Here is a 100,654-nt window from a genome sequence, read left to right on the forward strand (position 1 = left end):
TTGCTACACGCTTCCTTCAGACCCCGCCTCGCGACGACGCCCTTGCGTTTCACTAGCCCTTCGCCCCATCTGGCTGGGCAGGGGACTCTCACCCCCAAGCTGTTGCGCATGCTCGGCGCACAAAAAAAACCCGCCAGGGGCGGGTGTCAACTTAAAGCGGCAATGCCTTAGCGCTTGTTGACGGCGTCCTTGAACGCCTTGCCAGCCGTGAACTTGACGGTCTTGGCAGCGGGAATCTTGATGGTTTCGCCGGTCTTCGGGTTGCGACCCGTGCGGGCTGCGCGCTTGCCCGAACCGAAGCTGCCGAAGCCGATCAGCTGAACCGCGTCACCCTTCGACACAGCCTTCTTGACCACTTCGAGGAGCGTGTCCAGCGTCTCGCCGGTTTGTGCCTTGCTAGCGCCCGTCTGTGCTGCGACGGCGTCGATCAGTTCCTGTTTATTCATTGAGAAGTTCCTTTCTGTGTTTAGGTTGACACGAACAGCGCGAACGCGCCGATTATACGGACGCGTGCCGCGCCGTCGAGCAGCGACGGACCCGGAGCACCCCGGCGTTTTTCGCGTTGCGGCGACTAGCGTGTGTCGTATGCCGCAACGTCCGTGCTGCCGCTTCCCTGGGCGGCGCTTGCTATGATAGCGCAGCGCAAACCCAATAACGACAAGGGTTTCGAAGATTTCGCGCGGGAAATGCGGGTTTTTTGGCGCTTGCAGACCTTTTTGGGGTGTCCACCCCGGCAAATCCCCTCGACTGCGGCGTTTTTCCCGCCGCACGCGTTGCGCCGCGCCAACGCAGCATGCGCGCAAACGCTGGCCTGGCAAGCGTTTGCGGCGATGCGATCGGGCTTCGCCACGCGCTTTTTCGAGCTTCGCTGGCTGCTTGTTTCTCCTTCACCTCTGGCTTCGCGTTCCTCATGACCGCCACCCTGACACCCGCCACGCTCGCTTTTCGGGAAGACGGCACGCCGTTTTCGCCCATCTATGGCGACGTTTATCACAGCACTGCGGGCGCATTCGCACAGGCCCAAGCCGTCTTTCTGAAGGGCAACGCGTTGCCGCAGCGCTGGCAAAACCGGCGGATCTTCACCGTGGTCGAAACCGGCTTCGGCATGGGCGTGAACTTTCTCGCCACGTGGTCGGCGTGGCGCGACGACCCAGCGCGTTGCGAACGTCTGCATTTCGTTTCGGTGGAAAAACATCCGTTCGCGCGCAACGACCTGAAGAGCGCGCTCGACGCAGTCGTTGCGCACGCACGCGAAGCGCCGCTCGCGCGCGAACTGGTAAACGCCTGGCCGATGCTCGTGCCGGGCACGCACCGCCTGGAATTCGAAGGCGGACGCGTCACGCTCACGCTCGTTTTCGGCGACGCGCTCGAGGTATTTCCCAAAATGTGGATGCGCGCCGATGCGATCTACCTCGACGGATTCGCCCCGGCGAAGAATCCCGAGCTCTGGTCGCCGGCCATTTTCAAGGCGCTTGCGCGCATCGCGGGCGAGGACGCCACCTTCGCGACCTGGAGCAGTTCGGGCGACGTGAAGCGCGCGTTGGAGCAAAGCGGCTTCGAGTACCGCAAGGTGGAAGGCTTCAACGGCAAGTGGGCGATGCTCGCCGGTCGTTTCGCGCCGCGCTGGCGCGTGCGCCGCTACGAGCCGCCGCTGCCGCTTGCGCTGCGCGAGCGGCACGCCGTGGTCGTGGGAGCGGGACTCGCCGGTTGTGCGCTCGTCGAACGCCTGGCCGTGCGCGGCTGGCGCGTGACGCTCATCGAACGCAACGCCGCGCCCGCGCTCGAAGCATCCGGCAATCCGGCCGGCGTATTTCATCCGCTGATTTCCCGCGACGACAGCAGCGCATCGCGCATCACGCGCGCGGGGTTTTTGTACGCGCTGCGTCGCTGGGCCGCGCTCGAAGCGGCGGGCCATGCACCCAGGCGCTCGCACGCCGGCCTGCTCCATCTCGCCACCGACGACGAATCGCGCGCCGTCGCCGCCGCGCTGGAATCGTTCGGCTATCCCGAAGAATTCGTGAGCGCCGTCACGCGCGAGCAGGCGCAGACGCTGGCCGGCGTCGCGCTCAATCAGGGCGGATGGTTCTATCCGCAGGGCGGCGCGATCGACCCCGCATCGCTTTGCCGGGCGCAATGCACCTTCGCCGCCGCGTTGCCTCACGCACAGGTCGAGACACGTTTCGGTGTGCGTATCGGTCACATTGCGCGCGCGGCTGGCCAGGAAGCCGGTGAATGGCAGGTGTTCGACGACGCCGGACAGCTCGTCGCCCAAGCGGCCGCGGTGATCTTCGCCAACGCTCAGGACGCCTCGCGCGCCGCCGCACTCGCGCATGCGCCCACGCGCATCGTGCGCGGTCAGCTCACGCTCGTCGACCCGAGCCCGCTCGCGAACCTGCGCGTACCCGTGATCGGCGAAGGCTATGCGGTGCCGCTCGACGGCGGCGTGACGCTCGCGGGCGCCACCTACGAAGTCGACGACGACGACGACGCGCTGCGCGCCGCAGGCCACACCGAGAATATCGACCGCGTCGCGCAAATGCTGCCGGAGCTTGCGGCAGCCCAAGGCGAACGCGACTTCGCGGGCCGCGTGGCATTCCGCTGCGTCACCAGTGACCGCATGCCGATGATCGGCCCGCTCGCCGACGAAGACGCCGCCCGCCGCGACGCGCAGCGGCTCGCCGGCGCATGGCCGCTCGACCTGCCGCGCGCAAGCGGTCTCTACGGGGCCTATGCGTTCGGTTCGCGCGGGCTCGTGTGGGCGGGGCTGGGGGCGGAGCTGATCGCGTCGCAACTGGAAGGCGAGCCGTGGCCGCTGGAGCGGGAACTCGCCGAGCAGCTGGATCCGGCACGCTTGCTCCAGCGCGCCTTGCGCCAGCGCTGTCTTTGAGCACGGCGCACGCAAAAGAAGCGGCCAGGTTATCCACTCAAATCTGTGGATAACCGCGCGAATTGCCAGCGAATCGAGTGTGGAACCGGTGTGGACGTAAACGGGGTAACTCAACATGCCCCGTTCCAGGCCAAAAAGTTGTTCTTCGAAGTGCTCGCAGACCGCACACACTTTGCGCGCGGTTGTGCGAGCGCCAAGTCGCGGATTTCCTTCGGTAAACCCCGGTTATCCACAGGAAACCCAGGCCTTTGTTAACTTCTACTACGTATACATAAGGTAAACCGTAAACCCGAAGCTAACGCCATCGCCACCGGCAAGCACGACCCGACGAGAGCCTGAAAACCCCTGACGAAAGCCGCGGGCCAATGCGGTCATTTTTTCCGCATACGTCGTCAAAAGCGCACAATGAGGACGCTATTACCGTCTTTGTCGATGCTTTCGAAGAGCGGGGGACAATTGCAAAAAAGCTATGGCACAATCGCCGTTCTTTCCGCGTCAAATGCCGCATCAGACGGTCGACGCATCCAAGGAACGGTTGCCCCTCTTCCTGAATCTGAGTCCTCAGGGTAGACAGCAGCGTTCGTTCATCCAACGCGGGCGCAGCCACACCACACGCAAGGCGCCCGTACCGGCTGTTCGCCGCACCGTCATGTGCCGGCGTCATGCTTTGCCGCGCCGTTTTGTGTAGCGTTTGCCGCACTGTTTGCCCGCACTCGCCGCAGGAAGCGCTAATTCGCGCCAGCTCGCCGTCCCGTCAGATCGTTGAACCTGCCGGCTGAATCGGTTGGCGCGACGCGCGCGGCGCCGGGCAAGCAGGCACCAGACGGAGAGTAGAGGTGTCGTTCGCCTCGCGCGGCACGCGGCTTGCCAGTTAGCCAGTCGTATGTCGATCTAACGTCGGACAGCCGGATTCGATCCCACGCAAGATGTCGTTGCCAAGGAGAAGCCACCACGATGAAGTCGGCGTTTTCATTTTTTCCCGCCTGGCCGTTGCAGCTCGACGGTATTTTCTGGGCCGGGCTCGCGCTGCTCGCCGCCGGTTTGTGCGGTGAGCTTTGCTATCGGGCGTGGCGCTTGCCGCGGATCTCGGGCTACGGCGTGATCGGGCTCATTGCCGGATCGGCCGGTTTTGGCGTGATCGACGCCGATGTTGGCACGGCCGCGCGGCCGCTGCTCGACGTCGCGCTCGGCCTGCTGCTGTTCGAGCTGGGCAGCCGGCTCGACCTGCGCTGGATCCGCCGCAATCCCTGGCTCATTCTGTCGAGTCTCGCCGAGTCCTCGCTCACCTTCGTGCTCGTGCTCGCGGTGCTGCTGTTCCTTTCCGTGCCGACGATGATCGCGCTCGTCGTCTCCGCCATCGCCATGGCGACGTCGCCTGCCATGGTGATCCAGCTCAAGACCGAGTTGCGCGCGGAAGGCCAGGTCACGCAGCGCCTGCTCACGCTTACGGCGCTCAACAGCATGTATGCGGTGGTCGTGGAAAAGCTCGCCTCGACCTGGCTGCATCAGGAAATGTACGGCAACGTGTTTGCGACGATCCTGCAGCCGCTCTATCTGCTGATCGGCTCGCTGATTCTCGCGTTCGTGCTCGCCCGCGCGTGCACGCTGTTTTACCGGCGCCTCAGCCCGCAAGACGAGCACTCGTTCGTCGCTCTCTTCGGCCTCGTGTTGCTGGCGATCGCCGTTGCGCACCTGCTCAAGCTTTCGACGATCCTGAGCCTGCTCGCCGCGGGCATCATCGTGAAGAATCTGGAGCCGCGTCCGCAGTTGTGGCCGCAGCATTTCGGTACGGCCGGATGGCTGCTGACGGTGATTCTGTTCGTGCTCACGCTCACCACGTTCGAGTGGCACGACATTCTCGTGGGCGGCGTGGCGGCGGCGGGGCTGATCGTCGCGCGCCTCGTGGCCAAGCTCGTCGGCGTGCTGATGTTCGCCAAACCGAGCGGGCTGCACTGGAAGCAGGGTGTGGCGCTCGGCATCGCCTTGACGCCGATGTCGGCGCTTGCGCTGCTGCTCGTCGAAGACACCTACGAGCTCTATCCGACGTTCGATCCGCGCCTGCGCGCGATCATCCTTTGCTCGATCGTCGTGCTCCAGCTCTTCGGACCCTGGCTGGTCTATCGCGCGCTTGCGCTCGTCGGCGAACGCGGCGAAAAATGAATCTCGCGTTGCGCGCGGCTATTGACGGCTTGCGCGCGATGCCCTGACAGGAAACGCTATGTCACTCGAAACGTTTGTCGATTCGAAGCCGTTCACGTTCGGCATCGAACTCGAAATGCAGATCGTCAACACGCACGACTACGATCTGACCAAGGCGGGTAGCGACCTCATGCGCCTCGTCAAAGATCAGGAGATTCCGGGCAACATCACGCCCGAAATCACCGAAAGCATGATCGAACTCTCTACCGGCATCTGCACGAATCACGAGCAGGCCGTGGCCGATCTGCGCAAGATTCGCGATGTGCTCGTCACCGCGGCCGATCGTCTCAATGTCGGCCTGTGCGGCGGCGGGACGCACGCGTTCCAGCAATGGAGCGACCGGCGCATCGTCGATACGCCGCGCTTTCAGTATCTTTCCGAGCTGTACGGCTACCTCGCGAAGCAATTCACGGTGTTCGGCCAGCACGTGCATATCGGCTGCCCGGATGCGGACAGCGCGCTCTTCCTGCTGCACTCCCTTTCGCGCTTCATCCCGCATTTCATCGCGCTCTCGGCGTCGTCGCCCTATGTGCAGGGCGTGGACACCGGATTTCATTCGGCACGACTGAATTCCGTGTTCGCGTTCCCGCTGTCTGGCCGCGCGCCGTTCGTGCTGAGCTGGGAGGAATTCAAGGAGTACTTCTCGAAGATGGTGCACACGGGCGTTGTCAACAGCATGAAAGACTTCTACTGGGACATCCGCCCGAAGCCCGGTTTCGGCACGATCGAGGTGCGCGTGATGGATACGCCGCTTTCGGTCGAGCGCGCCGCCGCGATCGCCTGCTACATCCAGACGCTCGCGCGCCATCTGCTCACCGACCGGCCGATCGCCCCGCTCGAGGACGACTACCTCGTGTACACGTTCAACCGCTTCCAGGCGTGCCGCTTCGGCCTCGCGGGCACCTGCGTGAATCCGCAAACGGGCGAGCGACGCACGATTTCCGAAGACATCCTCGAAACGCTGGATCGCATCGCGCCGCACGGCGAGGTGCTCGGCTCGACGCGTGCGCTGACCGAAATCGGCACGATCGCCCGCGCGCAGAACAACGACGCCACGTGGCTGCGCAGCGTGGTGGCCGAGGAAAAATCGCTGCACGAAGCCGTGCGGCAGCAGTGCCTGCGCTGGCGTGCCTGACGGGAATCGAAAGGCGGAGCCGGCCGACGCAGAGGACCACTGACCGATTTTCGCGGGGTGCCAGAGGTGTCAGAAGCGCGCCACGCGCCGGCAAAAGCAGGATGCAAGGGCAGCTTTCGGGCTGCCCTTGGTGCTTTCGGGGGCCGGAAAACGGGCGGCTAGCGAGCCAAAAAGCGGCTCGCGCGGGTCTTGGCGCAACATTTTTCGAGGCGGATGAAATTTTTTTTGCCAGCTTTGAGGTACCTGGGGGTTCTTATTTTTTTTGACCTGGGTCCCGGCATGGTCCATATTCATGGACAAATGGCCCCGCACCACTGTGGGTAACCTTCGATTTCCCAGCAAACTCAATGGACTACGTAATGATTGGTTAGCCACAATCGGGCAGATTCCAGTTGCGTTTGAGACAGAAATCCGCGATAACCTGCATGAGTCACGGGGCGAAGATTGCGAGCGGTCAAGAACCTGTCCACATAGCAATAGCGCGCTTATCAACGGGTTATCCACAATTCACGTTGGATAAGTTAGCTGTGCGATTTGCCGCTCTCGCATAGAATGTCGGTTTGCTGCACTGGCGACGGGACTTGAAGGATGTTTCCGGGGCCTGCGGCAAGAAACATGACAGTGCAACGCATACGCATGGCGTACGCGAAGCAGGAATTTTTTGAGATGGTGCGGCGCTTGGGCAACCGGGCGCCAGCGTTCCCACAGGCCGTCGGTCAAAGCGGCGGCTGACGATGCAGCGCAAGCTGCCAATAACCAGCGAAAGACTATGAGCGAAGGCGTATACGGAGAGCAGGCAGCCGGGCGGGTGACCCATAGCCTGCTGCGACTTAGCACGGCTATGCGGAGCCAGGCGTGGGACTGGGCCGAAGGGGCAGGACTCACGCCTACCCAGGGCGAAATTCTCGTGCTGCTGATGCAGCGCAAGGGGCCGATGCGCCTCGGCGAGATCGCGCGTGAAACGGCCCTCACGGCCGCAACCACCAGCGATGCGGTGAGCACGCTCGAAACGAAGGGGCTCGTCGAAAAGCGTCGCGCACTCGACGACGGCCGCGCACTCGCGGTGCGTCTCACCTCGCGCGGCCGCACGGCGGCGAAGAAGGCGTCGCAGTGGCCCGACTTCCTCTCGAAGGCAGTCGGCACGCTGAAGGCGGACGAGCAGTCCACGCTTTATCGCACGCTGCTCAAGACGGTTTTTCTGCTTGAATCGCAGGAAACCAGCCCGCAGCACCGCATGTGCCTGACCTGCTCGCATTTCGAGCCGAGCAAGAACCCGAAGAAGACGCCGCATCACTGCCAGCTGTTGAACATCAACATGGCTGACACGGATCTGCGTCTCGATTGCTCGGTCTACGAACAGGCCGACGTGACGACCCAGAAGAAAAACTGGAAGATCTTCGCGGTTTAAGGTCGAAGCTGCGCCGCCGCCTGAAGGCGTGCGGCGCGCGTTGACGCCTGTGCGTCATGCATGTAATACACGGTAATGCAAAGCATCGCCACGTCGGCATCATGCCGATGTTGTGTGCATTAGACGTGTGCGCGGCAGTTTGTGTAGTTCTCGCAAGTATTTGCCAGAAGTATTTGCAGCAGGCGCTTTTGTCACGGCCGTAGGCGCAAACGTTCGCATGCGCCGCGCAAAAACGGTAACGTGCATGCCGCCCACAGCCGACCCGGGAATTTGCCGATGAATCGCGAAGTATTGGCTGTGCGCCATGTCTATTTCGAGGACCTCGGCAGCTTCGAGCGCGTGCTCGGCGACCGCGGGCGCCCCGTGCGCTATGTCGACGTCGGCTTCGCGCGGGTCGGCGCCCTCAATCCCTTGTCGGCGTCGCTCATGGTCGTGCTCGGCGGCCCGATCAACGCGTGCGACGACGCACGCTATCCCACGCTCGTTCCCCTTGCCGCGATGATCGAAAAGCGCATCGCGGCGGGACTTCCCACGCTCGGCATCTGTCTCGGCGCACAGCTCATCGCGCGCGTGCTCGGTGCGCGTGTGTATGCGGGGCCCCAGCCCGAAATTGGCTGGACGCCGCTCACGCTCACCGACGCCGGCCGCGCCTCGCCGCTGCAACACCTCGACGGCGCGGCGAGTTCCATGTTGCACTGGCATGGCGATACCTTCGATCTGCCGCAAGGCGCGACGCGTCTCGCTTCCACGCCGCTGTGCGAGAACCAGGCGTTCTCATGGGGCGACCACGTGCTCGGCCTGCAATGCCATCCCGAGGTGCGCGCCGACCGCTTCGAGCCCTGGCTCATCGGTCATGCCGCCGAAATCGCCAGCGCGGGTGTGGACGTGAATGCGCTGCGCGACGACACCGCGCGCCACGGGCCGACGCTCGAAGTGCAAGCAAGCCGCATGTTCGGCGAATGGCTCGACGCCGTCGACGCCATCATGGCCGCGCGCCAACCCTGATCGGCCTCGCGCGTGCGCAAGTTGCGCGCGCTGTATTCCCTCGCTGTGTGCCCTGCCAAACGCGCGAAAAAAGCGCGTGCTATTCTCGGACGCTTCTCCCAACCGTCCGTGGACCTCCCATGAGCAAGCTCTTCACTCCGCTCGAACTGCGTGGCGTGACGCTCGCCAATCGCATCGTCGTTTCGCCGATGTGCCAGTACTCCGCCGAGCGCGGCGAAGCCAACGACTGGCACATGATCCACCTGGGCCACCTGGCGCTTTCGGGCGCCGCGATGCTGTGTATCGAGGCGACCGCCGTCGAGCCCGACGGCCGAATCACGCCGGGCGATCTCGGCCTATGGGACGACGTGACCGAAGCGGCGCTCGTGCCCGTGATTGCCGCCATCCGCCGCCATTCGCCCATTCGCATCGCCATGCAGATCTCGCACGCGGGACGCAAGGCGTCGAGCCACGTGCCCTGGGAGGGAGGCCAACTGATTTCGGTCGCCGACGGCGGTTGGCTGCCGCACGCGCCTTCGGCGCTTGCACACAAGGAGGGCGAGGCACCGCCGCTCGCGCTCGACGTCGCGGGTCTGAATCGCGTGCGCGATGCGTTCGTGGCCACAGCGCGCCGCGCGGCGCGTCTTGGCATCGACGCCCTCGAAATCCACGCGGCGCACGGCTATTTGCTGCACCAATTTCTCTCGCCGATTGCGAACCAGCGCAGCGACGAGTACGGCGGCACGCGCGAAAACCGCATGCGCTTTCCGCTCGAAGTGTTCGACGCCGTGCGCGCCGAATTTCCCGCCGATCGCCCGATCGGCGTGCGCGTTTCGGCATCCGATTGGGTCGAGGGAGGCTGGACGCCTGAGGACACCGTCGTCTTCGCACAGGCGCTCAAGGCACGCGGGGCGGACTGGATCGACGTGTCGTCGGGAGGCGTGTCGCCTCTGCAGAAGATTCCGCTCGAACCCGGCTACCAGGTGCCGTTCGCGCGCAAGGTGAAGGCCGAAACCGGCATGACGACGATTGCAGTTGGCCTCATCACCGACGCCTTGCAAGCCAACCAGATCGTCGAAGACGGTGAAGCCGACATGATCGCGATGGCGCGCGCGATGCTCTACGATCCGCGCTGGCCGTGGCACGCCGCGGCGCAACTGGGCGCGAGCGTGAGCGCGCCGCCGCAATACTGGCGCTCGCAACCGCGCGAGTTGAAGAAGCTGTTCGGCGAGACGACGCTCGGCCAGCGCTGATACGCTGCGCGCACTGCTTTCTCGCGGCGCATATGGGTTGAACGAAAGAGGCGCGAGCGTGTACGATGCCGTCTGTGGCGCGCCGGGCGTCGCATGAGCGCGGCGCCCAATCGGCGCCGCGTTTGCGTCCGGACCGCGACGAGGCAGGACGCGAAGTTTGAAGCAAGGGCCGATGCAAGGCCAGGCAGACCGTCAGGCACGGCTTCATGAGAGAGCCGCAGGCAGCGAGTGAGAAGATGTGAAGGTAACTCGCGCACGCCGCCTGTCATGACCGGGACAGTCTCCCCCAGTACTTCACAAGGATTCATTCAATGAGTGAACGCAGGATCGTCGTGCGCCAGTCGGGCGTGCACGGCAAGGGCGTGTTTGCGGCGGTCCACATTGCGACCGGCGAACGACTGATCGAATACAAGGGCGAGCGCATCTCCTGGAAGGAAGCGCTGCGGCGTCATCCGCATAATCCTGACGAACCGAATCACACGTTCTATTTCGCGCTCGACGACGGCGACGTGATCGACGGCAAGGTGAAGGGCAACAGCGCGCGCTGGATCAATCATTCGTGCGCGCCGAACTGCGAAGCCGAGGAAATCGAAGGGCACGTCTTTATTCACGCGCTGCGCGATATCACCGAAGGCGAGGAGCTCTTCTACGACTACGGCCTCGTGATCGACGCGAAGCAGACGAAGAAGCTCAAGCGCGAATACGAATGCCGTTGCGGCGCCCGCAAGTGCCGCGGGACGATGCTCGCGCCGCCCGACGACGACAAGTCGGCGAAGGGCGCAAAAGCGTCGAAGGGCAAGGGCAAAAAGAAGAAGTAAGCGCCGCAATACCCGTTGCACCGCATAAAACACAAGGGCCGCTCGATGAGCGGCCCTTGTCGTTGTTGTGGCGTTTGCAGCGTCACGTCAAAGGTCGATGCTTGCCTGGTGCGTAGGCTTCTTCTCGCGTGGCGGCTCGCCGGACTCGAGCGGATGCAGATTGGCGGTCTCGAAGGGCGTGGCCGGCTTGCTGTCGTTAGTGTCCTTGCTGTCTTTGACGTCCTTGCCGGCAGGCGCGCCGCGATGCGCGAGCGGTACGCGCACGATGAAGCGCGCGCCGCCTCCCGGCGCATCTTCGTAATGCACGCTCCCCCGATGCAGCGTCATGATGTCGTGAACGATCGCAAGGCCCAGGCCCGCGCCGCTATCCACGCCGCTTTCGCTCTGGCCGTCGCCGCGGAAAAAGCGTTTGAAGAGATCCGCCTGCTGCGAAGCGGGCACGCCGTTGCCGTTGTCTTCCACGATGATCTCGGCCATCGGCACGCCTTCCGCGGAAGACTGCGAAACCGTCACAGTGATGCGTGCGCCTTCCAGACGCGCGGGCGGCAAATATTTGAGCGCGTTGTCGAGCAGGTTCGCGATGACCTCGCGCAGCAGCACGGGGTTGCCGCGCACCATCAACGGCGTGTCGTTTTCGGGGTCGTCGATGCGCTGGAAACCGAGGTCGACGTGGCTCGCCAGCGCGCGCGGCACCCACTCGGCGCCGGTCTCGAAGGCCAGTGCGGCCATGTCGATATTGACGAAACGCGCGGCCTGTTCACCCGGCTCCGCGCGAGCGAGCGAGAGCAATTGATTCGAGAGACGCACCGCGCGGTCGGCGGCCGCGCGCAGCTCGCGCACGGCGTCGTTGACCTTCTGCGGCTCGCGCGCGTTCACGGCCTGCTCGGCGTGCAGCTTCACCGCGGTCAGCGGCGTGCGCAACTGGTGGGCGGCGTCGGCGATGAACTTGCGCTGCGCGTCGAGCGCGGTCTTCAGACGGCCGAGCAGCGCGTTGAGCGCGCCGGTGAGGGGACGGATCTCCACGGGCACGTAGGACTCGTCCACGGGCTCGAGCGACGTGTGCGTCTGACGGTTGAGCGAGTCGGCGAGCGCGGTGAGCGGGTTGAGCTGCTGGTTGACGACGCGCCACACGATGACCCAGCCGGCGAGCAGCAGGAGCAGCAACGGCATCATGATCGCGACGAGAAATTCGGCCGCGATACGAAAGCGATGATGCACGGGCTGGCCGACTTCCACGACGATCGGATTGCCATGTGTCTGCGGCACGCGCACCTGGGCGACGCGCACGGTCACGCCCTTGTAGATCGTCTCGAACACGTACGCATAGTGCATGCGGCGCACGTTGGTGCCCTGCAGCGGCAAGTCGTGGTCGCCCGCGATTTCCGTTTCGCCGTTACTGATGCGATAGATGAGGTGTTCTACAGGGTCGGAAAACATCGCCTGCGCGAGCGGCGGGACGGTATTGGGGGCATCGTCGCCGGCGATCTGGATCTGCCGGGAAATGGCCGTGGCGAGGTCGGCGAGCGAGCGGTCGACCACGTGCTGCGTGTACTGCCAGGCGAGCCAATAGGCGATCAGGCCGCTCATCAGCGCGAGCAGCGAAAGCGGGGCGGCGAGGCGCCGTAGTAGTGTGCGCCGCAGGCTCGTTGCGGCAGGTGAGGACATGATGGCTTCGGGGCGAATGATGAATCGTGGGTGTGTCGGCGTTAGCGGCACAGTAACCGATCCATTGTACGCGGGCCACGGGCGTGGCGGCTGAAGTGCCTGTGAGACACCGGAAGCCGACGCCATCAAGCGCCACATAGCAAAAGCGGCGGCGGAATGCTCCGCCGCCGCAGGCTGGCTCAGGAAACGAGGCGGATCAGGCCGCCTGGCGGATTTCCTGCAGCAGATAGCCGAAACCGCGCACCGTGACGATCTCGACACGGCAGTTCTCGAGCTTCTTGCGCACGCGGTGCACGTAGACTTCGATCGCGGTGTCGCCGAGGTCGCCGCCGAAATGCGTGAGGTGATCCTGCAGTTGCGCCTTGCTCACCACGCGGCCGTGACGCAGCAGCAGCATTTCGAGCACGGCGAACTCGCGCGGCGAGAGTTCGAGCGGCTTGTCGTCGTTGAAGATGCGGCGATCGACACCCGACAGGCGCACGCCGCCGAGCGACACTTCAGGGCGCGGCACGTCGCCGTGCGGGCCGCTGCGGCGCATCACGGCGCGAATGCGCGCTTCGAGCTCGGCCGGCTCGAACGGCTTGAGCATGTAGTCGTCGGCGCCCGAATTCAGGCCCTGGACGCGGTCGTTCAGTTCGTCGCGCGCGGTGAGCACGATGACGGGCGTGTGCCGGTTGCTCTGGCGGAAGCGCGATAGCAGCGTCATGCCGTCGATGCCCGGCAGCCCGAGATCGAGGATCACGAGCTCATGGCGATTTTGCGTGAGGGCCTGTTCGGCGAAGATGCCGTCGTGGACCATGTCGACCGTGAAGCCGGCTTGTTCGAGGCTGGACTGGATACCGCGTGCGATAGGGCGGTCGTCTTCGATCAGAAGGAGTCGCATGGGATTCGCTCAAGTACAATGGGTTTTAGCGTTCAGGCACGCAGTTCGCGAAGCGTCGCTTGCTGGCCTCGAGGCACAGCCCGACGGTTGCGCGATCACGATCCACATGTCCGATATTTCAATTACCGAGCTCGAAGCCGCGATCAACTTCTGGCGCAACCGCTCGCCTTCGATTGGCGATGAACTCGCGTTGTGCCAGGAGGCGAGTGCGCTCTCCAAGCCTTATGCGCTGCTGATTGTACAGCGTCAGAACGTCATATCACCGGAACGATTAGACCCGATTGCCCGCGCTGCCTGGGAGTCTTACGTATCCCTCAAGAATAGCCTTCAAAGCTGAAGGTTTGAAGGTCTGACACCCTGCATTATGCTTTCACGAGACCCTGCGTGCGCGCTGTGCGCTCGCGGTGTCCATTCGCCGTGCGCACAGCGTACCCATGCTTAGTACCGCTGCTTATGCGCTGAGCGGGCCCGGCGCGATCGAATCGATGAAACGCGCGAGTTCGATGTCGCGCGAGGTGAGGCCGTCGGCTTCGTGGGTGGACAGCGTGATCTCCACGCGGTTGTACACGTTGAACCACTCGGGGTGATGGTTCATTTCCTGCGCCTTGATCGCCACGCGCGTCATGAAGCCGAAGGCTTCGTTGAAGTCGGCGAAGCGGAAGTGGCGCTGGATCGCGTCGCGCCCCGCAACGGCTTGCCAGCCGTGCAGGTCGGCGAGTTGCGATGCGCGCTCTTCGGATGTGAGTCGGTTGATCATCGTTGCACCTGTGTTGAGCTTGGGGCCTGGCGTGCGCCGTTAGCCGATCAGCCATTTTTTCACGTATGGGGCACGTGTGCGAGCGGTCGGGTCAAGGAACGCGCGCGTGCTGCGGCGCAAAGCGCCGTTGCGTCCCGTGTTGCGTCTATCGGCCGCGCCGCTCAGCCACGATTTGCTCAGACGTCTCCGTCATCGAGCCAGCCCTCGCCCGTACCGCGCGTGACGATCGTGTCGCTGTGCAGCACGTCGCCTGCCGCATGAGGCTGCACTGCGATGATCGGCGCCGGATCGGCCAGGCGCGAAGCGATGCCCGCGCCCAACGCTTCGAAAAGCTGCGCGAACGAGTCGATCACGAAGTAGCTCTTCTGGAACGTGTCGATGCGATAGCGCGTGCGCAGCACGCGGTCGAGGTCGAACGCCAGCCGGTTCGGCGCGGCGCTTTCCACGCTGTAGAGGGTCTCGCCCTTGCTCGACACGATGCCGGCGCCGTAGATCTTCACGCCGTTGGGTGCGCTGGCGTCGCGCATCAAACCGAACTCCACCGTGTACCAGTAGAGCCGCGCGAGCAATGGCAACGCGCGCTCCTCGACCGCGAGCGCGGCGCGGCCATAGGCGTGAATCGCATCGGCGAAAGTGGGGTCGGTGAGGAGCGGCACATGGCCGAACAGGTCATGGAAACAGTCGGGCTCCTGCAGATAGTCGAGCTGATCGGGACGGCGCATCCACCAGGTCACCGGGAAGCGCCGGTTCGCGAGGTGCTCGAAGAAGATGCGGTCGGGCACGAGGCCCGGCACGGCCACGATGCGCCATCCAGTCGCCGCCATCAGGCGCTCGCTCACCTGCTCGAAGGAAGGAACGTGGGAAACATTCAGGCCGATGCGCAACGCGCCTTCTATGAAGGCATTGCAGGCGCGGCCTTCGAGCAGGGCGCGTTGACGCCGGTAGAGCAGGTCCCAGACGGCGTGATCGGCCGCGCTATAGCGCTCGATCGGCTGGTCGATGGTGAAATCGGGACGGGTGGTGAGACCCGCGTCGAACTGCTCCTGCAGTTTCGCGGTGGCGGCGGCCATGTTCGTAACGCTCCACTAAAAAGGCTTGCTGTTATGCAAGTCTAGAGCGATTGGCGCGCGGCATGTGCGCGTACTCAATGAGATATGGCCTGTCTATGCAATAATTGAGCGCTACATCGTCAATTAATGCGGATTTTATTCATGCTTGAACTCGACCATTTCGATCTGGCGCTGCTCGACGTGCTGCAGCGATTCGGCCGCGCCACGCATCAGCAACTCGGCGAGCAGGTGCCGCTCTCACCCTCGCAGATCGGCAGGCGGCTGCAGCGCCTCGAGGCGTCGGGCGTGATCGACGGCTATCGCGTGGTGCTGCGGCCCGAAAAACTCGGGCTGGGCGTGACCGCGTTCACGAGCCTCAAGCTCAAGCATCATGGGGATTCGATCATCGAGCAGTTCCAGCAGCAGATCGACGTGCTGCCCGAAGTGCTCGAATGCCATGCCGTGGTGGGAGACGCCGACTATTTGCTGCGCATCGTCGCGCCCGATCTGAACGCGCTCTCGACGTTCGTCATGAAGAAGCTCATGCGCGTGCCCGGCGTGGACAGCGTGCGCTCCAACATCGTGCTGACTACATTCAAGCGTAATGGGCCGCTGCCGCTCGGGCATCTGGAGCCGGGCGCGCCGGCGGCGTGAGCGAAGGGCCAACGCGGGCCGCAAAGGGCCCGCTTGCGGATTGAAGATATCAGGCCGCGTTGGCCGTATTGAGCAGATCCACGTAAGCCACTGCGACGAGATCGCTTTCATCCACGCCGAGCTTCGCGAACACCGCGTGCGCTTCGGCTTCGCCGCCTTGCTCGTCGTCCTCGGGGCCGAGCACCACTTCCAGCTCGACGAAGTCGCCCAGGGCATCCACACGGTCCAGATGGATGCGCGTGCGGCCCGCCAGATACACATGACGCTCCTTCGAGACGATGCCACGCGTGGTGAGCGCCGTGGCGAGCAGCGAGTGCATGGCCTCGGCATTGGTGACGGGGCTGCGCGTGTAGTACGAGGCCTTCGGGCCGTCTCGGTCGTCGCGCTGGTAGAAGATCAGCTCGGGCGGCGTGCCGTCGTCGAATTGGCGCAGCTTCAGGCGGCCGCGCGGCACATCGTAGAAGAAGTCCTGCTGGCGAAAGATCAGCGGCGCATCGGATGCGAGCTGGGAAGCGCGCTCGCGCAGGGCGTCGAATTGACGGGCGCGGGCTTTGATTTCGATGTTGCGGGCCATGCAAGGCTCCTGTCGTGCGAAGAGAACAAGGGGAACGATGGGAGAGGCTGGAAACGCGCCGCGCAGGATGAGCACGCCGTTGAGCGTGCCGAAAACGCGGAGCGAATGCCCAATCTATCAAAACTTGTGTGACAGCGCTGTTACACGACCAGGTCTGCCTTCACGTCAGACATGAGCGATGCGCGCGCATCTTCATGAGTGCGGCTCATATCGCCCACTGCGTTTCGATCGACTTGAGTGCCGCCGCGATGGTGGGCTCGTCGCGCCGCGCGGCGAGCGTGATGAAGGTGAGTTCGGTGGGCACCGTCACGCCGTCGACGATGGTGAGCCCGTGCGCGTGCGCTTCGGCCAGCGCCGTGGAATCGCGCGCCAGCGTGAGGCCTACGCCCGACTTCACGAGATCGAGCATCGACGGCTCCTGGTCCACTTCCGCCACCTTGATGGGCTTTGCGTGCGCAGCGTCGAACAGCGTGGTGAGCAGGCGATTGTGCGCCGAAGCGGGCGGCGTCCAGATCCATGGCAGCGCGGCGAGCGCGCGCCAGTCCCGCGCATCTTTCACACGGTCTTTCCAGCCCGCGGGCGCGAGCACCCGGTACTGAAAGCGCGTGAGCGTGATGACGTGGAAAGTGTCGGGGTCGGGTGTGGGCTGGCCGATGTAGTAGCCCACGTCGAGCTCGCGCGAGCGCACCTGGTCGAGCACCCAGCCCGACATGCCGTGGCGCAGCGCCGTTTCGATCTGCGGCCAGGTTTCGACCAACTGACGCAGAAAGCCGCCAAGGCGCAGGAACGCCGGATCGAGAATCGTGCCGATGCGCAAGCGCCCGCGCACTTCGTGGCGCAGCGCAGCAGCGGCGCGCTGCACGTCGCCGGCGGCGGAGAGCGCGCGTTCGGCGTGCGGCAGCAGCGCCTGGCCGTCGCGCGTGAGCGCGAGGCCGTGCGAGGTGCGCGTGAAGAGCGTGATACCAAGCGCCTCCTGCAAATGCTTGATCTGCAGGCTCACGGCCGGCTGTGTGAGGTGCAGATGCGTGGCCGCGCGCGTGAGGTTGCCCTCGCGCGCGACCGTGACGAACGCTCGTAGCAAGGTCAGGTCCATATCCTGATATTAAACCGCCTTATATCGCTGTTGAGCATTAATCATTGGATCGCGCCCCGGCGTCCCGATTACGCTAGTTGGATCGAGGCTTCACGACAGAAGAGGCACACACATGGGCGAGACACATCAAAGCGATGCCGGCGTACGCACGCTGACGCATTTCGTCAACGGCAAGCCGCTGGCCGGCACGGGCGAGCGTTATGACGACGTCTTCAATCCCGCGTTTGGCAAGGTGAGCGCGCGCGTGCCGCTCGCCACGGTGGCCGAAGTCGACGCTGCCGTCGCCGCCGCGCAGGCGGCGTTTCCCGCGTGGGCGGAGATGGCGCCCATCAAGCGCGCGCGCATTCTCTTCAAGTTCAAGGACCTGCTCGACCAGCATCACGACGAACTCGCGGAACTGATCACGCGCGAGCACGGCAAGGTATTTTCCGATGCGAAGGGCGAGGTGATGCGCGGCATCGAGGTGGTCGAGTTCGCGTGCGGCATTCCCAACCTGCTGAAGACGGACTTCACCGACCAGATCGGCGGCGGCATCGACAACTGGAATCTGCGCCAGCCGCTTGGCGTCGTGGCGGGCATCACGCCGTTCAACTTCCCGATGATGGTGCCGTGCTGGATGTTCCCCATCGCGCTCGCATGCGGCAACACCTTCGTGCTGAAGCCTTCGGAGCGCGATCCTTCCGCTTCGGTGCGCCTGGCCGAACTGCTCAAGCAAGCGGGTCTGCCCGACGGCGTGTTCAACGTCGTGCACGGTGACAAGGTGGCCGTGGACGCGCTGCTCGCCCATCCCGAGGTCACCGCGCTGTCGTTCGTCGGTTCGACGCCGATCGCCGAGTACATCTACACGGAAGGCACGAAGCACGGCAAGCGCGTGCAGGCGCTGGGCGGCGCGAAGAATCACCTCGTCGTGATGCCGGACGCCGATCTCGACCATGCCGTGGATGCGTTGATCGGTGCGGCTTACGGCTCGGCCGGCGAGCGCTGCATGGCGATTTCGGTTGCGGTGGCCGTAGGCCATATCGCGGATGAACTCGTCGAGCGCCTCACGCCGCGCGTGAAGTCGCTGCAGATCGGCAGCGGCATGGACGGCGCCTCGGAAATGGGGCCGCTCGTCACGGGCCCGCATCGCGCGAAGGTGCAGGGCTATATCGAAGCGGGCGTGGCGGCGGGCGCGAAGCTTGTCGTTGACGGGCGCGGCCACACGGTGGACGGCCATGAGGACGGCTTCTTCATGGGCGGCACGCTGTTCGACGACGTGAAGACCGACATGACGATCTACAAGGAAGAGATCTTCGGACCGGTGCTTTCGGTCGTGCGCGTGCCCGATTTCGCAAGCGCCGTCGAGTTGATCAACGCGCACGAATTCGCCAACGGCGTGTCGTGCTACACCTCGGACGGCGGCGTCGCGCGCGCGTTCTCGCGGCAGATCAAGGTGGGGATGGTGGGGATCAACGTGCCGATTCCGGTGCCGATGGCGTGGCACTCGTTCGGCGGCTGGAAGCGCTCGCTATTCGGCGATCACCATGCTTATGGCGAGGAAGGCGTGCGCTTCTACACGCGCTACAAGAGCATCATGCAGCGCTGGCCGGACAGCATCGCCAAGGGCGCGGAGTTCACGATGCCGGTGGCCAAGTAGTTGAGCGGGAGCCGGGCGGCTTATCAAGCATAACGAATCATTAAACGCTGCCCGGCGTAGCGATCGTAGCTGGAGACACACATCATGCCTGCACCGAGTGAAGCTCAAGGAGCACGCGGCGCGTCCTCGCGCCGCCTCGAAGGCGAATTCGACTATGTGATCGTTGGCGCAGGCACCGCGGGCTGCGTACTCGCCAATCGCCTGACCGAAGACGCGGATGTTTCCGTGCTGCTCATCGAGGCGGGCGGGACGGACGACTATCACTGGATCCACATTCCCGTGGGCTACCTGTATTGCATCGGCAATCCGCGCACGGACTGGCTCTACAAAACCGCCGCCGAAAAAGGCCTCAACGGCCGCTCGCTTTCGTATCCGCGCGGGCGTGTGCTGGGCGGTTCGTCGTCGATCAACGGCATGATCTACATGCGCGGGCAGCGCGAAGACTACGACAACTGGGCGCGCGAGAGCGGCGATTCCGCCTGGTCGTGGGACAGTGTGCTGCCCGTGTTCCGCCGCAGCGAAGACCATCACGGCGGCGCGAGCGAGTTTCACGGCGCGGGCGGCCAATGGCGCGTGGAGAAGCAGCGCCTCAAGTGGCAGATTCTCGAATCGTTCGCGCACGCAGCGCAGGAGCAGGGCATTGCCGCCACCGACGACTTCAATCGCGGCGACAACAGCGGCGTCGGCTATTTCGAAGTGAACCAGAAGCGCGGCGTGCGCTGGAACGCGTCGAAGGCGTTCTTGCGCGCGGCGATGAAGCGGCCCAACCTCACGGTCGTCACCGGCGCGCTCACGCAGCGCGTGATTTTCGAAGGCAAGCGCTGCGTCGGTGTGGAGTATCGCGGCGATGTGGATTATGTCGCGCGGGCGCGTTGCGAAGTCATCCTGAGCGCCGGCGCCGTGAATTCGCCGCAATTGCTCGAGCTTTCCGGCATCGGCGATGCTGGAAGGCTCGCGCAACTCGGCATCGGCGTCGTGCAGGATTTGCGCGGCGTGGGCGAGAACCTCCAGGACCATCTGCAATTGCGCATGGCGTTTCGCGTGAACGGCGTGCGTACGCTCAACACGGCCTCCGCGCACTGGTGGGGCAAGCTGATGATCGGCATGGAGTACGCGTTCTTCCAGAGCGGCCCCATGTCGATGGCGCCCTCGCAGCTCGGCGCGTTCGCGAAATCGGACCCGAGCGACCCCGCGCTCACGCGGCCCGACCTCCAGTATCACGTGCAGCCGCTGTCGCTCGACCGCTTCGGCGAGCCGCTGCATCGCTTCAACGCGTTCACGGCCTCGGTGTGCAACCTGCGGCCTACGTCGCGCGGCAGTATCCACGCTGTATCGGCGGACCCGTCGCAGGCGCCCGCGATCGCGCCCAATTATCTGTCGACCGACCATGACTTGCGCGTGGCCGCCAACTCGATACGGCTCACGCGGCGCATCGCGGCTTCCGCGGCGCTCGCGCGTTACCAGCCGCACGAGATCCTGCCGGGGCTCGCGTTTCAGACCGAGGAGCAACTGCGTGAGGCGGCGGGCAACGTCGGCACGACCATCTTTCACCCGGTCGGCACGTGCCGCATGGGCCGCGCCGACGACCCCGACGCCGTGGTCGACGCACGCCTGCGCGTGCGCGGCGTGGAGGGCCTGCGCGTGGTGGACGCCTCGATCATGCCGACCATTACCTCGGGCAACACCAATTCGCCGACGCTGATGATCGCGGAGCGCGCCGCCGAAATGCTGCGCGCCGACCGTCGCGAGGGTGCGCGCGCACAAACGGAGGCCGCCGCCGGAGCGACGCTGACGACTGCCTGAGGGCATGGAGCGACGCGCAAGATTGCGTCGTTTTGATGACGATATGGGACGCGCGCGGAAGCGCTTCCGCGCGCGTGTTTTTGTCCGTCTGCCAGATGCCGATCTGTGACGATCGTGCGACTAACGTGTGAGTATCATCCGTCTAACTGTCGTTAAACATCGATTGCAATGATCGCCGTCCTTGTGGCGCTCCCTTAAGTGCAAATCCCAATGATTGCGCTGCATCAATGGCGAGACAATGACGCGAAGTCGGCAGGCGCGCGTTGCGCGCATCGGGAGGCGCGCCGCCACGTCCGCGCCGGACCTCACCGTGCACCACGAGTCACGGACGGTCTGAAGTGTTACGCCTTACCACGCTCGGAAGGGGACATGATTCTCGGCGACACGATTCTGGAAACGCGCGACCTCACGAAACAGTTCAAGGGCTTCACGGCCGTGAACGGCGTGAACCTGCGCGTGTGCCGCGGCTCGATCCATGCGCTGATCGGACCGAACGGCGCAGGCAAGACCACCTGCTTCAATCTGCTCACCAAATTCCTCGTGCCGAGCGCGGGGCGCATCGTTTTCAACGGCATCGACATCACGCATGAGCGGCCCGCGCAGATCGCGCGCCGCGGCATCATCCGCTCGTTTCAGATTTCGGCCGTGTTTCCCCACCTCACGGCGCTCCAGAACGTGCGCGTTGGCCTTCAGCGCCAGCTCGGCACCGCCTATCACTTCTGGAAGAGCGAACGCACGCTCGCGGAGCTCAACGACCGCGCGATGGATCTGCTCACACAAGTAGGCCTTACCGACTTCGCCGATGTGCCCACGGTCGAGCTGGCCTATGGCCGCAAGCGCGCGCTGGAAATCGCGACGACGCTCGCGATGGAGCCCGAGCTGATGCTGCTCGACGAACCGACCCAGGGCATGGGCCACGAAGACGTGGACCGCGTGACCGCGCTCATCAAGAAGGTGTCGAGCGGGCGCACGATCCTCATGGTCGAGCACAACATGAACGTGATTGCGGGTATCTCCGACACCATCACGGTGCTCCAGCGCGGCGAGGTGCTCGCCGAAGGCAGCTACGCCGAAGTCTCGAAGAATCCGCTCGTCGCCGAGGCCTATATGGGCAGCGCGGACGCGGCGCTCACGGGGGCGCACGCATGAATACGGTGACCGAACGCGAGACGGCCGCGGCCGCAGGCGCGACCGAAAGCGCGAAGGCGCTGGAGATTGCGGGGCTGCAGGCGTGGTACGGCGAGTCGCACATCCTGCACGGCGTGGATCTATCGGTTGGGCGCGGCGAGGTTGTGACGCTGCTTGGGCGCAACGGCGCGGGCCGCACCACCACAATGCGCGCCATCATGGGACTCACCGGGCGGCGCACGGGCTCGATCCGCATTGGCGGGCGCGAGACCATCCAGATGCCCACCTATCGCATCGCGCATTGCGGCGTGGGGTATTGCCCCGAGGAGCGCGGCATTTTCTCGAGCCTTTCATGCGAAGAAAACCTGCTCCTGCCACCGCATATCGGCACGAAAGGAGCGAAGCTCGCCGAGGGCATGTCGCTCGACGAGATCTACGCGATGTTTCCCAATCTCGCCGAGCGGCGCAACAGCCAGGGCACGCGGCTTTCCGGCGGCGAGCAGCAGATGCTCGCCGTGGCGCGCATCCTGCGCACGGGCGCGAACCTGTTGTTGCTCGACGAGATATCTGAAGGTCTTGCGCCGGTGATCGTGCAAACGCTCGCGCGCATGATCCTCACCCTGAAGTCGCGCGGCTACACGATCGTGATGGTCGAGCAGAACTTCCGTTTCGCGGCGCCGCTTGCGGACCGCTTTTACGTGATGGAGCACGGGCGCATCGTCGAGCACTTCGGCACGGCCGAACTCGAAGGAAAGATGCCGGTGCTGCACGACCTGCTGGGCGTTTAATTTTCGGTCTGGTTTGCGCGACGTAGCACGGGCGCCGCGCGACTCGCTTTGCCTCCGATGTTCATGGAGTGTTCCTGAATAACTACGCAACCAAGGAAGGAGACTGCAATGAAAAAAACCACGTTCGCGCGGCTCGCGGGCCTATTTGCCGCCTCGGCAGCTGCGATGGCGTTCAGCGCGGGGAGCGCGCAGGCCGCCGACGACGCGGTGAAGATCGGCTTCATCACCGACATGTCCGGCCTCTATGCCGACGACGACGGCCAGGGCGGCCTCACGGCGATCAAGATGGCCGTTGCCGACTTCGGCGGCAAGGTGCTCGGCAAGCCGATCCAGATCGAGTACGCCGATCACCAGAACAAGGCCGACATCGCCGCATCGAAGGCGCGCGAATGGTTCGACCGTGACGGCCTCACCATGCTGCTCGGCGGCACGAACTCGGCGACGGCTCTCGCGATGAACCAGGTCGCGCAAGAGAAGAAGAAGGTGTACTTCAACACGGGCGCCGGCACGGACGCACTGACGAACGAGCAGTGCACGCCGTACACGGTCCACTACGGCTACGACACGGTGGCGCTTGCGAAGGGCACTGGCCTCGCCGTGCTCAAGCAGGGCGGCAAGACCTGGTTCTTCCTGACCGCCGACTACGCGTTCGGCAAGTCGCTCGAGAAGAACACTGCGGACGTCGTGAAGGCGAACGGCGGCCAGGTGCTCGGCGAAGTGCGCCATCCGCTTTCGGCGTCGGACTTCTCGTCGTTCCTGCTGCAGGCGCAGTCGTCGAAGGCGCAGATTCTCGGCCTCGCGAACGCGGGCGGCGACACGGTCAACGCGATCAAGGCCGCGAAGGAATTCGGCATCAACAAGACGATGAAGACGGCGGCGCTGCTGATGTTCCTGCCCGACGTCCACAGCCTCGGGCTCGAAACGACGCAAGGCCTCGTGCTGACGACCGGCTGGTACTGGGACCAGAACGACGACGCGCGCAAGTGGGCGCAGCGCTACTTCGACCAGACGAAGAAGATGCCGTCCGAACTGCAGGCGGCGGACTATTCGGCGGTGACCAATTATCTGAAGGCGGTGCAGGCTGCCGGCACGACGGATTCCGACAAGGTCATGGAGCAACTGAAGAAGACGAAGATCAACGACTTCTATACCAAGGGCGGCTATATCCGCCAGGACGGCGTGCTGATCCACGACATGTATCTGGTCGAGGTGAAGAAGCCTTCCGAGTCGAAGAAGCCGTGGGACTACTACAAGGTGCTGCAGACGATCCCGGGCGAGCAGGCCTATACGACGAAGCAGGAGAGCAAGTGCGCGCTGTGGAAGTAAGCGCGAGCGCGTAAATGCCGCAGTCGTACGCCGCGCCCGGCGCCCCGAGGAGGGTGCGCCGGGCGCGGCGTGATTGCGTAATCCGTTAATGCGTTAATGCCTCAAAAGGGCGGCTTTCATGACGATTTTTGGCATTCCGCTTCCGGCAATGCTGAGCCAGTTGCTACTTGGGCTCGTGAATGGCTCGTTTTACGCGATCCTGAGCCTGGGTCTCGCGGTGATCTTCGGCATGCTCAACGTGATCAACTTCGCCCACGGCGCGTTGTTCATGCTGGGCGCGATGCTCACGTGGATGGGGCTCGCGTACTTCAATCTGCCCTACTGGGTGATGATCGTCGTCGCGCCGCTCGTAGTCGGTGCGTTCGGCATTGTCATTGAGCGCACGATGCTGCGCTGGCTCTACCGGCTCGATCATCTGTACGGACTCCTTCTTACTTTCGGGCTCACGCTCGTGGTGGAGGGCGTATTCCGCTCGATCTACGGTTCGTCGGGGCAACCCTATGACGTGCCCGATCTGCTTGCCGGTGCGACCAATCTCGGCTTCATGTATCTGCCGAACTATCGCGCGTGGGTGGTGGTGGCGTCGCTTGCCGTGTGTTTCGCGACCTGGTTCGTGATCGAGAAAACGCGTCTGGGCGCATATTTGCGCGCGGGCACGGAGAACCCCAAGCTCGTCGAGGCGTTCGGCATCAACGTGCCGCTCATGATCACGCTCACCTACGGCTTTGGCGTTGCGCTCGCGGCGTTCGCCGGTGTGCTCGCCGCGCCGGTGATCCAGGTGTCGCCGCTCATGGGCCAGTCGATGATCATCACCGTGTTCGCCGTGGTCGTGATCGGCGGCATGGGCTCGATCATGGGCTCGATCCTCACGGGCCTCATGCTCGGCGTGATCGAGGGCTTCACGCGGGTGTTCTGGCCCGAGGCCTCGGCGACCGTGGTGTTCGTAATCATGGCGATCGTGCTGCTGATTCGCCCCGCTGGTCTCTTCGGCAAGGAACGATGATGCAAAGAAAAGCGCTCTATGGTTTGTTGCTGATCGGGTTGATCGTCGCGCCGTTCGCGGGCGCCTATCCGCTCTTCGTGATGAAGGTGCTGTGCTTCGCGCTGTTCGCTGCGGCGTTCAACCTGCTGATCGGCTATACGGGCCTGCTCTCGTTCGGCCACGCGATGTTTCTCGCGAGCGCGGGCTATACGGCCGGCTACGCGATCCAGTCGCTCAATTTCACGCCTGAACTGGGCGTGCTCGCAGGCACGGCGGTGGCGACGCTCCTCGGGCTCGTAGTGGGCATCTTCGCGATTCGCCGGCAGGGCATCTACTTCTCGATGGTCACGCTCGCGCTCGCGCAGATGGTCTACTTCGTGTTCCTGCAGGCGCCGTTCACGCATGGCGAAGACGGTCTGCAAGGCGTGCCGCGCGGCAAGCTGTTCGGCGTGCTTTCGCTCGGCTCCGATCTCACGCTCTACTACGTCGTCCTCGTCGTGATGGTGCTGGCGTTTGGTCTGATCGTGCGCATCGTGCATTCGCCGTTCGGGCAGGTGCTCGTCGCGATCAAGGAGAACGAACCGCGCGCCGTTTCGCTCGGCTACGACACCGACCGCTTCAAGCTGCTCGCGTTCGTGTTGTCTGCCGGGCTCGCGGGTCTGGCCGGCGCGCTCAAGGTGCTCGTGCTCGGCTTCGAAACGCTCGGCGACGCGTACTGGACCATGTCCGGCCTCGTGATCCTCATGACACTCGTGGGCGGCATGGGCACGCTGTTCGGGCCGCTGCTCGGCGCAACGCTGATCGTCGCGCTGGAGGACCGGCTAGGCGACATCGGCACCGCGCTCGCAAGAGGGACGGGCGTGGAGTGGTTCCGCTCACTCGGTGAGTCCACAACGATCGTCACGGGCATCATCTTCATTGCCTGCGTGCTGGCGTTCAGGCGCGGCATTGTCGGCGAGATCGTGGCGCGCGTGCGGCCCTTGCGTGCGTGACGACCTGGCGTGCCAGGACTGCTCGGGACTGCGATAGAATGAGCGTCCCTCAGCGAGGCACCCAAAGATGTGGCGCTGCGGCATGCCGGAACGGCCCGCCGTGCGACAAACTTGTGGCACCGCGCCCCATTTCGGTGCCGCACTGCACCACTAGGGTAAATGCTAGTTGCTGCTGAGGGGGGTGAAGTTTAAAGTTGCACCTAGTTCTGATGCACCGAATTTGCAGGTGGAGAACGAGGAGACAACTGAGGCACCAAGTGCCCGGACAAGGAAGCGCTGTTGGATGAGAGTCCAACAGCGCTTTTTATATTTCTGCGCGCGTTGTTTCAACGGTTAGCCGATTATCTATTTCCCCGCCGCAGTGCGTTCGATTAACGTACTTTCGCCCGCGCGGTTTATCCCTTCCCAAATTACGCAAATTGAGCCGCAGCGGCGTGTTTCGCCCGCTGCATAAGCGTTTGCGCATTACGCAAAACGAACGCGTTGGCCTCCTCGCTGTAAGCAGATGGAAAGCACTTGCCATCTGAATACGCAGGCCGCTACACTCGCCAATCACCGACCATGCGGTCAGCATTTTTGCGTTGATTTCCCGCTGTGGATTATCGATTTACGCATGAGGTAATCGGCCGCGGTGCGCCACAAAATCCGTAGCAATAAAGAAAACGAATATCGAAGGAGTGGAGATGCAGTTGGTTTTGCGTTGGATGGGGGCGGCTTGTGTCGCGACCGGGGTGCTCGCGGCAACGGCCGGCGGGGCCTATGCAGATGTGAAGATCGGTGTGACGCTGTCGGCTACGGGCCCGGCTGCCTCGCTTGGAATTCCGGAAAAGAACACGGTTGCGCTGCTGCCGAAGGAAATCGCGGGCCAGAAAGTCGACTACATCGTGCTCGACGACGCCACGGATTCCACCCAGGCGGTGAAGAACGCGCGCAAGCTCACGAGCGAAGATCACGTCGACGCACTGATCGGCTCGACCGTCGTGCCGAACTCGCTTGCGATGATCGACGTGGCTGCGGAAACGTCCACGCCGATGATCTCCATGGCCGCTGCGGCGTCCATCGTCGAACCGATGGACGCCAGGCGCTCGTGGGTCTTCAAGACGCCTCAGAACGACGCGCTGATGGCCGGGGCCATCGCGCAGCACATGGCGGCGCACGGCGTGAAGACGGTGGCGTTCATCGGCTTCGCAGACGCCTATGGCGAGAGCTGGTACAAGGAATTCAGCGCAGCGGCGGCGAAGCAGGGCATCAAGGTCGTCGCGAACGAGCGCTTCGCGCGTAACGACGCATCGGTCACGGGCCAGGTGCTCAAGATGATCTCGCAGCACCCGGACGCGGTGCTGATCGCGGGTGCGGGTACGCCGGCCGCGCTGCCGCAGAAAACGCTCAAGGAGCGCGGCTACGCGGGCAAGTACTATCAGACGCACGGCGTGGCGAACAACGATTTCCTGCGCGTGTGCGGCAAGGACTGCGACGGCACGTATCTGCCCGCTGGCCCGCTGCTCGTCGCCGATCAATTGCCTGATTCGAATCCCGTGAAGCAATCGGCGCTCACGTATAAGGCCGCGTATGAAAAGGCCTATGGTGCAGGCTCGATTTCGACCTTCGGCGGTCACGCGTGGGACGCTGGCCTCTTGCTCCAGCATGCGATTCCCATTGCGCTGAAAGCCGGTCAGCCGGGCTCGAAAGCATTCCGCGAAGCGCTGCGCGCCGCGCTTGAAAACTCACACGACGTGGCGGGCGCGCACGGCATCTTCAACATGAGCGCGACGGACCACGCGGGCCTCGACCAGCGTGCTCGCGTGATGGTGGAGATCGTCGGCGGCAAGTGGAAGCTTGCCGGCGATTGAGCGCCGGGTGAATGACACATGAAACACGAAAAAGGCACGCTCGTTTGAGGTGCCTTTTTTGTTGTCACCGCAACAGATTCGCAGCAGCAGGGAAGGCAGTGAAGGCAGGGCAGCAGGCAGTCGATAAAAGGGCGAGCGCACCCGAACGTGCGGCGACTCGTGAGGCGCCGCAGGCAGGGAAAACCATGCATTACACGCGCGATCCCGATTACTACACTCAAAGGCCAGCGCCGATTTACGAACATCCTAGTAATCGGCGCAGGATCAATCGACAACACGCAGACCAAGCGTTTGGAGACGCGCAATGAAAACGAAGAAGTGGGTATTGAGCTCGATTAGTGCCGGACTCGCAGCGGCGCTGATGGGCACGGCGGGCGTAGCCGCCGCGCAGGTGAAGATCGGCGTGACGCTCTCGGCAACGGGGCCGGCGGCGTCGCTCGGCATTCCCGAGAAGAACACCATCGCGCTGCTGCCCAAGGAGATCGCGGGCAAGAGCGTGCAGTACATCGTGCTCGACGACGCCTCGGACACGAGCAAGGCCGTGCAGAACACGCACAAGCTGATCGACGAAGACCACGTGGACGCCATCATCGGATCGTCGGTCACGCCGAACTCGCTCGCGATGCTCGACGTCGTCGCGCAGGGCAAGACGCCGATGATCTCGCTCGCCGCCTCCGCCGCGATTGTCGAGCCGGTCGAGGGGAAGCGTCAGTGGGCCTTCAAGACGCCGCAGAACGACAGCCTGATGGCCGACGCGCTCGCGAGCTATATGGAGAAGCAGGGCGTGAAGACGGTTGGCTTCATCGGCTTCACCGACGCCTACGGCGACAGCTGGCTCAAGGAGTTCACCGCTGCGGCTGCGAAGCACAACCTCAAGATCGTGGCGAGCGAGCGCTATAACCGCACCGATTCGTCGGTGACGGGGCAGGCGCTCAAGCTGATGTCGGCGAATCCCGATGCGATTCTGATCGCAGGTTCTGGCACGCCCGCCGCGCTGCCTTCGACCACGCTCAAGGATCGCGGCTACAAAGGCAAGGTCTATCAGACGCACGGCGTGGCGAATAACGACTTCCTGCGCGTTTGCGGCAAGGATTGCGAAGGCGAACTGCTGCCCGCAGGCCCGATTCTCGTGGCCGACCAGCTGCCCGATTCGAACCCTGTGAAGAAGTCTGCGCTGGCCTACAAGACGGCCTATGAGAAGGCCTATGGCGTTGGCACGGTGGCGACCTTCGGCGGCCACGCGTGGGACGCCGGCCAGTTGCTCCAGCGCGCGATTCCGGTCGCACTGAAGGCGGGCCAGCCGGGTACCGAGGCGTTCCGCGTGGCACTGCGCGCCGCGCTCGAAAACTCGCAGGACGTGGCGGGCGCGCACGGCATCTTCAACATGAGCGCGACGGATCATGCTGGCCTCGATCAGCGCGCGCGCGTGATCGTCGAGATCGTCAACAACAAGTGGAAGCTGCAGAGCGAATAACGCGCGGCGCACGGGAAAGCGCAGCGCGTTTTCCCGTGAAACCCACGCGCGTGTCACGGCGTCATTCTGGCCAATGACAATTACGCACAAGCACGAACAAGCATGACCGGTGTGCGGCTTGATCGCCGCGCACCGGCTTTTCACACATGAAGTTCGAACCGTGCCTTTGACGGTTCTTTCCCGCATTTCCGTTTTTCGACGTCGCTGTTTTTCCAGGTTCCAGAAGGTTTCAGGAAGAGGGGAGTATGGATTTATCGATCGCCGCGATCCTCGCGCAGGACGGCATCACCACCGGTGCGATCTATGCGCTGCTCGCGCTCGCCCTGGTGCTGGTGTTCTCCGTCACGCGGGTGATCTTCATTCCGCAGGGCGAATTCGTTTCGTATGGCGCGCTCACGCTCGCCGCGCTGCAATCGCAGAAGTTTCCGGCCACCTGCTGGCTGCTCGTCGCGCTCGGCGCGGCGTGCTTCGTCGTCGAGACTGCCGGGCTCGTGCGTCACGTCGAACGGCGTCGCCACGCGGCGCGCACGCTCGTCACGCTCGCGGGCAAGTATCTGCTCTTTCCCATCGCGCTCTATGCGCTTACGCGGGGGGTAGCGAGCCAGCAATTGCCCATGCTTGTACAGATTGCACTCACGCTCGCGATCGTCGTCCCGATGGGGCCGTTCATCTATCGCCTCGCGTATGAGCCCATCGCCGAGGCGACTACGCTGCTGCTGCTGATCGTAGCGGTGGCCGTGCACTTCGCGATGGTGGGCCTCGGGCTCGTGATGTTCGGCGCAGAAGGCTCGCGCACGAACGCGTTCTCCGACGCCACGTTCAATATCGGCAGCCTTTCGATCTCAGGGCAGAGCCTCTGGGTAATCGGCACGGCGGCCGTGCTGATCGTCGCGCTTTATCTCTATTTCGACCGCACGATTTCGGGCAAGGCGTTGCGCGCGACGTCGGTGAATCGCCTGGGCGCGCGGCTCGTTGGCATCGGCACCACGCAGGCCGGACGGCTCGCGTTCACGCTCGCCGCGGGCCTCGGCGCGCTGTGCGGCATTCTCGTCTCGCCGCTCACCACCATCTACTACGACTCGGGCTTCCTGATTGGCCTCAAGGGCTTCGTAGGCGCCATTATCGGCGGCCTGGTGAGCTATCCGCTGGCTGCGGCAGGTTCCGTGCTCGTGGGGCTGCTGGAGTCGTATTCGTCGTTCTGGGCGAGTTCTTACAAGGAAGTGATCGTGTTCACGCTGATCATCCCGGTGCTGCTGTGGCGTTCGCTCTCGACGCCGCACGCCGAAGAGGAAGAGGAGTGATGCGATGAAACGATTCGTCATGCACAACCGCTTCTTCTGGCTGTTTCTCGTGGTGATGTTCGCGCTGCCGGTGCTGCCGCATCCGGTGCACGTGCCCGAGTACTGGATCACGCTGCTCAACTATATCGGCCTGTATTCGATCGTCGCGATCGGGCTCGTGCTGCTTACCGGCATCGGCGGGATGACGAGCTTTGGGCAGGCCGCGTTCGTCGGGCTCGGCGCTTATGCGACCGCGTATCTGACGACGCAGTACGGCGTTTCGCCATGGCTCGCGCTGATTGTCGGCGTGGTGATCACGGGGCTCGTGGCGCTCGTTCTGGGGCTCGTCACGATGCGTCTGTCGGGACACTTCCTGCCGCTCGGCACAATCGCCTGGGGCCTCGCGCTGTTCTTCCTGTTCGGCAACCTCGACATGCTTGGCAAGTACGACGGCATCAACGGCATTCCCGTGCTGAACGTGCTGGGCATCGACCTCGAGTCGGGCCGCCATATCTACTACTTGATCTGGGTCGTGGTGCTCGCGTCCGTGGTGTCGGTTCAAAATCTGCTTAATAGCCGCATGGGCCGGGCGATCCGGGCGTTGCGCGGCGGCGGCATGATGGCCGAGGCAATGGGCGTGAACACTGGCTGGATGCGCGTGGTGATCTTCGTCTATGCGGCCGTGCTCGCGGCTGTTTCGGGCTTCCTGTACGCGCATTTGCAGCGTGCCGTGAACCCGACGCCGTTCGGTCTGAACCACGGCATCGAGTATCTCTTCATGGCCGTGGTGGGCGGCGTGGCGCACGTCTGGGGCGCCGTGCTGGGCGCCGCGATCTTGACTGTCTTGCAGGATTGGCTGCAAACGCTGCTGCCGAAGCTGCTGGGCGAGAACGGCAACTTCGAAATCATCGTGTTCGGCATTCTGATGGTGCTGCTGCTGCAATACGCGCGGCGCGGTGTCTGGCCTTTCGTGGCGCGCTTCTTCCCGCGCGGTCCGCAGGCACATGTGCCCGAGCATGCCGAAGCATTGCCGCAGCGCAGCAAGCCTGCGACCGGCGAGATGCTGCTGACGGTGAATAAGGCGCGCAAGCAGTTCGGCGGCCTCGTGGCCGTGAACGACGTGAGCTTCGAGGTGAAGGCGGGGCAGATCATCGGCCTGATCGGTCCCAACGGCGCGGGCAAGTCCACGACCTTCAATCTCGTGACCGGCGTGCTTCAGCCGACGAGCGGGGAGATCACGTTCCGCGGCGAGCGCATCGACCGCCTGACTTCACGTGAAATCGTTGCGCGCGGCATCGGGCGCACGTTCCAGCACGTCAAACTGCTACCGACCATGACGGTGCTCGAGAACGTCGCCATTGGCGCGCATCTGCGTGGCCATGCGGGCGTGCTGCGCAGCGTCGCCAAGCTCAATGCGGCGGAAGAGGGGCGGCTGATGAGCGAGGCGGCAAAGCAGATCCGCCGCGTGGGCCTCGAGCAGCATATGTATGACGAAGCGGGCAGCCTCGCGCTCGGGCAGCAACGGATTCTGGAAATTGCGCGAGCGCTGTGCTGCGATCCAACCTTGCTGCTGCTCGACGAACCTGCGGCCGGCCTGCGTTACCAGGAAAAGCAACAGTTGGCGACATTGCTGCGCAAGCTGAGAGAAGAGGGGATGAGCGTGCTGCTGGTCGAACACGACATGGATTTCGTGATGAATCTCACCAACCGGCTGGTGGTGATGGAGTTCGGCACGCGTATCGCCGAAGGTTTGCCGGAAGAGGTGCAGAAGGATCCGGCCGTGCTGGAAGCGTATCTGGGCGGGGTGGAATGATGACGACACCCGTACTGGAAGTCTCCGGACTCGCGGTTCGCTACGGCAAGATCGAAGCGCTGCACAAGGCGGCGATCAAGGTTGGCGCGGGACAGATTGTCTCTGTGATCGGACCGAACGGCGCCGGCAAGTCCACGCTGCTCAACGCCATCATGGGCGCGCTGCCCGTGACGGGGCACGCGAGTGGCCGTATCGCCTATATGGGCGAAGAGGTCGGCGCACTGCCTATCGAGCGACGCGTGGCGCGAGGGATGTGTCTCGTGCCGGAAAAGCGCGAGCTGTTCGCCTCGATGACGGTGGAGGACAACCTCGTGCTTGGCGCCTACCGCCGTAAGCGTGCCGGCGAGCGCAATTTTCTCGACCAGCTCGAGCCGGTTTTCACGCTGTTTCCGCGCTTGAAGGAACGCCGGGCGCAGGCGGCAGGCACACTCTCGGGCGGTGAGCGCCAGATGCTCGCCGTTGGCCGCGCGCTCATGGGTAAGCCCGATCTGCTGATGCTCGACGAGCCGAGCCTCGGTTTGGCGCCGTTGATCGTGAAGGAAATCTTCCACATCATCAGCGCGCTGCGGCAAACCGGCGTCGCGACACTGCTCATCGAGCAGAACGCGCGCGCCGCTTTGCAAATTTCCGACTACGGCTACGTGTTGGAAACGGGTGATTTGGCGCTCGAAGGGCCGGCAGCGGATTTGGCGCAGAACCCGCGCGTGATTGAAACGTATCTTGGGTTGGCGAAGAAGCCCGTCTGACTTCGTCTATCGCTGTAGAAATGAGCGGTGTGTTTCACGTGAAACACACCGCTTTTTTTCGCCCAACGCCGGTGGGCATGCGGAACAAAATTCGGGTGTGAACGGCCCAAAACCTGAAACCGTTATAATTCGCGCATACCACTTTTTTCTGAGAAGGCTCACGCGGTCGTTTCCGTCCATGCGTGAGGTCCCGCCATGCTTTATCCCACAGAATTTGACGTAATTGTCGTCGGCGGCGGTCACGCCGGAACCGAGGCTGCGCTTGCCGCCGCCCGCATGGGCGTCAAGACGCTCCTGCTCACGCACAATATTGAAACGCTTGGCCAAATGAGCTGCAATCCGTCGATTGGCGGCATTGGCAAGGGCCATCTGGTCAAGGAAGTCGACGCGCTCGGCGGTGCCATGGCCGCTGCGACGGACGAGGGCGGGATCCAGTTCCGCATCCTTAATTCGTCGAAAGGTCCGGCGGTGCGGGCAACGCGCGCGCAGGCAGACCGCATTCTTTATAAGGCAGCGATTCGCCGACGCCTCGAAAATCAGCCGAATCTTTGGTTGTTTCAGCAGGCCGTGGAAGACCTGATGGTCGAAGGCGACCGTGTGGTGGGCGCCGTCACGCAGGTGGGTATTCGCTTCCGCAGCCGTGCAGTCGTGCTGACCGCGGGGACTTTCCTCGACGGCAAGATCCACGTGGGCCTGAACAACTACACCGGCGGCCGCGCGGGCGATCCCGCTGCCGTGACGCTTTCGTCGCGCCTGAAGGAGCTGAAGCTGCCGCAGGGCCGCCTCAAGACGGGCACGCCGCCGCGTATCGACGGCCGCACGATCGACTTCTCGGTGCTCGAAGAGCAGCCGGGCGACCTCGATCCGGTGCCGGTATTTTCGTTCCTCGGTCGTGCGGAGCAGCACCCGCGCCAGATTCCGTGCTGGGTTACGCACACGAATGAGCGCACGCACGACATCATTCGCGGCGGTCTCGACCGTTCGCCGATGTACACGGGGGTGATCGAAGGGGTAGGGCCGCGCTATTGCCCATCCATCGAGGACAAGATCCATCGCTTCGCGTCGAAGGAATCACATCAGATCTTCCTCGAACCCGAAGGCCTGACGACGAACGAGTTCTACCCGAACGGGATATCCACGAGTCTGCCGTTCGACGTGCAGCTCGAGCTCGTGCACTCGATGCGCGGCCTCGAGCACGCGCACATCCTGCGTCCGGGCTATGCGATCGAATACGACTACTTCGACCCGCGCGGGCTTAAGGCTTCGCTCGAAACCAAGGTGATCAGCGGCCTGTTTTTTGCGGGCCAGATCAACGGTACGACGGGCTATGAAGAGGCGGCAGCGCAGGGCCTGCTCGCTGGCATGAACGCTGGCCTGCAAGTGCAGGGCAAGGACGCTTGGTGTCCGCGCCGCGATCAGGCTTATCTCGGCGTGCTGGTTGACGATCTGGTGACGCGTGGCGTCTCCGAGCCGTATCGCATGTTCACGAGCCGAGCCGAGTACCGCTTAAGCCTGCGTGAGGACAACGCGGATATGCGCCTGACGGAGATCGGCCGCGAACTGGGCGTGATCGATGACGTCCGCTGGGATGCATTCTCCCGCAAGCGTGACGCTGTTTCACGTGAAACAGAGCGTCTGAAGTCGACGTGGGTGAACCCCAAGACGCTTTCGGCTGAAGAGGCGACGGCGCTGCTCGGCAAGTCGATCGACCGCGAGTACAACCTCGCGGATTTGCTGCGTCGTCCGGGCGTGAGCTATGACGGCGTTTGCGGTCTGCGTGAAGGCGCCTGCGCGCCAGAAACCGCGCTCGCCGACGACGAGGTTCTGCTCGCCCAGATCAAGGAGCAGATCGAAATCGGCATCAAATATCAGGGCTATATCGATCGCCAGGCCGACGAGATTGAACGCAATGGCGCGCAAGAGAATACCCGTCTGCCGGAAGGCATCGACTACGCGGAAGTGCGCGGTCTTTCGTTTGAAGCGCGCCAGAAGCTGAATCAGTTCCGCCCCGAGACCATTGGCCAGGCGTCGCGCATCTCAGGCATCACGCCCGCTGCGATCTCGCTGCTGATGGTTCACCTCAAGCGTGGCCTTGGCCGCCGTCGCCAGAATCCGGGCACGACGGACGAGAACGGCACCGACTCGACGCCGGTGGCGCAATGACGGGCCGCTCGAGGCAACCCGGCATTGCGGACCGTGACGCGCTGGCTCGTCTGCTAAAAGAGGGCACAGAGGCGCTCGGCGTCGAGCTCACCGAGCGCCAGCACGAGCAGTTGCTCGACTACGTTGCGCTGCTCGCGAAGTGGAACGCCGTCTACAACCTCACGGCGATTCGCGACCCGCGTCAAATGCTGATCCAGCACATTCTCGATTCGCTTTCGATCGTGCCGCATCTGCCGGCTCGCGCTGGCGCAGCGGTGCTTGATGTCGGCTCCGGTGGCGGGCTGCCGGGCATCGTGCTCGCGATCGTGCGCCCGGACTGGCAGGTCACGCTCAACGATATTGTGCAGAAGAAGTCGGCGTTCCAGTCGCAGGCGAAGGCGGAACTCGGGCTCGCGAACCTCTCGGTGGTGACCGGCCGGGTCGAATCGCTGCGTCCCGGCGTGGAAGTACCAAAAAAATTCGATTTGATCGTGTCTCGGGCATTCGCGGATCTCGCCGATTTCGTTACACTGGCCCGTCATCTCGTTGCCGACGGCGGCGCGATCTGGGCGATGAAGGGAGTGCACCCCGAAGGCGAGATCGAGCGCTTGCCATCGGGCACCAAGGCGCTGAATACGATGCGCCTGAGCGTGCCGATGCTCGATGCGGAGCGTCATCTGATTGAAGTGTCGGTTGAGCCAGTCGCCGCGGCCTGAACAGGCCCGGCGATGGCCAATCGACCGAATGGTGCGCGAGTCCGTTGCGTCATAACGTAAGCAAACTTCTTAAGGCAGTAAAAGGGACACACGAAAGATGGCAAAAATCTTCTGCGTTGCGAACCAGAAGGGCGGCGTCGGCAAGACGACGACAACGGTCAATCTCGCCGCGAGCCTCGCATCGCAGGGACAGCGTGTCCTTCTCATCGACCTCGACCCGCAGGGCAACGCCACGATGGGCAGCGGCATCGACAAGGCCGCGTGCGAAAACACGGTGTACGAGGTGCTCGTCGACGGTGTCACGGTGAACGCCGCGCGCACGCGGCCGGAACAGGTGGGCTACGACGTGCTGCCCGCCAACCGCGAACTGGCTGGCGCAGAGGTCGAACTGGTGACGGTCGAGCAGCGTGAGCGGCGCCTGAAGGCTGCGCTCGCCGAAGTCGACGCCGAGTACGACTTCGTCCTCATCGACTGCCCGCCGGCGCTTTCGCTGCTCACGCTCAACGGACTGTGCGCCGCACATGGCGTGGTGATTCCGATGCAGTGCGAGTACTTCGCGCTCGAAGGCCTTTCGGATCTCATCAACACGATCAAGCAGGTCCACGCGAACATGAATCGCGACCTGAAGGTGATCGGTCTTCTGCGTGTCATGTTCGACCCGCGCATCACGCTGCAGCAGCAGGTTTCCGAGCAGTTGAAAGAGCACTTCGGCGACAAGGTCTTCGACGCCGTGATCCCGCGCAATGTGCGTCTTGCTGAAGCACCCAGCTATGGCTTGCCGGGTGTGGTGTTCGATCGCGCCTCGCGCGGAGCACAGGCTTACGTGCAGTTCGGCGCGGAAATGATCGAGCGCGTGCGCGCACTCTGACGAGAGACTGGGGAAGCACGATGAATGCAGTAGCACGGAAGAAGGGGCTGGGTCGAGGGCTCGAAGCATTGCTCGGCGGCAGCGCGGATATCACCGAAGCGGTGAAGATCGATGGCGCGCCTAACACGCTGCCGCTCACGCAGATGCAGGCCGGCAAGTACCAGCCGCGCACGCGCATGGACGAGGGTGCGCTCCAGGAGCTGGCCGCGAGCATCCGCGCGCAGGGTTTGATGCAGCCGATCCTCGTGCGCCCGGTCGCGACGGGGCGCTATGAAATCATCGCGGGCGAGCGACGCTTCCGCGCGGCGCACATCGCCGGGCTGACCGAAGTGCCGGTGCTCGTGAAGGACGTGCCCGATCAGGCCGCCGCCGCGATGGCGCTGATCGAGAACATCCAGCGCGAGGACCTGAATCCGCTGGAAGAGGCGCAGGGCATCCAGCGCCTGCTCGACGAGTTCAGCTTCACGCACGAACAGGCGGCCGAGTCGGTGGGGCGCTCGCGCAGCGCGGTGTCGAACCTGCTGCGTCTGCTCAACCTCGCAGCGCCCGTACAAACCATGCTGCTGGCTGGCGATCTCGACATGGGCCACGCCCGTGCGTTGCTCGCCGTGGACGCCGCCACGCAAATCACGCTGGCGAACCAGGTGGTCAACAAGCGGATGTCGGTGCGCGAAACGGAAAAACTCGTTTCGGCCACGACGAAGGCCGCACCGGCGGTGAAGGCGAAGGCCGCGCACGATGGCGGCCGCGACACGCGCCGCCTCGAAGAGGAACTGTCGGATTTGCTCGCCGCAGCCGTGAAGATCAAGCTCGGTCGACGCGGGCGAGGGCAGCTCACGGTCGACTTCGGCGACCTCGACGCGCTCGACGGCATCCTGTTGCGTTTGCGCGGCGAAACGGCGGCGTGATGCGCCTGATGCGAGTCGTCGCGACAAACGCGCGCGCCGGCGCATAAAACCGGTGCGCGAATCGGAGCAGGGCGCGCGTGAGCCCTTGAGCCTGTTGCGCCGTATCGGCGCATTCGCAGCATCGGAGCCGGTGCTCGCGATCCTTGTTGTGGCGTTCGTGGCGTTGCAGATTTACGCGCCTCGGCCCATCGCTTCGCTGCCCGCACTCGTCGACTGGCAAACGGTGATGACCCTTGCGGGTTTGCTCATTCTGACGAAGGCTATCGAATATTCAGGACTACTGACCTGGCTCGCGCACAAGCTCGTCCACTACATTCACTCGGAACGCGGGCTCGCGCTCCTGCTCGTCGTGCTCGCCGCTGTGCTATCGATGATCGTGACCAACGATGTGGCGCTTTTCGTCGTGGTGCCGCTCGTGCTTTCGCTCCACAAGCTCACGCCGCTGCCGCTCAAGCGCCTCGTGATCTTCATCGCGCTAGCCGTGAACGCCGGCTCGGTGCTCACGCCGCTCGGCAATCCGCAGAACTTGTTTCTCTGGCAAGTGAGCGGGGTTTCGTTTGGGCGCTTCGTCGTGGGGCTCGCACCGCTTTGCGCGCTTCTCATGACGATGCTGATCCTGCTCGCCGCGTGTCTTTTCAAGGCGACACCGCTCGATCTCTCGAAAGACGCCGCGCCGCAGCGCGTCGATCGCGCGCTGGCAAGCGTCGCGGCCGTGCTCTTCGTTGCGTTCGTGCTGCTCGCCGACGCGCATCATGCAGGCGTCGCGCTGGCCGCCGTAGCCGCGGGTTTTGTGATCTGGCGCATTCGCATCGTGCTCAAGATCGACTGGTTGCTGCTGCTGATCTTCGTGCTCATGTTCATCGTCCTGCGCAGCGTAGCCGCGCTGCCCGGCATTCATCACGCGATGACGTCGTTGTCGCTGCAAACGCCGATGCGCGCTTTTGCCGCAGGCGCAGTGCTCTCGCAGGTTATCAGCAATGTTCCGGCCGCCATCGTGCTCGCGGGCTTCACGCACGACTGGCGTGCGCTCGCGTTCGGCGTGAGCGTGGGGGGCTTTGGGGTCGCCATTGGCTCGCTCGCGAATCTCATCGCCGTGCGTCTATCCGGCGAGCGCGGCGTGTGGCTGCCGTTTCACCTGATCGCCGTGCCGTTCTGGATTGCGGCCTTTCTGGGCGGCGCGTTGCTGCTGCATCTGTTCTAACGCGACCTATCCCACATCCTGGGGCCTTGCCGGGATAACGCGCCAGATGACGTCGTAATTACCTGGTCATCCTGACGATTGTTCCTTCGCTGCGGCGTCCCTTACAGTTACCGGTCACACCTTCGCGGCGTCGCATTTCCCGCATCATGAAGTCGCATTTCACAGGTGTTATTGAAGGGCCTAAAGTCTTGAATTGCCTGCAACTATCGCTTACAATCGCCCGGATTTATTTGGTTGGCGATGCTGTAAGCACGCTGTAATTAAGGCGCGTGCAAGGCGAATTTCCGGAATAAGCGATGGTGGGTCAAAGGCCAGACGAAGCGCCGCAGGCGCATGAAGGGCCCGATGTACCGCCGGGCGAAGTCGGGGCATCCAGCCGGGGGCAGGATGCAGCGGCAAAAAATTCCGGGCGCGTTGATCACAACGCGCGCTGGGATGAGCTGGACGCCAGCCAGCAAGATAACAACGACATCGTTCCGCTCACCCGGGCCGAAGCCGAGCAAATCTTCGGCGCGCAGGTGAGTCGCCCATCGCGCGTCACGCCGTTTCGTGTCGTGGCGGCGCAAGTGGTTTTGTCCCTGGTTGCAACGTTGCTCTGGTGGCTGTTTTATAAGCAGCCGGCCGATGCTGCGCTGTCTGCGTTCCTGGGCGGAGCGATCTGCTGGTTCCCTGGTGCGCTGTTCGCAGCGCGCCTCAAGCAGTTGAGCCGTGCCGGCACCGTGTTTAACTGGATGCTCGGTGAAGCCTTCAAGATGGGGGCGACGATTGCGATGTTCGTCGCCATCGCGTTCTGGTATCGCGACGTGCAGTGGATTCCCCTGCTCGTCACGTACCTGATCGCACTAAAGACATACTGGGTCGCGCTCGCTTGGCGCTGATCCACCAACATCGCGCCGCCTCAAGTCAGGGCGTCGAAGCGATGACGGTGGAAGTTAGCTAGCCGATGCGAAGCAGATAAGACACGATCCACGGCGGTGCGTTCCCGCAATACAGCATTGCGGCGGGAGCGGCCGAAAACGATTTTCGACAATTTGGGTGGCTTTAACGATATGGCAGCTAGCGAAGGAACGAGCGCACCGGGTCCGTCCGAGTACATTGCTCACCACTTGCAGAACTTTGCGACGTCGCACCAGACGTCGATCGTCGACTTCAGCGTCTGGAACATCGACACGCTGTTCTGGTCGATCCTGTGCGGCGTTGTAACTATCCTCATCCTGCGCCTCGCTGCGCGCAAAGCGACCCCGGGCGTACCGGGCCGCTTCCAGTGCGCCATCGAAATGCTGGTCGAGATGGTCGAGGACCAGTCCAAGTCCATCGTCCATGGCAACCGCGCATTCATCGCACCGCTCGCGCTGACCGTCTTCATCTGGGTCGCGCTCATGAACTCGCTCGACTTCATTCCCGTCGACCTGCCTGGCCGCGTGATCGGCTGGCTCGGCCTGTCTGAAGTGCTCCCGCACCAGCGCATCGTTCCGACTGCCGACCTCAACGGCACGTTCGGCATCGCGCTCGGCGTGTTCGTGCTGATGATTTACTACAACCTCAAAATCAAGGGTCCTGGCGGCTTCGCACACGAGCTGCTCTCGGCCCCGTTCGGCGCGCATCCGCTGCTGTGGATCCCGAACCTTGCACTGAACATCATCGAGTTCGTCGCCAAGACGGTTTCGCTCGCCCTGCGGTTGTTCGGCAACATGTACGCAGGCGAGCTGCTGTTCCTGCTGATCGCGCTGCTGGGCGGTCTGTGGAGCTTCGGCGCGGACACGACGGTGCTTGGCTTCATCGGCCACGTGATTGCGGGCAGCGTCTGGGCGATCTTCCACATCCTGATCGTTCTGCTGCAGGCGTTCATTTTCATGATGCTGACGCTGGTGTACATCGGCCAGGCACACGACAAGCACTAAGTGCTCGTCAAACCAGATTTGTAGTTTTAAATCCCCAGTTCCAGAAAATCTCAATAAGGAGTGATCATGCAAGCTTTCATCGCCAACATCCAGGGTTTCACGGCCATCGGTATCGGCATCATCATCGGCCTGGGTGCAATCGGCGCCTGTATCGGTATCGGCCTGATGGGCGGCAAGTACATCGAAGCGTGCGCACGTCAGCCTGAACTGATGAACCCGCTGCAGACGAAGATGTTCCTGCTGGCTGGTCTGATCGACGCGGCGTTCCTGATTGGCGTGGGTGTTGCAATGCTGTTCGCGTTCGCTAACCCGCTGCTCTCGAAGCTCGCGGGCTAAGTTCCCTGGAAGGTTGCGCCTGACCTATAACGGGTAGTGGGCGCATGGCGGAACGGGAGACGAGGCGCTGATCGAGTTTCACAACCGATGAGCGCCTTGCCGTTTCAATTCCCCGGAATAGCAACGATTAAGGAAACACCGTGAATCTCAACGCAACCCTGTTTGCGCAAATGGTCGTGTTCCTGATCCTCGCGTGGTTCACGATGAAGTTCGTGTGGCCGCCGTTGATCAACGCCCTCGACGAGCGCTCGAAGAAGATCGCAGACGGCCTCGCCGCTGCGGATAAGGGCAAGGCGGAACTCGAAGCGGCGCACAAGCGCGTCGGTGAAGAGCTCGCCTCGGCCCGCAACGAGGGTCAAAACCGTATCGCCGACGCTGAAAAGCGCGCGCTGGCCGTCGCGGAAGAAATCAAGGCCCAGGCACACGCCGAAGCGGCACGCATCATCGCTCAAGCGAAGGCCGACGCCGACCAGCAGGTCGTCAAGGCGCGCGAAGCACTGCGTTCCGAAGTCGCGGCACTCGCCGTGCAAGGCGCCGAGCAGATCCTGAAGCGCGAAGTCGACCAGTCGGCACACGCCGAACTGCTGAATCAACTGAAAGCCGAGCTCTGATCATGGCCGAACTTGCAACCATCGCCCGCCCGTACGCAGAAGCACTGTTTGGCGTGGCCGAAGCTGGTGACACCGCCGCCTGGTCCACGCTCGTTTCGGAGCTGGCACAGGTTGCGGCCTTGCCCGAGGTGCAGTCGGTCGCGACGAGCCCAAAGGTGAGCCATGCCCAGGTCGTCGAGCTGCTGCTCGCGGCGGTGAAGTCGCCGGTCAAGGAATCGGCCGAGGTGAAGAACCTCGTGCAGATGCTGATCGAGAATCATCGCCTGGCACTGCTGCCGGAAATCCAGACGCAGTTCGAAGCGCTCAAGAACGCCAAGGCAGGTGCTGCTGACGCAGCGATCGTCAGCGCGTTCCCGCTCGAAGGCGCACAGTTGACCGACCTCGTCGCCAGCCTCGAACGCAAGTTCAAATGCAAGCTGAAGCCGACGGTCGAAGTCGACAAGTCGCTCATCGGCGGCGTGCGCGTCACGGTCGGCGACGAAGTGCTCGATACCTCGGTCCGCGCGCGGCTCGCCAGCATGCAGGCGGCTTTGACCGCCTGAGCGCCTCGATCCCAAGGATCGGACGCGGCGGCTGGCACGCAACAGAATTGAACATCAGGAGCGAATAATGCAACTCAATCCCTCTGAGATCAGCGAGCTGATCAAGAGCCGGATCCAGGGCCTTGAAGCGAGCGCCGACGTTCGCAACCAGGGCACCGTGATCTCCGTGACCGACGGTATCGTGCGTATCCACGGCCTGTCGGACGTGATGCAGGGCGAAATGCTCGAATTCCCGGGCAACACCTTCGGCCTCGCGCTGAACCTCGAGCGCGACTCGGTCGGCGCCGTGATTCTGGGTGAGTACGAGCACATCTCGGAAGGCGACATCGTCAAGACGACGGGCCGCATTCTCGAAGTGCCGGTTGGCCCCGAACTCGTCGGCCGCGTGGTCGACCCGCTCGGCAACCCGATCGACGGCAAGGGCCCGATCAACGCCAAGATGACCGACGCGATCGAAAAGATCGCTCCGGGCGTGATCTGGCGCGAAGGCGTGTCGCAGCCGGTGCAAACCGGTCTGAAGTCGATCGACGCCATGGTGCCGATCGGCCGCGGCCAGCGTGAGCTGATCATCGGCGACCGTCAGTGCGGCAAGACCGCCGTGGCCGTCGACGCGATCATCAACCAGAAGGGCAAGGATCTCATCTGTATCTACGTCGCCATCGGTCAGAAGGCTTCGTCGATCCAGAACGTGCTGCGCAAGCTCGAAGAAACGGGCGCGATCGAATACACGATCGTCGTCGCCGCTTCGGCTTCGGAATCGGCCGCGCTGCAGTACCTCGCGCCGTACGCCGGCTGCACGATGGGCGAATACTTCCGCGACCGCGGTCAAGACGCCCTGATCATCTATGACGACTTGACCAAGCAAGCCTGGGCATACCGTCAGATCTCGCTGCTGCTGCGCCGCCCGCCGGGCCGCGAAGCTTACCCCGGCGACGTGTTCTATCTGCACTCGCGTCTGCTCGAGCGTGCCGCTCGCGTGTCGGCCGACTACGTCGAGAAGTTCACGAACGGCGAAGTGAAGGGCAAGACGGGTTCGCTCACCGCACTGCCGATCATCGAAACGCAAGCCGGCGACGTGACCGCATTCGTTCCGACGAACGTGATCTCGATTACCGACGGCCAGATCTTCCTGGAAACCGACCTCTTCAACGCAGGCATCCGCCCGGCAATCAACGCCGGCGTTTCGGTGTCGCGTGTTGGCGGTGCGGCTCAGACCAAGGTCATCAAGAAGCTGTCGGGCGGTATCCGTACCGACCTCGCGCAGTACCGTGAACTGGCAGCATTTGCCCAGTTCGCATCGGACCTCGACGAAGCGACCCGCAAGCAGCTCGAGCGCGGCCGCCGCGTGACGGAACTGCTCAAGCAGCCGCAGTACCAGCCGCTGCAGGTGTGGGAACTGGCTGTGGCGCTGTTCTCGGCGAACAACGGCTACCTCGACGACGTCGACGTCAAGGACGTCCTGCCGTTCGAAAAGGGCCTGCGCGAATACCTGAAGTCGAAGCACGCCGACCTGATCGGCCGCATCGAGGACAAGAAGGACCTGTCGAAGGACGACGAGAACGCGCTTCACGCGGCTCTCAAGGACTTCAAGAAGTCCGGCGCATACTGATCCGTCCGGGAATCAGACACGATAAACGGACTGGGACCCGAGTCGGCGCGCAAGCGCTAACTCGGGTCGACAAAGGAGCAAGCAATGGCTGGAATGAAGGAAATTCGCGGCAAGATCAAGAGCGTGCAAAACACGCGCAAGATCACCAAGGCGATGGAAATGGTCGCGGCGTCGAAAATGCGCCGTGCCCAGGAGCGCATGCGCGCCGCCCGCCCGTATGCCGACAAGGTCCGCGACATCGCTGCGCACATGAGCCGTGCGAACCCCGAGTATCGTCATCCGTTCATGACGGAAAACAACGATGCGAAGGTCGCAGGCCTGATTCTCGTCACGACCGACAAGGGTCTGTGCGGCGGGATGAACACCAACGTGCTGCGCGCGACGCTGCAGAAGATCAAGGATCTGGAAGCATCCGGCACGTCGATCGAAGCAACTGCGATCGGCAGCAAGGGCCTCGGTTTCCTGAACCGTCTGCGCGCGAAGGTCGTCTCGAACGTTGTGCAACTCGGCGACACGCCGCACCTCGAAAAGCTGATCGGCGCGATCAAGGTGCAGCTCGACCAGTACTCGGAAGGCAAGCTTTCCGCCGTGTACCTCGCGTACACGCGCTTCGTCAATACGATGAAGCAGGAGCCGGTGATCGAGCAACTGCTGCCGCTGTCGGCCGAGCGTCTCGAAGCGAACGACGACGGCACGACGCCGAAGTCGGCGTGGGACTACATCTACGAGCCGGACGCGCAAACCGTCGTGGACGAACTGCTGGTGCGCTATGTCGAAGCCCTGGTCTATCAGGCCGTGGCGGAAAACATGGCTTCGGAGCAGTCGGCCCGTATGGTGGCGATGAAGGCGGCGTCGGACAACGCGAAGACGGTCATCAACGAACTGCAGCTCTCGTACAACAAGAGCCGCCAGGCCGCGATTACGAAGGAACTTTCGGAAATCGTCGGCGGCGCAGCAGCCGTCTGATAAGCGCGAGCCGATTGCGAAACCGCGCCGGTGTTGAACCGGTGAGCGAGTGAAGAATTCAGGTATCTAAAGGAAAATCGATGAGTACAACTGCTTTGGTAGAAGGCAAGATCGTACAGTGCATCGGCGCGGTGATCGACGTGGAATTCCCGCGCGAGACCATGCCGAAGATTTACGACGCGCTGATTCTCGAAGGGTCGGACCTGACCCTGGAAGTGCAGCAGCAGCTGGGCGACGGCGTTGTCCGCACCATCTGTCTGGGTGCTTCGGACGGTCTGCGTCGCGGCACCGTGGTCAAGAACACGGGCAAGCCCATCAGCGTGCCGGTTGGCAAGCCGACTCTGGGCCGCATCATGGACGTGCTCGGTCGCCCGATCGACGAAGCTGGCCCGATCGTGAGCGAAACGACGCGCGCGATCCACCAGAAGGCACCGGCGTTCGAAGACCTGTCGCCGTCGGCGGAACTGCTCGAAACCGGCATCAAGGTTATCGACCTGATCTGCCCGTTCGCGAAGGGCGGCAAGGTTGGCCTGTTCGGTGGTGCTGGCGTGGGCAAGACCGTCAACATGATGGAGCTCATCAACAACATCGCCAAGGAACACGGTGGTTTCTCCGTGTTCGCGGGCGTGGGCGAGCGTACCCGTGAGGGCAACGACTTCTACCACGAAATGAAGGACTCGAACGTTCTCGACAAGGTCGCGCTGGTGTACGGCCAGATGAACGAGCCGCCGGGCAACCGTCTGCGCGTCGCGCTGACGGGTCTCACGATGGCCGAGCACTTCCGTGACGAAGGCCTCGACGTGCTGTTCTTCGTCGACAACATCTACCGTTTCACGCTGGCTGGCACGGAAGTGTCGGCACTGCTCGGCCGTATGCCGTCGGCAGTGGGCTATCAGCCGACGCTGGCAGAAGAAATGGGCAAGCTGCAAGAGCGCATCACGTCGACCAAGAAGGGCTCGATTACGTCGGTTCAGGCCGTGTACGTCCCTGCGGACGACTTGACCGACCCGTCGCCGGCTACGACCTTCGGCCACCTGGACGCAACCGTCGTGCTGTCGCGTGACATCGCCTCGCTGGGTATCTACCCGGCAGTCGATCCGCTCGACTCGACCTCGCGCCAGATCGACCCGAACGTGATCGGCGAAGAGCACTACTCGATCACGCGTGGCGTGCAGCAAACGCTGCAGCGCTACAAGGAACTGCGCGACATCATCGCGATTCTGGGCATGGACGAACTGTCGCCGGACGACAAGCTGACGGTGGCTCGCGCACGCAAGATCCAGCGTTTCCTGTCGCAGCCGTTCCACGTCGCGGAAGTCTTCACGGGCTCGCCGGGCAAGTACGTGCCGCTGAAGGAAACGATCCGCGGCTTCAAGATGATCGTTGGCGGCGAATGCGATCACCTGCCGGAGCAGGCGTTCTACATGGTCGGCACGATCGACGAAGCCTTCGAAAAGGCCAAGAAGATCCAGTAAGGGTTGAGTTGCCTAAGCGCGGACAGGTAACACGTTACGTGTCCGCCGCAGCAACCCATTGACCCCAAGGAGTCGACACATATGGCAGCAACCATCAAGGTAGACGTCGTCAGCGCCGAAGAGAACATCTTCGACGGCCAGGCGAAGTTCGTCGCGCTTCCGGGCGAGGCGGGCGAGCTGGGCATTCTGCCGGGCCACACGCCGCTCATCACGCGTATTCGTCCGGGTGCCGTGCGCATCGTGGCGGAAGACGGCGCTGAAGAGTTCGTGTTCGTCGCAGGCGGCATTCTCGAAGTGCAGCCGGGCGCCGTCACGGTGCTCGCCGACACGGCGATCCGCGGCAAGGATCTCGACGAGGCGAAGGCCACGGAAGCGCGCAGGCGCGCTGAAGAGACGCTGCAGAACGCGGGCTCGAACCTCGAGTACGCCACCGCCCAGGCCGAACTGGCCTACGCGGTCGCGCAGCTCGCGGCGATCCAGCGCCTGCGCAAGATGAACCAGCACTAATTGGTTCTCGTACGCGCGCCCTCGTGGCGTGGCGTTCGAAGCGAAAAGGGCTCCCCAAACGGGGAGCCCTTTTTGCATTTCTGCGCCCCTGAACGGGCACGGCCCGATGGCATCGCGTTAAAAAACGCGGCATAAATGCCGTGAGCCACGGTGGTCGACAAAAACGCTCTGACATACTTGACGTTTACGGAAAGGTAATGCCAAATCATGCGTTCGCAGCCGGCCCAGACCCTGCGGGTAAGACTTGATGCCGCCCCCGGGAGAGCCGGTGGCACAATAGTTTTCAAATTCATTTCAAACGCGGGAGTGATGCTCCCCAGGAGACAGCCATCATGGCAATCGACGCAGCAGGCGCGCGCGCCGCGCCCGGTGTACATGAGCCGCTCATCGCGCCGAAAGACGGGCTTTCCTACGTGCGAGGCACGACTGATGTGCCGCTCAGCGACGCGACCCTCGGTACGTTCCTACAGCAGACTGCAATGCAGTTTCCCGAGCGCCCGGCCGTGGTGTTCCGCGAGCAGGGTATCCGCTGGAACTGGCGTGAGTTCGCCGCTGAAGTGGACGTGCTTGCAGCCGGCTTCGCAGAGATAGGCATCGTCAAGGGCGATCGCGTTGGTATCTGGTCGCCCAATCGCGTCGAATGGCTGCTCACCCAGTTTGCGACTGCGCGTATCGGCGCGGTACTCGTCAACATCAATCCCGCGTATCGCCTCGCCGAACTGGAATACGCGCTGAACAAGGTCAGTTGCAAGGCGATCGTCTCCGCGGAGAGCTTCAAGACTTCGAAGTATCTGGAGATGCTGCAGACGCTCGCGCCCGAGCTTGCGAGCGCCACGCCTGGCCAGTTGCAGGCAGCGCGCCTGCCCGAGCTGCGCGCGGTCGTGCGCATGTGCGACACGGCCACGCCCGGCATGCTCTGCTTCAGCGAACTCGTTGAGATGGGCCGCGAGCGCATCGCCCGCGATGGCACAGCGTGGCTCGACGCGATCGACGCGACGCTATCGCCTGATGACGCCATCAACATCCAGTTCACGAGCGGCACGACCGGCAATCCGAAGGGCGCGACGCTCACGCACCGCAACGTGCTCAACAACGGGCGTTTCATCGCCCAGGCGATGCGCCTCACGGAAATGGATTCGCTCTGCATTCCGGTGCCGCTCTATCACTGCTTCGGCATGGTGCTCGCGGTGCTCGCATGCGTATCCGTGGGCGCAAACATGGTGTTCCCGGGCGAGGCCTTCGATCCGCGCGCGACGCTCGAAGCCGTCTCGGAAGAGGGCTGCACGGCGTTGCACGGCGTGCCTACGATGTTCATCGCCGAACTCGATCATCCGGAGTTCGCGCGCTTCGATCTTTCGAAGCTGCGCACGGGCATCATGGCCGGCTCGCCGTGCCCGATCGAGACGATGAAGCGCGTAGTCTCGAAGATGCATCTCGCCGAAATCACCATCGCCTACGGCATGACGGAAACGAGCCCGGTGTCGTTCCAGAGTTCGACGACCGATCCGCTCGACAAGCGCACGACCACGGTGGGCCGCATTCAGCCGCATCTCGAAGTGAAGATCGTCGACGCGCTCGGCAATACCGTGCCCGTGGGTGAAACGGGCGAGCTGTGTACGAAGGGCTATTCGGTGATGCAGGGCTATTGGGGCGACGAGGAGAAAACGGCCGAGTCGATCGTCGATGGCTGGATGCATACGGGCGATCTCGCGACGATCGACGCCGAAGGCTATTGCAACATCGTCGGCCGCCTGAAGGACATGCTCATTCGCGGTGGCGAGAACATCTACCCGCGCGAGATCGAAGAGTTTCTGTTCCGCCATCCGAAGGTGCAGTCCGCGCAGGTTTTCGGCGTGCCCGATCCTAAGTACGGTGAGGAAGTGTGCGCATGGATCGTGCTGCGTCCAGGCGAAGCGGCAACGGCGGAAGACATTCAGGCGTTCTGCCAGGGGCAGATTGCGCACTACAAGATTCCGAAGTACATCCGCTTCGTCGACGAACTGCCGATGACCGTAACGGGCAAGGTGCAGAAGTTCGTGATGCGCGCGCGCATGATCGAGGAACTCAAGATCAGCGAGCAGAAGACGGCTTGATGAACGATGGCTGCGGCGTCCGACTCACGACGTCGCGGCAGTTTTCCCGGACGCGAAAAAATAGTCGGGAAACCGAACGATTGTCTGATGGTGGGAGTTGGATGAGAGCGATGCCTGGTGAATGACGAAACGTACAGGCGAAAAAAAAGCGGGCCTGGAGCCCGCTAAAAACCACACGCTACGGGGTTAGCGCGAGGAGACCAAAGGAGGAGCCGGGTCATGAAACGTCTTCGACGCCGGTCACGGCTCCAACAAGGATGCCCCTCGAGAGGGCTTCGGCGTAGGGCCGACCGGCAGGTGTTTTGTGTCCGCTCACACTGGCACCGAGCCACATCCGTGTTGAAACCGTTGAAGGCATTGTGGGCGAATTAAGATAGCTTCGCGGTAACAAAGTGTTTCAGGTTGTAACGCCCGCCAGATAAGGCTCCGAGCCTCTTTTTGCCTTCCTGGGCGTTTCAGGGAAGTCATTTTTACCGCTATTTCCCGAGGCTGCCTGACGGTCTGGATGACGGTTCGCGTACGAGGATTCGTATTGCATGAGGAAAGGCCCAAGGCATGGGCCTTCAGTGCGCGACGCGCACCGTACGGATTTACCGGTTGCGCACATGCGCAATGCGTCGATATCGCGCGCGCGCGCGAAATGCAAACTTTGCGCGCCTCGTGCTACGGCAACTTCTGCAACTCATCGTAGCAATTCGAAGGGCCATAACAACGTGGCGCGGGTCAGCGCTTCACTTCAGCCACTTGTCGGAGATTGCCTGATATTCGCCGCTCGCGCGCGCAAGGTGCAGCCACTGATCGACATACTGCTGGAACACCACATCGCCGCGCGGCACCATCCATGCTTTCTCGCCGTACTGGAACGGCTTGTCGGGATGCACTGAGCACAAGCCTGGGTTGAGCTTCTGCTGCAGCATGGTCTCGGACGCGTCGGTCACCATCACGTCGGCTTTGCCCGCGAGGATCTGCTTGAAGATCGTCACGTTATCCGGATACATGATGAGATTCGCGTGCGGCAAGAACTGCTTCGCAAAGCGCTCGTTCGTGCCGCCCGGATTCATGATCACGCGCACCGAAGGCTGATTGATCTGCGCGATCGTCTGGTACTTCTTGACGTCGTCGCATCGCACGATCGGTGTCTTGCCGTCGACCTGATACGCCTCGGTGAAGAACGCGCGCTTCTGCCGATCGAGCGTGGTGGAGACGCCGCCCACCGCAACGTCGCACTTCGCGAGGAAGTCGTTCATGAGATTCGACCACGACGTCTTCACGAACTCGGCCTTCACGCCCAGCGACTTCGCAAGCGACTCCGTCATGTCGATGTCGATGCCTTCGAACGTGCCGTCCTGCCTGTAGAACGAGTAGGGCTTGTAGTCGCCGGTCGTGCAGGCGCGCAGCGTGCCGCGCGCGATGATTTCATCGAGGCGTGAAGGCGCGGCAGCCTGTGCGGTGTTGGCTGACGTAGCGGTGGACTGACCCGTGGCGCATGCGCTCAGCAAAGCGGCGCTAACGATCGTCAGGCCGAGGGCGGCTTTTTTCATGGTGTCTCCGTATATAGTTTTGATTGATGTAATTCATTAGAAAGCCGTCCGATCATAGTCCTCACGTGCGGAGTGGATAAGCGCGGACTTACCTGGGTATGCAGGCGCCTATACTTCAGTGTCATTGCGCTTTCTGATGCCGCCCATCAGCGGCATGGCGCGGCGGCCGCTCCGGTAAAATGGTCGCTTGCTTCCGAACCTTGGCGCGACTTCGCGCATCTCGCACGTGGCCCACACTCTCCTGAACGACACCTTCCTGCGCGCGTTGCTGCGCCAGCCGACCGAGTACACGCCGATCTGGCTGATGCGCCAGGCAGGCCGCTATCTGCCGGAGTACAACGCCACTCGCAGCCGCGCGGGCAGCTTCCTCGGGCTCGCAAAGAATCCCGATTACGCCACCGAGGTCACGCTGCAACCGCTCGAGCGCTACCCGCTCGACGCCGCGATCCTGTTCTCCGACATCCTGACGATTCCAGACGCGATGGGTCTCGGCCTCTCGTTCCAGGCGGGCGAAGGACCGAAGTTCGCGCACCCCGTTCGCACCGAAGAAGACGTGGCGCGCCTGGCCGTTCCGGATATCGGCGCGACGCTCGGCTACGTGACCGATGCCGTGCGTGAAATTCGCCGCGCGCTTACCAATGCAGACGGGCGCCAGCGCGTGCCGCTCATCGGCTTTTCGGGCAGCCCGTGGACGCTCGCGTGCTACATGGTCGAAGGCGGCGGCTCGGACGACTTCCGCACGGTGAAGTCGATGCTGTACGCGCGCCCGGACCTCATGCAGCGCATTCTCGAAGTCAACGCGCAGGCCGTGGCGGCCTACCTGAACGCGCAGATCGAAGCGGGCGCGCAGGCCGTGATGATCTTCGACACCTGGGGTGGCGCACTCGCAGACGGCGCGTACCAGCGCTTCTCGCTCGCGTACATCGCGCAGGTCGTGGCGCAGCTCAAGCGCGAGCACGATGGCGAGCGCGTGCCGGTGATCACGTTCACGAAGGGCGGCGGCCTCTGGCTCGATGAAATCGCCAATACGGGCGTGGACGCAGTGGGTCTCGACTGGACCGTCAATCTCGGCCGCGCGCGCGAGCGCGTGGGCGATCGCGTGGCGCTCCAGGGCAACCTCGACCCCACGGTGCTGTTCGCTTCTCCGGCCGCGATTCGCGAGCAGGCGCGCGCGGTACTGGACAGCTTTGGCGCCCACCCGGGCCACGTGTTCAACCTCGGCCACGGCATTTCGCAGTTCACGCCGCCCGAAAGCGTCGCTGAACTCGTGGACGAAGTGCATCGTCACAGCCGCGCGATTCGCGCGACCGGTGCGTGACGTTTTTGGTGCGTCGCAGCAAGCTGGGCTCCGGGCATCAGGGTATGACCGGGCCCAAGAGGCCATCCAGACGCCATCGCGGTCCTGTCAAGACTTGACTTATGCACACTTGCCTCGTTGCGGCGCGCAAGAGGGAAAGGTTGTCGCAGGTGCCCGCACAAGTCTGAGCAGAATCAATCAGACCCTTGACAGACAAGGCTTTCGGCGCTCCACGGCGCTCTGTGCGGTATCCCACATAACGACGACGCGCGGGCGCGCCACGGCGGCGCCCGGGAAGTTCTCAACAAAGTTATCCACAGGCGCAGATTCGGGGGCGCGATTGTTCTGCGGAATCCAAAACTTAGCGCGAAATCTCAAGTATTACTTTAGGTTTGCGTGTCTGTGCGCTGGCGTACGGAACTTCCCTGGGAGCGAGGCATGACAGGGCAGTACGTGCGCGTGGCGCTGGACCATCCACTGGATGCGCTCTACGACTATCGCTACGGCCTCGAGCACGCGCCCGAGCCCGGCATGCTCGTGCGTGTGCCGTTCGGGCGCCGCGACGTGGTCGGCCTCATCTGCGAAGTGAATGCTCACAGCGACGTGCCCGCAAACAAACTGCGCGACGTGAGCGCGGTGTGCGCCGCGTGCCCGCCGCTTTCGGCGCAATGGCTCGCGCTGGCTGGCTTCGCCGCCGACTACTATCAGCGCGGCCTGGGTGAAGTCGCCTTGCCGGCGCTGCCGCAGGCATTGCGCGATCCGTCGCGCTGGGCGCGGCTGCTGGCTCCCGAGGAGCGCTACCGGTTGCTGCCGGAAGGCCGCGCCGCGCTGCCCGACGCGTTGCCGGCTCGCGCACAGGCCCTGCGCCGTCTCGCGCAGGCGTTGACCGATGCAGGGGAACTCGACGCAGCGGCGGCCCGCGCGCTGCACCCCAAGGCGATTGCGACGCTCGACGCCTGGTGCGACGCTGGCTGGGTCGAGCATGAGTCCATCGAGTTTGGCGCAGCCGCAAGCGCGTCCAGCGGCGCCGCGGATGCCAAGGCAGCCGTGGAAGTCCCGCGCCTGAGCGACGAGCAAGCCGAAGCCGTGGAAGCGATCGGCGCGGCAAGCGGCTTCGCGCCCTTCCTGCTGCACGGCGTGACGGGCAGCGGCAAGACCGAGGTCTATCTGCGCGCGCTCGCGGCGCTGCTCGATCGTGATCCGGGCGCCCAGGCGCTCGTGCTGGTTCCCGAAATCAATCTCACGCCGCAGTTCGAGGCGGCGTTTCGCACGCGCTTCGCGGCCACGCTCGACGACGAGGCCATCGTCACGCTTCACAGCGGCCTGGCCGAAGGCGAGCGCGCCCGCAACTGGCTCGCGGCGCACACGGGCCGCGCGCGCATCGTGCTCGGCACGCGGCTCGCGGTGCTCGCCTCGCTGCCGCGCCTCGCGATGCTCGTGGTCGACGAGGAGCACGACCCCGCCTACAAGCAGCAGGAAGGGCTGCGCTACTCGGCGCGCGACCTCGCGGTTTGGCGCGCAAAGCAACTGGGCGTGCCGGTCGTGCTGGGCTCGGCCACGCCGTCGCTCGAAAGCTGGTGGCAGGCCGAGCAGGGGCGCTACACGCGCCTCACGCTTTCGCGCCGCGCGATTGCCGACGCGGTGCTGCCCACCGTCAAGCTGATCGATCTCGAAGAGGAGCGGCGGCGCGGCCGCGCCTCGTTCGAAGGGCTCTCCGGGCCGTTGGTCGCCGCGATGAAGGCGCGCCTGGAGCGCGGCGAGCAGAGCCTTATCTTTCTGAACCGTCGCGGCTACGCGCCCACGCTCGCGTGCGACGCGTGCGGCTGGGTGGCGGGCTGCCCGCGCTGCAGCGCGTACGTCGTGCTGCACAAGCCCGAGCGCGCGCTGCGCTGCCACCACTGCGGATGGGAGTCGCGCATTCCGCATTCGTGCCCCGAGTGCGGCAACGTCGATATCGCGCCGATGGGGCGCGGCACGCAGCGTATCGAGGAGGCGCTGGCGAGCGCGGTGCCGGGCGCGCGGGTGCTGCGCATCGACGCCGACAGCACGCGCCGCAAGGGCAGCGCGCAGGCGCTTTTCTCCGACGTGCACGCGGGCGAAGTCGATATCCTGGTGGGCACGCAGATGATCGCGAAGGGGCACGACTTCCAGCGCGTGTCGCTCGTTGGCGTGCTGAACGCCGACAATGCGCTCTTTTCGCACGATTTCCGGGCGAGCGAGCGCCTGTTCGCGCAGCTGATGCAGGTGAGCGGGCGCGCGGGGCGCGCCGGACTGCCCGGCGAGGTGCTCGTGCAGACGCGCTATCCGCGCCATGCGCTCTATCACGCGCTGGCGCGTCAGGACTATGTGGGGTTTGCGAATACGCAGGTCGCGGAACGGCGCGATGCGCACCTGCCGCCGTTCGTGTATCAGGCGTTATTGCGCGCCGAAGGGCGCACGCTCGAGGCCGCGCTGGCGTTTCTCGCCCAAGCCGCAGAAGCGCTCACGGCGATTCCGGGCGCCGAGCGCGTGATGGCCTACGACGCGGTGCCGCTCACCATCGTCAAGGTGATGAACGTGCATCGCGCGCAACTGCTCGTGGAAAGCCAGTCGCGTGCCGCGCTGCAGGCAACGCTGCGCGCGTGGCAGCCTGCGCTGCGCGCATTGCGCGGCGTGCTGCGCTGGAATCTCGAAGTCGATCCGCTCGATATCTAGCGGGCAACTGCGCCGCACACGAGCAGACTTGGTCCCGCTGTCACAACAGCGGGACACCCGACGTCAACTTCCCGTTTCCTTCCTTACTGGCCGACGGTATCGGCCACTTCCCTACGCGACGCTCGCTTCAAAGTCATGCGGCGTTCATCCGGCGCCGTCGCACCGCGCATGAAAAGCACGGCGCACATGGCGCACATCGTCCAGATCCCTGCGATTACCAGCAGCTTTTCCATTTTCCGGTCCCTTCGCTCTTTCTTGTGACCAACAACCCCCGCTCTGTTTGTATAACGGCACGGCCGCGGAATCGATTAGGGTTGTCCTGCGTGTTGTTGGACCAGGGAAAATACCGAGCGCAACCTGCGCGGCCCGGTGGGCGGCCATCCGCCGCAAAGCCCGGCTGCACAAGGTTTCTGGAGTGGTGCAACCATATTGAGAGAGTGGTTGCACCTTTTTATTTGTAGGGTTACGATTCGCCAACTTTTTAGTCACCGCCGGTGCGGGTCTGCCGGCATACGAAGGAACCATGGCTAGCACCACACTTGGCGTCAAAGTCGACGATCTCCTCCGCTCCCGCCTCAAGGACGCCGCCACGCGGCTCGAGCGCACGCCGCACTGGCTCATCAAGCAAGCCATCTTCGCCTACCTCGAGAAAATCGAGCACGGCCAGCTGCCTCCCGAACTCAGTGGCCATGTCGGCGCGACCGATCTCGCCGAAGGTGCTACCGCCGACGACGACGAAGCGGCTTCGCATCCGTTCCTCGAATTCGCGCAAAACGTGCAACCGCAGTCGGTGCTGCGCGCGGCGATCACGGCTGCGTACCGCCGCCCCGAGCCGGAGTGCGTGCCGTTCCTGATCGGCGAGGCGCGTCTGCCGGCCAACCTCACGGGCGACGTGACGAAGCTCGCCACCAAGCTCGTGGAAACGTTGCGCGCGAAGGGTACCGGCGGCGGTGTGGAAGGCCTGATCCACGAGTTTTCGCTGTCCAGCCAGGAAGGCGTGGCGCTGATGTGCCTCGCCGAAGCGCTGCTGCGTATTCCCGACCGCGCCACGCGCGACGCGCTCATTCGCGACAAGATCAGCAAGGGCGACTGGAAGTCGCACGTCGGCCACGCGCCGTCGCTGTTCGTGAACGCCGCCACGTGGGGCCTCATGATCACCGGCAAGCTCGTCACGACGAACAGCGAAACTGGCCTGTCGTCGGCGCTCACGCGCATGATCGGCAAGGGCGGCGAGCCGCTGATCCGCAAGGGCGTCGACATGGCCATGCGCCTGATGGGCGAGCAGTTCGTCACGGGCGAGAACATCTCCGAAGCGCTCGCTAACAGCCGCAAGTTCGAAGCGCGCGGTTTCCGCTACTCGTACGACATGCTCGGCGAAGCCGCGACGACGGAAGCCGATGCTCAGCGCTACTACGCATCGTACGAGCAGGCGATCCACGCCATCGGCAAGGCCGCGGGCGGCCGTGGCATCTACGAAGGTCCTGGCATCTCGATCAAGCTTTCCGCGCTGCATCCGCGCTACTCGCGCGCGCAGCAGGAGCGCACGATGGGCGAGCTGCTGCCGCGCGTGCGCGCGCTCGCCGTGCTCGCTCGCCGCTATGACATCGGCCTCAATATCGACGCCGAAGAAGCCGACCGTCTCGAACTCTCGCTCGACCTGCTCGAAGCACTGTGCTTCGACCCGGAACTCGCGGGCTGGAACGGCATTGGTTTCGTCGTGCAGGCTTACCAGAAGCGTTGCCCGTTCGTGATCGACTACATCGTCGATCTCGCGCGCCGCAGCCGTCACCGCATCATGGTGCGCCTCGTGAAAGGTGCGTACTGGGATACGGAAATCAAGCGCGCCCAGGTGGATGGCCTCGAAGGCTACCCGGTGTACACGCGCAAGATCTACACGGACGTGTCGTACCTCGCGTGTGCGAAGAAGCTGCTCGGCGCGCCGGATGCCGTGTATCCGCAGTTCGCCACGCACAACGCATACACGCTCTCGGCGATCTATCACCTCGCGGGCCAGAACTACTATCCCGGCCAGTACGAATTCCAGTGCCTGCACGGCATGGGCGAACCGCTGTACGAAGAAGTCACGGGCCCGCTTTCGCAGGGCAAGCTCAACCGTCCGTGCCGCGTCTACGCGCCGGTCGGCACGCATGAAACGCTGCTCGCGTATCTCGTGCGCCGCCTGCTGGAAAACGGCGCGAACACGTCGTTCGTGAACCGCATCGCCGATGCATCCGTGCCGGTCAGCGAACTGGTCACGAACCCGATCGACGACGCAGCGAAGGTCGTACCGCTCGGCGCGCCGCACGCGAAGATTCCGCTGCCGCGCGAGCTGTACGGCAACGAGCGCTTCAACTCGATGGGTCTCGATCTCTCGAACGAGCATCGTCTGGCGTCGCTTTCGTCGGCGCTGCTGGCAAGCGCGCATCATCCGTGGCGCGCCGCGCCGATGCTCGCCGACAACGACATCGCAGACCCCGCCGCACGCGACGTGCGCAATCCGGCAGATCACCGAGATCTCGTCGGGACCGTTGTGGAAGCAACGAGTGAACACGTGAGCGCTGCGCTCACGCACGCGGTGTCCGCCGCGCCGATCTGGCAAGCCACGCCCGTCGAAGCACGCGCGGACTGCCTCGCGCGCGCCGCCGATTTGCTCGAAGCGCAGATGCACACGCTGATGGGTCTGATCGTGCGCGAAGCGGGCAAGTCGCTGCCGAACGCCGTTGCGGAAATCCGTGAAGCGATCGACTTCCTGCGCTACTACTCCACGCAGATCCGTGAAGAGTTCTCGAACGACACGCATCGTCCGCTCGGCCCTGTAGTGTGTATCAGCCCGTGGAACTTCCCGCTCGCGATCTTCATGGGCCAGGTCGCCGCCGCGCTCGCAGCCGGCAACACGGTGCTCGCGAAGCCCGCTGAACAAACGCCGCTGATCGCCGCGCAAGCCGTGCGCATCCTGCGCGAAGCCGGCGTGCCGGCAGGCGCGGTGCAACTGCTGCCGGGCAACGGCGAGACCGTGGGCGCGGCGCTCGTCGCCGATCACCGCACGCGTGCCGTGATGTTCACGGGCTCGACCGAAGTGGCGCGCCTCATCAACAAGACGCTGTCCGAGCGCCTCGATTCCGAAGGCCGCCCGATTCCGCTGATCGCCGAAACCGGCGGCCAGAACGCGATGATCGTCGATTCGTCGGCGCTCGCGGAACAGGTCGTGGCCGACGTGCTGCAAAGCGCGTTCGACTCGGCTGGCCAGCGTTGTTCGGCGCTGCGTGTGCTGTGCCTGCAGGACGACGTGGCGGACCGCACGCTCGAAATGCTCACGGGCGCGATGAAGGAACTCGCGGTGGGCAACCCCGACCGCCTCTCGACCGACGTCGGCCCCGTGATCGACGTCGACGCGAAGCGGGGCATCGACACGCACGTGGCCGGCATGCGCGAAAAGGGCCGCAAGGTCCAGCAAATGCCGACGCCCGACACCTGCGCACAAGGCACGTTCGTGCCGCCGACGCTCATCGAGCTCGACAGCCTCGACGAACTCAAGCGCGAAGTGTTCGGCCCGGTGCTGCACGTGATCCGCTATCGCCGCAGCCAGCTCGACAAGCTGCTCGAGCAGATCCGCGCAACGGGCTACGGCCTCACGCTCGGCATTCACACGCGTATCGACGAAACGATCGCGCACGTGATCGGCCGCGCGCACGTGGGCAACATCTACGTGAACCGCAACGTGATCGGCGCAGTGGTGGGCGTGCAGCCGTTCGGCGGCGAAGGCCTGTCGGGCACGGGTCCGAAGGCGGGTGGCGCGCTGTATCTTGCGCGTTTGCTCGCGAAGCGTCCGGCTGGCTTGCCGAAGTCGCTCGCCGATGTGCTCGTCGTGGATGCGCCGCAAGGCGCCGAGGCGAACAACGGCGCGCCGCAATCGGCGCAGTCCGCACTCACGACGCTACGCGACTGGCTCATCGCCGAGCGCGAGCCCGCGCTCGCGGCGCGTTGCGACGGATACCTCGAATACGTGCTCGCGGGTGCTACGGCGGTTCTGCCGGGCCCGACGGGCGAGCGCAACACGTACACGCTTTCGGCGCGCGGCACGGTGCTGTGCGTGCCTTCGACGGCAACGGGCGCACGCGCACAACTGGCCGTTGCGCTCGCAACGGGCAACCGTGCGCTGTTCCAGGGCGCGGCGGGCGAAGCGCTGGTGAGCGCGTTGCCGGCAGCACTGAAGGCGCACGCGGCGATCAAGAAGACGGCCGACGCCGACTTCGATGCGGTCCTCTTCGAAGGCGATAGCGACGAGCTGCTCGCACTCGTGAAGGAAGTGGCAAAACGTCCTGGCCCGATCGTCTCGGTGCAGGGCGTGGCAGCGCACGCGCTCGCCAATGGCGATGAAGATTACGCGCTCGAACGACTGCTCGCAGAACGTTCGGTCAGCGTGAATACGGCAGCAGCAGGCGGTAACGCAAATTTGATGACGATCGGTTAAGCACAAGCCATACTGTCGACCGTCTCAAGACAAGGAAGCGGCAAGGCCCTTCGAATCCGAAGCCGCTCATTTGATACCTGGTACCAAGGAGAAGCAATGCAACACACCATGAAGCAGCTGGCAGGCGCAACGCTTGTTGCCGCCCTGTCGCTGGCGGGGACTGCGCACGCACAACAAGCCGAAGACGTGAAGATCGGTTTTGCCGGTCCGATGACGGGTGCGCAGGCGCACTACGGCAAGGACTTCCAGAACGGCATCACGCTCGCAGTCGAAGACATCAACGCGACGAAGCCCGTGATCGGCGGCAAGCCGGTTCACTTCGTGCTCGACTCGGCCGACGATCAGGCCGACCCGCGCACGGGCACGACGGTCGCACAGAAGCTCGTCGACGACGGCATCAAGGGCATGCTCGGTCACTTCAACTCGGGCACGACGATCCCGGCTTCGCGCATCTACGCGAACGCAGGTATCCCGCAGATCGCCATGGCGACGGCGCCTGAGTACACGCAGCAAGGCTTCAAGACCACGTTCCGCATGATGACCTCGGACACGCAGCAAGGTTCGGTGGCCGGCACGTTCGCGGTGAAGAGCCTGGGTATGAAGAAGATCGTCGTGATCGACGACCGCACGGCTTACGGCCAGGGTCTCGCCGACGAATTCTCGAAGGCTGCGAAGGCTGCCGGCGGCACCATCATCGACCGCGAGTACACCAACGACAAGGCCGTCGACTTCAAGTCGGTCCTGACGAAGGCGAAGGCGATGGCGCCCGACCTGGTCTACTTCGGCGGCGCAGATTCGCAAGCTGCCCCGATGGTCAAGCAGATGAAGTCGCTGGGCATCAAGGCACCGCTGATGGGCGGCGAAATGGTGCACACGCCGACATTCCTCCAGATCGCGGGTGACGCAGCGAACGGCACGGTGGCATCGCTCGCCGGCCTGCCGCTCGACCAGATGCCGGGTGGCAAGGACTACGTCGCGAAGTACAAGAAGCGCTTCGGCGAAGACGTGCAGACGTACTCGCCGTACGCCTACGACGGCGCAATGGCAATGTTCGCGGCCATGAAGGCGGCCAACTCGACGGACCCGGCTAAGTACCTGCCGTTCCTCGCGAAGACCAGCAAGCCGGCTGTCACGACGTCGGAACTCGCGTACGACTCGCGCGGCGACCTGAAGAACGGCGGCATCACGCTGTACAAGGTTGTCGACGGCAAGTGGACGACGCTGCAAAGCGTGGGCGGCAAGTAAGCCCCTGACGTTCGGCTGAACCTCAGCTGAAGTAAAAAGCCCCGCAGGATCGAAAGATCTGCGGGGCTTTTGTTTGTGCGCTCGCCGGTGAGCGGTGAGCTTATTCAGGATTCCTTCTCAGCTACTCTCCGCGCATTTTCTTGCCCGCTTCGCGAATCTGTTCGAGCGTCGACGCCGGCGTGCTCGCTTCCTTCGTCACGCGGATCTCGATCAGCGCCGGCTTGCCTGCCGTGAGCGCGCGCTCGAGCGCGGGCGCGAATTGCGCGGTCGTCGTGACCACTTCACCATGCGCGCCGAACGACTGCGCAAACGCGGCGAAGTCAGGGTTCGTGAGCTGCGTGCCATGCACGCGGTTCGGATAATGGCGCTCCTGGTGCATGCGGATCGTGCCGTAATGCGCGTTGTTCACGACGATGAACACCACATTCAGGCCGTACTGCATCGCCGTAGCGAGTTCCGACGAGGCCATCATGAAGCAGCCATCGCCCGCGAGCGCGACCACGGTGCGCGAAGGATAAAGCGACTTCGCGGCGATTGCGGCGGGCACGCCGTAGCCCATCGCGCCGCTCGTGGGCGCGAGTTGCGAGCGGAAGTGGCGATACGCGAAATGCCGATGCAGCCACGTCGCGTAGTTGCCTGCGCCGTTCGTGACGATTGCATCGTCGGGCAAGCGTGCGCGCAGTTGCTGCATGACTTCGCCGAGTTGCACGTCGCCGGGCATCGGCAGCGGCTTGCGCCATGCGTGCCACGCTTCGTGCGCTTCAGCGGCGCTGCCGGCCCACGCGGGTTGCGCGGGTGCGGGCAGTTCTGCGAGCAGCGCTGCGATTTCGGCGAGGCCAGAAACGATCGGCAGATCTGCCGCATAGACGCGGCCCAGTTCCTCTGCGCCCTGATGCACGTGAATGAGCGTTTGCTTCGTCTTGGGAATGTCGAAGAGCGTATAGCCGCCCGTTGTCGATTCGCCCAGACGCGGACCGAGCGCGAGCAGCACGTCGGCTTCGCGAATGCGCTTGGCGAGCGCCGGATTGATGCCCAGGCCCACGTCGCCCGCGTAGTTCGGGTGGTCGTTGTTGAGCGTGTCCTGGAAGCGGAACGCGAGGCCCACCGGCAATTGCCAGTTCTCGACGAAGCGCTGGAAATCACCACATGCCTGCGTGTTCCAGCCATGTCCGCCCGCGATCACGAACGGCTTCTTCGCGCCCGCGAGCAGTTCGCGCAAGCGTTCCATCTGTGCAGCGGAAGGCGAGGCCTGCACGCGTTGCGCAGGCGGCGCGATGGGCTGCGCTTCGGCTGCGGGAATCGCGCCGCTCAGCATGTCCTCGGGCAGCGCGAGCACGACCGGACCCGGACGGCCCGACATCGCGATATGGAACGCGTGACTCAGGTATTCGGGCACGCGGCGCGCATCGTCGATCTGCGTGACCCACTTCGCCATCTGGCCGAACATGCGTCGGTAGTCGATTTCCTGGAACGCTTCGCGATCCATCTGATCGCGCGCGACCTGACCGATCAGCAGGATCATCGGCGTCGAGTCCTGGAACGCCGTGTGCACGCCAATCGAAGCGTGCGTGGCGCCCGGCCCGCGCGTGACGAGCGCGACGCCGGGCTTGCCCGTGAGCTTGCCGATCGCTTCCGCCATGTTCGCCGCCGCCGCCTCGTGACGGCACACCACGGTCTCGATCTGCGCGGTTTCGTCGGACAACGAATCGAGCACCGCGAGATAGCTCTCGCCCGGTACGCAGAACACACGCTCGACGCCATTGGCGGCGAGCGCGTCGACGACGAGGCGAGCCCCGGTGGTGGTTGAAACGTTCGGCTGCTGCATGGCGGTCAAGTCTCCTTCAATCGTTACGTAATTACGTTCAGATGCTTCAGGCAAGGCGACAGCGCTTTAAGCGATCAGCACTCGACGATGTTCACCGCGAGGCCGCCGCGCGAAGTCTCCTTGTACTTCGTCTTCATGTCGGCGCCGGTCTCGCGCATCGTCTTGATGACGGAGTCGAGCGAGACGTAATGCGCGCCGTCGCCGCGCAGCGCCATGCGCGCGGCGTTCACGGCCTTCACCGACGCCATGGCGTTGCGTTCGATGCAGGGAATTTGCACCATGCCGCCAACTGGGTCGCAGGTGAGGCCGAGGTTGTGCTCCATGCCGATTTCGGCGGCGTTCTCCACCTGCAGCGGCGTGCCGCCCAGCACGGCTGCGAGCGCGCCAGCGGCCATCGAGCAGGCCACGCCGACTTCGCCCTGGCAGCCCACTTCGGCGCCCGAGATCGACGCGTTGAGCTTGTAGAGAATGCCGATGGCGGCGGCGGTGAGCAGAAAGTCGATCACGCCTTGTTCGTTCGCGCCGGGCGTGAAGCGCACGTAGTAGTGCAGCACGGCCGGGATGATGCCCGCCGCGCCGTTGGTCGGCGCGGTCACCACGCGCCCGCCCGCGGCGTTTTCCTCGTTCACGGCGATCGCGTAGAGGTTGATCCAGTCGATCATCGAGAGCGGGTCTTGCAGCGCGCGCTCGGGGTTGCTGGTCAGCGCGCGGTAGAGTTGCGACGCGCGGCGCTTCACGGCGAAGGGGCCGGGCAGCGTGCCGTCGGCATCGGGATTGTTGATACCGCAACCGCGCGAAACGCACGACTGCATCACGTCCCAAATGCGCAGGAGACCTGAGCGAATTTGTTCGTCGCTGTGCCAGACGCGCTCGTTTTCGAGCATCAGCTGCGCGATGCTCTTGCCCGTCGACGCGCACAGCGCGAGCATCTCCGCGCCCGTGCTGAACGGATTCGGCAGTTGCTGCGCGGCGGCGAGCACCTTCGTATTCGCCGCGCCGGCCGTGACGACGAAGCCGCCGCCCACCGAGAGATACGTGCTTTCGCGCAGCGTTTCGCCATTCGCGTCGAGCGCGCGCAGCTTCATGCCGTTCGGGTGTTCGGGCAGCGCCTGGCGATAGAACGCCACGTGTTCCTTCGGCACGAACGCGATCGCGTGTTTGCCGAGTAGCGAGAGTTCGCGCGATTTGCGTACGGCTTCGAGGCGCTCGCTGATGGTGTCGGGGTCGACGGTGTCGGGCGCGTCGCCCATCAGGCCGAGCATGACGCCGCGGTCGGTGCCGTGGCCCTTGCCGGTCGCACCGAGCGAGCCGTACAGCTCGACCTTCACGGCGGCGGTGCTCGCGAGCAGGCCGTCGCGCTCGAGTCCTTCGGCAAACATCAGCGCCGCGCGCATCGGCCCGACCGTGTGCGAACTGGAGGGTCCGATGCCGACTTTGAAGAGATCGAAAACGCTCACTGCCATGGGTACTGCTCCTGCTTGTCTGACGTTGGTGTGTGGGGATGCTGCGTTATTGCGACATCACTGTTTCCATGCCGCCGCTGCATCCCTCGCGCGCTTTTCAGCGCGCCGGCAACGGCAGACAGACGGCGAGCCACGCGGGCGGCGTGGACGCGAGTTTCAGCGCGACTGGCGCAAAGCGGCCGTCGAGTCGCGCTGCGAGATGAAACAGCTCGGCGGCGTTTTTCGGGTCCCACTGGCCGGTGTAGCCGGGCAGGCCCGCTTCGCGCCGCTTGGCGTCGAACGGTACGTTCGAATGCACGAATTCTTCGTGCGATTTCTGGCCGAGCGCATAGGGGGTGAGCCAGTCGAGCGCGCCCGCGAGCGTCGCGCCGTTGGCCGCGCGTTCGGTCAGCCAGTTGCGGTTGTGACGGCGCGCGGCGAGCGCGGCGGTCACGAGCGGCTGCAAATCGTAAGTCACGTAGTGCAGCGCGTCGCGCTCGGTGAAGTCGAGCGTCGAGCCGTCGGGCGCCACGTTGTCGCCGAGATGCTCCACGAACAGGCGCTGCGCCGTCGCGATCATCTTGCGATTGTCGAGCGTGAACGCGATCATCGATATCAGTTTGACCCGATGGCTCTGCCAGTTGTTCGCGAAATTTCCCTTGAGCGGGCGCGGCTGCGCGTCGATTTGCGCGATATAGCCGTTCGCGAAGCTGTTCAGGAACTGCATCGTCGCGTTGCGCGTTTTCACGGGCAGCGCGCTCGCGGTCATGTCGTAGGCGAGTATCAGCCCCTCGAAACGCGTTTCGTCGATGGGATTGAAGCTCGGCTTGTACGTGGTGACCCACGCGAGCAGAAAGCGGTCCACGAGCTTCAGGAAGCGCTCGTCGCTCGTCGCGCGCCAGGCGAGCGCGGCGTTGCGCATGAGGTCGAGCTCCTTCGCGGCCTCGACGCTCTGGTCGTAGATGCCCTCGTGCGGCAGCGTGCCCTCGGTGTGCAGGCGCGCCAGCGGACGCGGCGTGTCGTTCACGTGCGTCAGCACCTCGGCCACGAGCGCCTTCACGCCCGGGTCGGAGTTGGTGCGCTCGCTCGATTGCAGCGCCGGCGCCGCACAGAAGTTCATGGCCGCGTGAGCCGTGACAGTGAAGGTGGCGCAGGCAAGCGCCAGCGCGGCGACCCGCAGTGAGTCCCGCAGTGGATTCCGCAGTTGTTCCGTTCCCACCTTCCGCGCCATGCGCGACTCCCTGATTCAAGGCTGACAGGTGTGTGATGTTAGCGGTTTGCGGCGGCAAATGTGAGGGGGATGATCGCCGCTGCATGAGCGTGAGCTGATGCAGCGGCTTCGCGCAGGCTTATTCGCCAGCCGTTTCATCGGCATATTCGCCGATCGGCACGCACGAGCAGAACAGGTTGCGGTCGCCGTAAGCGTTGTCGGCGCGGCCAACCGGCGGCCAGTACTTGCGCGCGACGAGCGACGCGACCGGGTACGCGGCCTGCTCGCGCGAGTAGGCGTGCTTCCAGTCGTCGGCGACCACCACGGCGGCCGTGTGCGGTGCGTGGCGCAGCGGGTTGTCTTCCTTGTCCGCGCGGCCCTCTTCCACGGCTCGGATTTCCTCGCGGATTGCCACCATCGCGTCGATGAAGCGGTCCAGCTCCTCCTTCGATTCCGACTCGGTCGGCTCGACCATCAGCGTGCCCGGCACCGGGAAGCTCATGGTCGGGGCGTGGAAGCCGTAGTCCATCAGGCGCTTGGCCACGTCGTCCACGGTGATGCCGCTTGCATCCTTGATGGGGCGCAGATCCAGAATGCACTCGTGTGCGACAAGCCCGCCCGGGCCGCTGTAGAGCACCGGGAAGTGCGGCGCGAGCTTGTTCGCGACGTAGTTGGCGTTGAGGATCGCGTTTTCGGTCGCGGCGGTGAGGTTGGCCGCGCCCATCATGGCGATGTACATCCACGAAATCGGCAGGATCGAGGCCGAGCCGTAAGGCGCCGCGCTTACCGCTCCGATGCCGTGTTCGTCGCGCTTGTAGCCCGACGAAAGCTGGTTCGGCAGGAACTGCGCGAGGTGCGCGCCCACTGCGACCGGGCCGACACCCGGGCCGCCGCCGCCGTGCGGAATGCAGAAGGTCTTGTGCAGGTTCAGGTGCGAGACGTCGCCGCCGAACTGGCCCGGCGCCGCGAGACCGACCATCGCGTTCATGTTCGCGCCGTCCACGTACACCTGGCCGCCCGCCGCGTGCACGATTTCGCAGACTTCGCGCACGTTCTCTTCGAACACGCCGTGCGTCGAGGGGTACGTGATCATGATCGCCGCGAGCCTGGCCGCGTGCTGGTCGGCCTTGGCCTTGAGGTCGGCGATGTCGATGTTGCCTTGCGCGTCGCACGCCACGACCACGACCTGCATGCCGGCCATCTGCGCCGACGCAGGGTTCGTGCCGTGCGCCGAAGCGGGAATCAGGCAGACGTTGCGATCCGCTTGCCCGCGCGAGGCGTGGTACGCCTGGATGATCAGCAGGCCTGCGTACTCGCCCTGCGAGCCCGCGTTCGGCTGCAGCGAAACGGCGGCGTAGCCGGTGGCGGCCACGAGCATCTGTTCGAGCTGATCGACCATCTCGCGATAGCCGACGGTCTGCTCGGCGGGCGCAAATGGGTGGATGCGGCCGAACTCGGGCCACGTAACCGGCAGCATTTCCGAGGTCGCGTTGAGCTTCATCGTGCACGAGCCGAGCGGGATCATCGAGCGGTCGAGCGCGAGGTCCTTGTCGGAGAGGCTGCGCAGGTAGCGCAGCATTTCCGTTTCCGAATGATGACGGTTGAACACCGGGTGCGTGAGGTACGCGCTTTCGCGCGCCAGCGCGGCCGGGAACGACACCTTGCCGTTCGCAGTGAGTTCGGCGTCGAGCTTGTCGAGCGAAGGCGTTTCGCCCGCAAACGCAGCTTGTGCGAACACGGCGAGCAGGTCGGCCAGATCGGCGCGCGAGGTGGTCTCGTCGACGGTCACGCCCACACGCGTTTCGCTCACGTGGCGGAAGTTCATGCCGCGCGCGAGTGCCGCGTCGTGCAGCGCCTGGGTGCGCGGGCCGGCTTCGAACGTGAGCGTGTCGAAGAACGCTTCGTTCACGAGCGTGTAGCCCAGTTGCTTCGCGCCAGCGGCGAGGATCGCGGCGACGCGGTTCACGCGCTGCGCAATGCGCTTCAGGCCTTGCGGGCCGTGGTAGACGGCGTACATGCTCGCCATGATCGCGAGCAGCGCCTGCGCCGTGCAGACGTTTGAGGTGGCCTTCTCGCGGCGGATGTGCTGTTCGCGCGTTTGCAGCGCGAGGCGCAGCGCCGGCTTGCCATTTGCGTCGACGGTCACGCCGACGAGACGGCCCGGCATCTGGCGCTTGAATTCGTCCTTCACTGCGAGGTAGGCGGCGTGCGGGCCGCCAAAGCCCATCGGCACGCCGAAGCGCTGCGAGTTGCCCACGGCCACGTCCGCGCCCCATTCGCCCGGCGGCGTGAGCATGGTGAGCGCGAGCAGGTCGGCGGCGGCAATCACGGCGCCGCCCGCGGCGTGCACGGCTTGCGCCAGTTCGCGGTAGTCGCGCACGTCGCCGTTCACGCCCGGATATTGGAGCAGCACGCCGAAGGCGCCTGCGGTTGCCGCTTCAGCAGCCGGACCGACCTTCACCTCGATGCCGATCGGCTTCGCGCGCGTCTTCACGACTTCGATCGTCTGCGCGAGCACGTCGTCTGCGACGAAGAACACGTTCGACTTCGACTTGCCCACGCGCTGCACGAGCGTCATCGCTTCGGCGGCGGCGGTGGCTTCGTCGAGCAGCGACGCGTTCGAGATCGCGAGGCCCGTCAAGTCGGTGATCATCTGCTGGAAGTTCAGCAGGGCTTCGAGGCGGCCCTGCGAGATTTCCGGCTGGTACGGCGTGTACGCGGTGTACCACGCCGGGTTTTCGAGCACGTTGCGCAGGATGACGGCCGGCGTGTGCGTGTCGTAGTAGCCCTGCCCGATATACGAGCGGAACACCTGGTTCTTGTCCGCGAGCGCGCGCAGGGCGGCGAGCGCCTCGGCTTCCGAGCGCGGCTGCGAGAACGGCCCAAGCGGCAGCGTCTCGTTGCGGCGGATCTTTGCCGGAATCACCGCATCGATCAGCGCGGCGCGCGAGGCGAAGCCGAGCGCGTCGAGCATCGCCTGCTGGTCGGCCGAGTCGGGGCCGATGTGGCGGGCGGCGAAAGCGTCGTGCGCTTCAAGTGCAGCAAGCGAGAGCGGGGAGTTCATCAGACGATCCGGGTGTTCGAGCTTCATAGGGGTTCCTGCGGGCGCGGGCGGTACTCGAGGTGAGCGCCGCCGCGCCGTAGCGGTTACGGAGTGTTAAGCGCCGATAGCCTTTTCATAGGCGGCGGCGTCGATCAGCGAGTCGAGCTTGGCGTCGGCGGCGGGCTTGATCTTGAAGAGCCACGACTCGTACGGCGCGCCGTTCACCTGGTCGGGCGTGTCGACGAGCGACGTGTTCGCTTCGATGATTTCGCCTGCGACCGGCGCGTAGATGTCCGAGGCGGCCTTGACCGACTCGATCACGGCAACGGCGTCGCCGGCGGTGACCGCGCGGCCCGCTTCAGGCAGCTCGAGGAAGACGATGTCGCCAAGCGCTTCCTGCGCGTGGTCGGTGATGCCGATGGTCAGCGTGCCGTCGGCTTCGGTGCGGATCCACTCGTGCGATTCGGTGTATTTCAGATCGGCCGGGATGCTCATGGTTGCTCCAGTGCGTGGTTCGGTTCTTGTTGCTTAAAAGGGGGAGGGCGTGCGCGGCGGCAGGATCCTCGCGGATCAGGCGGCGAGCACCTTGCCGTTGCGCACGAACGGCAGTTTTACCACGCTTGCGGGAAGGGCTTTGTCACGGATCTGCACCTGCACGACATCGCCCGGCTGCACGCCCTGCGGCACGCGCGCGAAGGCGATGGATTCCTGCATGCTCGGCGAGAACGTGCCGCTCGTGATCTCGCCCTCGCCATGCGGCGTGAGCACTTTCTGGTGCGCGCGCAGCACGCCGCCGGCCTTGCCGTTTTCCTTCTGCAGGATCAGGCCGACGAAGGCCGAGCGCGAGCCGTTCGCTTCGAGCACCGGGCGGCCGATGAAGTCGCGCGGCTCCTTCATGTCGACGGTCCAGGCAAGGCCCGCGTCGAGCGGCGAGACGCCGTCGTCCATGTCCTGGCCGTAGAGGTTCATGCCCGCTTCGAGGCGCAGCGTGTCACGCGCACCCAGGCCGCAGGGCTTCACGCCCTGGCGCTGCAGGGCATCCCAGAACTCGCATACGGCGGCGGCGGGCAGCACGATTTCGAAGCCGTCTTCGCCGGTGTAGCCCGTGCGCGCGATCATCAGCTCGCCGAACGGCGTCACGTCGATCTTTGCGGCGTTGAAGGGTTTGAGAACTTCGGTGGCGCTGCGCGAGGAGGGGGCGACCTGCCAGACTTTTTCGCGGGCGTTCGGGCCCTGCACGGCGACGATCGCGAGATCGCGGCGCGGCGTGATGGTCAGGCCGAAGCCGCCTTCGGCGTTCAGCTTCTCGAACCAGGCGATGTCTTTCTCGGCGGTACCGGCGTTGACGACGGTGCGGAACTGGTCGTCGGCGAAGAAATAGACGATCAGGTCGTCGATCACGCCGCCCTCGGGGTTCAGCATGCACGAGTAGAGCGCCTTGCCCGGCACGGTGAGCTTGGCCACGTTGTTGGCGAGCGCGCGGGAGAAGAACTCGCGCGCCTTCGGGCCCGAAAAATCAACGACACACATGTGCGAGACGTCGAACATGCCGGCGTCGGTGCGCACGGCGCGATGCTCGTCGATCTGCGAGCCGTAGTTGACGGGCATGTCCCAGCCGCCGAAGTCCACCATGCGGGCGTTGAGCGCGCGGTGCGTGTCGTTCAGCGGGGTGCGTTTGAGTTCGGTCATGGGGCCTCAGGCGGTCGCGAAAAGTCGCGCGAAAACGAAAAAGGCCATGCAGGACTCGCCGCAGGCACGATGCCCGTGGTCGGTTCTTGCATGGCCCCTCTGTCCTCGGTACCTGAGAGATTGCGCCCTGTTGCGGTTGGCGCGCGCCCCTTCGGTGGGCAGCCTGAACGCACCAGGCGTTCTACTGCCGCTCTCCAGAGTTGCGGACTTGTGTGCTGCTTCGCGTTACATCGCGCAAAAAGCGCAAAGGCGGCGAATCAGCGGTCCGGCGCGCACGGTCCTTTTGCCTGAGAGTTTGTGGGTTGCCCCTTCGGCGGCGCCGGTTGCACTTGCGGTGACAAACGGCGCGCTCTCCCGGCGCGCGCAGCGATTGTGCGCGACGCCTCGGGGCTATGTCAATGCGGAAAAATTCCGTGCGCGGCACGGGCAAAGCGCCGCGAGGCGCGCGGGTACTGGCTTGCGCGGATCGGCGACGCGCGTTGCGCGGTGCAGGGGAAAAACGGGGTCGATTCTGGAAATGCCGCACGAACCGCGAACGCGGTCCGTGCATGCGCGGCCTGTGGTTGGCAAACGCGCGTGCTTACTCGCCGATCGCGTGAGCGGCCGTGTCGAGTTCCTGGTTCAGCACGTGCTGCTCGTCGGGAGAGATGCCGCCGCCGTGCTGTGCGGCCATGTCGTGCGCTTCGCTGCGGATCGTGTCGAGGCGGTGATGAAGCGCGTTGCCTTGCGGCGGCGGGTAGTAGCCCTGATTCACGCGCATGTCGATGCGGTGGCCCAGGTTGTCGATGCGGCTGTCGACCTGATGCAGGCGATCGACGGCGACTTCGTGCGGATTCGGTCCCGGCGGGGGCGGCGGCGCGGTGCGCGGCGCCGGTTGGTTGACCACGCACGCGGCGAGGGTCGAGATGAGCGCGCCAGCGGCGATAAAGCGTAGAGCGCGGGTGTAGCGGGTCATTCAGACTCTCCTTTGTCTTGTCGTTGCTGCTTTTTTTGTCCTGCATGTCCACAAACGTCTGGCTATTGCCGCGTGATGACCCCGCCGCGGCAGCCAGATGTAACCAATTGTTCGGAACTTTCAGCGGCGTCGGCGGAATGCAAGGTCGACGCCGCAACCGAAAGCGCGTGCCGGCGCGATCAGGACTGGCGCACGAACGCCAGCGTGCGGCCGTCCTTCGCGCTTTGCATGGCGAGTTCGATGAGCGTCATGACGTCGATGGCGTCCTGCGGGCTCACCGGGAACGCCTTGCCTTCGCGGATCGCCGCGGCGAGCGCGCGGTACAGATCGGCGTAGTTGCCCGCGGCGTTGGGCACTTCGAGGTCGGCTTCCTGGCCGTCGTCGCGCAGCACGTGCAGGCGGCCCGCCTCGTTGCCCGCACCGAAGCCGGGTTGGCCCGGGCGCAGGCCGTCCTTGAGCTGGTCTTCCTGGGTGTCGAGCCCGTTCTTCAGATAGCTGCCGCGCGTGCCATGAATCGCGAAACGCGGTGCGTACGCGGCGAGCGCGCTGGCGTGCAGCACGGCGTCGTGAGTCGGGTAGCGCAGCACGAGGTGCGCGTAGTCCGGGGCGCTCGCGTTTTCGCGGCGCGTGTGGACGAACGCGGTGATCGACTCGGGCGCACCGAAGAGCGCGAGCGTCTGATCGATCAGATGCGGCCCGAGATCGTAGAGCAGGCCGCCGCCGCGCGTCGCGTCTTCGCGCCAGCGCTGCTTCACTTGCGGGCGGAAGCGGTCGAAGTGCGATTCGTAGTGCGTGACGCGCCCGAGCTCGCCGCCCGCGATCAGCTCGCGCACGGTGAGGAAATCGCCGTCCCAGCGGCGGTTATGGAACGGCGCGAACACGAGGCCGCGTTGCTTCGCGATGGACGCGAGCGTGCGTGCTTCCTCGGAAGTGAGCGTGACCGGCTTGTCGACGAGCACATGCTTGCCGCGTTCCAGCGTGCGGCGCGCGAGGTCGTAGTGCGTGTCGTTGGGCGTGGCGATCACGACGCATTCGATGGCGTCGATCGAGAGCAGCGCGTCGAGGTCGGGGACGATCGCGGCGTCGGGAAAGTCGGCCTGGGCGCGCTCGCCCTGGCTCGTCGCGATGGCCGCGAGCTGCGCGGCGCCGCTATGCGCGATCACGGGTGCGTGGAAGGTTTGGCCGGCGAAGCCGTAGCCCATCAGGCCGATTTGCAGGGGTGCAGTCATTTAGCGCTTCCTCTTTCCAGCGATTGCGGGTGGCGGGAGCCCGTCATTGTGGCACGGCGAGCAGGACGTGCGAACCGGGGCGAGGGACGGATGAGTGGCGAACCGAGGGAACAAGAGGCGCAACGAAAGACGCAACGAAAGACCCAACATCGGGGGTGGCATCGGCGCATCGCCGCAACGTGTTAACATCGCACCTCCCGCGTGAGAGGCCGCTGCGAAGTTCGCACGTCTCGCGCCGTGCGGTGTCACGAATGGCCTGGCGCCCCGCCCGCACACCTCCCAGCCGTACCACCCGTTTTCCAATCCAGCAACGATGTCCGCAGGCCTCAATTCCGCCCAAAGCGAAGCGGTGCGCTACCTCGACGGTCCCTGTCTCGTGCTCGCCGGCGCGGGCAGCGGCAAGACGCGCGTCATCACGCAAAAGATCGCGCACCTCATCGAAGCGAAAGGCTTCGAGCCGCGCCATATCGCCGCCGTCACCTTCACCAACAAGGCCGCCGCCGAAATGCGCGAGCGTGTGAGCAAGCTGCTCGAAGGCAAGACGCTCACCACGCCCGGCAAGGAAGGCCGCAAGGTGCCGACCAACCAGCTGACGGTCTGCACGTTCCACTCGCTCGGCGTACAGATCCTGCGCCAGGAAGCGGAACACCTGGGCCTCAAGCCCCAGTTCTCGATCATGGACGCCGACGACTGCTTCGCCATGATCCAGGAGCAGGTGGGCTCGACGGACAAAGGCTTCATCCGCAAGATCCAGTCGATCGTTTCGCTGTGGAAGAACGGCCTCGTGATGCCCGAGCAGGCGCTGGCCACGGCCTCGAACGAGGACGAGCATCAGGCGGCTATCGTCTACCGCAATTACATGGCGACGTTGCATGCCTATCAGGCGGTGGACTTCGACGACTTGATCCGCCTGCCTGCGGAGCTGTTCGCGAAGAACGAGCAGGTGCGCGATCGCTGGCAGAACAAGCTGCGCTACTTGCTGGTCGACGAGTACCAGGACACCAACGCCTGCCAGTACGAGCTGCTTAAGCTTCTGGCGGGCCCGCGCGCGGCGTTTACGGCCGTGGGCGACGACGACCAGGCCATCTACGGCTGGCGCGGCGCCACGCTCGAAAACCTGGCGCAGCTTGGCAAGGACTTTCCGAAGCTGCACGTCATCAAGCTGGAGCAGAACTACCGTTCGACGGTGCGCATTCTCACGGCGGCGAACAACGTCATCGCGAACAATCCGAAGCTGTTCGAAAAGAAGCTTTGGTCCGAGCACGGCATGGGCGACACGATCACCGTCACGCCCTGCAACGACGAAGAGCACGAGGCCGAGTCGGTGGTGTTCCGGCTTTCGGCGCACAAGTTCGAGCGCCGCGCGCAGTTTCGCGATTACGCGATTTTGTATCGCGGCAACTTTCAGGCGCGCATCTTCGAACAGGTGCTGCGCCGCGAACGCATTCCGTACGTGCTCTCGGGTGGCCAGTCGTTCTTCGACAAGGCCGAGATCAAGGACATCTGCGCTTACCTGCGCCTGATCGCCAATCACGACGACGATCCCGCGTTCATCCGCGCGATCACCACGCCGCGCCGTGGCGTGGGCAACACGACGCTCGAAGCGCTCGGCTCGTTCGCGGGGCAGGCGAAGGTTTCGCTGTTCGAGGCCGTGTACATGGGCGGCATCGAAGCGCGGCTGTCGGCGCGCCAGGTTGAGCCGATGCGCGTGTTCTGCGACTTCATGCAGCGCCTCGCCGAGCGCGCGCAGAAGGACCCGGCGACGGTCGTGCTCGACGACCTCATGGACGCGATTCACTACGAGGCGTATCTCTACGACGCCTTCGACGAGCGCCAGGCGCAGTCGAAGTGGCAGAACGTGCTCGAATTCCTGGAGTGGCTCAAGCGCAAGGGCACGAAGCCCGAGCAGGAGATCGGCGAAGACAGCGAAGCCACGGGCTATGACAACGCCGACGGACTCGCCGACACCGGCAAGAACCTCATGGGCCTCATTCAGACCGTCGCGCTGATGTCGATGCTCGAGGGCAAGGAAGAGGACCCGGACGCCGTGCGGCTTTCGACTGTGCATGCGTCGAAGGGCCTGGAGTACCCGCACGTGTTCCTGGTGGGCGTGGAAGAGGGGATCATGCCGCACCGCGGCGGCTCGGAAGACGACGTGATCGACGAAGGGCGCATCGAGGAAGAGCGCCGCCTCATGTACGTGGCGATCACGCGTGCGCAGCGCAGCCTGCATCTGAACTGGTGCAAGAAGCGCAAGCGGGCTCGCGAGACGGTGGTGTGCGAGGCGTCGCGCTTCATTCCGGAAATGGGCCTGGACGATGCGCCGCCGCCTACGGCCGAAGAAGCGCCGATGACGCCGAAGGACAGGTTGGCGAGTTTGAAGGCGTTGTTGCAGAAGGGTTGATGACCTTGGCGTGCGGCGGGTGTTTGCTTTGTTGAGACGCGCGCGGCAGTAGAGTGGACGGCCCTGTCCTGCACGCTGCCGCCAATGGAAGACCCAAGACTCCCGCATTACCGCCGCGCGCTCGAAACCTATATCGACGCGAAGGACAACACGAGGCCCGAGCGTATACACGAAGCGTTTGCGCCCGATGCCGTGCTGACGTTCTCGCTGGCAACGCAAAACATCGCGTTCCCGGCACGGAGCGTCGGTGCAGAGGCGATCGCAAAGACGCTGGTCAGCGAGTTCGCTGAGCGCTATTCGCGCTGTCGCACGTACTACCTCTGCGAACCCGATGCGCTCGTCGTACGCGAGCGCACGATCGACGCGCTGCCCTGGCTCGTCGTGATGCGCGAGGACGCGGCGGGCGCGCTGCGCATCGGCCACGGCACCTACCGCTGGACGTTCGACACGAACGACATCGCGCCGCGCGTTAGCGCATTCCACATTCACATTGCCCGAATGGACGTGATCGACGACCCGGACGGTGCGCGGCTCGAGCGTTTGCAGGAAGACTTGCGCTATCCGTGGCTCGCCCCCGACGATCTGGCCGCATGTTACGGCGCGCTCGCCGACGACGCTTCCGGTTCGTTCGCGTTTGCCCGCGAATTCGCGCATCCCTTGCGCTGACACGCAACGGCGTAGGCACCTGCGAAAAAAATCCCCGCGCCGCATCGCTACGGGCGGGGATCGTTACGCACGCTGGCGCGTGTGACTCGCCTACTTCGCCGCGCTGACCATGTAATCGACGGCGGCCTTCACGTCCGCGTCCGAGGCGGTCGAACCACCCTTCGGAGGCATCTGGCCCTTGCCGTGCAGCGCGTAGTTGTAGACGGTGTCCATCGGTTCCTTCAGGCGCGGCGCCCAGTCGGCCTTGTTGCCGAACTTCGGCGCGCCCAGCACGCCCGCGGCGTGACACGCCTGGCAAACCTGCTGATAGAGCGCCTTGCCCGCCTGCGAGGCGTCGGCGCTTTGCGAGCCGCCACCTGCGGCGGGAGCAGACGATGCCTGCGGAATGGCCGCGATCGCCGCCGCGGCGGCTTGCGCCTGGGCGGCGTTCGCATCGGCGCCCGATGCCTCCGATGCCGGTGCAGCGGCCGCCGCGCCCGAAGCGGCAGTGGCCGCGTTGGCCGCGCCCGGTGCGGGCTTGGGCGGATCCTGGAAGTTCGCGCCGGCGTGGTTCGCCATATAGGCGACGGCGAGGCCGATTTCGTAATCGCTGTAGTCGTCCGGGCTCGTGCCGCCGCGCGCAGGCATCGCGCCCTTGCCGGAGAGCGCCGTTTTCCAGAGCGTGTCGAAGCCCTGCGCGATGCGTGGCGCCCAGTCGCCCGAGTTGCCGAACTTGGGCGCGCCGGCGGCGCCTGAGGCGTGACACGCCGAGCAGACGGCCTGAAAGACCTGCTCGCCGGTCTTGTAGACACGCGGCGCGTTGGCGTCGCGCACATTGACCTGCGCGACGGGCGCGATGCGCGCGGTGACCGTGGCTAGCTCGTCGGTGCCCGCGCCGGTGCGCGTCGTGTTGTCGACGTATTGAACGAGCAGAATGATGATGACGATGGGGATGGCAAACGCGGCAATGACAGCGGCGATCAGCTGGCCGGGCGTTTTGATCGGGGCTCCGTGGGGTGCTTCGCTCATGCTTGTCTCGACTCCCGTTGGTTTTATGGTGAGCGGTACAGCAGGACGGCAATGGCCATGCGGCGGATCAAACACCGACGATTATAGACGGAAGGTTTTCCGGCTGGTGGGCGTGTGCGGACGGAGTTCAGCGGGCGTTTACCCGCATCGCGAGGGCGGGCGGCGGCGCGCGGCGCGCCGCGATGCAATGTGACCCCGAATAATCGGCGGGCAGCCCACGCGGTGGACGGTTTAACCGAAACCAGTTATTCTCTCGGTCTCTCTTCGGCGCTGCCTTTTCCGTTTTCTTCGGTCAGACGGCGGCGCCAGCAAGTCAACGCGCCCGTAGCTCAATGGATAGAGTACTGCCCTCCGAAGGCAGGGGTTGCTGGTTCGATCCCAGCCGGGCGCGCCAAAATTTCCTGACTTTCGCCGACGTCACAGGTCGCGTTCCCTTCGTTTTCCCGTTTCGCATCGCTGCGTCTTACCAGGCGCAACGCGGTGGCATCTCGTGTAACGCGCATCGCCGAACGCAGTGCCGCCATGGTGCGTTGTCCCGCGCGTCAGCGTATCGGCCTCGTACCCTTCGCGACCGGTTGCGCGGCATGTCCCACGATGCGAGTTCGACCAAGGCTACGCGCACCTTTTCCGAAAGGCGAAAGCGCACGAGTCGCGCAGGCGATCTGGCATGGGGCTAGGGGTTGGACTACCACCGCAATTAGCGTATGCGATGCGCCACCAGCATCAGGAAGACGACGGCGTCCAGACACAGTCTCGCCGGGGACTGCGCGAGGCATACTGGTGATCAGCGCCTAAGCCAGAGTGAGCAAAAAACCTCGACCCACAAGGAAGCTAGTGAAGAACATTGTTCTCGTTGGATCGTCCGGCCACGCGAAAGTCGTAATCGATATCGTCGAAAAGGCCGGGGAATACCAGATCGCCGGTTTGATCGACGGTTTTCGCGCCGTCGGCGAGGAGACGCTCGGCTACGCTGTACTCGGCGCCGAAGCGGATCTACCGAGCCTGATTCAAGCGCGAGCCGTAGAAGGCGTGATCGTAGCGATCGGCGATAACCATGTGAGGGCGCGAGTCGTGGCCGATCTGGCGCGCGACGTCCCGCAATTGCCGCTGGTGAGTGCGATCCATCCACATGCGGCAATTGGCAAGGACACGACGATCGGGCCGGGCACCGTCGTCATGGCCGGTGCGATAGTGAATCCGGGCTGCCGGATCGGCGCGGGCTGCATCGTGAACACCAATGCGTCGCTCGATCACGATTCGGTGATGGAAGATTTCGCGAGCCTCGCGCCACGAGTGGCTACCGGCGGCCATTGCAGGATCGGCCGCTTCGCCGCGGTGAGCATCGGTGCGGTGCTACGGCATCGCGTGACGATAGGCGAACACACCGTCGTCGGAGCGGGTGCGCTCGTGCTCGGCGACGTCGAGTCTTACGTGGTCGCTTATGGCTCGCCAGCGCGGGCCGTGCGGACACGGCAGGCCGGAGAGCGTTATCTCTAAGAGCGTTCAGGGCGAGCGTTCAGAGCGGCATCACGCGCGCCACAGGTTGCTCAGGCAGCGACCAGCGCCACCGCTGCGCGAACCTCGCGCTTGATCAGATCGACAATGCGATCGACGGATCCGTCGTCGAGTGCCGGGAAAATCGGCAGACACAACACCTTCGAGGATGCATCGGCAGCCACCGGCAGGTGCTCGCGATTCGCGGAAGGCAGGCCGCGATACATGGGGAAATCCGAAATCAGTGGATGGAAGTAGCGCCGCGCGTAGATGTCGTGTTCGCGGAACTTCTGATAGAGCTCATCGCGCGTGAGCGGGAAATCACTTTCGACGAGCACTGGAAAATACGAGTGATTCGCGACCGTCTGGCTGCCGCGCGGCAGGCAGCGAATGCCGGGTACGTCGGCCAGCAGCGCGCGATAGCGCGCGTCGATTTCGGCGCGTCGCGCGAGTGCCTTGTCGATGTGCTGCAGTTGCAGCATGCCGAAAGCGGCGTTGATCTCGCTCATCTTGCCGTTGATGCCCGGCGCGACCACAGTGACCTCATCCACGAAGCCGAAATTCTTGAGGTGATCGATGCGCTGCTTGGTCTTGGCGTCCGGGCAAATGATCGCGCCGCCTTCGAACGTGTTGAACACCTTCGTCGCGTGGAAGCTGAGCACTGAGAGATCGCCGTGTGCGAGGACGCTGCCGGTTTGAGTCTGCACGCCGAATGCGTGTGCGGCGTCGTAGATCACGCGCAAGTTGTAGTTGTCGGCGATCTTCTGGATCGCTTCCACATCGCACGGATTGCCGTAGCAGTGCACCGGCATGATCGCCGTTGTGTGCGGCGTAATGGCGGCCTCGATTTTCGCCGGGTCGAGATTGAGCGTGTGCGGCTCGACGTCGACGAACACCGGTTTGATGCCGTTCCACAGCAACGAATGTGCGGTCGCGACGAACGAATAGGGCGTCGTGATGACTTCGCCGCTCACGCGCAGCGCCTGCAGCGCCGTCACGAGCGCGAGCGTGCCGTTGGCAAACAGCGCGAGATGCTGCACGCCGAGATACTCGCAGAGCGCGCGTTCGAGTTGCTGATGGAACGGGCCGCCATTGGTGAGCGTCTTGCTGTCCCAGATTTGCTGCAAATACGGCAGGAATTCTTCCAGCGGCGGCAGATACGGCTGGGTAACGTAGATGCGTTCTTGCCGCAGCGCGGCGACGGCTTCGGCGGTAATGCTAGCGTTCATGATGTCTGGGTTCCGCTCAGAAGATATCAGGCTGCGTTGTCGGCGCCAGCCGGCGCGCGCCAGCCTTCGGGCAGCGTCGCGTGGAATGAAACGGGCGCATCGCCCGCGCACCAGCGTTGCCACATCGTGCGCAGCGCGACCGACAGGCCAGCTGCCACCATCGCCGGCTGGAATGCAGCCGATTGCTTGCAGCGATCGCGCAGGTCTGTGCGCACTTGTTGCAGGCGTTTCGTGTCCTGCGCGAGCGCAATTGCGCGTTCGACGAAATCGTCGGCGTCGTGCGCGATGTATTCCTCGAGGCCCACGTGCTGCAGCCAGCACACACTGCCGCGGCCCGCCATCGTCTTGCCGGGCAGCGTGACTGTCGGCACACCCATCCAGAGCGAATTGAGCGTCGTGGTTGAGCCGGTGTACGGGAACGTGTCGAGACAGAGATCGACCTGGTGATGCTGTTGCAAGTAAACCGCAATGCTCGTGCGCGGCCGGAACGTGAGGCGCGAGGCGTCGATGCCTTCTGCCTCGAACCATGCGGTGAGAATCTCCTGGTCGCGCGTGGGGGCCATCCCGCCCAACACCATGCGCGAGGTGGGATCCGCGCGCAGAACGCGCGCCCACAGGGCGATGACGTCGGGCCGCAGCTTGTTGACGCGGTTGAAGCTCCCATACGTGGTGTGGCCGTTGTGCAGTGCTGGCAAGCCGTTGACTGGCGGGCAGTTGTGCGGAGGCTGGAACGGCGCAATGGCGGGCAGAAGCGCGAGCTTTTCAACGAACTGCTCGTCTAACAAGCCCGGCGGTGTGAGATGGCGGTCCGAAATCAGATAGTCCATTGCCTCGAGACCGGTCGTCGCCGGATAGCCGATCCACGACGCCTGCACAGGTGCGGGCTTGCGCGTGAGCGCAACGAGTCGGTTGCGGCCGGTGTGCCCCGACAGATCGATAAGGATATCGATGCGGTCGCGACGAATTTTCTCGACGAGAGAGTCGTTGTCGAGGCCGGCGACTTCGTGCCATTGCGCGGCGTGGCGGCGCATCTTCTCTGTGGTTTGATCCGATACCGTGTGTGTGTAATAGAACTGCATCGCGATGCCTGGATCGTTCGCGATCTGCTCGATCACCGGCAGCGCATACGACGACACGGCGTGATTGAGGAGGTCGCCGGAGACGAAGCCCACCTGCAGCTTGCGATGCGGATCGCGGTGATTCGCGTGGTGCTTGATGATGCTGCGCGCGCGCGCCTCGTGACGCTTTCCGAATTCACGATGTGCCTCGCGAAATTCGACCGGTCCGATGTTGTCGTTGTGAGCCAGGCAGAACAGCAAGTTGCTGTGTGTGACGTCGTCGTTGGGTTCGAGCTCAAGCGCCGCAGCAAACTCCCGCTCGGCTTCCAGCACCTCGCCCTGTTCCATGTGGATGTAGCCGAGCGTGCTGTGCGGCGCCGAAACTTTGGGGGCGAGTTCGACAGCGCGGCGGCTTTCCGTGAGCGCCTCCGTGAATCGTCGCTGTCCCTGCAGCGCCAATGCCAGAATGCGACGCGCCTCCATATAGTCCGGCTGCGATGCGAGCATCGTACGGCACTCGACTTCCGCTTCCGCGTGACGGCCAAACAGGCGCAACGTGTCGGCGAGCACCGATCGCGTCGGCAATTCCTGCGGCGCGTATTCGAGCACCTTGCGCGCCGCGTCAAGGGTCTCAGCGAATTGGCCACAGTGGTGAAGCGAAGCGGTCAGTGCGCGCCACGCACGGTCGTCGTCTGGATAGCGCGCAACGAGCTTGCGCGCCAATGCCAGCGCTTCCTGGTGTCGATCGCGATTTTGCAGCGTCAGGTGTTGCTGGATTTCCTGAGGCTTCGCTCGCCGCGTGCTGACGCGCGCAGCTTGAGGCTGCGCCGTGTACGGCGCGTCCTGGCTTTCTACCGTAACTTCGATTTGCTCGGGCGTGGCGTAGGGGGTCGGGTTCGCGGCCGTGGGCACCGTCTCGTCGGGCGTGGCCAATTGTGCGATCAGACCGTCGAAGGCCGGGCCTCGGAAGCCACGCTTTTGCGCGATCTCGATCGCAACCCATGCCGCCGCCGACTGGCCGCTCCTGGCGAGCGCGTTGATGTAGCTGACCCAGTAGTTGCCGTTGTTCGGATTAGCGCCCAAAGCAGTTTCGAAATACGGGATCGCGTCGTTCGGGCGCTCGATCTGCACCAGCAGGACGGCCAGGTTGTAGTTGGCGTCGGCGTGCGCGGGCAGCGCGCTCAGAATGGCTTCGTAGAGTGCTTTCGCGTCCTCGTATTCCTGCTTGTGATGGTGCTCGATCGCGCTGCTCATGACCAGGGCGATGTCCTGCTCGAGCTGCTGCTCGGGTGTGAGTTCAAGCGTATCGGCTTCGGTCGTGGTGAGATTCATGGTCTTCGCGCAATAGGGCAATCGTGGAAATTATCGGCGCGGCCCCTCCTTCCCGAAGCGGGGAGCTAATGGCAATTCCACTGCTAATTTGAGCGATGGGGCGCGGCTGGCTCCAGACGAAAGAAAGCCCGCGCGAGGCGGGCTTGAGCGATACAGGGGCGCCACGGTCTGGCGCAGTTTTTTATTGTTCGGTGAGGCCGATCGAGGCTTGCGCGCGGCTTACAGGCGCGCAGTCTGGTGATACATGCCGACGGCCTTCGAGCGTCCCATGGCGGCGTTGAATTCCACGCGCAGTGCGCCTTGCGAATGCTGTGCGCTAGCCATGACAGCGGCGTCGCGCGCAATCACCGAGCGCAGCGCCGCGAGTGCGGCGGGCGACTGCCGCGCGCTCAGCGACATGAGAAACGGCGAACGGGCTTCGACGAGGCGCGACGCCTCGATCCAGTCGTCGAGCGCCGCGGCATGCTCGATATCGCCCGTGAGTGCGACGATCCTGTCGACGAGGACTGTCTGTTCGATGTCCGCCATGTCCGTCTCTCCTGTGCGCGTTGCGCTTAGCTCTTGTTGGTGGCGAGTGCGCCGGCGCTGTTCGTGCCGCCGAAGAGCTGCGTGAGGTACTGCTGGTTGCTGTTCATCGTCGCCATCAGCGTGTTGAGCGCCGTGAACTGCGCGTTGTACTGCGTGGTGAGCTGCGCAATGTAGTCGTTCAGGCTGGTCTGCTGCGAGGCAATGCTCGTCAGATCGGCGTTCAGCGCGCTGGTGCGCGAGTCGATCATGCCGCCCGTCTGCGTGAACGTCGCGATGCTCGAATTGAGCTGTTCGCCCACGCCGTTGGTCGAGTTGAAGAGCTTGGCGACCGTCGCAGGGCTGCTCGTCAGCGCGCTGTTGAGCGCGGTGCTATCGACGGAAAGCGTGCCGTCCGCGTTCAGCGTCACGCCGATCGAGGCGAGGTTCACTGACGAGGTGCTGCCCGCCGGGCCGCGCACGCCATTGGCGACGATCGAGGCCAGCGTATTGTTGATCGTGTTCAGCGTCGAGTCGCCGAGCAGCGGGCCTTGGGTAGACGACGTGGAGCTGTACGCCGTGAGCGTGCCGATCGTCGTGACGAGCGTGTTGTAGAGCGTCACGAAGTTGTTGATCGCGCTCGCCTGCGCCGTGGTATTCGGCGCGATCGTGAGCGTCTGCGTGTCGTTGCCGCTCGTGCTGCTCGAGGCGCTCGTGCCGCCCTTGAGCGCCGCCTGGCTCAGGCTGAGCGTGACGCCGGCAATCGCGGTCGTGACTGAGTTGGTCGAACTGGTCGCGGCAATGCCGTTGACCGAGAACGCGGCGTCCTGTGCTGCAGTGCTCTGTGACCACGCGTAGGCGGCGTTCGTCGACGTCGAGGTGAAGGTCGACTGGCCGCCGGTCGTGCTTGCGGTGGAGGTCACGCCGAGGCCCGACAGGCCGTTGTCGCCGCTGAGATTGTTCACGGCGACGCTGATCGTGTTCGCGGCGCCCGTGGTCGACGAGCTGAGCACGAGGTGGGCGCCGTCGGAGCCGTTCACGACGGTGGCCACGACGCCCGGATTGCCGCTCGCGCCGTTGATCGCCGCGGCGATACCCGAGATCGTGTTGTTGGTGCTGTCGATCGACACGTTGAAGGACGAGCTGCCGAGCGAAACCGCGAGCGTGCCCGTGCCGAGCTGCTGGGTCGAAGTGAAGCCAGCTGACGAAAGCGCCTGGGCCTGCGCGACCTGCGAGACGCTGATGCTGTAGCTGCCCGCGACGGCGCCCGCGCCGGCCGTGGCCGTGATGCCGGTGCCGCCCATCGTGGCGCTGTAGGTCGTTTGCAGCGTGCCGTCGGAAAGCGTATTGAGGCCCGATTGCAGTGCGCTTAGCGCCGCCGACAGCGCGCCAAAGGCGGAAATTTCAGTGTTATCAGTGGACTGCGCCGCGGTCAGCGCGGCAACCTGGCCCGCCGTCTTGGCGTTCACCAGCGCGGTCACGAGCGTGCTCACATCCATCGACGAATTGCCGGTCGAACCGCTGATGATCGACTGGGCGGCTGAGGCAAGCGCTGCTTGATCTGCGGCGACGGTCGCTGCGGCTGTGCTGGCGGCGGATGAAGACGTGATCGTTGACATCGGGATACTCCGTGCGTCGGTGAGTCCGTGAGGTGGTCGAACTGCAAATGCAAGATGGGAGGCATGCCTCCCACCGGGTACTTTCGATCCGGAAACCGCGCCGCGCGACGCGGTTTCCGGTCAGTTCATCGCGTAAGCGATTACTGGAGGAGCTTCAGAACTTGCTGCGGCTGCGAGTTAGCTTGTGCCAGCACCGAGATACCAGCTTGCTGCAGCACTTGCGCCTTGCTCAGGTTTGCCGTTTCTTGCGCGAAGTCTGCGTCCGTCTTTTGCGACTGGGCCGACGACAGGTCGGTCGACTCAGCTTGCTGCGACGTTGCGATCGCGGTGAAGCGGTTTTGCGCTGCGCCGAGGTTTGCCTGCAGGTTGTTGACGGTTGCGAGTGCGTTGTCGATCGAGACCATCGCGACGTTTGCGCCCTGGACCGAGCTGATGTCGAGGTTCGCGACAGTCGACGTGGCGTTGACGGCGTTGATCTGCGAAACCGCTGCGGTGATCGCGTTGGTGATCGCGGTGCCCTGCGCCGTGCTCGTTGCGCCCGAAGAGAGCGCCAGACCGGTGATCGCCGTGCCGGTGCCTGTAGCCGTACCCGAACTGAAAATCGCGTTAGCGACGCCGCTCGTGATCGCCGTACCGTTCTGGTCCGTGAACGTGAAGCCGCCGTTGCCGTCCGAAACCACGTTGACCGAGGTGATCGTTGCGCCCGACGACGTGTACACGCCCGCTGCGTCGAGGCTCAGGTCCGAGATCGTGCCGACCGTCGTGCCGGTCTGCAGCAGACCCTGGCCGAGGCTGTTAGCCGACATCGACTGGCTCAGGTTCAGGCTGATCGTCTGACCGACGTTCGCGCCGACCTGGAACGACACCACGCCAGCCGAGCCGTCCAGAATGTTCGTGCCGTTGTACGTCGTTTGCGACGCGATACGGTTCACTTCCTGGATCTGCTGTGCAACTTCCTTCTGCAGAGCGGCCTGGTCGCTCGACGACATCGTGCCCGTCGAAGCTTCCACGGCCAGCGTACGGATACGCTGCAGGCTGCTGGTCAGCGAGGACAGCGCGCTCGACGCCGTTTGAATCATCGACACGCCGTCGTTCGCGTTCGACACGCCTTGCGACAGACCGTTGATCTGCGTCTGCATACGCGTCGAGATCGCGAGACCTGCTGCATCGTCAGCTGCGCTGTTGATGCGCTTACCCGACGACAGGCGGGTGATCGCTTGCGACAGTGCGCTGCCCGAGCCGGTCAGGTTCTGTTGCGCGACGAGCGAGTTGATGTTGCTGTTAATTCCGAGCATGGAAATTCTCCTAAGCGGGCTGGAAGCCCGTTACAAGCCACTATGGCCGCGGCGGAAGCAATCTTTCATTGCTGGCCGCCTCAGTGAAGGTTGTCGGCGTGGGTAAAAAAAACTTGAGGGGAAGCACCGACAATCGAGACCTCATTTGCGCGCTGCATAAAAATAAATCCCGTTACACCGCGCGCTGTGCTTCCCGCTTCCCTCACGCATTTCTGCGTCATGCAGTTTGCAAGTGTGTTTACGGCAGGTATTGCACGTGGTTTAGCGAAAGCGCCCATCGAGGTGTGCCCGTGCCGGCTGCAGCGCCTGGCGAGGCGGCGTATCCTCAACGGTTCCCCGTTCGCCCTTTTTCTGGAGGCCCCATGGAACTACGCAGGATCGGCACTTCCGCATTGCAGGTCGCCCCGCTCATGTTTGGCGGCAACGTCTTCGGCTGGACCGCCGATGAAGCGACCTCGTTCTCGATCCTCGACGCCTTCACCGACGCCGGCCTGAACTTCATCGACACCGCAGACGTCTACTCCGCCTGGGTGCCCGGCAACCAGGGCGGCGAATCGGAGACGATCATCGGCAAGTGGATCGCGAAGAGCGGCAAGCGCGAGAAGGTGGTGATCGCAACGAAGGTCGCAAAAGATCCGCGCCGCCCGGGTCTTTCCGCCGCCAACATCGCGGCGGCAGTGGAGGATTCGCTGCGCCGCCTGCAGACCGATTACATCGACGTGTACTTCTCGCACGAGGACGACCAGAAAGTCCCGCTCGAGGAGACGCTCGGCGCGTACCAGCGGCTCATCGAGGCCGGCAAGGTGCGCGTGGTCGGCGCATCGAACTACACGGGCGCGCGCGTCGAAGAGGCGCTCGCGGTGTCGAGGAAGTCGGACCTGCCCGCGTACCAGATCATCCAGCCCGAATACAACCTGTACGACCGCGCCCACTACGAGGCCGATCTCGAACCGGTGGCCATGGCGCAGAAGCTCGCGGTCGTGCCCTATTACAGCCTCGCGAGCGGCTTCCTCTCAGGCAAGTACCGCTCGCGCGAGGATCTCGCGAAGAGCACGCGCGGCTCGCGCGTCGAGAAGTACCTCGATCACCGCGGCATCCGGATCCTCGCGGCGCTCGACTACGTGGCCGAACGCCACGGCAGCACGCTCGCGGCGGTTGCGCTGGCGTGGCTGATCGCGCGCCCGAGCATCACCGCGCCGATCGCGAGCGCGACCTCGCTGGATCAGCTGGAGAGCCTTGCGGCGGCCGTGCGGCTGAAGCTCGATCCGGCCGATATCCAGGCGCTCAACGACGCGAGCGCCTGAGCGCGGGTGCCGGATGCGCGAGAAGCGGCATTCATCCAGGTGTCCTGATTGACAGGACTTGCGCGGCGCTGCGGCACGCCAATCGCCGTGCGCCACGCAAGTCACTGAGTAGAATCAAGAAACCCTGGTCAGGCAGATCCTTTCCTGATATCATTGAGAGTGAATTGAGATCTTTGCCTGTTTTGTTGCCGTGTTCGTTACTGTTGGCGGCCGCAAACCGGCGGTCAGGTGTGTTGCAGCAAGGTCGACCTGATCGCGTTCCGCTGTGAACCCCCTACTTCTCTTTTCCGGCCTCCGTGGCCGCCTTGCCTCTCGTTCAGCCCCAGCGTGGCGAACGACCGGAGGGCCGGCGCGTGAGCGGCTTTGACGCTCACGCCTTTGAACCGTATTAAGCGATTTGAGTTAGGAAATACATGACGACGATTCTTCTGAAGGAAAACGAGCCGTTCGAAGTGGCCATTCGCCGCTTCCGCCGCGCAATCGAAAAGAACGGCCTGATCGCCGAGCTGCGTGAGCGTCAAGCTTACGAAAAGCCGACGGCTGTTCGCAAGCGCAAGAAGGCAGCTGCTGTTAAGCGCCTGCACAAGCGTCTGCGCAGCCAGATGCTGCCGAAGAAGCTCCACTAAGCTTTTTCGCTGCTCGATGTTCCGCCAGACGGCGGCGCATGCTTCGCAAGAAGCTGCGCCGCCGTTTGCGTTTGTGCGGCGGTTGCGCGCGCCGCCCGATATCAGGCGGCGTCCTTGAGCTGATCGGGTGACAAGCCGAACTGCGCGGCAATCGAGCAAAGGCGCTCGCGCCATTCCCACACGCCGAACACGTCGTGGACGTTCTGCAGGCAACTCAGCAGATTGATCGTAGCCGGATCGAAGATGTTGATATGAGCCCGCAGCAGCGCCTTTTTCAGCGCGGCAACGCCCACGTCCATATAGAGCGGCACGTCGTTCGTCTCACGGCCGATGTAGCGCACGGGTATGCCTTCCATGGCGCTCATATAGTCGCGTGGGTGGATAAAGCTGCCGACCGGGCAACCGCCGTAGCTGTGTGCGCTGCCGTAGCCGCCGCCACAGCCGCCACCCCGGTAGGCGCCGCCGCCGCGTGGAAGAAGTGCCGCACGCCCCTGGCCAAAGAGATGGGCCACTGCGCGGTCGAAAATCTCCTGATGACTCAGGAAGTGGACGTTTTTCATTTCAGCCCCCGTTGCCCAGGTGCCGGGCACAGGTTAATTCCCTTCTAATGCGGCGCCGCCGGCCTTCCAGCCGGCATTACTACGCGTTCCCCTGACGCGCCTGCATTCACTTCCCTTTATAACGGCGCGCCAGCAGAAAACCGTGGGGCTGCGCACCGTAGCGATGAGAAATTACCTCGGCCGACGTTGGACGCAATCGCGCTTGCGCGCCGCAAAGCCGTGCTGGACGACGGTTTGCGAGGCGCGGCTCGTCCCGCTCGGGACTTTCCCGAGTCGCGCGCGGGTTGCCGCGCTCAGGCGCGGCGCTTCTTTTTGCCGAGTGCCGCGCAAGCCGCGCGGCACATGCAGTCGCGCTCATGGTCGTTGACCATGCCGACCGCCTGCATGAACGCGTAACAGATCGTCGTGCCAACGAATTTGCAGCCGTATTTTTTGAGTGCCTTACTGAGGGCGTCCGAGACCTCGGTCGAGGCCGGTGCGTCGCGATACGACGCCAGGTCGTTCTGGATGGGCGTGTCGTTCACGAACGACCAGACGAACTTCGCGAGCGAGCCGTGTTCAGCCTGGATTTGCTGCACGGCGCGGGCGTTGGCGATGGCGGCTTCGATCTTGGCCCGGTTGCGCACGATCGAGGCGTCCTGCATGAGCGTTTCGACGTGCCTGGGTGTGAAGCGCGCAACCTTTGCGATGTCGAAGTTGGCGAACGCGCGGCGATAGCCTTCGCGCTTGTTGAGGATCGTGGACCACGAGAGTCCTGCCTGCGCGCCTTCGAGCACGATCATTTCGAACAGATGCTGGTCATCGCGCGACGGCACGCCCCACTCTTCGTCGTGGTATTGCACATACTGCGGCGACGCGCCGGCCGATACCCAGTTGCAGCGGTGTGTCACGGTAAGTTCTCCTTGCGAGACATCGTTCAGGCCACGCAAGCATAGCGGATCGGTGCTGTGCCGCCACCCTGGCCAGATGGCCGATTGTGCGAACCCGGGGAAGCCGTTAGTCTCTGCGGCACGGCAAAAATTTTGGCTTTCGAACCGGACTCACAGGCGCGCGAGGCGCGGCAGAAATCATGCAGAAATACACCTGGTTGATTGGCGTGGACGGCGGCGGCACGGGCACGCGCATCGCCCTTGGCGACACCAACGGCGTCGAACTCGCTCGAGCGGCTGCGGGGCCGTCGGGGCTCGGACTCGGTATCGAACGTGCCTGGCAATCGATCGAGGAAGGCAGTCGCGCCGCATTCGCGCAGGCGGGACTTGCATTCGACTGGTCGCAATGCGTGCTTGGCTGCGGGCTCGCGGGCGTGAACAACCCCGACTGGCTGGCGCCGTTTCTCGCGGCCGCGCCGCCGGTAGCCGGACTCGCGGTGGAAAGCGACGCCTACACCACGCTGCTGGGCGCGCACGGCGGCGCGCCGGGCGTGGTGGTCGCACTCGGCACAGGCAGCATCGCAGCGGTGCTCGGCGAGGACGGCCAGTGCCGCATTGCGGGCGGTTTTGGCTTTCCCTCGGGCGACGAAGCGAGCGGCGCGTGGTTCGGCCTGCGCGCGATCGTCTGGGCGCAGCAGGCGCTCGACGCGCGCGCGCCCATGGACGACTTCGCTCGGGCGCTGCTTGCACACGCGCGGGCGACAGATCGCGACAGCCTGATCGTGTGGCTGTGCGCGGCCAACCAGACGGCCTATGCCAGCCTCGCACCGGTCGTCCTCGCGCATCGCGAACATCCATTCGTCGCGAGGCTGCTCGCCGAAGCCGGTGTGGAAATCGCCAAGCTCATCACCGCGCTCGATCCTTCGGGCGGCCTGCCGGCGGCGCTCTCGGGCGGCCTTGGGCAGCCGCTGCGCGAATGGGTGCCGCAAGCGGTGCGCGATCGCCTGCGCACGCCGCTCGCCGATTCCACGGCCGGCGCGCTGCGGCTCGCGCAGATGGAAGCCCAGCGCCTCTCGCGCGCTGCGGCGGACAATTGAGTGGTGGACGACAAGGGGCGCGAACGCGGGTCAAGGGCATAGCGGTGCCGCAGATGCTACGATTCAACGTTTCCCGCTAGCTGTCTGATCACCATGTACAAGGTCATAGCAACCGATCTCGACGGAACGCTGCTCAATAGCGACCATCAGGTCGATCCGTTCACGGTTGCCACGCTGGGCGCGCTCGATGCACAGGGGCTGCCGTTCGTGATCGCGACTGGCCGCCATTATTGCGACGTGGCCGGCATTCGCGACGTACTAGGCATCCGGCCGTATCTCATCACCGCGAACGGCGCGCGGGTGCACGCGCCCGACGACACGCTGATCCACGCGAGCAATCTGGGCGCGCCCATGGTCGAGCGCCTCGTTGCCGCCGATACCGTTGGCGAACACGGCCGCGTAATCGTGAGCATCTATACCGACGACGCCTGGCTCATCGACCGCGACGCGCCTGAACTGCTCGCGTATCACCAGGACTCGGGCTTCGAGTACCGCGTGGTGAACCTGCGCGATTACGCGGGTGCGGGCATTGCCAAGGCGCTTTACATCGGCGAGCCGGCGGATCTCGCACACGTCGCGCAGAATCTCGCGTGCGAGTTCGGCGACGCGCTTTACGTCACCTATTCGCTGCCGGACTGTCTCGAAGTCATGGTGGCCGGTGTGTCGAAGGGCCGCGCGCTGCGTGTCGTGCTCGACCGGCTTGGTATGGACGCCGCGGGTTGCGTCGCGTTTGGCGACAATATGAACGATATCGATCTGCTCGAAACGGCGGGTCATCCGTTCATGATGAACAATGCCAATCCCGATCTCATCAAGCGGCTGCCTTCGGTGCCGCGCATTGGCAACAACTTCGAAGCCGGTGTCGCGCATCATCTGCGCAAGCTGTTCGCGCTCAACGACGAAATCACCTCGTAGTTCACGCGGGTGCAATCGCTAGCCGCGCCATGAGCGCAGCGCGACTCGCGCCGTGACCGCGCTCGCGATTCCATTCCGGCAGTTATCGGCAGTTATTGCACCGCGGGCAGTTGCGCGCACGGGCAGTCGTCGGCACGTCCGTCGAGCCCTTCGCGCTCGTGCGAGAAACGCGCGTGCGCGGCGCCGCTGCTCCAGTCGATGCGCACCACATAGATGCTGTCGAAGTCCGCACTCTCCCAGCGCGGCACGTCGCTCGCGCTGCCGCCATGCGCGGCGACGACGCGGCGCACGAGCGTCTCGATTTCCCGATGTTCCCACGCAACGAGCACGGTGCGCCCGCGCCACTGCGGATCGACAAGCGCGGTTTGCAGCGCATCGATCCTCGAATACCCATACGGCGTCTGGATCGGCATGCCGAACTGGATTGCGGTCGGCTCGATCGTCGCGAGCGGGCGCACATAATAGTACGGGCGGCCGTTGTCTTCCTTCTGCTCGCCCGGGTCGGGCGCGTAGATGGCATCGGGCTTGCCGTACTTGGCCGCGATCACGGCCGGCAGCGCGAGCGCGCGGTTCAACCCCTTGCAGTTGAGCTGGCCGAATCCCTCTGGCGGCTTTTCGCCATGCCTCACGAAAATGAGTGTCTCGACGTCACGCCCGGCTGGCGTGCGGCTCGCATCCGTTTGCGTTGTCCCGGCGGCGTTGGTGGCGCTGTTGGAGTTCGCAGGCCCACTGGCCGGCGGCAGCGGCGCGCAGGCGCATAGCAGTGCGCTCAGCCCTGCGGCGAGCGTCGGGGCGAGCCGGATCGGCCGGGTGTGTGAGCGCTTCATGCTGGGCGCGATGCTCCGGGTGGCAAGTCGGTGGGAAAGTCGACCGATTCTAGCAGCGCGGCCACCGTGGGCCTGATCAGCCGCGCACTGGCGGCGCCTGGGCCAACAAGACAAACGGGCGCCGAAGCGCCCGTTTGCTGCCGCAAGATGAATGTCGCGCGATTCGGCGTGGTACGAGCCGCGCGGACGTGTCAGTGCGTCAGGCCGTCTCGCGCACGACGACAGGCGCTACCGCTTCGCGCCGCCCCGCCACCGCCGGGTACACGATGCCCGCGAGCACGGCGCCGACGATCGGCGCGACCCAGAAAAGCCACAGCTGCGAGATGACCTCGCCGCCCACGAAGAGCGCGGGCCCGGTCGAGCGAGCCGGATTTACCGAGGTATTGGTGACCGGAATCGAGATCAGGTGAATGAGCGTGAGGCACAGGCCGATGGCGATCGGCGCGAAGCCCGCGGGCGCGCGCTTGTCGGTTGCGCCGAGAATGACGAACAGGAAGAACGCGGTCATGACGACTTCGCACACGAACGCGGCGCCCATGGCGTAGTGCCCCGGCGAATGCTCGCCGTAGCCGTTGGTCGCGAAGCCACTCGCGGCGAGGTCGAAGCCGGGCTTGCCCGTCGCGATGAGCGCGAGCACGAAAGCACCGACCACCGCGCCCAGCACCTGCGCGACGATATAGGGCACGAGATCGCGCGCCGGGAAGCGGCCCGCCACGGTCAGGCCCACGCTCACGGCGGGATTCAGATGGCAGCCCGAAATATGCCCGATGGCGTAGGCCATCGTGAGCACGGTCAAGCCGAAAGCGAGCGACACGCCCACGAAGCCGATGCCGAGCCCGTGAACCGGGCCGGCGAAGTTGGCCGCGAGCACGGCGCTGCCGCAGCCGCCCAGAACAAGCCAGAACGTGCCGATCAGTTCGGCAATGAGTCGCTTGGATAAGTGCATTGCGTGACACCTCGAAAAGTCGATTTTTGAAGGGGCCGCGTAAAGCACCGGCACCGGGAAATGCCAGATTCTAGGCAGTCGCACTTTTCGATGCTGTCAAGGATTGTCAATTCTGATGTAATTGATCGAATTATTGCGATCGATGTGTGCGCAATTGCGCCAGAAGCGACTGATCGTTAAATTGAGAAATAGAGCGATAAAGCAGTATTAATAGCGATTGCGAATTCCGTTATTTACGTCTAATCTCCGATCGAGTCGGTTTCACGAGCATATGAAGGGGAGATAGAAATGTCGCAATATTCAGAACTCAAGGCGCAGATCGCAAAACTCCAGGCTCAGGCCGAAGAGGCGCGGCGCACGGAGATCGCGGACGTCATCGCCACGATCAGGGATAAGATCGTCGAGTACGGGCTTTCCGCCCAGGACCTGGGTTTTGCCGAGGCCGCGCGCCGCGGGCGTCCGCCGAAAAAGGCGCCGCTGCCGGCGCGCTATCAGGACCCCAAGTCCGGTGCGACGTGGAGCGGGCGCGGCAAGCCGCCCAAGTGGATCGCGGGCAAGAACCGCGAGCGCTATCTGATCGCCTGACGAATGCCGCCGGGCAGCGATCCGGGCGCCATGCAAGCGCAAATGCAATAAAAGAGCCGCATGAATCATGCGGCTCTTTTTTGTGCGTCATCTGTAATCAACGCGTAATGGCGCTATTGCCCGACTCGCAAACGATTCACGCCGTACATTCGTCTGGATTTATCTCGAAAGTTGGAATGCTTCGCACTCAGCCGGCGGCGACACGGCGCAGTACCGGACGCTGTGCGGCTTCGATGAGCGCCGTATAAGTGTCGACGTAATTGCCGGCCATGATGTGCGACGTGAAGCGGTGTTCGAACTGGTTGCGAATCGCCTCGCGCGAAAGCGAATCGATATTCTGAAGCGCGGCCACCGCGCCTTGCACGTCCTCGACAACATGGCCCGTCACGCCCGGGTCGATCACTTCCGGCACCGAGCCGCGATTGAAAGCGATCACCGGCGTGCCGCATGCCATCGCCTCGATCATCACGAGGCCGAACGGCTCCGACCAGTCGATCGGGAACAGCAGCGCCTTGGCACCCGAAAGGAACGCGGGCTTCTGCTCTTCGTTGATCTCGCCGACGAACTCAACGTGGGCCTGCGACAGCAGCGGCTCGATCTCGGTCTTGAAGTAGTCCTGGTCGACCTTGTCGACCTTGGCGGCGATCTTCAGCGGCAGGCCGGAGAGCGCGGCGATCTTGATCGCCGTGTCCACGCGCTTTTCCGGGCAGATCCGGCCGAGGAACGCGAGGTACTCGGGCTTGCGGTCGCCCTGCGGCGTGAGCAGGTTCTTTGGCAGTCCGTGATAGATCGTGTTCTGCCAGGCGGCCTGCGGCAGCGGCTGGCGCTGCGAGTCCGAAATTGAGATCACCGGCGCGTTCGGGAACTGCTCGAATACCGGTTGCAGTTCGGGCAGGTCGAGGCGGCCGTGGAGCGTCGTGACGAACGGCGTGTCCATGGTCGTGAACAGCGGGAACGGCAGGTAGTCGAGGTGGAAGTGCAGCACGTCGAATTCGTGCGCGACGCGGCGCACGCGTTCGAGCAGCACCATGTGGGGGGCCAGCGCGTCGCGGATCGTCGGGTCGAGGCGCAGTGCGCGCGGCCAGGCAGCTTCGAGGTTTGCCGAGGTGACCGAATCGCCGCTGGCGAACAGCGTCACGTCGTGGCCGAGGTCGACCAGCGCTTCGGTCAGATAGGACACGACGCGCTCGGTGCCGCCATAAAGCTTGGGCGGAACGGCTTCATAAAGTGGCGCAATTTGTGCGATTCGCATTGTTCGATCTCCTGGGCAAGAAGCCCATAAAGGCCGCGTGTGCAACGAATTCTGTGATGCGGCACTGCGGCGGTACGACGGTATCGGGTTATCCCTGAGCTCGATTATGGCTATTTCACGGCCCGATACACGCGGTTTTGCAAACGCTTAATGTTGTTACAGCGGGATACAGCGTGTGTTTCAGGCCATTGCAAAGCGTGATGCGGCCTGGGCGCGCAATGCGCAAGCCGCGTGCCCGGCGCGTTCGCGCAAGGGACACAACGTGTTGATGCGAGGGCCGGATAGCACACAAGCGGGGCCGGATAGCACGCGCGCGTGACGTATCCATGAAAAAGCCTATAATCCGCAGACAATTACGCGGCTTATGCGAATGACATGACGCATACCGTGTCCTGCCGCTGCTCCCGCTTCTTTGTCAGAAAAATTCCTACACGTTAGCGAAAGTTTTTCTCGCAACGCGTCGCGGCATCCGTCCGATTTCTATTTGTTCCCGCCCCAGCCACAATGCACCCACGACCATAAAAGGCCGTTCGGATGCACTCGAGTTGCATTTGGGCGAGCAAACGTTTTCCGCAGGCGGACTGACCAGCCGCCGCGTATCGATTCGGGGGAATCTATGAGCGCGACGACGCACAGCGACATGCTGGGTGAGATCAAGGAAGTGAACCTGTCGTACCTGTTGCTTGCGCAACGTCTTTTGCGCGAAGACAAGCCGACGGGCATGTTCCGCATGGGCATCTCGGAGCAGTCCGCAGAGGTGCTCGCCAACCTCTCTTTCGCGCAGACCGTACGTCTTGCCGCATCGAACCAACTGCTTTGCCGCTTCCGGTTCGACGACCACGCCATCCTGAGCGCACTTGCCGACAAGGGCAAAACCGCGCTGACCCACTCGGCGATCATCATGTCGGGTCAGGACGTCGAGCAGATCGGCTGAACCGCTTCGCCCCGCGCCGCAGCGCGCGGCCGCGCATTGCCCCTTGCTGCCCGCGAACGGCAGCAGGAGCAAGCGCATTCCTTCGCGGCTTCCAACGGGTGTCTATGGCGACAAAGAGTGTGGTGCAGGAGGTAAAGGAGATCGCGCTTGCGATCGAACTGATCGAACTGGGCGCACGCCTGCAGTTGCTCGAAGCGGAGACCTCGCTCTCGCGCGACCGGCTCATCCGGCTCTACAAGGAAGTGAAGGGCGAGTCGCCGCCCAAGGGCATGCTGCCGTTTTCGACCGACTGGTTCATGACGTGGCAGCCCAACGTCCATTCCTCGCTGTTCTACAACACGTTCGTGTTCATGTGCCGCCACGCGCGCTGCGAGCCGATCCACGCCATCGTGAAGAGCTACCGGCTTTATCTCGAGCACCTGCGCCTGCACGACGAAACGCCGGCGCTGAGCCTCACCCGCGCCTGGACGCTCGTGCGCTACTTCACCTCGGGCCTCCTGCAGATGACACCGTGCAGCCGATGCGGCGGCCGCTACGTGGCCCACGCGCACGATCCGCAGCGCGGCTTCGTCTGCGGTCTGTGCCAGCCGCCTTCGCGGGCGGGGCGCACGCGGCGCAGCGCGCTTGCATCGCAGATCGCGGCCTGAGGCAGATCGACGCGGTTCGATGTCGCCGAGGTTGCCCGAGGCCGTTCGTGCAGGCGCAGACCCCGGATAAACCCGGCCTGCCTTTGTGAACACGCCGCCCGGCCATGCCGAACGGCGCCTGCCGCAGCGAAGCCCGCGTCGTCACGAGCGCTCGCAAGCGGCCACCGGCACAAACTGCAACCCCTTCCCGCGCGGCTTTGCGAACCGGCCCCAGATTTCTCCGTCATGCCGAGGCAGTGCAGACGGCAGATGCCCGGCCAGCTTACGATCCGCGCCCATCCAAACCCAAAGTTTTCCGCGCAGTTGCCGTAAACCCAGCTAAGGGCGCGGGCCGACGGCGGTTCGCGGCGCATTTCTTAGTGAGGACCCGGCTGTGCTGATTATCGTTGGAACACTCCTGACGATCCTTTGCGTCTTCGGCGGCTACGCACTCGAGGGCGGCCATCTCGGCGCGCTCATGCAGCCGATGGAGTTGCTCATGATCGGCGGTGCTGGCCTCGGCGCGTTCATCCTCGGCAACGGCATCAAGACCATCAAGGCCACCTTGCGCGTGCTTCCCACGCTGTTCAAGGGCGCCAAATACAACAAGGACGTGTACATGGAGCTGCTCGCGCTGCTCTATGTCCTGCTCGCGAAGGCGCGAAAGGAAGGCACGCTCACGCTCGAAGCGGATATCGACGATCCGCAGAAGAGCCCGATCTTCACGCAGTACCCGAAGATCCTGGCCGATCACCATATCGTCGAATTCCTCACCGACTACCTGCGTTTGATGGTGGGCGGCAACATGAACGCGTTCGAAATCGAAAGCCTCATGGACGAGGAAATCGAAACGCACCACGCCGAAGGCGAGGCGCCCGCGCATGCGCTCGCCAAGGTGGGTGACGCCATGCCGGCGTTCGGTATCGTCGCGGCCGTGATGGGCGTGGTCCACACCATGGCTTCCGCCGACAAGCCGCCCGCAGTTCTCGGCGAGATGATCGCCCAGGCGCTGGTGGGCACCTTCCTCGGCATTCTGCTTTCGTACGGCCTGATCGGCCCGCTCTCGAGCCTCGCCGAGCAGCGCGTGACCGAGTCGACCAAGATGTTCCAGTGCATCAAGGTGACGATCCTCGCGAGCCTGAACGGCTACGCGCCGGCCATTGCCGTGGAGTTCGGCCGCAAGGTGCTGTTCTCGACCGAGCGTCCGTCGTTCACGGAGCTCGAAGAGCACGTGCGCCGCGTGAAGGCGAAGTAAGGACCGGCCCATGAGCAACAACAAGGACCGCGCAATCGTCGTCAAGCGCGCCGCGCCGAAGAAGGCCGGCCATCATGGCGGCGCGTGGAAGCTCGCCTACGCGGACTTCATGACCGCGATGATGGCGTTCTTCCTGCTGATGTGGCTGCTGTCGTCGGCATCGACGGTGCAGTTGAAGGGCATCGCCGACTACTTCAATCAGCCGATGAAGATCACGCTCTGGGGCGGCGACCGCAGCGCCGAAGACTCGAGCATCCTGAAGGGCGGCGGCCGGGACATCTCGTCGCAGGACCAGGGCGTCACGCGCCGCAGCGACGGCGCGACCGAGCGTTCGGAGCGCAACCAGTCGAAGCACAACGACGACGACGCCTCGAAGCAGCTCGAAGGCTCGCTCGAACGCAAGGAGCAGGTGCGCCTGCACGACCTGCAGGTGAAGCTGATGGCGGCGATCGAGGCGAACCCGGTGCTGCGCCAGTTCAAGCAGCAGATCCGCATCGACTCCACGCTGCAGGGCCTGCGCATCGAGATCGTCGACTCGCAGAAGCGCCCGATGTTCGCAACGGCGCGCGACGTGGTCGAGCCGTACATGCGCGACATCCTGCAGGCGATCGGCAAGACGCTCAACGATGTGCCCAACCGCATCGTCGTGCAGGGTCACACCGACGCCGTGCCGTACGCCGGCGGCGAGAAGGGCTACAGCAACTGGGAGCTTTCCGCCGACCGCGCGAATGCTTCGCGCCGCGAGCTGATCGCGGGCGGCATGGACGAATCGAAGGTGTTGCGCGTGCTCGGTCTGGCTTCGACGCAGAACCTGAACAAGGCCGATCCGCTCGACCCGGAAAACCGCCGTATCAGCATCATCGTATTGAACAGGAAGTCCGAAGACGCGCTCATGCACGACGACTCGACCACCACCACGCTCTCCGACGACGCAGCGGGTTCGGGCAAGAGCCTGCCCGGGCTCACGCCGGACGCCGTGCCGGTCAAGGCGGCGCCCGCGCCCGTCCAGCTCGCGCCGAAGATGGCAACGGCGCTGGCGCCGGCGGTGAGCGTCGCGCCGGCAGCGCAATGACAACGAGGAACGGATGATCAGGAACATTCTGGCGATCGACGATTCGGTGTCCATGCGGGAGATCCTGCGTGCGGCGCTCGGCTCGGCAGGCTACGAAGTGACAGTGGCGAGCGACGGCGAAGAAGGGCTCGAGCACGCACTCGCCCAGCGCTTCGATCTCGTGCTCACCGACCTTTACATGCCGCGTATGGGCGGGCTCGACCTGATCAAGCAGTTGAGGGCGAATCCTTCGTACTTCGAAACGCCCATCCTCGTGCTGACCACGGAATCGGACGAAGGCTTCAAGGCAGCCGTACGCGACGCAGGCGCGACCGGCTGGATCGAAAAACCGGTGGACCCCGAACTGCTCGTCGATCTGGCGAGCGCGCTCGGCGAGGCCCACCCTTGAGGTGCCGCGCGGCGACTAACCCGGCACCAACCAGGCAATTAACGCGGTGAAAGAGCAATGACTCTCGACATCACTCAGTTTTATCAGACGTTTTTCGACGAGGCGGACGAACTGCTCGCGCAGATGGAGCAGCTTCTCCTGAACCTGAACGTCGGCCGCCCGGATCCCGAGGATCTGGCGGCGATCTTCCGCGCGGCCCACTCGATCAAGGGTGGCGCGGCGACGTTCGGCTTCACGGCCTTGACCGAGACGACCCACATTCTCGAATCGCTGCTCGACCGCGCTCGCAACAACGAGCTCGTGCTGCGCAAGGACATGATCGACACGTTCCTCGAAACGAAGGACGTGCTTTCCGATCAGCTCGGCGCCTACCGCGCGAGCGCCGAGCCCGATGCGGCAGCGGCTGCCGCCGTGCGCACGAAGCTCGAGCGCCTCTATGCGGAAAGCCGCGGCGTACCCGCACCGGCGCCTGAACCCGCACCGGCGCCGGCCCCCGCGCCCGCTCCGGCGCCGCAGGCAAGCGCTGGCGATTCGGAAGAAGATCTCGAAGCCGCTTTCGAAATGCACAGCACACTGGGTGCAGGCTCGGGCGCGCCCGAGCACGTCGTGAGCGAGGCGATCGATGCAGCAGGCTCGGCGCCCGCCAACGGAGCAAATGCGGGTGCAGATGCGAGCGCGGAAGGCCCGCACCTGCGCGTCACGCTGCGCGCCGTCGACGCGAAGGACCAGGAGCTGCTCGTCGAAGAGCTTGGCAACCTCGGCCGCATTCTCGGCCAGGTGAAGACCGGCGACGATCTCACGCTGTGGCTCGAAACCGATGTGACCTCCGACGACATCATCGCGGTGTGCTGCTTCGTGATCGACGAGAAGCAGATTGCGATCGGCCGCGGCGCAGCGCCCCAGGGCGACGCGCAGCCGGCCGCGGCCGCGCCTGCGGCTGCACCGGCACCCGCCGCGCCGCCCGCAGCACCGGTGGCGCCAGTCGCGAGCGCACCCGCCGTGATTGCGCCCCCGCCGCCCGCACCGCACGCGGAACTGGAAGCGCCGCGTCCTCCGGCAAGCGCGCCGGGCGTCGCCACGCCCGCGCAACCCGAAGGCGAGCGCAAGGCGCGTCCGGCCGCAGCCGCGAATTCGGCGGAAGGCAGCTCGATTCGCGTGGGCGTCGAAAAGGTCGATCAGCTGATCAATCTCGTGGGCGAACTCGTCATCACGCAGGCCATGCTGGCGGAAACGACCAGCACGTTCGACCCGGCGCTGCATGACCGCCTCTACAACGGCATGGCGCAGCTCGAGCGCAACGCGCGCGATCTGCAGGAAGCGGTGATGTCGATCCGCATGATGCCGATGGATTACGTCTTCAGCCGCTTCCCGCGCCTCGTGCGCGATCTCGCGGCGAAGCTCGGAAAGGAAGTCGAGCTTGTCACCTTCGGTCAAGCGACCGAACTCGACAAGAGCCTCATCGAGCGCATCATCGACCCGCTCACCCACCTCGTGCGCAACTCGCTCGACCACGGCATCGAAACCGTGGAAGCGCGCCGCGCCGCGGGCAAGGACTCCACGGGCCAGCTCGTGCTGTCCGCCGCGCACCACGGCGGCAATATCGTGATCGAGGTGAGCGACGACGGCGCGGGCCTGCGCCGCGACAAGATTCTCGCCAAGGCGATCAAGCAGGGCATGCAGGTGAGCGACACCATGTCCGACGACGAGGTCTGGAACCTCATCTTCCTGCCGGGCTTCTCGACCGCCGAGCAAGTGACGGACGTGTCGGGCCGCGGTGTGGGCATGGACGTGGTCAAGCGAAACATCCAGGCGATGGGCGGCCACGTGGAGATCACCTCGCACGCGGGCAAGGGCAGCACCACGCGCATCGTGCTGCCGCTCACGCTGGCGATTCTCGACGGCATGTCGGTGAAGGTCGGCGAAGAAATTTTCATCCTGCCGCTGAACTTCGTGATGGAGTCGCTGCAGCCGCGCCACGAAGACATCTACACGGTCACCAACGGCGACCGCGTGGTGCGCGTGCGCGGCGAATACCTGCCGCTCGTCGCGCTCCACAAGGCGTTCAACGTGGAAGGCGCGCGCACCGACCCGACGCAGGGCATCGTCACGATCATGGAAACCGAGGGCCGTCGCTTCGCCATGCTGATCGATGAGCTCGTGGGCCAGCAGCAGGTCGTGGTGAAGAACCTCGAAACGAACTACCGCAAGGTGCACGGCATTTCGGCGGCGACCATTCTCGGCGACGGCAGCGTTGCGCTGATCGTCGACGTGGCCGCGCTCAATCGCGAGACGCGCGCCACGCACGGCGTGAGCGCCAGCGCCAATTCGGGTGCGTTCGCCGAATTCGCATGATCGTAATGAAGTCCGCACGCATTCAACCCATCATCTCCCAACCGTTCAGGGGCTAACGTGGCAGAAGTCCAATCGATTCAAGGCGGCGCGCACGGCGCGCTTGCCGGCGCGCAACGCCGCGACGCGCTGCAGGCCGACGCAGGCGGTCAGGAATTCCTCGTCTTCACCCTCGGCGCGGAAGAGTACGGCATCGACATCCTGAAGGTGCAGGAAATCCGCGGCTACGACAGCGTGACGCGCATCGCGAACGCGCCCGATTTCATCAAGGGCGTGATCAACCTGCGCGGCATCATCGTGCCGATCGTCGACATGCGCATCAAGTTCCATCTGGGCCGTGTCGAGTACGACCACCAGACGGTCGTCATCATCCTGAACGTCGCGCATCGCGTGGTCGGCATGGTGGTGGACGGCGTGTCGGACGTGCTCACGCTGCAGATGGAGCAGATCATGCCCGCGCCGGAGTTCGGCGCGACGCTCACGACCGAGTACCTCACGGGCCTCGGCACCGTGGAAGGCCGCATGCTCATCCTGATGGATATCGAAAAGCTGATGACGAGCCGTGAAATGGCTCTGATCGAGGCGTTGGTCTAACGCGCCTACAGGTATAACCGGGGGGCCGCGAGGCCAGCGTGAGAGAGAGCGGAAAAGCCGCCGCCAAAGAGCGGCAAGCCGCCTTCGTTTTCGCGCGCTTCGTGCAGGGCCTCGAGCGCCGCCGCATCTTGCCGGCCGCGCCCACCCCATAGC

General features: G+C 64.2%; 83 protein-coding genes, 1 tRNA gene, 3 pseudogenes and 2 riboswitches. Of the genes and pseudogenes, 57 read left to right on the forward strand and 30 right to left on the reverse strand.

The window, feature by feature from the left end; genetic code table 11:
* Nucleotides 1-167: 167 nt before the first annotated feature.
* Nucleotides 168-446, reverse strand: a complete 279-nt coding sequence (locus VSR72_RS35365; protein WP_027815965.1) for an HU family DNA-binding protein — start codon at nucleotides 444-446, stop codon at nucleotides 168-170.
* A 183-nt stretch (nucleotides 447-629) separates the two neighbouring features.
* On the opposite strand from VSR72_RS35365, the gene VSR72_RS35370 reads away from it, so the two are divergent.
* The 4 genes from VSR72_RS35370 (at nucleotide 630) to VSR72_RS35385 (ending at nucleotide 6,221) form a co-directional block, all read left to right on the forward strand.
* On the forward strand, nucleotides 630-914 hold the full coding sequence (locus VSR72_RS35370; RefSeq protein ID WP_342956890.1) for a hypothetical protein: 285 nt from the start codon (nucleotides 630-632) through the stop codon (nucleotides 912-914).
* On the forward strand, nucleotides 911-2,887 hold the full coding sequence (gene mnmC, locus VSR72_RS35375; RefSeq protein ID WP_342956891.1) for a bifunctional tRNA (5-methylaminomethyl-2-thiouridine)(34)-methyltransferase MnmD/FAD-dependent 5-carboxymethylaminomethyl-2-thiouridine(34) oxidoreductase MnmC: 1,977 nt from the start codon (nucleotides 911-913) through the stop codon (nucleotides 2,885-2,887). The genes VSR72_RS35370 and mnmC overlap by 4 nt, the downstream gene beginning before the upstream one ends.
* 954 nt (nucleotides 2,888-3,841) lie before the next feature.
* On the forward strand, nucleotides 3,842-5,047 hold the full coding sequence (locus VSR72_RS35380) for a cation:proton antiporter (protein ID WP_342956892.1): 1,206 nt from the start codon (nucleotides 3,842-3,844) through the stop codon (nucleotides 5,045-5,047).
* A gap of 58 nt (nucleotides 5,048-5,105) precedes the next feature.
* Nucleotides 5,106-6,221, forward strand: a complete 1,116-nt coding sequence (locus VSR72_RS35385) for a YbdK family carboxylate-amine ligase (protein ID WP_342956893.1) — start codon at nucleotides 5,106-5,108, stop codon at nucleotides 6,219-6,221.
* A gap of 69 nt (nucleotides 6,222-6,290) precedes the next feature.
* Here VSR72_RS35385 and VSR72_RS35390 read toward each other — a convergent pair whose 3' ends face one another.
* Nucleotides 6,291-6,515, reverse strand: a complete 225-nt coding sequence (locus VSR72_RS35390; RefSeq protein ID WP_342956894.1) for a hypothetical protein — start codon at nucleotides 6,513-6,515, stop codon at nucleotides 6,291-6,293.
* A 475-nt stretch (nucleotides 6,516-6,990) separates the two neighbouring features.
* On the opposite strand from VSR72_RS35390, the gene VSR72_RS35395 reads away from it, so the two are divergent.
* The 4 genes from VSR72_RS35395 to VSR72_RS35410 all read left to right on the forward strand — a co-directional run bounded on the left by VSR72_RS35395 (nucleotide 6,991) and on the right by VSR72_RS35410 (nucleotide 10,684).
* Complete coding sequence (locus VSR72_RS35395) at nucleotides 6,991-7,629, forward strand: MarR family winged helix-turn-helix transcriptional regulator (RefSeq protein ID WP_324146771.1); 639 nt, start codon at nucleotides 6,991-6,993, stop codon at nucleotides 7,627-7,629.
* A gap of 276 nt (nucleotides 7,630-7,905) precedes the next feature.
* A complete protein-coding gene (locus tag VSR72_RS35400) occupies nucleotides 7,906-8,634 on the forward strand; it encodes a glutamine amidotransferase (protein WP_342956895.1) in 729 nt (242 codons plus the stop codon).
* 119 nt (nucleotides 8,635-8,753) lie between these two features.
* Nucleotides 8,754-9,866 carry an NADH:flavin oxidoreductase/NADH oxidase gene (locus VSR72_RS35405; protein WP_342956896.1) on the forward strand — a complete coding sequence of 371 codons (1,113 nt, stop codon included), beginning with the start codon at nucleotides 8,754-8,756 and terminating at the stop codon, nucleotides 9,864-9,866.
* Between the two features lie 311 nt (nucleotides 9,867-10,177).
* On the forward strand, nucleotides 10,178-10,684 hold the full coding sequence (locus VSR72_RS35410; protein ID WP_342956897.1) for an SET domain-containing protein-lysine N-methyltransferase: 507 nt from the start codon (nucleotides 10,178-10,180) through the stop codon (nucleotides 10,682-10,684).
* 249 nt (nucleotides 10,685-10,933) lie between these two features.
* On the opposite strand, the pseudogene VSR72_RS35415 reads toward VSR72_RS35410, so the two are convergent.
* Nucleotides 10,934-12,349, reverse strand: a pseudogene (locus VSR72_RS35415) (sensor histidine kinase N-terminal domain-containing protein); the annotation flags it as partial.
* Between the two features lie 196 nt (nucleotides 12,350-12,545).
* Complete coding sequence (locus tag VSR72_RS35420; protein ID WP_027815974.1) at nucleotides 12,546-13,232, reverse strand: response regulator transcription factor; 687 nt, start codon at nucleotides 13,230-13,232, stop codon at nucleotides 12,546-12,548.
* Between the two features lie 106 nt (nucleotides 13,233-13,338).
* Between VSR72_RS35420 and VSR72_RS35425 the strand changes: the two genes are divergently transcribed.
* On the forward strand, nucleotides 13,339-13,569 hold the full coding sequence (locus tag VSR72_RS35425; RefSeq protein ID WP_342956959.1) for a DUF3717 domain-containing protein: 231 nt from the start codon (nucleotides 13,339-13,341) through the stop codon (nucleotides 13,567-13,569).
* Between the two features lie 114 nt (nucleotides 13,570-13,683).
* Here VSR72_RS35425 and VSR72_RS35430 read toward each other — a convergent pair.
* Nucleotides 13,684-13,992, reverse strand: a pseudogene (locus tag VSR72_RS35430) (4a-hydroxytetrahydrobiopterin dehydratase); the annotation flags it as partial.
* A gap of 173 nt (nucleotides 13,993-14,165) precedes the next feature.
* The gene (gene phhA / locus VSR72_RS35435; RefSeq protein ID WP_342956898.1) at nucleotides 14,166-15,059 is read right to left on the reverse strand and encodes a phenylalanine 4-monooxygenase; all 894 of its coding nucleotides are present in this window, start codon (nucleotides 15,057-15,059) and stop codon (nucleotides 14,166-14,168) included.
* Nucleotides 15,060-15,200: 141 nt separating this feature from the next.
* Here phhA and VSR72_RS35440 point away from each other — a divergent pair, with 141 nt between their 5' ends.
* Nucleotides 15,201-15,692, forward strand: a complete 492-nt coding sequence (locus VSR72_RS35440) for an Lrp/AsnC family transcriptional regulator (RefSeq protein WP_028203286.1) — start codon at nucleotides 15,201-15,203, stop codon at nucleotides 15,690-15,692.
* A gap of 49 nt (nucleotides 15,693-15,741) precedes the next feature.
* Here the strand turns inward: VSR72_RS35440 and VSR72_RS35445 are convergent, their stop codons facing one another.
* On the reverse strand, nucleotides 15,742-16,266 hold the full coding sequence (locus tag VSR72_RS35445; protein ID WP_342956899.1) for a class IV adenylate cyclase: 525 nt from the start codon (nucleotides 16,264-16,266) through the stop codon (nucleotides 15,742-15,744).
* A 205-nt stretch (nucleotides 16,267-16,471) separates the two neighbouring features.
* Entirely contained in the window at nucleotides 16,472-17,359 is an 888-nt protein-coding gene (locus tag VSR72_RS35450; protein ID WP_342956900.1) for a LysR family transcriptional regulator, read from the reverse strand.
* Between the two features lie 112 nt (nucleotides 17,360-17,471).
* Here VSR72_RS35450 and VSR72_RS35455 point away from each other — a divergent pair, with 112 nt between their 5' ends.
* The 27 genes from VSR72_RS35455 (at nucleotide 17,472) to VSR72_RS35585 (ending at nucleotide 49,052) form a co-directional block, all read left to right on the forward strand.
* Entirely contained in the window at nucleotides 17,472-18,995 is a 1,524-nt protein-coding gene (locus tag VSR72_RS35455; RefSeq protein ID WP_342956901.1) for a CoA-acylating methylmalonate-semialdehyde dehydrogenase, read from the forward strand.
* An 84-nt stretch (nucleotides 18,996-19,079) separates the two neighbouring features.
* Nucleotides 19,080-20,798: a GMC family oxidoreductase N-terminal domain-containing protein gene (locus tag VSR72_RS35460; protein WP_342956902.1), complete on the forward strand. Its 1,719-nt coding sequence runs from the start codon at nucleotides 19,080-19,082 to the stop codon at nucleotides 20,796-20,798.
* A 369-nt stretch (nucleotides 20,799-21,167) separates the two neighbouring features.
* Nucleotides 21,168-21,947, forward strand: coding sequence for an ABC transporter ATP-binding protein (locus tag VSR72_RS35465; RefSeq protein WP_342956903.1), 780 nt, complete (start codon nucleotides 21,168-21,170; stop codon nucleotides 21,945-21,947).
* Nucleotides 21,944-22,714, forward strand: a complete 771-nt coding sequence (locus VSR72_RS35470) for an ABC transporter ATP-binding protein (protein ID WP_342956904.1) — start codon at nucleotides 21,944-21,946, stop codon at nucleotides 22,712-22,714. The genes VSR72_RS35465 and VSR72_RS35470 overlap by 4 nt, the downstream gene beginning before the upstream one ends.
* Before the next feature lie 108 nt (nucleotides 22,715-22,822).
* Nucleotides 22,823-24,040 carry an ABC transporter substrate-binding protein gene (locus VSR72_RS35475; protein ID WP_342956905.1) on the forward strand — a complete coding sequence of 406 codons (1,218 nt, stop codon included), beginning with the start codon at nucleotides 22,823-22,825 and terminating at the stop codon, nucleotides 24,038-24,040.
* 118 nt (nucleotides 24,041-24,158) lie between these two features.
* The gene (locus VSR72_RS35480; protein ID WP_342956906.1) at nucleotides 24,159-25,043 is read left to right on the forward strand and encodes a branched-chain amino acid ABC transporter permease; all 885 of its coding nucleotides are present in this window, start codon (nucleotides 24,159-24,161) and stop codon (nucleotides 25,041-25,043) included.
* Nucleotides 25,043-26,014 carry a branched-chain amino acid ABC transporter permease gene (locus VSR72_RS35485; RefSeq protein WP_342956960.1) on the forward strand — a complete coding sequence of 324 codons (972 nt, stop codon included), beginning with the start codon at nucleotides 25,043-25,045 and terminating at the stop codon, nucleotides 26,012-26,014. Before VSR72_RS35480 ends, VSR72_RS35485 begins: the two co-directional genes overlap by 1 nt.
* A gap of 683 nt (nucleotides 26,015-26,697) precedes the next feature.
* Nucleotides 26,698-27,864: an ABC transporter substrate-binding protein gene (locus VSR72_RS35490; protein WP_342956907.1), complete on the forward strand. Its 1,167-nt coding sequence runs from the start codon at nucleotides 26,698-26,700 to the stop codon at nucleotides 27,862-27,864.
* A 304-nt stretch (nucleotides 27,865-28,168) separates the two neighbouring features.
* Entirely contained in the window at nucleotides 28,169-29,338 is a 1,170-nt protein-coding gene (locus VSR72_RS35495) for an ABC transporter substrate-binding protein (protein ID WP_342956908.1), read from the forward strand.
* Nucleotides 29,339-29,583: 245 nt separating this feature from the next.
* Nucleotides 29,584-30,639 carry a branched-chain amino acid ABC transporter permease gene (locus VSR72_RS35500; protein ID WP_342956909.1) on the forward strand — a complete coding sequence of 352 codons (1,056 nt, stop codon included), beginning with the start codon at nucleotides 29,584-29,586 and terminating at the stop codon, nucleotides 30,637-30,639.
* 4 nt (nucleotides 30,640-30,643) lie between these two features.
* A complete protein-coding gene (locus VSR72_RS35505) occupies nucleotides 30,644-32,431 on the forward strand; it encodes a branched-chain amino acid ABC transporter ATP-binding protein/permease (protein WP_342956910.1) in 1,788 nt (595 codons plus the stop codon).
* Nucleotides 32,428-33,177, forward strand: a complete 750-nt coding sequence (locus VSR72_RS35510) for an ABC transporter ATP-binding protein (RefSeq protein ID WP_342956911.1) — start codon at nucleotides 32,428-32,430, stop codon at nucleotides 33,175-33,177. The genes VSR72_RS35505 and VSR72_RS35510 overlap by 4 nt, the downstream gene beginning before the upstream one ends.
* A gap of 195 nt (nucleotides 33,178-33,372) precedes the next feature.
* Nucleotides 33,373-35,340 carry a tRNA uridine-5-carboxymethylaminomethyl(34) synthesis enzyme MnmG gene (gene mnmG, locus VSR72_RS35515; protein ID WP_342956912.1) on the forward strand — a complete coding sequence of 656 codons (1,968 nt, stop codon included), beginning with the start codon at nucleotides 33,373-33,375 and terminating at the stop codon, nucleotides 35,338-35,340.
* On the forward strand, nucleotides 35,337-36,035 hold the full coding sequence (rsmG, locus tag VSR72_RS35520; RefSeq protein ID WP_342956913.1) for a 16S rRNA (guanine(527)-N(7))-methyltransferase RsmG: 699 nt from the start codon (nucleotides 35,337-35,339) through the stop codon (nucleotides 36,033-36,035). Before mnmG ends, rsmG begins: the two co-directional genes overlap by 4 nt.
* Before the next feature lie 97 nt (nucleotides 36,036-36,132).
* Nucleotides 36,133-36,903 carry a ParA family protein gene (locus VSR72_RS35525; protein WP_254355731.1) on the forward strand — a complete coding sequence of 257 codons (771 nt, stop codon included), beginning with the start codon at nucleotides 36,133-36,135 and terminating at the stop codon, nucleotides 36,901-36,903.
* A 20-nt stretch (nucleotides 36,904-36,923) separates the two neighbouring features.
* On the forward strand, nucleotides 36,924-37,811 hold the full coding sequence (locus VSR72_RS35530) for a ParB/RepB/Spo0J family partition protein (RefSeq protein ID WP_342956914.1): 888 nt from the start codon (nucleotides 36,924-36,926) through the stop codon (nucleotides 37,809-37,811).
* 85 nt (nucleotides 37,812-37,896) lie between these two features.
* Entirely contained in the window at nucleotides 37,897-39,012 is a 1,116-nt protein-coding gene (locus VSR72_RS35535) for an SLC13 family permease (RefSeq protein ID WP_342956961.1), read from the forward strand.
* A 296-nt stretch (nucleotides 39,013-39,308) separates the two neighbouring features.
* Nucleotides 39,309-39,890 (forward strand): ATP synthase subunit I, encoded by a 582-nt coding sequence (locus VSR72_RS35540; protein WP_342956915.1) that lies wholly within the window; start codon nucleotides 39,309-39,311, stop codon nucleotides 39,888-39,890.
* 171 nt (nucleotides 39,891-40,061) lie between these two features.
* Nucleotides 40,062-40,913 carry a F0F1 ATP synthase subunit A gene (gene atpB / locus VSR72_RS35545; protein ID WP_342956916.1) on the forward strand — a complete coding sequence of 284 codons (852 nt, stop codon included), beginning with the start codon at nucleotides 40,062-40,064 and terminating at the stop codon, nucleotides 40,911-40,913.
* Nucleotides 40,914-40,979: 66 nt separating this feature from the next.
* Nucleotides 40,980-41,249 (forward strand): F0F1 ATP synthase subunit C, encoded by a 270-nt coding sequence (gene atpE, locus VSR72_RS35550; protein ID WP_028203308.1) that lies wholly within the window; start codon nucleotides 40,980-40,982, stop codon nucleotides 41,247-41,249.
* 140 nt (nucleotides 41,250-41,389) lie between these two features.
* Nucleotides 41,390-41,860: a F0F1 ATP synthase subunit B gene (locus VSR72_RS35555; RefSeq protein WP_112169957.1), complete on the forward strand. Its 471-nt coding sequence runs from the start codon at nucleotides 41,390-41,392 to the stop codon at nucleotides 41,858-41,860.
* Nucleotides 41,861-41,862: 2 nt separating this feature from the next.
* A complete protein-coding gene (locus VSR72_RS35560) occupies nucleotides 41,863-42,402 on the forward strand; it encodes a F0F1 ATP synthase subunit delta (protein ID WP_342956917.1) in 540 nt (179 codons plus the stop codon).
* Between the two features lie 67 nt (nucleotides 42,403-42,469).
* Nucleotides 42,470-44,011 (forward strand): F0F1 ATP synthase subunit alpha, encoded by a 1,542-nt coding sequence (gene atpA / locus VSR72_RS35565; RefSeq protein ID WP_342956918.1) that lies wholly within the window; start codon nucleotides 42,470-42,472, stop codon nucleotides 44,009-44,011.
* Between the two features lie 84 nt (nucleotides 44,012-44,095).
* The gene (atpG, locus tag VSR72_RS35570; protein WP_342956919.1) at nucleotides 44,096-44,977 is read left to right on the forward strand and encodes a F0F1 ATP synthase subunit gamma; all 882 of its coding nucleotides are present in this window, start codon (nucleotides 44,096-44,098) and stop codon (nucleotides 44,975-44,977) included.
* 80 nt (nucleotides 44,978-45,057) lie between these two features.
* Entirely contained in the window at nucleotides 45,058-46,452 is a 1,395-nt protein-coding gene (gene atpD, locus VSR72_RS35575; protein WP_342956920.1) for a F0F1 ATP synthase subunit beta, read from the forward strand.
* Nucleotides 46,453-46,533: 81 nt separating this feature from the next.
* Nucleotides 46,534-46,959, forward strand: a complete 426-nt coding sequence (locus VSR72_RS35580) for a F0F1 ATP synthase subunit epsilon (RefSeq protein WP_342956921.1) — start codon at nucleotides 46,534-46,536, stop codon at nucleotides 46,957-46,959.
* A gap of 332 nt (nucleotides 46,960-47,291) precedes the next feature.
* Nucleotides 47,292-49,052 carry an AMP-binding protein gene (locus tag VSR72_RS35585; RefSeq protein WP_342956922.1) on the forward strand — a complete coding sequence of 587 codons (1,761 nt, stop codon included), beginning with the start codon at nucleotides 47,292-47,294 and terminating at the stop codon, nucleotides 49,050-49,052.
* A 731-nt stretch (nucleotides 49,053-49,783) separates the two neighbouring features.
* Here VSR72_RS35585 and VSR72_RS35590 read toward each other — a convergent pair.
* Nucleotides 49,784-50,593 carry a transporter substrate-binding domain-containing protein gene (locus VSR72_RS35590; RefSeq protein WP_342956923.1) on the reverse strand — a complete coding sequence of 270 codons (810 nt, stop codon included), beginning with the start codon at nucleotides 50,591-50,593 and terminating at the stop codon, nucleotides 49,784-49,786.
* 226 nt (nucleotides 50,594-50,819) lie between these two features.
* Between VSR72_RS35590 and hemE the strand changes: the two genes are divergently transcribed.
* Nucleotides 50,820-51,911 (forward strand): uroporphyrinogen decarboxylase, encoded by a 1,092-nt coding sequence (gene hemE / locus VSR72_RS35595; RefSeq protein WP_158758927.1) that lies wholly within the window; start codon nucleotides 50,820-50,822, stop codon nucleotides 51,909-51,911.
* Between the two features lie 417 nt (nucleotides 51,912-52,328).
* On the forward strand, nucleotides 52,329-54,584 hold the full coding sequence (locus tag VSR72_RS35600; RefSeq protein ID WP_342956924.1) for a primosomal protein N': 2,256 nt from the start codon (nucleotides 52,329-52,331) through the stop codon (nucleotides 54,582-54,584).
* An 83-nt stretch (nucleotides 54,585-54,667) separates the two neighbouring features.
* Here the strand turns inward: VSR72_RS35600 and VSR72_RS35605 are convergent, their stop codons facing one another.
* On the reverse strand, nucleotides 54,668-54,817 hold the full coding sequence (locus tag VSR72_RS35605) for a hypothetical protein (protein WP_342956925.1): 150 nt from the start codon (nucleotides 54,815-54,817) through the stop codon (nucleotides 54,668-54,670).
* 290 nt (nucleotides 54,818-55,107) lie between these two features.
* Here VSR72_RS35605 and putA point away from each other — a divergent pair, with 290 nt between their 5' ends.
* Both putA and VSR72_RS35615 read left to right on the forward strand, forming a co-directional pair.
* Nucleotides 55,108-59,055 (forward strand): trifunctional transcriptional regulator/proline dehydrogenase/L-glutamate gamma-semialdehyde dehydrogenase, encoded by a 3,948-nt coding sequence (gene putA, locus VSR72_RS35610; RefSeq protein ID WP_342956926.1) that lies wholly within the window; start codon nucleotides 55,108-55,110, stop codon nucleotides 59,053-59,055.
* Nucleotides 59,056-59,151: 96 nt separating this feature from the next.
* Nucleotides 59,152-60,300: a branched-chain amino acid ABC transporter substrate-binding protein gene (locus tag VSR72_RS35615; RefSeq protein ID WP_342956927.1), complete on the forward strand. Its 1,149-nt coding sequence runs from the start codon at nucleotides 59,152-59,154 to the stop codon at nucleotides 60,298-60,300.
* 121 nt (nucleotides 60,301-60,421) lie between these two features.
* On the opposite strand, the gene VSR72_RS35620 is transcribed toward VSR72_RS35615, so the two are convergent.
* The 8 genes from VSR72_RS35620 to VSR72_RS35655 all read right to left on the reverse strand — a co-directional run bounded on the left by VSR72_RS35620 (nucleotide 60,422) and on the right by VSR72_RS35655 (nucleotide 71,693).
* Nucleotides 60,422-62,125, reverse strand: coding sequence for a thiamine pyrophosphate-binding protein (locus VSR72_RS35620; protein WP_342956928.1), 1,704 nt, complete (start codon nucleotides 62,123-62,125; stop codon nucleotides 60,422-60,424).
* Between the two features lie 74 nt (nucleotides 62,126-62,199).
* Nucleotides 62,200-63,588, reverse strand: a complete 1,389-nt coding sequence (locus VSR72_RS35625; protein WP_342956929.1) for an L-serine ammonia-lyase — start codon at nucleotides 63,586-63,588, stop codon at nucleotides 62,200-62,202.
* Nucleotides 63,589-63,685: 97 nt separating this feature from the next.
* Nucleotides 63,686-64,798, reverse strand: a complete 1,113-nt coding sequence (locus VSR72_RS35630; protein WP_342956930.1) for an alginate lyase family protein — start codon at nucleotides 64,796-64,798, stop codon at nucleotides 63,686-63,688.
* Between the two features lie 118 nt (nucleotides 64,799-64,916).
* Complete coding sequence (gcvP, locus tag VSR72_RS35635) at nucleotides 64,917-67,868, reverse strand: aminomethyl-transferring glycine dehydrogenase (RefSeq protein ID WP_342956931.1); 2,952 nt, start codon at nucleotides 67,866-67,868, stop codon at nucleotides 64,917-64,919.
* Between the two features lie 66 nt (nucleotides 67,869-67,934).
* Complete coding sequence (gene gcvH, locus VSR72_RS35640; RefSeq protein ID WP_028203325.1) at nucleotides 67,935-68,315, reverse strand: glycine cleavage system protein GcvH; 381 nt, start codon at nucleotides 68,313-68,315, stop codon at nucleotides 67,935-67,937.
* Between the two features lie 75 nt (nucleotides 68,316-68,390).
* Nucleotides 68,391-69,509 (reverse strand): glycine cleavage system aminomethyltransferase GcvT, encoded by a 1,119-nt coding sequence (gene gcvT, locus VSR72_RS35645; protein ID WP_342956932.1) that lies wholly within the window; start codon nucleotides 69,507-69,509, stop codon nucleotides 68,391-68,393.
* Nucleotides 69,510-69,598: 89 nt separating this feature from the next.
* Nucleotides 69,599-69,717, reverse strand: a riboswitch (glycine riboswitch).
* 58 nt (nucleotides 69,718-69,775) lie between these two features.
* Nucleotides 69,776-69,876: riboswitch (glycine riboswitch) on the reverse strand.
* A gap of 213 nt (nucleotides 69,877-70,089) precedes the next feature.
* Nucleotides 70,090-70,464: a hypothetical protein gene (locus VSR72_RS35650; protein ID WP_342956933.1), complete on the reverse strand. Its 375-nt coding sequence runs from the start codon at nucleotides 70,462-70,464 to the stop codon at nucleotides 70,090-70,092.
* Between the two features lie 179 nt (nucleotides 70,465-70,643).
* Complete coding sequence (locus tag VSR72_RS35655; RefSeq protein ID WP_342956934.1) at nucleotides 70,644-71,693, reverse strand: oxidoreductase; 1,050 nt, start codon at nucleotides 71,691-71,693, stop codon at nucleotides 70,644-70,646.
* Nucleotides 71,694-72,006: 313 nt separating this feature from the next.
* Here VSR72_RS35655 and VSR72_RS35660 point away from each other — a divergent pair, with 313 nt between their 5' ends.
* Together VSR72_RS35660 and VSR72_RS35665 are read left to right on the forward strand one after the other, a co-directional pair.
* Nucleotides 72,007-74,097, forward strand: coding sequence for a UvrD-helicase domain-containing protein (locus VSR72_RS35660; RefSeq protein ID WP_342956935.1), 2,091 nt, complete (start codon nucleotides 72,007-72,009; stop codon nucleotides 74,095-74,097).
* 84 nt (nucleotides 74,098-74,181) lie between these two features.
* Complete coding sequence (locus tag VSR72_RS35665) at nucleotides 74,182-74,763, forward strand: hypothetical protein (RefSeq protein ID WP_342956936.1); 582 nt, start codon at nucleotides 74,182-74,184, stop codon at nucleotides 74,761-74,763.
* 90 nt (nucleotides 74,764-74,853) lie between these two features.
* Here the strand turns inward: VSR72_RS35665 and VSR72_RS35670 are convergent, their stop codons facing one another.
* On the reverse strand, nucleotides 74,854-75,771 hold the full coding sequence (locus VSR72_RS35670; protein WP_342956937.1) for a c-type cytochrome: 918 nt from the start codon (nucleotides 75,769-75,771) through the stop codon (nucleotides 74,854-74,856).
* A 318-nt stretch (nucleotides 75,772-76,089) separates the two neighbouring features.
* Here VSR72_RS35670 and VSR72_RS35675 point away from each other — a divergent pair.
* A tRNA-Arg gene (locus VSR72_RS35675) sits at nucleotides 76,090-76,165 on the forward strand.
* Between the two features lie 186 nt (nucleotides 76,166-76,351).
* On the opposite strand, the pseudogene VSR72_RS35680 reads toward VSR72_RS35675, so the two are convergent.
* Nucleotides 76,352-76,441 (reverse strand): annotated as a pseudogene (locus VSR72_RS35680) (acetyltransferase); the annotation flags it as partial.
* A 164-nt stretch (nucleotides 76,442-76,605) separates the two neighbouring features.
* Between VSR72_RS35680 and VSR72_RS35685 the strand changes: the two are divergent.
* Nucleotides 76,606-77,268: an acetyltransferase gene (locus VSR72_RS35685; protein ID WP_342956938.1), complete on the forward strand. Its 663-nt coding sequence runs from the start codon at nucleotides 76,606-76,608 to the stop codon at nucleotides 77,266-77,268.
* A 50-nt stretch (nucleotides 77,269-77,318) separates the two neighbouring features.
* Here the strand turns inward: VSR72_RS35685 and vioA are convergent, their stop codons facing one another.
* The 5 genes from vioA to VSR72_RS35710 all read right to left on the reverse strand — a co-directional run bounded on the left by vioA (nucleotide 77,319) and on the right by VSR72_RS35710 (nucleotide 84,302).
* Nucleotides 77,319-78,494, reverse strand: a complete 1,176-nt coding sequence (gene vioA / locus VSR72_RS35690) for a dTDP-4-amino-4,6-dideoxy-D-glucose aminotransferase VioA (protein WP_342956939.1) — start codon at nucleotides 78,492-78,494, stop codon at nucleotides 77,319-77,321.
* A 26-nt stretch (nucleotides 78,495-78,520) separates the two neighbouring features.
* Nucleotides 78,521-80,884, reverse strand: coding sequence for a tetratricopeptide repeat protein (locus VSR72_RS35695; protein ID WP_342956940.1), 2,364 nt, complete (start codon nucleotides 80,882-80,884; stop codon nucleotides 78,521-78,523).
* 219 nt (nucleotides 80,885-81,103) lie between these two features.
* Nucleotides 81,104-81,412: a flagellar protein FliT gene (gene fliT, locus VSR72_RS35700; protein ID WP_342956941.1), complete on the reverse strand. Its 309-nt coding sequence runs from the start codon at nucleotides 81,410-81,412 to the stop codon at nucleotides 81,104-81,106.
* 26 nt (nucleotides 81,413-81,438) lie between these two features.
* Nucleotides 81,439-83,007, reverse strand: coding sequence for a flagellar filament capping protein FliD (gene fliD, locus VSR72_RS35705; RefSeq protein ID WP_342956942.1), 1,569 nt, complete (start codon nucleotides 83,005-83,007; stop codon nucleotides 81,439-81,441).
* 140 nt (nucleotides 83,008-83,147) lie between these two features.
* Nucleotides 83,148-84,302, reverse strand: coding sequence for a flagellin (locus VSR72_RS35710; protein WP_342956943.1), 1,155 nt, complete (start codon nucleotides 84,300-84,302; stop codon nucleotides 83,148-83,150).
* Between the two features lie 362 nt (nucleotides 84,303-84,664).
* Between VSR72_RS35710 and VSR72_RS35715 the strand changes: the two genes are divergently transcribed.
* Together VSR72_RS35715 and rpsU are read left to right on the forward strand one after the other, a co-directional pair.
* A complete protein-coding gene (locus tag VSR72_RS35715; protein ID WP_342956944.1) occupies nucleotides 84,665-85,606 on the forward strand; it encodes an aldo/keto reductase in 942 nt (313 codons plus the stop codon).
* Between the two features lie 413 nt (nucleotides 85,607-86,019).
* Nucleotides 86,020-86,232, forward strand: coding sequence for a 30S ribosomal protein S21 (rpsU, locus tag VSR72_RS35720; RefSeq protein WP_004198205.1), 213 nt, complete (start codon nucleotides 86,020-86,022; stop codon nucleotides 86,230-86,232).
* A 101-nt stretch (nucleotides 86,233-86,333) separates the two neighbouring features.
* Here rpsU and VSR72_RS35725 read toward each other — a convergent pair whose 3' ends face one another.
* Entirely contained in the window at nucleotides 86,334-86,792 is a 459-nt protein-coding gene (locus tag VSR72_RS35725; RefSeq protein WP_342956945.1) for a hypothetical protein, read from the reverse strand.
* Nucleotides 86,793-87,085: 293 nt separating this feature from the next.
* The gene (locus VSR72_RS35730; RefSeq protein ID WP_342956946.1) at nucleotides 87,086-87,682 is read right to left on the reverse strand and encodes a DNA-3-methyladenine glycosylase I; all 597 of its coding nucleotides are present in this window, start codon (nucleotides 87,680-87,682) and stop codon (nucleotides 87,086-87,088) included.
* Between the two features lie 179 nt (nucleotides 87,683-87,861).
* Here VSR72_RS35730 and VSR72_RS35735 point away from each other — a divergent pair, with 179 nt between their 5' ends.
* Complete coding sequence (locus VSR72_RS35735) at nucleotides 87,862-88,758, forward strand: BadF/BadG/BcrA/BcrD ATPase family protein (RefSeq protein WP_342956947.1); 897 nt, start codon at nucleotides 87,862-87,864, stop codon at nucleotides 88,756-88,758.
* Nucleotides 88,759-88,851: 93 nt separating this feature from the next.
* Nucleotides 88,852-89,673 carry a Cof-type HAD-IIB family hydrolase gene (locus VSR72_RS35740; protein WP_342956948.1) on the forward strand — a complete coding sequence of 274 codons (822 nt, stop codon included), beginning with the start codon at nucleotides 88,852-88,854 and terminating at the stop codon, nucleotides 89,671-89,673.
* Nucleotides 89,674-89,765: 92 nt separating this feature from the next.
* Here VSR72_RS35740 and VSR72_RS35745 read toward each other — a convergent pair whose 3' ends face one another.
* Together VSR72_RS35745 and aqpZ are read right to left on the reverse strand one after the other, a co-directional pair.
* On the reverse strand, nucleotides 89,766-90,500 hold the full coding sequence (locus VSR72_RS35745) for a histidine phosphatase family protein (protein WP_342956949.1): 735 nt from the start codon (nucleotides 90,498-90,500) through the stop codon (nucleotides 89,766-89,768).
* 199 nt (nucleotides 90,501-90,699) lie between these two features.
* Nucleotides 90,700-91,446: an aquaporin Z gene (gene aqpZ / locus VSR72_RS35750; protein ID WP_342956950.1), complete on the reverse strand. Its 747-nt coding sequence runs from the start codon at nucleotides 91,444-91,446 to the stop codon at nucleotides 90,700-90,702.
* 288 nt (nucleotides 91,447-91,734) lie between these two features.
* Between aqpZ and VSR72_RS35755 the strand changes: the two genes are divergently transcribed.
* Nucleotides 91,735-92,031: an H-NS histone family protein gene (locus VSR72_RS35755; RefSeq protein WP_342956951.1), complete on the forward strand. Its 297-nt coding sequence runs from the start codon at nucleotides 91,735-91,737 to the stop codon at nucleotides 92,029-92,031.
* Between the two features lie 187 nt (nucleotides 92,032-92,218).
* On the opposite strand, the gene VSR72_RS35760 is transcribed toward VSR72_RS35755, so the two are convergent.
* Complete coding sequence (locus VSR72_RS35760) at nucleotides 92,219-93,283, reverse strand: glycosyltransferase family 4 protein (protein ID WP_342956952.1); 1,065 nt, start codon at nucleotides 93,281-93,283, stop codon at nucleotides 92,219-92,221.
* A 616-nt stretch (nucleotides 93,284-93,899) separates the two neighbouring features.
* Between VSR72_RS35760 and flhD the strand changes: the two genes are divergently transcribed.
* The 7 genes from flhD (at nucleotide 93,900) to cheW (ending at nucleotide 100,501) form a co-directional block, all read left to right on the forward strand.
* Entirely contained in the window at nucleotides 93,900-94,217 is a 318-nt protein-coding gene (gene flhD / locus VSR72_RS35765; protein ID WP_342956953.1) for a flagellar transcriptional regulator FlhD, read from the forward strand.
* 104 nt (nucleotides 94,218-94,321) lie between these two features.
* The gene (gene flhC / locus VSR72_RS35770; RefSeq protein ID WP_342956954.1) at nucleotides 94,322-94,864 is read left to right on the forward strand and encodes a flagellar transcriptional regulator FlhC; all 543 of its coding nucleotides are present in this window, start codon (nucleotides 94,322-94,324) and stop codon (nucleotides 94,862-94,864) included.
* A 373-nt stretch (nucleotides 94,865-95,237) separates the two neighbouring features.
* A complete protein-coding gene (motA, locus tag VSR72_RS35775; protein WP_342956955.1) occupies nucleotides 95,238-96,098 on the forward strand; it encodes a flagellar motor stator protein MotA in 861 nt (286 codons plus the stop codon).
* Between the two features lie 10 nt (nucleotides 96,099-96,108).
* A complete protein-coding gene (gene motB, locus VSR72_RS35780; RefSeq protein ID WP_342956956.1) occupies nucleotides 96,109-97,170 on the forward strand; it encodes a flagellar motor protein MotB in 1,062 nt (353 codons plus the stop codon).
* Between the two features lie 13 nt (nucleotides 97,171-97,183).
* Entirely contained in the window at nucleotides 97,184-97,558 is a 375-nt protein-coding gene (locus VSR72_RS35785; protein ID WP_158758898.1) for a response regulator, read from the forward strand.
* Between the two features lie 57 nt (nucleotides 97,559-97,615).
* Nucleotides 97,616-99,910 (forward strand): chemotaxis protein CheA, encoded by a 2,295-nt coding sequence (cheA, locus tag VSR72_RS35790; protein WP_342956957.1) that lies wholly within the window; start codon nucleotides 97,616-97,618, stop codon nucleotides 99,908-99,910.
* 57 nt (nucleotides 99,911-99,967) lie between these two features.
* Nucleotides 99,968-100,501, forward strand: coding sequence for a chemotaxis protein CheW (gene cheW / locus VSR72_RS35795; RefSeq protein WP_342956958.1), 534 nt, complete (start codon nucleotides 99,968-99,970; stop codon nucleotides 100,499-100,501).
* Nucleotides 100,502-100,654: the final 153 nt, after the last annotated feature.

It is taken from the genome of Paraburkholderia sp. JHI869 (assembly GCF_038900775.1).
Lineage (GTDB): Bacteria > Pseudomonadota > Gammaproteobacteria > Burkholderiales > Burkholderiaceae > Paraburkholderia.

What these genes read in the sequence shown, in the direction of transcription:
- VSR72_RS35365 (WP_027815965.1), bottom strand. Translation starts at nt 446, where the DNA reads ATGAATAAACAGGAACTGATCGACGCCGTCGCAGCACAGACGGGCGCT.
- VSR72_RS35370 (WP_342956890.1), top strand. Translation starts at nt 630, where the DNA reads ATGATAGCGCAGCGCAAACCCAATAACGACAAGGGTTTCGAAGATTTC.
- mnmC (WP_342956891.1), top strand. Translation starts at nt 911, where the DNA reads ATGACCGCCACCCTGACACCCGCCACGCTCGCTTTTCGGGAAGACGGC.
- VSR72_RS35380 (WP_342956892.1), top strand. Translation starts at nt 3,842, where the DNA reads ATGAAGTCGGCGTTTTCATTTTTTCCCGCCTGGCCGTTGCAGCTCGAC.
- VSR72_RS35385 (WP_342956893.1), top strand. Translation starts at nt 5,106, where the DNA reads ATGTCACTCGAAACGTTTGTCGATTCGAAGCCGTTCACGTTCGGCATC.
- VSR72_RS35390 (WP_342956894.1), bottom strand. Translation starts at nt 6,515, where the DNA reads ATGAATATGGACCATGCCGGGACCCAGGTCAAAAAAAATAAGAACCCC.
- VSR72_RS35395 (WP_324146771.1), top strand. Translation starts at nt 6,991, where the DNA reads ATGAGCGAAGGCGTATACGGAGAGCAGGCAGCCGGGCGGGTGACCCAT.
- VSR72_RS35400 (WP_342956895.1), top strand. Translation starts at nt 7,906, where the DNA reads ATGAATCGCGAAGTATTGGCTGTGCGCCATGTCTATTTCGAGGACCTC.
- VSR72_RS35405 (WP_342956896.1), top strand. Translation starts at nt 8,754, where the DNA reads ATGAGCAAGCTCTTCACTCCGCTCGAACTGCGTGGCGTGACGCTCGCC.
- VSR72_RS35410 (WP_342956897.1), top strand. Translation starts at nt 10,178, where the DNA reads ATGAGTGAACGCAGGATCGTCGTGCGCCAGTCGGGCGTGCACGGCAAG.
- VSR72_RS35420 (WP_027815974.1), bottom strand. Translation starts at nt 13,232, where the DNA reads ATGCGACTCCTTCTGATCGAAGACGACCGCCCTATCGCACGCGGTATC.
- VSR72_RS35425 (WP_342956959.1), top strand. Translation starts at nt 13,339, where the DNA reads ATGTCCGATATTTCAATTACCGAGCTCGAAGCCGCGATCAACTTCTGG.
- phhA (WP_342956898.1), bottom strand. Translation starts at nt 15,059, where the DNA reads ATGGCCGCCGCCACCGCGAAACTGCAGGAGCAGTTCGACGCGGGTCTC.
- VSR72_RS35440 (WP_028203286.1), top strand. Translation starts at nt 15,201, where the DNA reads ATGCTTGAACTCGACCATTTCGATCTGGCGCTGCTCGACGTGCTGCAG.
- VSR72_RS35445 (WP_342956899.1), bottom strand. Translation starts at nt 16,266, where the DNA reads ATGGCCCGCAACATCGAAATCAAAGCCCGCGCCCGTCAATTCGACGCC.
- VSR72_RS35450 (WP_342956900.1), bottom strand. Translation starts at nt 17,359, where the DNA reads ATGGACCTGACCTTGCTACGAGCGTTCGTCACGGTCGCGCGCGAGGGC.
- VSR72_RS35455 (WP_342956901.1), top strand. Translation starts at nt 17,472, where the DNA reads ATGGGCGAGACACATCAAAGCGATGCCGGCGTACGCACGCTGACGCAT.
- VSR72_RS35460 (WP_342956902.1), top strand. Translation starts at nt 19,080, where the DNA reads ATGCCTGCACCGAGTGAAGCTCAAGGAGCACGCGGCGCGTCCTCGCGC.
- VSR72_RS35465 (WP_342956903.1), top strand. Translation starts at nt 21,168, where the DNA reads ATGATTCTCGGCGACACGATTCTGGAAACGCGCGACCTCACGAAACAG.
- VSR72_RS35470 (WP_342956904.1), top strand. Translation starts at nt 21,944, where the DNA reads ATGAATACGGTGACCGAACGCGAGACGGCCGCGGCCGCAGGCGCGACC.
- VSR72_RS35475 (WP_342956905.1), top strand. Translation starts at nt 22,823, where the DNA reads ATGAAAAAAACCACGTTCGCGCGGCTCGCGGGCCTATTTGCCGCCTCG.
- VSR72_RS35480 (WP_342956906.1), top strand. Translation starts at nt 24,159, where the DNA reads ATGACGATTTTTGGCATTCCGCTTCCGGCAATGCTGAGCCAGTTGCTA.
- VSR72_RS35485 (WP_342956960.1), top strand. Translation starts at nt 25,043, where the DNA reads ATGCAAAGAAAAGCGCTCTATGGTTTGTTGCTGATCGGGTTGATCGTC.
- VSR72_RS35490 (WP_342956907.1), top strand. Translation starts at nt 26,698, where the DNA reads ATGCAGTTGGTTTTGCGTTGGATGGGGGCGGCTTGTGTCGCGACCGGG.
- VSR72_RS35495 (WP_342956908.1), top strand. Translation starts at nt 28,169, where the DNA reads ATGAAAACGAAGAAGTGGGTATTGAGCTCGATTAGTGCCGGACTCGCA.
- VSR72_RS35500 (WP_342956909.1), top strand. Translation starts at nt 29,584, where the DNA reads ATGGATTTATCGATCGCCGCGATCCTCGCGCAGGACGGCATCACCACC.
- VSR72_RS35505 (WP_342956910.1), top strand. Translation starts at nt 30,644, where the DNA reads ATGAAACGATTCGTCATGCACAACCGCTTCTTCTGGCTGTTTCTCGTG.
- VSR72_RS35510 (WP_342956911.1), top strand. Translation starts at nt 32,428, where the DNA reads ATGATGACGACACCCGTACTGGAAGTCTCCGGACTCGCGGTTCGCTAC.
- mnmG (WP_342956912.1), top strand. Translation starts at nt 33,373, where the DNA reads ATGCTTTATCCCACAGAATTTGACGTAATTGTCGTCGGCGGCGGTCAC.
- rsmG (WP_342956913.1), top strand. Translation starts at nt 35,337, where the DNA reads ATGACGGGCCGCTCGAGGCAACCCGGCATTGCGGACCGTGACGCGCTG.
- VSR72_RS35525 (WP_254355731.1), top strand. Translation starts at nt 36,133, where the DNA reads ATGGCAAAAATCTTCTGCGTTGCGAACCAGAAGGGCGGCGTCGGCAAG.
- VSR72_RS35530 (WP_342956914.1), top strand. Translation starts at nt 36,924, where the DNA reads ATGAATGCAGTAGCACGGAAGAAGGGGCTGGGTCGAGGGCTCGAAGCA.
- VSR72_RS35540 (WP_342956915.1), top strand. Translation starts at nt 39,309, where the DNA reads ATGGTGGGTCAAAGGCCAGACGAAGCGCCGCAGGCGCATGAAGGGCCC.
- atpB (WP_342956916.1), top strand. Translation starts at nt 40,062, where the DNA reads ATGGCAGCTAGCGAAGGAACGAGCGCACCGGGTCCGTCCGAGTACATT.
- atpE (WP_028203308.1), top strand. Translation starts at nt 40,980, where the DNA reads ATGCAAGCTTTCATCGCCAACATCCAGGGTTTCACGGCCATCGGTATC.
- VSR72_RS35560 (WP_342956917.1), top strand. Translation starts at nt 41,863, where the DNA reads ATGGCCGAACTTGCAACCATCGCCCGCCCGTACGCAGAAGCACTGTTT.
- atpA (WP_342956918.1), top strand. Translation starts at nt 42,470, where the DNA reads ATGCAACTCAATCCCTCTGAGATCAGCGAGCTGATCAAGAGCCGGATC.
- atpG (WP_342956919.1), top strand. Translation starts at nt 44,096, where the DNA reads ATGGCTGGAATGAAGGAAATTCGCGGCAAGATCAAGAGCGTGCAAAAC.
- atpD (WP_342956920.1), top strand. Translation starts at nt 45,058, where the DNA reads ATGAGTACAACTGCTTTGGTAGAAGGCAAGATCGTACAGTGCATCGGC.
- VSR72_RS35580 (WP_342956921.1), top strand. Translation starts at nt 46,534, where the DNA reads ATGGCAGCAACCATCAAGGTAGACGTCGTCAGCGCCGAAGAGAACATC.
- VSR72_RS35585 (WP_342956922.1), top strand. Translation starts at nt 47,292, where the DNA reads ATGGCAATCGACGCAGCAGGCGCGCGCGCCGCGCCCGGTGTACATGAG.
- VSR72_RS35590 (WP_342956923.1), bottom strand. Translation starts at nt 50,593, where the DNA reads ATGAAAAAAGCCGCCCTCGGCCTGACGATCGTTAGCGCCGCTTTGCTG.
- VSR72_RS35600 (WP_342956924.1), top strand. Translation starts at nt 52,329, where the DNA reads ATGACAGGGCAGTACGTGCGCGTGGCGCTGGACCATCCACTGGATGCG.
- VSR72_RS35605 (WP_342956925.1), bottom strand. Translation starts at nt 54,817, where the DNA reads ATGGAAAAGCTGCTGGTAATCGCAGGGATCTGGACGATGTGCGCCATG.
- putA (WP_342956926.1), top strand. Translation starts at nt 55,108, where the DNA reads ATGGCTAGCACCACACTTGGCGTCAAAGTCGACGATCTCCTCCGCTCC.
- VSR72_RS35615 (WP_342956927.1), top strand. Translation starts at nt 59,152, where the DNA reads ATGCAACACACCATGAAGCAGCTGGCAGGCGCAACGCTTGTTGCCGCC.
- VSR72_RS35620 (WP_342956928.1), bottom strand. Translation starts at nt 62,125, where the DNA reads ATGCAGCAGCCGAACGTTTCAACCACCACCGGGGCTCGCCTCGTCGTC.
- VSR72_RS35625 (WP_342956929.1), bottom strand. Translation starts at nt 63,588, where the DNA reads ATGGCAGTGAGCGTTTTCGATCTCTTCAAAGTCGGCATCGGACCCTCC.
- VSR72_RS35630 (WP_342956930.1), bottom strand. Translation starts at nt 64,798, where the DNA reads ATGGCGCGGAAGGTGGGAACGGAACAACTGCGGAATCCACTGCGGGAC.
- gcvP (WP_342956931.1), bottom strand. Translation starts at nt 67,868, where the DNA reads ATGAAGCTCGAACACCCGGATCGTCTGATGAACTCCCCGCTCTCGCTT.
- gcvH (WP_028203325.1), bottom strand. Translation starts at nt 68,315, where the DNA reads ATGAGCATCCCGGCCGATCTGAAATACACCGAATCGCACGAGTGGATC.
- gcvT (WP_342956932.1), bottom strand. Translation starts at nt 69,509, where the DNA reads ATGACCGAACTCAAACGCACCCCGCTGAACGACACGCACCGCGCGCTC.
- VSR72_RS35650 (WP_342956933.1), bottom strand. Translation starts at nt 70,464, where the DNA reads ATGACCCGCTACACCCGCGCTCTACGCTTTATCGCCGCTGGCGCGCTC.
- VSR72_RS35655 (WP_342956934.1), bottom strand. Translation starts at nt 71,693, where the DNA reads ATGACTGCACCCCTGCAAATCGGCCTGATGGGCTACGGCTTCGCCGGC.
- VSR72_RS35660 (WP_342956935.1), top strand. Translation starts at nt 72,007, where the DNA reads ATGTCCGCAGGCCTCAATTCCGCCCAAAGCGAAGCGGTGCGCTACCTC.
- VSR72_RS35665 (WP_342956936.1), top strand. Translation starts at nt 74,182, where the DNA reads ATGGAAGACCCAAGACTCCCGCATTACCGCCGCGCGCTCGAAACCTAT.
- VSR72_RS35670 (WP_342956937.1), bottom strand. Translation starts at nt 75,771, where the DNA reads ATGAGCGAAGCACCCCACGGAGCCCCGATCAAAACGCCCGGCCAGCTG.
- vioA (WP_342956939.1), bottom strand. Translation starts at nt 78,494, where the DNA reads ATGAACGCTAGCATTACCGCCGAAGCCGTCGCCGCGCTGCGGCAAGAA.
- VSR72_RS35695 (WP_342956940.1), bottom strand. Translation starts at nt 80,884, where the DNA reads ATGAATCTCACCACGACCGAAGCCGATACGCTTGAACTCACACCCGAG.
- fliT (WP_342956941.1), bottom strand. Translation starts at nt 81,412, where the DNA reads ATGGCGGACATCGAACAGACAGTCCTCGTCGACAGGATCGTCGCACTC.
- fliD (WP_342956942.1), bottom strand. Translation starts at nt 83,007, where the DNA reads ATGTCAACGATCACGTCTTCATCCGCCGCCAGCACAGCCGCAGCGACC.
- VSR72_RS35710 (WP_342956943.1), bottom strand. Translation starts at nt 84,302, where the DNA reads ATGCTCGGAATTAACAGCAACATCAACTCGCTCGTCGCGCAACAGAAC.
- VSR72_RS35715 (WP_342956944.1), top strand. Translation starts at nt 84,665, where the DNA reads ATGGAACTACGCAGGATCGGCACTTCCGCATTGCAGGTCGCCCCGCTC.
- rpsU (WP_004198205.1), top strand. Translation starts at nt 86,020, where the DNA reads ATGACGACGATTCTTCTGAAGGAAAACGAGCCGTTCGAAGTGGCCATT.
- VSR72_RS35725 (WP_342956945.1), bottom strand. Translation starts at nt 86,792, where the DNA reads ATGAAAAACGTCCACTTCCTGAGTCATCAGGAGATTTTCGACCGCGCA.
- VSR72_RS35735 (WP_342956947.1), top strand. Translation starts at nt 87,862, where the DNA reads ATGCAGAAATACACCTGGTTGATTGGCGTGGACGGCGGCGGCACGGGC.
- VSR72_RS35740 (WP_342956948.1), top strand. Translation starts at nt 88,852, where the DNA reads ATGTACAAGGTCATAGCAACCGATCTCGACGGAACGCTGCTCAATAGC.
- VSR72_RS35745 (WP_342956949.1), bottom strand. Translation starts at nt 90,500, where the DNA reads ATGAAGCGCTCACACACCCGGCCGATCCGGCTCGCCCCGACGCTCGCC.
- aqpZ (WP_342956950.1), bottom strand. Translation starts at nt 91,446, where the DNA reads ATGCACTTATCCAAGCGACTCATTGCCGAACTGATCGGCACGTTCTGG.
- VSR72_RS35755 (WP_342956951.1), top strand. Translation starts at nt 91,735, where the DNA reads ATGTCGCAATATTCAGAACTCAAGGCGCAGATCGCAAAACTCCAGGCT.
- VSR72_RS35760 (WP_342956952.1), bottom strand. Translation starts at nt 93,283, where the DNA reads ATGCGAATCGCACAAATTGCGCCACTTTATGAAGCCGTTCCGCCCAAG.
- flhD (WP_342956953.1), top strand. Translation starts at nt 93,900, where the DNA reads ATGAGCGCGACGACGCACAGCGACATGCTGGGTGAGATCAAGGAAGTG.
- flhC (WP_342956954.1), top strand. Translation starts at nt 94,322, where the DNA reads ATGGCGACAAAGAGTGTGGTGCAGGAGGTAAAGGAGATCGCGCTTGCG.
- motB (WP_342956956.1), top strand. Translation starts at nt 96,109, where the DNA reads ATGAGCAACAACAAGGACCGCGCAATCGTCGTCAAGCGCGCCGCGCCG.
- VSR72_RS35785 (WP_158758898.1), top strand. Translation starts at nt 97,184, where the DNA reads ATGATCAGGAACATTCTGGCGATCGACGATTCGGTGTCCATGCGGGAG.
- cheA (WP_342956957.1), top strand. Translation starts at nt 97,616, where the DNA reads ATGACTCTCGACATCACTCAGTTTTATCAGACGTTTTTCGACGAGGCG.